The organism is Histidinibacterium lentulum (genome assembly GCF_003789055.1).
Lineage (GTDB): Bacteria > Pseudomonadota > Alphaproteobacteria > Rhodobacterales > Rhodobacteraceae > Oceanicola > Oceanicola lentulus.
This window is the reverse complement of record NZ_ML119086.1, coordinates 170567-285236: the sequence shown is the minus strand read 5'-3', so window position 1 is coordinate 285236 and position 114670 is coordinate 170567. Positions and strand designations below refer to the sequence as shown.

Below are 114670 nucleotides of genomic sequence, written 5' to 3'. Positions count from 1 at the left end.
GACGGCAGCCAGTCCGAGATCATCGCGGGCCTTCTCGCCCGCCGGTCCGTGCTGGGGCCGGGGCCGCTGCGCGACGTGTCCGACGCCGTGCTCGCCGCCAATGCCCGCACCGCAGAGGCCGAACTGCGCGCCGCCACCCTGCGCTCCGAGGCCGCCGAGCGGAACTGGCTCCCCCGGGTCGGCCCGGTCGTCAGCCTGACCTCGCTCGGGGATGTCGCCTCCTCCATGCTCCTCGACGCCGTGCTCTTCGACCATGGCGCCCGCACCGCGGGCCGCGAATACGCCCGCGCCGATGTCGAGGTCGCCGCCGTGGCGCTGGCCGAGGATACCAACACCCGCGTCATGACCGCGCTCGAGCTCTACATCGAGGCCGAGGCCGCGCGCGGCCGCGCCGCCGTCACCGAGGGCGCGCTCGAACAGATGCGCCGCTTCGACTTCGTGATGCAGGAGCGGGTGACCGCCGGCATCTCCGACCGGGCGGACCTGTCCTACGTCGGTCAGAAACTCTCCCGCATGCGCGCAGATCTCGAGGCCGACCGCGAGGTCGCCCGCACCGCGCTGGCAGAGCTTCAGGCCATGGCCGCGCAGCCCGTCTCGGGGCTCTCGGGCCTCTCGACCGTGGGCCCGGCGCCTGCGGGCGGCGAATCCCTCAAGGTCACCAAGGCCCGCGCCGAGGCCGTCCGCGCCACGGCCCAGGCCCGGCTCACCCGCGCCGAACAGCTTCCCGGCGTCACCGCGGGCTCCCGGCTTTCGGGCGGCGGCATGGAAAGCGGTGTCACCGCGGGCGGCGAGGGCGGGCTCGGGCTCGGCACCCGCGCCACGCTGCGCGCCATCGAGGCCGCCGAGGAAGCCGCGCAGCGCGAGGTGGCGCTGGCCCGCGAGGATGCGGCCCGTCGCCAGGGACAGCTCTCGGGCCGGATGGACGCCGCCCTGCGCCGCGCCGAAGAGGCCGCGCAGATCGCCGCCCAGGCGCGGCAGACCTGGGAGCTGACGCGCGAGCAGTTCGACGCGGGCCGCCGCGGCGTGTCCGAAACCGTAAGCGTCTTCGAATCCATGGTCCGGGCCGAGCGCGAGGCGGTGACCCTCGCACATGAGGCGGTCGCCCTGCGCGCCCGGCTCGCCGCCGACGCAGGCGTCCTCGTGGACGGAGAGAAGCTGTGACCGATACCGCCGCCGCAACCGCCCCCTCGGGGCCGCAGATCCTCTCCTTCGACGTGGCCGGACGCGCCGCCCGGCTCACCTCGATGGCGCCGCCCAATGCCACCCGTGACTCCGCAGCGCCCGATCCCGAGGCGCGCTATTCCGAAAAGGCCCGCGCACGCGCCGACATCGCCGCGACCTACGCGGGGCTTCTGGGCTTCGATCTCGTCCGCGCCGATGTGCTCGAGGCGATGCACGACCCCTCCGCGCCCGAAATTTCGGCGGGCGACATCGCCCGCGCGCTCTCCGCCGCGGGTCTCGTCGCCGGGATCCGCGAGCGTGAGCGCCCCCGCGCACAGCTCTGGCCTGCGCTGGCCGAGATGACGAGCGGGCAGATCGTTCTGGTGCTCGGCCAGGACCGCGACGGCGTCACGGTCTACGACACCACCTGCCGGGACAACCGCGCAGAGGTGCCGCTCGGTGATTTCGCCGCCTATTTCACCGGCCGGGTGATCCGCGCCGACGTGGCGCTGCGCGATCTCACGCGCCGCCACGCCGGGGCCGCGCGCGCGCCGCACTGGTTCTGGGGCGAGATGCGCGGCATGAGGCGCTACTTCGCCGAAGTCGCGCTGGGCTCCTTCGTGGCGAACCTGCTTGCGGTGGCGGTGGCGCTCTTCTCGCTGCAGGTCTACGACCGGGTGATCCCGCACCAGTCGATCGCGACGCTCTGGGTCCTCGCCATCGGCGCGGGCCTCGCCATGCTGCTCGAGGCCGGGCTCAGGATCGCCCGCGCGCGGCTCATGGACGGCGCGGGACGGCAGATCGAGGTCCGCATCCAGGAGATGCTGATGGACCGGCTTCTGGGGATGCGCCGCGGCACGCCCGGCGCCACGCCTTCGGCAACCTTCTCGGCGGTGCGAGAGTTCGGCGCGATCCGCGAGTTCTTCACCGCCTCCACCATCGGCACGCTGACGGACCTGCCGTTCATCGTGCTCTTCCTGGCGCTCGTCGCCTCCATCGGCGGCAACGTGGTCTGGGTGCTCGTCGCGGGCGGCATCCTCATGGTGCTGCCCTCGATCTTCCTTCAGCGGCGCATGATGCGCCTGACCGAAGAGACGCAGGGCGCCGCGCAGAAATCCGGCCGCCTCCTGCACGAGGCCGCCTACGAAGCCGACACGATCAAGTCCCACCGCGGCGAGGACCGCTTCCGCCGCGTCTGGGGAGAGCTGACCGCCGTTTCCTCGATCGCCACCTCCGAACAGCGCAAGCTCGCCTCCACGCTCACCTTCTGGGCGCAAGGGGTGCAGCAGGCGACCTATGTGGCCGCCGTGGTCGCGGGCACCTTCCTCGTCTTCTCGGGAGATTACACGGTCGGGACGATCATCGCCGTGGGCATCCTGACCTCCCGCACCCTTGGCCCGCTGACTCAGCTGGCCGGCACGCTTTCGCGCTGGGCCAACGTGAAGGCCGCGCTGACGGCGCTCGACACCGTGGCCCTCGCGCCGCAGGACCACGAGGACGATCGCGCCTACCTGCGCCGGGCGACCATCTCGGGCGGATTCGAACTGCGCGAGGTGACCTTCACCTACGACGAGGACAGCGCCCAGACCCTCGACATTCCCGGGCTCCGGATCCTCGCGGGCCAGCGCGTCGCCGTGCTCGGCCCCAACGGCTCGGGCAAGTCGACCTTCCTGCGGCTGCTGTCGGGCCTTTACCGTCCCGCCCGCGGGCGCGTGATGATCGACGGCGTCGACATGGGCCAGGTCATGCCGCGCGACCTGCGCCGCAACATCGGCTACCTCGGCCAGGAAGTGCGGCTCTTTGCCGGGACCCTGCGGGAGAACCTCGACCTCACGATGCTCGAACGCGACGACGAGAGGCTTCTCGCCGCCCTCGACTTCGCGGGCCTCGGGCCCTTCGTGCGCAGCCATCCCAAGGGCCTCGACCTCGAGATCCGCGACGGCGGCGAGGGCCTCTCCATCGGGCAGCGCCAGTCCATCGGCTGGGCGCGGCTCTGGCTCCAGGACCCGCCCGTCTGCCTTCTGGACGAGCCCACCGCCGCGCTCGACCAGACCCTCGAAAGTACCCTCATCAGCCGTCTCGACGGCTGGCTCGAGGGCCGCACCGCGATCATCGCCACCCACCGGATGCCGATCCTCGCCCTCTGCACCCGCACCCTGATCTTGCAGAATGGCCGGGTCGCCGTGGACGGGCCGCGGGACGAGGTGCTGGCCCATCTCCGGGCGCGAAAGGACCAGGGCTGATGGCCACGATCGACGCCGAATTCGAGACCCGCAACCGGGGCGCCTCGCTCCTGATCTGGCTCGTCGCGGGCACGGTGCTGGTCTTCCTCGTCTGGGCCCGCTTCGCGCCCCTGTCGGAAATCGTCCGCGCGCCGGGCGAGGTGGTCTCCGCCGCCCGGCCGCAGATCGTGCAGAACCTCGAGGGCGGCATCCTCGCCGAGCTCTTCGTCTCCGAAGGGACATCGGTGGCCGAGGGCGACGTGCTCGCGCGCCTGCGCGGCACCCAGTTCGAGACCCGCGTGACCGACCTCTACGACCAGTGGGTCGCCGCCGACATCCGCCGCCTGCGCCTCGAGGCCGAGATCGCCGGACAGTTCGACTTCGAGGTGCCCGACACCCACATGACCCAGGCGCCGCAGATCGTTGCCTCCGAACGCGCGCTCCTCTCGGCGCGCCAGACGGACTACACCACCCGCACCGACAGCGCCCGCGCCCAGGCCGAGGAGACCGCGCGCGAGCTCGCGACGCTCGAGGACCTTCATGCCCGCGAGGTCGTGGGCCTCTTCGAGGTGACCGAGGCGCGCAAGACCAACACCGAGGCCCGCGCCCGGCTCGACGAGATCGTCACCCAGGCCGAGCTCGACCGCGCCAGCGAGTATTCCCAGACCCTCGTCGACCTGAACACCCTGCGCCAGGAGCTGCGCCTCGCCCAGGACCGGCTCGAACGCACGGTGATCCGCGCGCCCATGACCGGCATCGTGAACGCCGTGGGCGTCAGCACCATCGGTGGCGTGGTCCAGCCCGGGGAGGACATCTTCGAGATCATCCCCGCCGGCGACACGCTGATGCTCGAGGCCCGTGTGGCGCCCCAGGACATCGCCAGCGTGGTGGCGGGGCAGGAGGCGACGATCAAGCTCACCGCCTACGATTACACGATCTACGGCACGCTCTCGGGACTCGTGCAGCTGGTCTCCGCCGACACCTTCCGCGACGAGCGCCGCCCCGACGCCGAGGCCCATTACCGCGTGACCGTGGCCATCGACCCCGCCTCGATGACGGGCCGCGCCGAGGGCATCGCCCTGCGACCCGGCATGCAGGCCACGGTGGAGCTGCACACCGGCTCGAAGACCGTGCTCGACTACCTCACAAAGCCGCTCTACCGCTCCCGCGAGGCGCTGCGCGAGCCCTGAGCGCAGTGCCCCGCCCATGGGATCGACGCGCAAGCGCGCCGATCCGCGGGGAGGCCCTGCCTCCCCGAACCCCTCCGGGATATTTCCGGCCCGAAGAGCGAAGGACCCCGCCCCATCTGGCCGCCCGGCGCCGCTTCCCCCTGCCGCCGCCTGCGCCTAAGGTGCCGTCATGCTCCGCCGCCTCTCTCTCGTCCTGACCCTCCTTGCGCCCCTCGCCGCGCCCGCTCCGGCCCAGTCGGTGGGCGACGTGATCGACCTCGCGCGGTTCGTCCTCGACCTGCGCGGCATGTCCTCCGAGGCCGAAGTCGCCACCGCCGCCGCCGACCGGATCGACGCCCAGATGGCCGAGCTGATCGAGACGCAGATCTCGGCGCGGGCCATGTCGGACCTGCTGGACGAGCGCCTCGACGCCTTCGACCTGCGCCAGATCCAGCGTCGGGTGGCGGGCGCCGCCCTGCGCCTCGGGGCCTGCGCCGACGGCGGCCCCGCCTGCACCCGGGACCTCGACGAGCTCGATCGGCTGCTGCGCCAGACCGCGAGCGAACTCGGCGCGAGCCCCCTCGACCCCGCCGTCGTGGCCCTGCTGGAGCGGGCCCGCGGCCTGAACCTCGCCGTCCTGCGCGTCAGCGGCGCCTCCGAGGCGGAACGCGCCGATCTCGCCCGGATCTACGCCAGCTATTTCGCCGCGCTCTCCTCGGCCGAACGGGGCGCCGCCTCCAATGCCGGCCGCGAGGCGCTGCTCGAGGGGATCGCCCGCACCGCGGGTCTCGACCGCGCCGACCTCGCGCTGCCGGCGGTGACCGATGAGGCGGTGCTGATCGACACGGCCCTCTCCATGGCGGGACCCGCGCTGATCCTGACCGAGCTGCGCGCGCGGTTCGGGGAGGGTGTGCGGTTCCTCGACAGCCAGACGGAACCGGGCCTTGCCACGGTCTATTTCAACTGCCGCCTGAACCGCGAGCGGCGGCGCTTTCTCGATGGCCGCGTCGATCCCTTCTCCAACTACATGCAGCTTCCCGATCTCGTGACCCGGGAGAGGGAGCACCGGCTGTCCGGGCGCCCCGACGCGGGAGAGCCCCACGCGCTGCTCTGGCTCGGCGTGACGCTGCTCCGGACGCCCCAGGGCGGGCTCACGGCGGAGGCGCGCGAATACGGCCTCTTCGACGATGCGGCGCAGGCGCTGGTATTGCCCTACGCCGGCGAGTTCTACCGCAACGGCGCGGCGCGCGAGGCCCCGGGCGTGCCGCTCAAGGGGGCGCGCAGCGATGCCGAGGTGCTGGCGTCGCTCGGGGTCTTCCCCTGGGGCGAGGGGCCCTGCACCCGCACCGACAGCCTCTGGCTGACCGACCCCGAGGCCGGGTTCGCCACGCTCGAGGCGGCGGTGGAGGCGCGTGCGGACCGGCTGACCGATCTCGTCCGGGCCCTGGCCGCTCTCGAGGAGACCCGCCGCCTCGCCGCGGCCCTGTCCTCCGGCTGATCGGCGCAAGCGGGCCCGTCCCGGTTTCGGCTTGCGATGGCAATGTTATGTTATAACATAGCAAGAACCGGCCGGTGCCCTGCCGGCCGCCAACCGCCGACCCCAACCGGAGCTGACCATGCCGACCGATCTCCGCCTTCCCGTCACCGTGCTCTCGGGCTTTCTCGGCGCGGGCAAGACGACCCTCCTCAATCGCGTCCTGAACAACCGCGACGGGCGGCGCGTCGCGGTCATCGTCAACGACATGTCCGAGGTGAACATCGACGCCGACCTCGTGCGCGCGGACACCGAACTCAGCCGCACCGACGAGACGCTGGTGGAAATGTCGAACGGCTGCATCTGCTGCACGCTGCGCGACGATCTGCTGGCCGAGGTGCGCCGCCTCGCCGCCGAAGGCCGGTTCGACTACCTGCTGATCGAATCCACGGGCATTTCCGAACCATTGCCCGTTGCCGCCACCTTCGACTTCCGCGACGAGTCGGGGGACAGCCTCTCGGACGTCGCCCGCCTCGACACGATGGTGACGGTGGTCGATGCGGTGAACCTGCTGCGCGACTATTCCAGCCACGATGTCCTGCGCGACCGCGGCGAGACCCTGGGCGCGGAGGATACGCGCACGCTGGTGCATCTGCTGACCGACCAGATCGAATTCGCCGACGTGGTGATCCTGAACAAGGTCGCCGACGCCGCGCCGCACCAGGTGGACGCGGCGCGAAAGATCATCCGCAGCCTGAATGCCGATGCCCGGATCATCGAGACCAGCCATTCCGACGTTCCCGCCGATGCCATTTTCGATACGGGGCTCTTCGATTTCGAACGCGCCCATGAGCACCCGATGTGGGCGAAGGAGCTCTACGGCTTCGCGGAGCATGTTCCCGAAACCGAGGAATACGGCGTCTCGAGCCATGTCTACCGCGCCCGCCGCCCTTTCGACCCGTCGCGCATCCTCGAACTGCTGAACGGAGATCTGCCGGGGGTGATCCGCGCCAAGGGTCATTTCTGGATCGCCACCCGGCCCGACTGGGTGGCGGAGTTCTCCCTCGCGGGGGCGCTCTCGTCGGTGAAGCCCCTGGGCACCTGGTGGGCCGCCGTCCCGCCCGAGCGCCGTCCCGATCACGAGGGGGCGCGCGCCTACATGGCGGAGCACTGGCAGGAGCCCTGGGGCGACCGGCGGCAGGAACTCGTCTTCATAGGTGCGGGCATCGACTGGCCGCGGCTCCGGGCGCGGCTCGACGCCTGCCTCCTGCCCGAGGACCTCGCACGGGGGCCCGAAGGCCTGCCCGACCTGCCCGATCCGTTTCCGGTCTGGCGGCGCGAGGCGGCGGCGTGAGCCCGGTCCGTCTCAGGCGGCAACGCCTGACCTTCGGCGTGCCCCGGACGGCGCGGGACCCGGCCCTGGCGCGGCGGGTCCTGCTGGCCTCTCCCGGTCTTCGGGGGTGGCGTTGATGCGCGCGGTCCGCCGCTCCGGCGGCAATCGCGGCAAGACGACGCTCCCGCTGCGGCGGCGGTCCGGCGATCCGATGCGCGAGTTCGACCGCCTTCCCGAGCCGCTGCGCGCCTGGGCGCGCGAGGCCATCCTGCCCTGGCGCCCCCGTTCCGTCCGCCGCGCCTTCGAGCGCGCCCTGGGGCAGACCGGCGATCCCGCGCTCGCCCTCGCGGAACTCGACCGGATCGAGGCCCGCCTGATCGCCCGCGACGCCCCCCGCATCTGGGGCGCGGGCCATCCCTTCAGCCCCGGCCCGCGCTGAAGCCCCGCCCGCACCGCCCGCTCCGGATCGAGCTGGCCCCTCCAGCGCCCGTAGGGTGGGTTTCCAACCCACCTCGCCCGAAGCCGGCACATCCGCCCCGTGGGCCGGGCTGAAGCCCCGCCTGCGCCGCCCGCTCCGGATCGAGCTGTGCCCCTCCACCCCCCGTAGGGTGGGTTTCCAACCCACGTCGCCCGTAGGGTGGGTTTCCAACCCACCTCCACCCCGCATGGGCCGCGCTGAAGCCCCGCCTGCACCGCCCGCTCCGGATCGAGGTCTGCCCCTCGCCCCCCGTAGGATGGGTTTCCAACCCACCTCGCCCGAAGCCGGCCCAGACCCCATCACGACCCCTGCGTCAAAAGGCCGCAAATTCTGAAAAACCATCTGATATCAAGGCGTTGAAAGCCGTACATCGTGTACGCTCAGACCAGCCGCGAGGTCTCCACCGCGGCCCGCACGAAATCCCGGAACAGCGGATGGGGGGCGAAGGGCTTCGACTTCAGTTCCGGGTGGAACTGCACCCCGATGAACCAGGGATGCCCCGACCATTCCACGATCTCCGGCAGCCGCCCGTCCGGGCTCATCCCCGAAAACCTCAGCCCCGCCTCCTCCAGCTTCTCGCGGTACTTGATGTCGACCTCGTAGCGATGCCGGTGCCGCTCATCGATCGTTGTGGACCCGTAGATCTCCGCCACCTTCGAGCCTTCCGCCAGCACCGCGTCATAAGCCCCGAGCCGCATCGTGCCGCCCTTGTCGTCCCCCACGCGCCGCTCGACCTTGTGGTTGCCCTGCACCCATTCCTTCAGGTGATAGACCACCGGCTCGAACCGCTTCTTGCCGGCCTCGTGATCGAATTCCTCCGACCCCGCCGTCGCGACCCCCGCCACGTTCCGCGCCGCCTCGATCACCGCCATCTGCATCCCGAGACAGATGCCGAGATAGGGAATCCTCCGCTCCCGCGCGAACTGCGCCGCCTTGATCTTCCCCTCCGTCCCCCGCTCGCCAAAGCCGCCGGGCACTAGGATCGCGTGGAATCCCTCGAGATGCGGCGCCGGATCCTCCCGCTCGAAAAGCTCCGCATCGACCCATTCCACATGCACCTTCACCCGGTTCGCCATGCCGCCGTGGGTCAGCGCCTCTGCGATGGACTTGTAGGCGTCCTCGAGTTGCGTGTACTTGCCCACGATGGCGATCTTGACATCCCCTTCAGGGTTGAACGTCCGGTCCGCCACATCCTCCCACCGGCTCAGGTCCGGCTTCGGCGCGGGGCTGATCTGAAACGCATCCAGCACAGCCTGGTCGAGTCCCTCCCGGTGATAGGCGAGAGGCGCCTCGTAGATCGACTTCAGGTCCATCGCCGCGATCACCGCGTCGGGCCTGACGTTGCAGAAGAGCGCGAGCTTCTCCCGCTCCTTCTGCGGGATCGGTCGTTCCGAGCGGCACACGAGAATGTCGGGTGCGATCCCGATGGAGCGCAGTTCCTTGACCGAATGCTGCGTCGGCTTCGTCTTCAGCTCGCCCGAGGCCGCGATCCACGGGAGCAGCGTGAGATGCATGAAGATGCACTGCCCGCGCGGCTTCTCCTGGCCGAACTGGCGGATCGCCTCGAAGAAGGGCAGGCCCTCGATGTCCCCCACCGTGCCGCCGATCTCGCAGAGCATGAAATCGACCTCGTCCTCGCCGATGCGGATGAAGTCCTTGATCTCGTTGGTTACGTGGGGAATGACCTGGATCGTCTTGCCGAGATAGTCGCCCCGGCGCTCCTTCTCCAACACGTTGGAATAGATGCGCCCCGAGGAGACGCTGTCGCTTTTGCGCGCGGCCACGCCGGTGAAGCGTTCGTAGTGGCCGAGGTCGAGATCGGTCTCCGCACCGTCGTCGGTCACGAAGACTTCGCCGTGTTCGAAAGGGCTCATCGTGCCCGGATCGACGTTCAGGTAGGGGTCGAGCTTTCTCAGACGGACGGTGAAGCCTCGCGCCTGCAGAAGCGCGCCCAGGGCCGCCGAGGCCAGACCCTTGCCGAGCGACGAGACCACGCCACCGGTGATGAAGACGAAGCGTGCCATGATCGTGAGGCCCCCGTGAGACTGCTCTTCCTGCCGGGCGGGGCCGATGCCCGCCAATGCGCCGGCCCCCGGGGGGACCATGTCACGGGATTAAAGAATATCCGGATTCGGTCCGGACCCGCAAGAGACGACGCTAGATGATGTGAGGTTTTGCCGGACAAAACCCAGTATGTCGTATGGTGGTTACTCGGCCCGGGGCGCGAGCGAGTCCCCCGCGCCGCTGTCGGGCGCAAGGGAGCCCGGCGCCGCGCCGCCAGGTGGCAGGAGCGACTCGCCCGACGGAACCGGAGGCAGCAGACCGCCGCCGTCGGCCGGGACATCGTCGAGATCGCCCGACGAACGGCCCGTGTCGATGATCCGGTCGAGGACCGACCCGCTTCCGCTTGACTGCGCGGCGATGATCGTCAGGGCCAGCGACGTGCAGATGAACGCCACTGCAAGGATCCATGTCACCTTGCCGAGGGCCGTGGACGCCGCCCGGCCGGTCGTGGCGCCGCCGCCGCCCATCCCGAGCCCGCCGCCTTCTGACCGCTGCATCAGCACGACGCCGATCAGCGTGAGCGCAAGGAGAAGGTGGATGACGAGAACGACGGTTTCCATGGGCGGGGGCTCTCCTGACGACGGGCGGTATCTAGAAGGTCGGGCCGCGCGCCGCAACCCCTGCGCTCGGGCGGCGGCCGCCGCGCGCCAGCGGGGTGTTTCGCCCGCCGGGACGAGGCGCTATAGCGACGACGGATTTTCGCGTGGAAAGGATGGCCATGGCCAATGTCGTCGTCGTCGGCGCCCAATGGGGCGACGAGGGGAAGGGCAAGATCGTCGACTGGCTCAGCGAGCGGGCCGACATCGTCTGCCGGTTCCAGGGCGGTCACAACGCGGGCCATACGCTCGTCGTGGGCGGAGAGGTCTACAAGCTGCATGCGCTTCCGTCAGGCGTGGTGCGGGGCGGCAAGCTGTCGGTGATCGGCAACGGCGTCGTGCTCGATCCCTGGCACCTCGTCGAGGAAATCGCGACCGTGCGGGGGCAGGGCGTGGAGATCACGCCCGAGACGCTGATGATCGCCGAGAACACGCCGCTGATCCTGCCGATACACGGAGAACTCGACCGCGCCCGGGAAGCGCAGAACTCTGTGGCCAAGATCGGCACGACGGGGCGCGGCATCGGGCCGGCCTACGAAGACAAGGTCGGGCGCCGGGCGATCCGGGTCGCCGACCTCGCCGATCGCGCCACTCTGGAAAAGCGCGTGGACCGGGCGCTCGTGCATCACGACGCGCTGCGCTCGGGGCTCGGGATGGCGCCGGTGGACCGGGACGGGCTGATCGCCGGGCTCGAGGCGATCGCGGGCGAGATCCTGCCCTATGCGCAGCCGGTCTGGATGGTGCTGACCGAGGCCCGTCGCGCCGGGCGGCGCATCCTCTTCGAGGGCGCTCAGGGCGCGCTGCTGGACATCGATTTCGGCACCTATCCCTTCGTTACTTCCTCCAACGTGATCGCGGGGCAGGCGGCGACGGGAACGGGCATCGGACCCGGATCGATCGATTTCGTGCTCGGGATCGTCAAGGCCTATACCACGCGGGTGGGGGAGGGACCCTTCCCGACCGAGCTGGACGATGCTGACGGAGAGCGTCTGGGCGAGCGCGGGCACGAATTCGGCACCACCACCGGGCGCAAGCGGCGCTGCGGCTGGTTCGACGCCTGCCTCGTGCGCCAGACCTGCGCCATCTCCGGCGTCTCGGGCATTGCGCTCACGAAACTCGACGTGCTCGACGGGTTCGAGAGGCTGCGCATCTGCACGGGCTACGAGCTTGACGGAGAGAGGCTCGATTACCTTCCGACCGCCGCCGAGGCGCAGGCGCGCGTGCGGCCTGTCTACGAGGAGATGGACGGCTGGTCCGAGAGCACCGCGGGCGCGCGGTCCTGGGCCGATCTCCCCGCGCAGGCGATCAAGTACGTGCGGCGGATCGAGGAGTTGATCCGCTGTCCCGTGGCCCTAGTCTCCACCTCGCCCGAACGGGAGGACACGATCCTCGTGACCGACCCCTTCGCGGATTGAGACGCACCCGCGCAGGAGCTGCCATGGCCCTCACCCGCAAGCAGAAGAAGCGCTGGGCGCTCCTCATCCTGCTCGTCGGGCTGCCGGCCTACGTGGTTGTCGCGGTGACGATCCTCAATGCCCTCGGCCGGCCGCCGCTCTGGGTGGAATTCGGCGTATACCTCGGCCTCGGCGTTCTCTGGGTGCTGCCGTTCAAGGCCGTGTTCCAAGGCGTGGGCCGAGAGGACCCCGGCGACGAGGAATGAGGCGCGGCGGGGGCACGATTTTCTGGAAGATCGTGCCGGGCAATGATCTTCTGGACGATCATTGCGGTCGGACCTCGCCGACACCCGGACCGGAGCCTGAGACCGAAATAGGGAAGGGCGCGGCCCTCTGGCAGGAGGGCCGCGCCCCAAGCTGGCGCAGGAGCAGGCTGCGGGTCAGCTTCCCGACGCCGCGCGCCGGGGGTTGAAGCGGGTCTGGGGCGAGACGCGGAACCGGCCGTTGCTGACCTTCTCGATCCGGCCCTGCCGCAGGAGCGTGCCGAAGGCGCGCAGCCCGTCCTCGCGGCTGAAGTCGCTGGGCACGACCGCCTGGACCATCCGCATCAGCTGTGGCCGCGAGACATCCTCCTCGCCCTCGTTGAAGGTCACATGGGCGGCGGCGGCCTCGATCAGATCGGTCAGCCCAACGGTGCCCATTTCGGCGACGAACCGCGCGAAGCGCTCCTGCCTCGCGGCCTCCGTCGCGTCGGGCACGGCGGCACCGGCCTCCACCCGGCGTGGCAGCACCGGGCGGCTCTCCGCGGACGCAGGCGGCCGGGGCGCATCGACGCGCTGGGATGCCACGAGCTTCAGCGGGGCGGGGCGCGGACGTTCCGAGGGGGTCAGCGGGCGCGCGGTCCGCCGGGGACGGACCACCTGGTCAAGGTCGTCCCGGAACATGTTCTCGCCGTCGTCGTCGCCGTCCCCGCCATTCTCGCCCAGCTGGCGGGCGGCTTCGGTCGCGGCGACGGCGGCCTTGAGATGCGCGATCGCCTCGCGGCGGCGGCTTGCCTCGGGCTCGTTGAGCTGGGCGTCGGTCTCCGACAGGATGCGGGAGATCGCGGCTTCGTCGGCCTCGGGCGGCGCGGCGAGGAGCGCGGCGCGGCTTTCGCGGGGCAGGGCCTCTTCGGGGTCCTCGTCGTCCTCCGTCCCGGGTTGCGGCCCGAGTTCGGACTGTGACACGATGGCGGAGGACGCGGTCGGGGCTGACTCCTCCTCGTTCCGGCTCATGCGCTCGACCTCGGCGAGCTCCTCCATCAGCTCGGCCTCGGCGTCCGGGGACAGGCTGCTGGCCGGGCCGGTCGCCCGGGCGACCTCCGCTTCGTATTCCTCAAGACCGTCCAGCCGCGCAAGATCGGCCACGGCCGCATCGCTGTCAGCGCCCGTGTCGGTATCGGCGTCGCCGCCGGTGTCGAAATCGCGCGTCTCGGCGCTCTCCGCATCCTCAAGTCCGTCGAGCTCCGCGAGATCGGAAAGGTCCTCGCCTGCCGGCTCTCTCTCGGCCCGACTGTCGCTGTCGGACCGCTCCGGTTCGGCGGACCCCTGGGCCTCGCGGGCCATGTCCCCGTAGCGCGCTTCGAACTCGCTGCGGCGCATCTTCACGACACGGGCGCGGATCGGCGCTGCTTCCGCCGCGGGCACCGCCTCGGGCTGAGGCGGTTCCGCGTCCGACTGTGGTTCGGCGTCCGGGCCGGAGGCGGCCTCTGCATCCGCGCCGTCGTCGGTCTGGCGGATCAGGGAGCGCAGGGTATCGAGGTCGGCATCGTCGCCCGTCTCCGCGTCCATCTCCGTCTCGGTGCCGCTTGCGGCCCCGGTTCCCACCAGCGCCCGGATCCGGTCAAGCTTCGAAGTCACGCTTTCATCCTCGGCGTCCGGACCTGCCGTCTCCGCCGGTTCCTCGAAGGCTGTCCCGGACACCGGGACGTCGTCGCCGGTGGACTGATCTCCGGCGTGGCTCTGCTCCTCGGAGACCGGCGCGGCCGGAGCGGTCACCGCGGAGTCGGCCGAGGTCTCTGCCGCTGCGGCCGCTGCGTTCTGCGCGCGGGCCGCCCGTTCGGCGCGACGACGACGGCGGAACTCGCGGCGCTCGGCGTCGGTGAGTTCGTCCCAGGACTTCGTTGCCAGCGGATCGGGCGCCGGCGTCTCCACGGCTCCGGCCTCGGGCGCGTCGACAGCCATGGCATCAGGCGCCGCGGGCTCTTCGGGGAGAGCCTCTTCGGCCGGCACGGACGCATCGGACTCCTGCCAGTCGGCTGGCGCGTGGTCGGCCTGCTCATCTGCGGAGAAGACTTCGCTCCATGCCCCCGTTTCAGACCGCGCGGCCTCGGCACCGAGAGTTTCCGCCTCCTCGGGGGGGCCTGCCTCTGCGACCCCGCCGGCCTGCTGCCCGGCGTCGTCCTGCATCGGTGTGGCCTGGTCGTCGCTGTCGGCCATGGGGTCGCTGTCATCCAGGCTCTGACCGTGATCCGGCGTCCCCTCCGCGGTGAACTCCTCAACGTCGAAGTCCGCGTCCGGCGACGCCACGGTCGGCTCCTGTGCGACCTGCTCCCCGGTCATCAGCGCGGCGACCGAACCCTCGTCGGTCTGCGGTCCGTCCGGAGCCTCGGTGGGCTCCGGCGAGAGGCTGTCCGCGGTCGTATCCGGATCGAAGGCATCCTCGGCCGTCTCGTCGATCACCGGATCGGCAGCGACCTGCTGCGCGTGTGGCTCCTCTGAGAACGCGTCCTCTGCCGTCTCCTGACCGACGTGATCCTCCGCGAGGTCCGCGTCTGTCAGCTCCGCGTCTGCGGCTTCGGCGCTGTCCTCGGCGAGCTCGGCTCTGCCGGAAGCGCCCGGCGTTGTCGCCTCTTCGGCGCGCGGGGCTTCTGCGGGAGAGCGGGGCGCGAAGCCCGTGGCCGCTGCGGCAAGGCCGGTCGCCTGGGTCAGGGGCGCGGGACGCAGGACGTAGGCCCCGCGTTCGAGCCGCGCTTCCACCCGGCGTTCGACCTCGCGCTCGGCGATCCGGGCGAGCATCTCGGGGTCGGGCGTGGGCGGTTCCGCCCCGAAATAGCGGTCGTCGGCGGCAAGGTCACGGAAGTACTCCGCGATTGCCTTCATCGTGTCGAACGCGTCGTCGAATCCCTCGAGGGTGCACGAGAAGGTCCCGTAGGAGACCGTGAGAATCTTGCTCGCTTCGGCCATTCTGGTACTCACTTTCTGTCTCACCCAGCAACGTGAGGTCTAACACGAACTGGTTCCGAATGCGGAACAAGATGGCGAAGAATGCAGGATTATTTCATGTCGAAATCGGGGAATGTCCCAAGCATTCGAGTCAATCCCGCGTGACCCGGCCGATTGTTCACAGCGATGCGCCGCTGACCCTCGTGGGGGGCGGCGTGACCGGCGCGCACGACCTCGGCGAATCCCTCGCCCTCGCACCGCGTCTCGTAGGGGCGGATGGCGGCGGCGACGTGGCTCTGGCGGCAGGCTACCGCCCCGAGGCGGTGATCGGCGACCTCGATTCCCTGTCTCAGGAGGCGCGGGACACGCTGGGACCGGCGGTGCACCGGATCGCCGAGCAGGAAACGACGGATTTCGACAAGGCCCTGCGCTCGATCGCGGCGCCCGTGGTGATCGCCGTGGGCATGACGGGAGGACGGTTCGATCATGATCTGGCGGCCCTCAACGTTCTGGTGCGCCACGCGCAGCGGCGCTGCGTGCTGCTGGGCTCCGAAAGTCTCGTCTTCCTTGCGCCGCCCGAGCTGCCGCTGCCGCTGGACGCGTCCGAGACGGTGTCGCTCTTTCCCATGGGCCCCTGCCGTGCCGAGAGCGAGGGGCTGCTCTGGCCGCTGGGGGGGCTCGAGCTCTCGCCGTGGGGGAGGGTGGCGACGTCCAATTCCGCGACGGGTCCGGTGACGGTGCGGGTCGATGGACCGCGTCTGCTGGTCATTCTCGGGCGCAGTCGGTTGAGGGAGGTCGTGGAGGCGCTTTCGGGGCCGGGGCCGCGCTGGGATTAGGCCCGGCCCGCGATCTCGCCGGCGGCGGCATGGGCGGAGGCCCAGGCCCACTGGAAGTTGTAGCCGCCGAGCCAGCCGGTGACGTCCACCGCCTCGCCGATGAAGAAGAGGCCGGGTACGTCCTTGGCCTCCATGCTGCGCGAGGAGAGACCCTTGGTATCCACCCCGCCGAGCGTGACCTCGGCGGTCCGGTAGCCTTCGGTGCCCGCGGGGAGAAGTTGCCAGCTGTGGAGGCGGGCGGCCACCTCGGCGAGGCTGTCGCGGCCGAGTTCGGCGAGTTTGCGGCGGGCGGGGAGGTCGCCGGCGAGGCTCTCGGCGAGGCGCGCGGGCAGGTGGGCGGCGAGCCAGGTGGAGAGCTGCCGCGCGCCGTGGGCGGCCTTGGCCCGGGCGAGCGCCGCGGCTGCATCGGTGCCGGGCAGAAGGTCGATCTCCAGCGGCGTGCCTTCCTGCCAGTAGGAGGAGCATTGCAGCATGGCGGGCCCGGAAAGGCCGCGGTGGGTGAAAAGGAGCGCCTCCTCGAAGCGGGCGCCACCGGCGCTGGCCGCCACGGGCAGGGAGACGCCGGAAAGGGCGGCGAAGCGGCCCTCGGGAAAGGTGAACGGCACCAGCCCGGCGCGGGTCTCGGTCACCGCGAGGCCGAACTGGCGGGCGATCTCGTAGGCGCGGCCGGTGGCGCCCATCTTCGGGATCGACTTGCCGCCGGTGGCGACGACGAGGTGGCGGGCGAGAACCTCGCGGCGGCGGCCGTCGCGCTCCAGCGTGACTCGGAAGCGGTGGCCGTCGTGGGCGATCTCGCCGATCTCGGTCCGCAGCTCGATCCGGGCGCCGGCGGCGGTGCAGAGGCCGGTCAGCATGTCGATGATGTCGCGGGCTGAGCGGTCGCAGAAGAGCTGGCCCAGGGTCTTCTCGTGCCAGGGGATGCCGTGGGCCTCGACGAGGGCGAGGAAATCGCGGGCGGTGTAGCGGGCGAGGGCGGATTTCGCGAAATGGGGGTTGCGGGACAGGAACCGGTCGGGGGCGGTGCGGAGGTTCGTGAAGTTGCAGCGCCCGCCGCCCGAGATGCGGATCTTCTCGCCGGGCGCGCGGGCGTGATCCACGACCAGCGTTCCCGGGCCGGCATGGGCGGCGCAGAAGAGGCCGGCGGCGCCGGCGCCGAGGATGAGAGTGGGGACCTCCGTCATCGCGCCCGCCTGCACCGGATCGGGGCGGCGCACAAGCGGGGGTGCCGGGCGTCCACATGTGGACGCTGCTTCAAGATATTGTTTTCATGAAAGTTTCCCTGTGGACGCCTCGCGGTGTTAACCTGTGGGGCGTACCCCTCGTCGCGCCCTTGCGGGCGCGTCTCGGGGGATCGCGGGACGGCGGGGCACGACGAATCGCTTTTGTCTGGCCTCGCCGGGGCAAAGGCTGTAGACTTCCGCCCAACAGGTCCGGGGCCAACCCGGGCTGCAGAGGCAGACTGCAGAGCAGGCAGAACAGGCGGCAGGCCCATGACGGAAATGGTGCACGGCACCGTCCCTGTGCAGACAGGCGACCCGGTGCTTCCGCGCTGGTGGCGGACCATCGACAAGTGGACGATGTCCTGCGTGCTGATCCTGTTCGGGATCGGCCTGCTGCTGGGATTCGCGGCCTCGCCGCCCCTGGCGTCGAAGAACGGGCTCGAGCCGTTTCACTACGTGATCCGCCAGTTCGCCTTCGGCGGCATGGCGCTGATGGTGATGCTGGCGCTGTCGATGATGTCGCCCGTCCTCGTGCGCCGCCTCGCGGTGATCGGCTTTGCCGCCTCCTTCGCGGCGCTGGCGCTGCTGCCCGTCTTCGGAACGGACTTCGGCAAGGGCGCGGTGCGCTGGTATTCGCTCGGGTTCGCCAGCATCCAGCCCTCGGAATTCCTGAAACCGGGCTTCGTCGTCGTGGCCGCCTGGTTCATGGCCGCGAGCAAGGAGCTGGGCGGGCCTCCGGGCAAGTCCTGGTCGTTCGGCATGGCGCTGGTGATCGTGGCGCTGCTTGCGATGCAGCCCGATTTCGGCCAGGCGGCGCTGGTGCTCTTTGCCTGGGGTGTCATGTATTTCGTGGCGGGCGCGCCGATGCTGCTGCTTCTCGGCCTCGCCGGGGGTGCGGTCGCGGCGGGCGCCGTGGCCTATGACCAGTCGGAGCATTTCGCGCGCCGGATCGACGGCTTCCTGACACCCGACGTCGATCCGCGCACGCAGCTCGGCTATGCCACGAACGCGATCCGCGAGGGTGGCTTCTTCGGCACAGGCGTGGGCGAAGGCACGGTGAAGTGGTCGCTGCCGGACGCCCATACCGATTTCATCATCGCGGTGGCGGCAGAGGAATACGGGCTCGTCCTCGTCCTCGTGATCATCGCGCTCTACACGACCATCGTCGTGCGTTCGCTGACCCGGCTGATGCGGGAGCGCGATCCCTTCATCCGCCTTGCGGGCACCGGCCTTGCCTGCATCGTCGGCGTGCAGGCGATGATCAACATGGGGGTCGCGGTGCGGCTTCTGCCCGCCAAGGGCATGACGCTGCCCTTCGTCAGCTACGGCGGCTCTTCGGTGATCGCCTCAGGCATCGCCGTGGGCATGCTGCTCGCCTTCACCCGCACCCGGCCGCAAGGCGAGATCGGCGACATCCTCCTCCGGCGCGGGCGGCAGGGATGACGGCGCCGCGGCTCATCATCGCGGCGGGCGGCACGGGCGGGCACATGTTCCCCGCGCAGGCGCTGGCCGAGACGATGCTGGCGCGCGGCTGGCGGGTGACCCTCTCGACGGATGCGCGCGGCGCGCGCTATTCGGGCGGCTTTCCCGAGGCGGTGGACCAGCAGGTGATTTCCTCGGCCACCTTCGCCCGGGGGAACATCCTGCAGAAGGCGGCCGTGCCCTTTCGCGTGCTCGCGGGCGGCATGGCCGCGCGCCGGGCGATGCGGCGGGACCGGCCCGCCGTGGTCGCGGGCTTCGGCGGCTATCCCACGATCCCCGCGCTTTCGGCCGCGATCACGCTGGGCGTGCCGACGATGATCCACGAACAGAACGGCGTGCTGGGCAAGGTCAACCGGCTTTTCGCGCGTCGGGTGAACCGCGTCGCCTGCGGCACGAAACCCGCCACGCTGCCCGAGGGCGTGAGCGCCGAGCACCTGGGCAACCCGGTGCGCGCGGCGATCCTGGAGAGGGCGGGGGCGGCCTATATCCCGCCGGGCGACTATCCGATGTCGGTGCTGGTGATCGGCGGCAGCCAGGGCGCGCGGGCGCTGTCGGATTTCGTGCCGCCCGCTCTGGCGCAGCTTCCGCGCGAGATCCGCGCCCATGTCCGCGTGAGCCACCAGGCCCGCGAGGAGGACATGGAGCGGGTCGCGGCCTACTACTACGAGGAGGGGATCGACGCGGACGTGCGTCCCTTCTTCGACGACGTGCCCGACCGGATGACCGAGGCGCAGCTCGTCATCGCGCGGGCCGGGGCCTCGACCATCGCGGACCTGACGGCGATCGGGCGGCCGGCGATCCTGATCCCCTATCCCCATGCCTCCGAGGACCACCAGACCGCCAACGCCCGCGGCATGGCGGAGGCGGGTGCGGCGATCCTGATCCCGGAAAGCCGGCTCGAGGTCGACAGCCTGCGCGACCAGGTGGCGCTGGTGCTGGGCGATCCCAAGGGCGCGGCGGACATGTCCCGCGCGGCACTGGGTCTGGGCCGGCCGGACGCGGCGGAACGGCTCGGGGACATGGTGGAAGAATTGAGCGGACGGCAAGGACAGCAATGATGGACGGCACGCAGATGATGGCAGCGACGAAGGTTCCGCTCGACGTGGGACCGATCCATTTCGTGGGGATCGGCGGGATCGGCATGTCGGGCATCGCGGAGGTCCTGCTGAACCACGGCTATGTCGTCCAGGGCTCGGACCTCAAGGCCACGCCGATCACGCGGCGGCTGGAACAGCTCGGCGCCCACATCTTCGAAGGTCAGGCCGAGGACAATCTTGCCGGCGCGGAGGTCGTGGTGATCTCCTCGGCGATCAAGCCCGGCAATGTGGAACTCGACGAGGCGAGACGGCGCGGCCTGCCGGTGGTGCGCCGGGCCGAGATGCTGGCCGAGCTGATGCGGCTGAAATCGAACGTCGCGGTGGCGGGCACCCATGGCAAGACCACGACCACCACCATGGTCGCGGCGCTGCTGGATGCGGGCCGGTTCGATCCCACGGTGATCAACGGCGGCATCATCCATGCCTATGGCTCCAACGCCCGGGTCGGCGAGGGCGAGTGGATGGTGGTGGAGGCCGACGAGAGCGACGGCACCTTCAACCGCCTGCCCGCGACCATCGCCGTCGTCACCAACATCGACCCCGAGCACATGGAGCACTGGGGCACCGAGGAGCGGCTGCACCGGGGCTTCGAGGAGTTCGTGTCGAACATCCCGTTCTACGGGCTCGCCGTCTGCTGCACCGACCATCCGCAGGTCCAGCGCCTCGTGAGCCGGATCACCGACCGGCGCGTGGTGACCTTCGGCTTCAACGCGCAGGCGGACGTGCGGGCGGTGAACCTCAGATACGAGAAGGGCGTGGCGCATTTCGACGTGGCGCTGCAGGCCGAGGGCCGGGTGATCGAGGGCTGCACCCTGCCGATGCCGGGGGACCACAACGTGTCGAACGCGCTCTCGGCGGTCGCGGTGGCCCGGCATCTGGGCATGAAGATCGAGGAGATCCGGGCGGCTCTGGCGGCCTTCGGCGGCGTGAACCGGCGCTTCACCCGCGTGGGCGAGGTGAACGGGGTCACGATCATCGACGATTACGGCCATCACCCGGTGGAGATCGCGGCGGTGCTGAAGGCCGCGCGGCAGGCGAGCGAGGGGCGGGTGATCGCGGTGCACCAGCCGCACCGGTATTCGCGTCTGCATTCGCTCTTCGACGATTTCTGCAACTGTTTCAACGAGGCCGATGTCGTGGCCATCGGCGAGGTCTATGCGGCGGGCGAGGAGCCGATTCCGGGCGCGAGCCGCGACGACCTCGTCGCGGGGCTGATCCGGGCGGGGCACCGGCATGCGCGGGCGGTCACCAGCGAGGACGATCTGGAGCGGCTGGTGCGGGAGCAGGCGGCGCCGGGGGATATCGTGGTCTGCCTGGGCGCGGGGACGATCTCGGCCTGGGCGAACAACCTGCCGGGGCGGCTCTCGGCATGACGGGGGGCGCCGTCGTCCTCGGGGTCGCGGTGCTTCTGGCCGTGACGGGGCTGTCGCGGATCCTGCGGCGGCTGGTGTTCGGCTTTGCCGGCGCGGCGGCGGTGCTTCTGGTGATCCACGCGCAGCAGGCGCCGGGTGAGGCGATGGCCGGACTGGGCGCGCTGATGGCCGGGCTTATGGCGATGAAGCCGGTGCGACGGCTCGCCATGGCGGCGGGGATCGGCGGATGACGGGGATTCTGCTGCCTCTCGCGGCGCTCTTCGGCGGGGCGGCCCTGGCGCTCGTTCCCGTCCGCCTGGCGCTGGGTCTCGTCGGCTTTGCCGCGCTGGCGCTGGCGGCGCCGCCGGCCCTGGGGGCGGCGGGCGTGGGAGGCGCGCTCGCCTGGGCGGTCTACGCGCTGGCCGTGCTGCTCTTCGTGCTGGCGCCGGGCTGGGCGCTGGGGGCGGCGCTGCTCCTGCTTTGGCGCGAACGCGCCATGAAATCGCCTCCGGGCCATGGCAGCACCGGTCCTCGAGAGACCGCCGGGGAGGCACGGACATGACGCGGCGCCTGCCCGGAGGCGCCGGGGCCGGATGCGGAGGAAGGAGCCGGAGATGACACCCTCGCTGATCGCTGCGCTGGTGTGGCTGGTCGTGGCCAACGTGCTGGCCCTGATCCCGTCGAGAGACAACCACTGGACCCGCGCGTATATCCTCATAGCACTCGGCATTCCGCTGCTGGGCTGGGTCACCGTGCAGAACGGGCCCTGGATCGGACTTCTCTGCCTCGGGGCGGGCATGTCGGTGCTGCGCTGGCCGGTCTATTTCCTCGGCCGCTGGCTGCGCCGCCGCCTGCCGGGACTGGTGGAGAAGGGCGACAGCCGCGCGAGCTGAGGCGCGGTCCCCGCGCGTCGCGGATCGTCGGCAAGGGAGAGGACCATGGTCTACATCATTCCCGTCATCGGTTTCCTGATCGGCCTTGGCCCGGGCTTCCTGATGGCGCGCAAAGGACAGGCGTGGGCCGCCGCCGTGCTCATCCTCGTCGGGATCGCCGCCGGGGTGTGGATGGTCCTCGAGGGCCGCGCGCAGACCAACGGATGGGACGGCATCGGCTACGGGATCGTCGCGTTCCTGATGATCGCGCCTGCGGTCGCCGGGGTGACCGCCGGGGCGATCTGGGGCCTTGTCGCGCGCAGCCGCAGCGGGCAGAGAGCGCCCCATGACCGCGATACCCCCTGACCTGCTGACCAGTCTGCGCGGACGGCTGACGCCCGACCGGGCGCTCGGGGACCTGACCTGGCTGCGCGTGGGCGGGCCGGCGGACTGGCTTTTTCAGCCGGCGGACCGGGACGACCTTGCCGGGTTCCTCGGCAGGCTGCCGGATGAGGTTCCGGTCTTTCCCATGGGCGTCGGATCGAACCTCATCGTGCGCGACGGCGGCGTCCGGGGCGTGGTAATCCGGCTCGGACGGGGCTTCAACTCGGTCACGGTGGAGGAGGACGGCCGCATCCGCGCGGGCGCGGCGGCGCTCGACGCGCAGGTGGCGAAGAAGGCCGCGGAGGCCGGGCGGGACCTGATCTTCCTGCGCACCATCCCGGGCTCCATCGGTGGCGCCGTGCGGATGAATGCCGGCTGCTACGGCACCTATGTGGCCGACCGGCTGGTGGAGGTCACGGCGGTGACCCGGGACGGGACGGTCACGGTCCTGCCCGCGGAGGCGCTCGGTCTCGCCTACCGGTCCGCAGCCCTGCCCGAGGGCGCCGTGATCGTCGAGGCGCTGTTCGACGCGCCCGAAGGCGATCCCGGAACGCTCGCCGCGGCGATGGAGGAGCAGCTTGCCCGCCGCGATGCCACCCAGCCGACGAAGGACCGCACGGCGGGCTCCACCTTCCGCAACCCGGCGGGGTATTCCTCTACCGGCGCGGCGGACGACAGCCACGAACTCAAGGCCTGGTCGCTGATCGACGCCGCCGGTCTGCGCGGCGCGCGGCTCGGCGGGGCGGTGATGAACGAGAAGCATCCGAACTTCCTCACCAATGCCGGGGGCGCCACTGCCGAGGAGCTTGAATCCTTGGGCGAACTTGTCCGGAAAAGGGTTTACGAGACCTCCGGGCTGACGCTAGAGTGGGAAATCATGAGGGTCGGCGAACCGGCCCCGGACATGGGACGGACCGGCCAGCCGGACATCTGAACCCGAACGGCAGAGCAGCATCCGGTTCAGAGGCAGGGCCGGGCGCACCACGGGAAAATAACTGACGGATCGGCCCCGCCGCGCGGGGACCGGTGCGCGCGAGGCAGTACGAGCATGGGCACAGGCCCTCATGTCGCGGTCCTGAAAGGCGGCCTTTCGGCCGAGCGCGAGGTTTCCCTGTCGTCGGGCCGCGAATGCGCCGCGGCGCTGCGCGAGGCGGGCTTTCGCGTGACCGAGATCGACGCCCGCGCCGACCTGGTGGAGCACCTGCGCGAGACGGCGCCCGATGTGGTCTTCAATGCCCTGCACGGCCGCTGGGGCGAGGATGGCTGCGTGCAGGGCATCCTCGAATGGCTGCGGCTTCCCTATACGCATTCCGGTGTCCTGGCCTCGGCGCTGGCCATGGACAAGGAGCGGACCAAGGCCGTCTACCGCGAGGCGGGACTGCCGGTGGTGCCCTCCGTCCTCGCCACCCGGGCCGAGGTCGAGGCGGATCACGTCATGGCGCCGCCCTATGTCGTCAAGCCCTACAACGAAGGCTCCTCCGTCGGGGTCTACATCGTGGCCGGGGGCGCGAACGCCCCGCCCCACCTGGGCGCGGAGATGCCCGAGGTGGTGATGGTCGAGGCCTTTGCGCCGGGCCGGGAACTGACCACGAGCGTGATCGGGGAGGGCGCCGGAGAGCCTGCGCGGGCGCTGGGCGTCACGGACATCCTGACGGACGGCTGGTACGACTACGAGGCGAAATACGCGGCAGGCGGATCGCGCCATGTGGTCCCCGCCGACATCCCCGAGGACATCGCGGCGGCCTGCGAGGACTACGCGCTTCGCGCCCATGCCGCCCTTGGCTGCCGCGGCGTGTCGCGCACCGATTTCCGCTGGGACGAGGGCCGGGGCCTCGACGGGCTCATCCTTCTGGAGACCAACACCCAGCCCGGCATGACGCCGACCTCGCTGGTGCCCGAACAGGCTGCCCATCGCGGCATCGCCTTTCCCGACCTGTGCCGCTGGATCGTGGAGGACGCCTCGTGCGATCGCTGAGACCCGACCCCGCCCCCTCGCGCTGGCGCTACCGCTACCAGCGCCTGATGCTGACGCCGGGCTTTCGCCGGACGTTGCGGGTGGGCGTTCCGCTTGCGCTGGTGACGCTCCTGGTGGGCGGCTGGCTTGCCCAGGAGAGCAACCGGCTGATGCTCCGGGAGACGGCGCAGCATCTGCGGGAGCAGTTCGAGAACCGGCCCGAGTTCATGGTGGCGGGTCTCGAGATCGACGGCGGGGACGCGGATCTCGAGGCCGAGGTGCGCGACGTGATGCCCGGGGATTTTCCGGTCTCCTCCTTCGATCTCGACCTCGAGGCGATGCGGCTCGCGGTCTCGGCGCTGGACCGTGTCGAGAGCGCGCGGGTGCGGGTGGTTCCGGGCGGCGTGCTCGAGGTCTCGGTGACGCCGAGGGTGCCGGCGGCCGTCTGGCGCGCGCGCGACGGGCTCCGGCTGATCGACGCGGACGGGGTCTTCGTCGCGCCGCTGGCGGCGCGCGCGGACCGGGCGGACCTGCCGCTCGTGGTGGGAGAGGGCGCGCGGGAGGCGCTGGGCGAGGCGCTGGCGCTGACCGAGGCGGCCGCGCCGCTGGCGGCCCGGGTGCGGGGCCTCGTCCGGATGGGCGAGCGGCGCTGGGATCTCGTGCTCGACGAGGGCCAGCGCATCCTTCTGCCGCAGGAGGACCCGGTGCGCGCGCTGGAGCGGGTCCTCGCCATCGACGGCGCCCAGGACCTTCTGGGACGGGACATCGCGGTCGTGGACATGCGCAACGAGGCGCGGCCCACGATCCGGCTCAATCCGGCCGCGGCGGCGGCCTTCAGGAGCTCGGCGGAAGTCCGGGCGAGACAACAGGCAGAATGAGGCAGGGGCGATGAGGGAGCTTTACGAAACCCAGCGGGCGATGCGGAACATGCGCCGGGCGGCCATGCAACGCGGCGTGATCGCGGTGCTCGACGTGGGCACGTCGAAGATCGCCTGCCTGATCCTGCGCTTCGACGGGCCGGAGCGGTTCCGCGAGAGCGACGGGGTGGGGTCCATGGCCGGCCAGTCCGCGTTTCGGGTGATCGGGGCGGCGACGACCCGCTCGCGCGGGGTGAAGTTCGGCGAGATCGCGGCCATGGCCGAGACGGAGCGGGCGATCCGCACGGCGCTGCAGGCGGCGCAGAAGATGGCGCAGGTTCGGGTCGACCACGTCATCGCGAGCTTCGCCGGGGCCCGGCCGCGCAGCTACGGGCTCGACGGGGCGATCGACCTCGCCGGGCAGACCGTGGAGGAGGCCGATATCGGCCGGGTGCTGGCGGCCTGCGACGTGCCGGACTACGGGCCGGGGCGGCATGTGCTCCATGCCCAGCCGGTGAACTTCGCGCTCGACCACAGGACAGGGCTGGCCGATCCGCGCGGGCAGATCGGCAACGAACTGACCTGCGACCTGCATCTGCTGACGGTCGAGGACCTTGCGGTGCAGAACCTCGTCCACGCGGTCGGGCGTTGCGATCTCGACCTCGCGGGGCTGGCCTCGTCGGCCTATGTCTCGGGCATCTCGAGCCTCGTCGAGGACGAGCAGGAGCTGGGCGCGGCCTGCATCGACATGGGCGGCGGGTCCACCGGCATCTCGATCTTCATGAAGAAACACATGATCTACGCCGACAGCGTGCGGCTGGGCGGGGATCACGTCACGTCCGACATTTCGATGGGTCTGCAGATCTCCGCGGCGCAGGCCGAGCGGATGAAGACCTTCTACGGCGGCCTCGTCGCGACGGGTATGGACGACCGCGAGCAGATCGAGATCGGCGGCGAGAGCGGCGACTGGGAGAAGGACCGGCGCCGGGTGAGCCGGGCGGAGCTCATCGGCATCATGCGCCCGCGGGTGGAGGAAATCCTCGAGGAGGTGCGCGCGCGGCTCGATGCGGCGGGGTTCGAGCACCTGCCGAGCCAGCAGATCGTGCTGACGGGCGGCGCGAGCCAGATCCCCGGCCTCGACGGGCTGGCCACGCGCATCCTCGGACAGCAGGTCCGCCTTGGCCGGCCGCTCCGGGTGCAGGGGCTGCCGCAGGCGGCCACCGGCGCGGGCTTCGCCTCGGTGGTGGGGCTGGCCCTTTTCGCGGCGCATCCGCAGGACGAATGGTGGGATTTCGAGATCCCGGCCGAACGCTATCCGGCGCGGTCGTTCAAGCGGGCGGTGAAGTGGTTCAAGGACAATTGGTGAGGGCGCCCCGCGGCCGGGTTCGGACCCGCCACGGGCGGCGGGAACGGGCCTGATCTCCGCGAGTTGCAGGGCCACCGCGCTCTCGCAGCGGACTGCGCCCCGGCGCTCCGCCGGAGCGAGGGCCCATTCCGGTGCCGACGAGATCGAGGAGGAGGTGCGCGCAGGTCCGCCTGAAAAGACGAAACCCGCGTGACCCCGGCGGTCTCCTCTGGTAGGTTTCCCACAGAGTCGTCCACAGGAGAGGCGGCGAGGCAGGCCGGGCAGGGCTAGCCAATATAAGTCAAACACGCCGCCGGGGCGCGATTCCGGCGCCACCTTCGCGTGGCTTCGACATATGGTGTCGGCGGGTCAGGCATCCGCTACAGGTCGGCAGTTAGGCCGGATCTCGCCGAAAAAGCGGTTTTCCACAGCTTATTTTGCGGATTTCGGCTTGATTTGGCGTGACGTTGCACAATTGCGTCGCTAGGATCGGTGATCAGAGGCGCAACATGCCCGACAGGCACGGGCCGACGACAGACAGGCGGACAGACCATGGCACTCAATCTCTCCCTTCCCGAGCACGAAGAGCTCAAGCCTCGGATCACCGTTTTCGGGGTCGGCGGTGCGGGCGGCAACGCTGTCAACAACATGATCGACAAGCAGCTGGAAGGGGTGGAGTTCGTCGTCGCGAACACCGACGCCCAGGCGCTGCAGCAGTCGAACGCCCCGGCCAAGATCCAGATGGGTGTGAAGGTGACCGAGGGGCTGGGCGCGGGCGCCCGCGCCAGCGTCGGCGCCGCGGCGGCCGAGGAGAGCATCGAGCAGATCGTCGACCACCTCGCCGGCGCGCATATGTGCTTCATCACCGCGGGCATGGGCGGGGGCACCGGCACCGGGGCCGCGCCGATCATCGCGCAGGCCGCGCGCGAGCTGGGCGTTCTGACCGTGGGCGTTGTCACCAAGCCCTTCCAGTTCGAGGGCGGCAAGCGTATGAAGCAGGCCGATGCCGGGCTCGAGGCCCTGCAGAAGGTGGTGGACACGCTCATCATCATCCCCAACCAGAACCTGTTCCGGCTCGCCAACGAGCACACGACCTTCACCGAGGCCTTCGCCCTTGCCGACGACGTGCTCTACCAGGGCGTCAAGGGCGTGACCGACCTCATGGTCAAGCCCGGCCTGATCAACCTCGACTTCGCCGACGTCCGGTCGGTCATGGACGAGATGGGCAAGGCGATGATGGGCACCGGCGAGGCCGAGGGCGATCACCGCGCCGTTCAGGCCGCCGAGAAGGCCATCGCCAACCCGCTCCTGGACGAGATCAGCCTCGAGGGCGCCAAGGGCGTGCTCATCAACATCACCGGCGGCTATGACCTGACGCTGTTCGAGCTCGACGAGGCGGCGAACAAGATCCGCGAGAAGGTGGACCCGGACGCCAACATCATCGTGGGGTCCACCCTCGACACCGCCATGGAAGGCCGGATGCGCGTGTCGGTCGTGGCCACCGGCATCGACGCCGTGGCCCGCACCGAGAGCGCGCCGCAGCCGCGCCGCACCGGCGCCCATGCCGTCGCCGCCTCCCGGCCCGCGCCTCAGCCCGAGCCGCGCGACGAGGCCGAGCCCGTCGCCGCTCGCCAGGAGGCGCCAACGCTCTTCGACCGGGACGAGGAAGAGGCGCGCATCGAGGAAGAACTGGCCGAGAACATCTTCGAGGACGAAGCGGAGGACGACGAACTGCCGCCGCCCGCCTATCGCCCGCGCCCGGAGCCCGAAGTCCATGCGGAGCCCGAGACCTTCGTGGCGCCCCGGTCCACCGCCGGCCAGCCGAGCCCCGAAACCATGGCCCGGCTCCAGGCCGCCGCCGCGCGCAGCCCGGCCCAGACCGCCCCGGCGCCCGCCGCGGACGAGGAGCGTCCCCGGTTCGGTGTCGGCTCGCTCATCAACCGGATGAAGGGTCAGCAGGCCGAGGCTCCCGCCGCCCGGCGTCAGCCGCAGGTCACCTCGTTCCGCAAGGAAGCCGAGGAGCCGCAGCACGATCCCGAGCAGGAGCGCATCGAAATCCCCGCCTTCCTGCGTCGTCAGGCCAACTGAGCCCGTTTCGGCGAACGCATCGGAGAAGGGGTCGCCCAGGCGGCCCCTTTTTCTTTGCGGCCAAGGCGTTGCGCTCGGGCCGCTCACGCGGGCGCGATGTTGCAGTCGGTTGCAAAGAGTGAGTTGAGGCGCCCCGCCCCCGACATTACCTCGGTGGCAACAAGAAGGACGACCTCGTGCAGACAACCCTCGCCAGACCTCTGACCCTGCGCGGCGCAGGCCTCCACTTCGGCCAGCCTGCCACGGTGACGCTCTGTCCCGCCCCGGCGGGGCAGGGGATCGTGTTCGAGCGGGTCGACCTGGGCCGCGCCCGTATCCCGGCGCTATGGGACCGGGTCGAGCAGTCGCCCCTGATGACCCGCATCGTCGGAGAGGGCGGGGCGTCGGTCGCCACGATCGAGCATCTGATGGCGGCCCTGGCCGGGTGCGGCGTGCATGACGCGACGGTGCGGATCGACGGGCCGGAGGTGCCGATCCTCGACGGCTCCGCCGCGCCCTTCGTCGCGGCGATCCGGGACGCGGGCGTGATCCGCCGCCCCGGCGCGCTGACCGTGTGGCGCGTGCTGCGGCCGGTCGAGGTGACGAGGGGCGACGCCTCGGCGCGGCTCGAGCCCGCGGATTGCGCCGCCATCGACTTCGAGATCGACTTTCCGGATGCCGCCATCGGACGCCAGTCGAAGCGGCTGGTGATGGGCAGAGATACGTTCGGGCGGGAACTCGCCGATGCGCGGACCTTCTGCCGCGAGGCCGATATCCTCGAGATGCAGGCGGCAGGCCGCGCCCTTGGCGGGACCTATGACAATGCGGTGGTGGTCGACGGCGCGCGGGTGCTGAGCCCGGGCGGCTGGCGGCGCCGGGACGAGGCGGTCCGGCACAAGATGCTCGACGCGCTGGGCGATCTCGCCCTTGCCGGCGCGCCGATCCTCGGGCGCTATACCGGCGTGCGCGCGGGCCATGCGCTGACCAACGCGCTCCTGCGCAAGCTCTTCGCCACGCCCGGCGCGGTCGATCCGGTGGCCTGTCCGGCCAGCCTGCTGTCGCGGTTGCCGCATCTGTCCGCCCCGGCGGTCGCGGTCCGGGCCGTGGCCTGATCTCCACCTCTGGCTGCGCTTCGGTCAAAAGGCGTTTTGCCCGGTAAACAGCTGTGCTAGACCGTCCCCAACCCGAACGGGGACACCATGCGCGATCATGGGCAGGAGCAGGGGATATCCGATGGCGGCAGGAGGGGCGAAGCGCGTTGCAGCGGTACTCGCGGCTTGCGGGCTGCTCGCGGGCTGCGGCGGAGGCGGGTTCAGCCCGCGCGCCCCGGAGGTGATGGAGGCCTATACCGCGCCGGAGATCTTCGAACGGGCGGAATTCGAGATGGCGCGCGACCGGTTCGACGACGCGGCCTTCTATTTCGGCGAGGTCGAGCGTCTTTATCCCTATTCCGAATGGGGCCGCCGCGCGCTGATCATGCAGGCCGCGGCCTATCACCAGGACCGGGACTACGAGAACGCCCGCGCCGCGGCGCAGAGGTTTCTGGACTTCTTCCCCGCCGATCCCGATGCCGCCTATGCGCAGTACCTGCTCGCGCTCAGCTTTTACGACCAGATCGACGAGGTGGGCCGGGACCAGGGGCTGACCTTCCAGGCGCTGCAGGCGCTGCGGGTGGTGATCGAGCGATACCCTGACAGCCAGTATGCCGAACCGGCGATCCTGAAGTTCGACCTGGCCTTCGACCATCTCGCGGCCAAGGAGATGGAGGTCGGGCGGTTCTACCTCGGCCGGCAGCACTACGCCGCCTCGGTGAACCGGTTCCGGGTGGTGGTGGAGGATTTCCAGACCACCTCCCACACTGCCGAGGCGCTGCACCGGCTGGTGGAGGCCTACCTGTCTCTCGGCCTCGTCGAGGAGGCGCAGACGGCGGGCGCGATCCTCGGCTACAATTACCAGGCGACGGAATGGTACGAGGCGAGCTTTGCGCTGCTGACGGGCCAGGGCCTCGAGATGCGCGCCATGGGCGACAACTGGCTGAACGCGATCTACCGCCAGGTGGTGCGCGGCGAATGGATCTGAGGGGCGGTGGGTTGAAGACCCACCCTACGGCGGATCATGCTCCGGTCGCTTGAAATCCGGGACATCCTGATCATCGACCGGCTGGCGCTCGAGTTCCAGCCGGGTCTCAACGTCCTGACCGGCGAGACCGGCGCGGGCAAGTCGATCCTGCTCGACGCGCTGGGGTTCGTGCTGGGCTGGCGCGGGCGGGCGGACCTCGTGCGCGCGGGCGCGGAGCAGGGCGAGGTCACGGCGAGCTTCGACCTGCCCGAGGGCCATCCCTGCCGCGAGGTGCTGGAGGAGGCCGGGATCGGCGCCGAGGAGGAGGAGCTCCTGCTGCGGCGGGTGACCACGCAGGGGGGCCGCAAGACGGCCTGGGTCAACGGCAGCCGGGTGCCCGCCGAGGTGCTGCGGCAGCTGTCGGAGCGGCTGGTGGAACTGCACGGCCAGCATGACGACCGGGGCCTTCTGAACCCCCGCGGGCACCGGGCGCTGCTCGACGCCTTCGGAGGCCTCGACACCGGCCCGCTGCGGGCGGCGTGGCGGGCGCGGCGGGAGGCGGCGGCGCGGCTCGACGCGGCAAGGCAGGCGGCCGAGGCGCTGCGCGAGGAGGAGGAGACGCTGCGCGCCTGGGTGGCCGAGCTCGAGGCGGTGGCGCCCGAGGCGGGCGAGGAGGAGGCGCTGGACCGGCAGCGGCGGCTGATGAAGGACAGCCGCGGCCTGCAGGAGCGGCTCGCAGAGGCGGAGGCGGCGCTGTCGGAGGAGGGGATCGAGCCGTTCCTCAACACCGCGCGCCGGGCGCTGGAGCGGGTGGCGGAGCGGGCGGAGGGGGCGCTGGATGCCGCGCTCGAGGCGCTCGACCGGGCGTTCGACCGGCTGGGGGACGTGCAGGCGGAGGTGGCGCGGTTCCGCGAGGGGCTCGACTTCGACCCCTTCGCGCTGGAGCGGGTGGAGGACCGGCTCCATGCGATCCGCGACCTGTCGAGAAAGCACGGGGTCCTGCCGGACGAGCTGCCGGCGCTGGCGGAGGAGCTGGCGGGGCGGCTTCAGGCGCTGGATGCGTCGGAGGGGGATCTGAAGCGGCTCGGCGAGGAGGCGCGGGCGGCGGAGGGGGCCTACGGGGCGCTGGCCTCGTCGCTCTCTGGCGAGCGCGCCTCGGCGGCGGCGGAGCTCGAGCGGAGGATGGCCGAGGAGCTGGCGCCGCTGAAGATGGAGCGGGCGGCCTTCACGGTGGAGGTCGCGCCGGGCGAGGCGGGGCCGGAGGGGCGGGACTCGGTGACCTTCCTCGTGGCGACCAATCCGGGCGCGCCGGCGGGGGCGCTGGGGAAGATCGCCTCGGGGGGCGAGCTGTCGCGGTTCCTGCTGGCGCTGAAGGTCTGCCTGACCCGGGGCGTGGACGGGCTCACGCTGATCTTCGACGAGATCGACCGGGGCGTCGGCGGGGCGACGGCGGCGGCGGTGGGGCGCCGGCTGGCGCGGCTGGCGGCGGCGGGGCAGGTGCTGGTGGTCACCCATTCGCCGCAGGTGGCGGCGCTGGGGCAGCATCACTGGCGGGTCGAGAAGCGGCAGGGGGCGGCGGAGACGCTGACGAACGTGGCCCCTCTGGATGCGGGGGCGCGGGTGGACGAGATCGCGCGGATGCTCTCGGGGGACACCCTGACCGAGGCGGCCCGGGAGGCCGCGCGGGCGCTGATGACGGGCTGATCCGGGGAGCCGGGGCCGCGTTACACGATGAAACGGCCGGCAGGTCTCTGATATTGCTGGGGAAAAGGGTTAATGCGCTGATTGGGGGCGTTGGGGGGAGGCTTGGGTTGGGTTTTTGGTGGGGCTTCGCGCGGGGCTCCGCCCCGCACCCCGGGATATTTTTGGCCAGAAAAGTGACGATTCGCGGTATTTATGCTGATCTTCTTTTTGACAGTTCGCGCAGATTTGAAAAATTGAGGCTCAGGGAGTTCCGATAGAATACAGAGGAGGCTCCATTGTATTTTCGAGCTGCATCTCTTGGTGTCTTGATGGATTGATCTTCAATTATTGCGCAGCAGAGACGCAAATTGTTGATTGCCGACATGGATTGACGAAGCGCTTCAAATTGACCGGCCCCTTGGTAGTTCTTGTAGTGTCGAATTGAGATTTGAGAAACGCCGACGGTAATTGTGGACACGTCACGGCGAAGTGCAATTAGACCGAGAACATACAGGTATTCGACGAGGCGATGACTCCATGGTCGGAACTTCATTTCAGTTAGAGTGATGGAAGCCGCCAGTATCCGGGTCTGAACACTGAAATCATCAAGCTTCATTGCCAGGTCTAGGACCTGTAGGTTTCGTCTGTTTCTAGTCATTATTGGTATCTGCTACTGGTCTTGCAGTCCCGTAGGTTAGGCGCCAAGGGATCAAGAATCCCAATACGGCCACAAACAGTATTCCAATTCCGATCTCAAAAATTATGAAGTCTAGTATGCCATTGAAGACTTCGGTCATTCCGCCCACCGAGTGCTTGTCGGCTATCCAAGCGAGGGACCGCGAGTAGAAGGTAAGGATGGCGATCCAGTAGCAGGAATAAATAAATGCGATATATGATATTGGCACCACTGATGTGACTGTATATGTCCAGCGCAGATCATAAAGTGACCATATCAGAAGTGCGCCCTTTACAATGGCCAGAGTGTAAAGGAACTGTGTATTCTGCGCATCACTCAAGAAGAGGAAACTAAAGATTGCGGTCAGAAACGGGCTAATTGTCATTGTTAGGATGAGCGAAATCACTGATATCCAAATTATCCGGATCCTTGCATTCTTGACCTCAGAGTCTTTGAATGGGCCTCCAACGATATGATAGTGATCCTCATCAAAGTATCTAGCGCAAAGCTCATCGGAGTACCCATAAGGAAAGAAGGCAAAGTATATTGGAACATAGAGACGGCGCGTGATGCGCCGATATAGTATCGGCAGGTCGAAGACTAGATATGCAATGGCGCAAGGTAGCAATGCGTACTCAAACCTCCACACCTCTTCCAGAAAGGCTAGCATTTCAAATCTCCGACAAGTCCAACGGCCCTAAAGTTCAACTGAAGCTAAACGCAACACGCATGGTAATGGTAGTGGTACGAGTTCCCCCCACCTTGCCCACCCCCCGCCACAGGCGTAACCCCGACCGCACCAGATGACCCAACCCAAAGACCGGGAGCGGAGGTGCCAAAGACCCTGACGGAGCGGCTGGATGGGGCGCGGGGCTCGCTGGGGCGGGGGCTGGGGGATGTCGCGCGGAGGGGGCCTCCGGCAGTGGCGTTCTGGCTGGTGGCGCTCGGCATCGGGATCGCGGCGGGGCTGGCGGCGCTGCTGTTCCGGATGGGGATCGAGCGGCTGCAGGCCTGGATCTACGGCACGGACGACATCCTGACGCTGCACAGCTTTGCCGCGGGGCTCGACTGGTACTGGGTGCTGCTGGCGCCGGTGGCGGGGGGGCTCGCGGTGGGGCTGCTGCTGCACTGGTTCACCGACGACGGGCGGGTGCGCTCGGTCGCGGACGTGATCGAGGGGGCGGCGCTGACGGAAGGGCGGGTGGAGACGAAGCGGGGCCTCGTCTCGGCGCTGGCCTCGCTGATCACGCTGTCCTCGGGGGGCTCGACGGGCCGCGAGGGACCGGTGGTGCATATCGCGGCCGTCATCTCCACCTATGTCGCGCGCGCGCTGAAGGCGGACGGGGTGACGGGGCGGGACCTTCTGGGCTGTGCCGTGGCGGCGGCGGTCTCCGCGAGTTTCAACGCGCCCATCGCCGGGGCGCTCTTCGCCATGGAGGTGGTGCTGCGGCATTTCGCGATGCACACGTTTGCGCCCATCGTGATCGCCTCGGCCGCCGGCACGGTGATCAACCGGCTGGCCTATGGGGGTGTCACGGAGTTCAGCCTGCCGGCGCAGAACATCCTCGAGTTCTACGTGGAGTTGCCGGCCTTCCTGATGCTGGGGCTGGTGTCGGGGGTGGTGGCGGCGGTGCTGATGCGCGCGATCTTCTGGACGGAGGACCTCGGAGACGCGGTGCAGGCGAGGGCGGGGTTGCCGCGCTGGGTGAGGCCCGCGGCGGCGGGGCTGCTCCTCGGCGCGCTGGCGATCCCGTTTCCGCATGTGATCGGGGTGGGCTACGAGACGACCTCGCTGGCACTGACGGGGGGGCTGCTCCTTCACGAGGCGGTGGTGTTCACGGTCGTCAAGGTGGCGGCGGTGGCGATCACCATGGGGGGCCGCATGGGGGGCGGGGTGTTCTCCCCCTCGCTCATGGTGGGGGCGCTGACGGGGCTCGCGTTCGGGCTGATGGCGACGGCGGTGTTTCCGGATGTCTCGGGGGAGGGGACGCTCTATGCGCTGGCGGGCATGGGGGCGGTGGCGGCGGCGGTGCTGGGCGCGCCGATCTCCACGACGCTGATCGTCTTCGAGCTGACGGGGGACTGGCAGACGGGGCTCGCGGTGATGGTGTCGGTGTCGATCTCCACCGCGCTGGCGAGCCGGCTCGTGTCGCGCTCGTTCTTCCTGACGCAGCTGGAGAGAAGGGGGGTAAGGCTGGCGGCGGGGCCGCAGGCGTATCTGCTCGGCACCTTCGAGGTGGAGAGCGTGATGCGGGGGATGGAGGCGCCGAGGGCGGCGCCGGAGGAGGCCTGCTGGGCGATGATCGGGGAGGGGACCTATCTCGACCGGACCGCCACGCTGGAGCAGGCGATGCCGCTTTTCGAGAAGACGAACGCGGTGTTCATCCCGGTGGTGAAGCTGGGCGGCGGGGACCGGCCGCCGCAGCTGAGGGGGGCGCTGTTCCAGGTGGACGCGTTGAGGGCCTACAACCGGGCGCTGGCGGCGACGGCGGCGGAGGAGCATTCGTGAGGGGGGCGTGGGGGTGGGTTGGAAACCCACCCTACGGGTCGGGGTGGACGGTGCGCTTGAACGCCCTCCGACACCTGGGCGCTGGCGACGGCGGCGGAGGAGCATTCGTGAGGGGGCGTGGGGTGGGTTGGAAACCCACCCTACGGGTCGGGGTGGACGGTGCGCTTGAACGCGCGCCTTGCGGGTGGTGCGGGGTCGGCGTGACCGCTCAACCGACCGGTTTCGGGGGTCAGACCTGCTCGACGGCCACGGTGGAGGTGTAGAAGGCGAGGTGGCCCGCGATCTCGGCGACGCCGTCCTTCGGGGACTCGTAGGACCAGGCGGCGTCCTTGAGGGGGCCGGATTTGCCCTGGATCGTGAAGTAGCGCGCCTCGCCCTTGTGGGGGCAGGTGGAGGAGGTCTCGGAGGGCTCGAGGAAGGCCATCGCGATGTCGTCGCGGGGGAAGTAGATGACGGGCGTGTAGTCGCCCTCGGCCAGTTCCAGCGCGCGGTCGCTTTCGCCGATCACCGCACCCCCGGCCCTGATCACCCAGGTGCCGGTCGCGGGGCGTATCTTGATGTGGTCGGCCATGAGCCATCCCCCTTCTCTTCGGTTCGCATGGAGCGGGTCCCGCGGTGCGGGCACCCTGAACGCGTTACGGTGACAGATCCGTGACAGGTCAGCCCCGAGCGGCGGCCGCGCCAAGCGGGGCGCAGGCGGCCGTCAGCCAGTCGCGGGCCCCGCCGTCGAGACGCGGGGCGATGTGCGCGACAGTATCCGCATGGTAGCGGTCTATCCAGCCCCTCTCTTCGTCCGAGAGCAGCGCGGTGTCGATCAGGCGGCGGTCGAAGGGCACCCAGGTGAGGGTCTCGAACTCGAGCATCTCGCGCAGGTCGCCGCCGGGCAGCGGGGCCGCCTCGCGCACGGCGATCAGGTTCTCGATGCGGATGCCGAAGGCGCCCTCGCGGTAGTAGCCGGGCTCGTTCGACAGGATCATTCCGGGCTCGAGCGGCACCACGGAGCGGCGGGAGAGGCCCTGCGGCCCCTCGTGAACCGAGAGATAGGCGCCGACGCCGTGGCCCGTGCCGTGGTCGTAGTCGCGGCCCCGCATCCAGAGCGCCACGCGCGCCAGCGCGTCGAGGTCGCGGCCTGCGACGCCCTTGGGAAAGCGGGCGCGGGAAATGGCGATCATGCCCTTGAGGACGAGGGTGTAGCAGGTCCGCTCCTCCTCGCCGGGCGGGCCGATGGCGATGGTGCGGGTGATGTCTGTGGTGCCGTCCATGTACTGCCCGCCCGAATCCACCAGCAGGAGCTCGCCCGCGCGGACGGCGCGGTTGGTGGCCTCGGTCACGCGGTAATGGACGATGGCGCCGTGTTCGCCGGCGCCCGCGATGGTGTCGAAGCTGATGTCGCGGAGCGCGTTCGTGTCGCGGCGGAAGCCCTCGAGTGCGCGGACCACGTCGATCTCGGTCAGCGCGCCCCCGGGAGCAGTCTCGTCGAGCCAGTGGAGAAAGCGCGCCATGGCGGCGCCGTCGCGGAGCTGGGCGGCGCGGGCGCCGGCGATCTCTGCGGGGGTCTTGCAGGCGCGGGGGAGGGCGCAGGGGTCCTCGTCCTCGGCGATGGCGATGCCCGCCTCGGCGAGCCGGTCGGCGAGGGCCTGGGGCGCCGTGGCGGGGGCGAGGCGGACCGGGCCTTCTTCTGCCGCGAGATCGTCGAGGAAGGCCGATTTCGGCCGGATCGCCACATCGGGGCCGAGGCGGGCGGTGAGGCCCTCGGCCTGGCCTTCGGTGCAATGGAGCGTCGCGGTGCCGTCCGCGCGCAGGATCGCGAAGCAGAGCGGCACCGGGTTGCGGGGAATGTCGCTGCCGCGGATGTTGAGGAGCCAGGCGATCCCGTCGGGCTGGGTCAGGGCGGCGGCGGCATGGCCGGCCTTGGCGAGGGTCTCGCCCAGGCGGTTGCGCTTCGAGGCGGAGGTTTCGCCGGCCATGTCGTCGGGGTAGACGGCGATCGGCTCCGCGGGCGGGGCTGGCCGGTCCTGCCAGAGCCGGTCCACGGGGTTGGCGATGGCGCGCAGGGTGATGCCCCGGGGGCCGAGATCCTTTCGCAGGGCCGCAACCTCGCGCAGGGTGTGGAGCCAGGGGTCGAAGCCCAGGACGGCGCCCGAGGGCAGCCGTTCGGAGAGCCAGTCCGCGAGCTTCGTCTCGGGCCAGGGGACGGGGGTGACGGTGCCCGAGTCGGTCTCGGACCGGGCCTGCACGCGATAGCGGCCGTCGACGAAGAGCCCGGCCTCCGTCCCCGTGACGGCGCAGAAGCCCGCGGACCCGGTGAAGCCGGTGAGCCATTTCAGCCGGGCGTCGCAGGGGGCCACATATTCGCCCTGATGCGCGTCGGCGCGGGGAATGAGCACGGCGTCGAGGCCCTCCTCGGCCATCAGCCCGCGCAGGGCCGCGATCCGGGGCGGGCCCTGGTCGGGGGAGGCGGTGGTCTCGAAGGTCTGGAACACGGGGGGCCTGCCTTTCCTTGCGGACGCGGGATGCGCGGCCACCCTCTGCCTTGCGGGTCCGGAAGTCCAGAAACCGCCTGCGCTCAGGCCACCTTCCTCATCCCCAGAACCCGCGCGCGCTTGCGGGGGTCCTTGTCGAACAGGCCGGCGAGCTGTTCGGTCATGGCGCCGGCGAGCTGTTCGACATCGGTGATGGTCACCGCGCGCTGGTAATAGCGGGTGACGTCATGGCCGATGCCGATGGCGATGAGTTCGACGGCGCGGCGGCGCTCGACCATGGCGATCACGTCGCGCAGGTGCTTTTCGAGATAGTTGGCCGGGTTCACCGAGAGGGTGGAATCGTCCACCGGCGCGCCGTCGGAGATGACCATGAGCACCTTGCGCTGCTCGGGCCGCACGAGGAGGCGGCGGTGCGCCCATTCGAGGGCCTCGCCGTCGATGTTCTCCTTCAGGAGCCCCTCCTTCATCATCAGGCCGAGGTTCTCGCGGCAGCGGCGCCAGGGCGCGTCGGCGGATTTGTAGATGATGTGGCGCAGGTCGTTGAGGCGCCCGGGCGCGGCGGGCCGGTCGGCGGCGAGCCAGGCCTCGCGGGCCTTGCCGCCCTTCCAGGCGCGGGTGGTGAAGCCGAGGATCTCCACCTTCACGTCGCAGCGTTCCAGCGTGCGGGCGAGCACGTCGGCGCAGATCGCGGCGATGGAGATGGGGCGGCCGCGCATGGAGCCCGAGTTGTCCAAGAGCAGCGTCACCACGGTGTCGCGGAATTCCATGTCCTTCTCGACCTTGAAGGAGAGCGGCGTCGTCGGGTTGGCCACGACGCGGGCGAGGCGGCCGGCGTCGAGGATGCCTTCCTCGCGGTCGAATTCCCAGGAGCGGGACTGTTTCGCCTGGAGGCGGCGCTGGAGCTTGTTCGCCAGACGGCCCACGGCGCCCTTCAGCGGCTCGAGCTGCTGGTCGAGGTAGGCGCGCAGGCGCTCGAGTTCCACCGGCTCGGCAAGGTCCTCGGCACCGATCTCCTCGTCATGGGTGTCGGAAAAGACGGTGTAGTTCGGGTCGGCCTCGGAATGGGGCGGGGGCGGCGGCGGCTCGGTCGGCGCCTCGCCCTCGGGCATCTCGGTTTCCTCGGCGAATTCGGCATCGGCCATGTCGTCGAGGTTCACCTGGGCCTGGGACTGGTCCTGTTCCTGGTCCTGCGCGCTTTCGGGCGAGGCGTCCATGTCCTCGCTCTCGTCCTCGCCGTCCTCGCTGGCGTCGTCGGGGCTTTCGTCCTCTTCGGAGCTTTCGGCGGTCTCCTCCTCGTCCTCGTCGGGGGCATCGGGATCGTCGCCGAGCTGGTCGCCGTAGCCCATGTCCTCGATCAGCTTGCGCGCCATGCGGGCGAAGGCCTGCTGGTCGGCGAGGCAGTCGTCGAGCGCGCCCAGCGTTTCGCCGCAGCTTTCCTCGATGAAGCCGCGCCAGAGGTCCATGACGTTGGCCGCGCCCTCGGGGAGGGGGCGGCCGGTGGCGAGGTGGCGGATGAGGTATCCGGCGGCGGCGGCCAGCGGCGCCTCGGCCTTGTCGCGGATCTGGGCATAGCCCTTGCGGCGGGCCTCGGCGCCGATCCGGGCATCGATGTTGCCGGCGGTGCCGGGCATCCGCTCGGCGCCCAGGGCCTCCACCCTGGCCGATTCCATGGCCTCGTAGAGGTCGCGGGCGAGCTGGCCCTCGGGCATGTAGCGCGCGGCGACGCGGGGGTCGTGGTAGCGGTGGCGCAGCGCGTAGCCGTCCGCCGTGCCGCGCGCCAGCAGCACCTCGTCCCGGGTGAGGCGGCGGCTGACCTGCGGCAGGCGTAGACCGTCGGAGGACTGGCCGGGCGGGTCGACCGAATAGGTGACGCCGAGCTCCGGATCGTCGGCGAGCACGCGGGTCGCCTCGGCGAGGGCCTTCTTGAACGGTTCGGCGGGATTGTCGGCGGACTTGGTCATCGCTCAGACATCGGTCAAGGCGGGGCGGTTGGCAAGGGCCGGAACATCGCTGCGCGCGCGCCGGTTCCGGGGGCGAGGGGATGCTCGAGACGACCGGAGGAGATCGTGATGACGCGTCTGAACCCCATTCTGGCGGGCGGGACGGCCCTGATGCTGTCCGTGGCGCCCGTGCTGGCGCAGACCGACGAGGCCACGGACGGCGACGCGCAGGTGGGCGGGCCGCCCACGGCGCAGGCGATCCGGGAGGCCGACGCGCCCGACATCGGCGAGACGGACCCGGTGAACGAGACCGCGCGGACCGAGATCGGCGGGACCATCGCGCAGGAGATCGAGAGCTTCGCGCGGCTGATCTATGACAGCGGGTATCGCGCCGGCTACGAAGAAGGGCTGCGGGACGCGCAGGAGGCCATCGTCACCGAGATGCGCCTGCGCGCCGAGCGGGAGCAGCATGGCGTGAGCGACCTGCCGGAGGCCGGCGAGGACGGCCAGAACGGCGCCGGCGCCTCGGCGGAGGAGACCGGCGTCTCGGGGAGTGCTGCGCGGTCCGGAGACGCGACCGCCGCGGAGGGAGAGATGCGCGTGGAGCGGACCGAGGGCGGCGGCACGGTGATCGTCCTGCCGCCGGGGGTCAGCCCGGACGAGTTCCTGTCCCTGATGATGCGGCGGTCGGGCGGCACCGGGCAGAACTGAGGCCGCTTGCGGGGCGCGGGGGGCAAGGCTAGCCTCCCGCGGCCATGCCGACCTTTCACCATGACCCGGGCGATGCCCTGATCCATTACGGCCGCACCGGGCCTGACGGGCCGCCCGTGTTGTGCCTGCCGGGGCTGGGGACGCGCTCGGCCTATCTGGCGGGGCTTGCCGGGCGGCTCGGGCGGGGACTGGTGCTGCTGGATTTCCCGGGGACCGGACAGAGCGAGCCGCTGAGGGGCCTGCGCCACGATCCGGCCACGCTGGCAGAGGTGGTGATCGCCCTGATCCTCGAGATCGGGGAGGGGGCGGTCGATGTCTTCGGGCACAGTCTCGGCGGGACGGTGGCCTGTCTCGTGGCGGAGCGGCGGCCCGATCTGGTGGGCACGCTGATCGTGGGCGAGGGCAATTTCGCGCCGGGGGGCGGGGCGGCTTCCTCGGCCATCGCGGCGCAGGACGTGGAGGCGTTCGTGGCGCGGGGCTTTGCCGAGCGGCAGGCGAAGCTGCGCGCGAGGGCGCTGGAGGGCGACAGGCTCGCCGCGGCGATCCATGCCGCGTGCCGGGGCGACGATCCGCGCGCGTTGCACGAGATGGCGGCGGGGCTGGTGGACCTCGCGCCAGGGGTGCGGGAGGCCTTTCTTGCCCATCCAGGGAAGCGGGTGTTCGTCTATGGCGAGACGACCTTTCCGGGGGGCGATCCGGCGCGCGTGACGCCCGATGCGCCGGACCCCGCCCCGCTCGAGGCGGCGGGGGCGCTGATCGAGGTGGTGCCGGGCGCCGGGCACCTGATGCCGGTGGAGGCGCCCGAGGCCACGGCGGAGGTCCTCGCGCGGCATCTCTGACGGTCAGCCGAGCAGCAGGTCCGTACAGGGGGCGAGGAGGCGGCGGGCATGAGTTTCGGCCCAGAGCCTGTCGGCGGGATCGGTTCCGAAGGTGGCGCGCGACAGGAGGGCGGCGAAGCTTGCCTTTGCCTGGATGCGGAGGGCGAGGGCCTCGGTGGCGCGGTCGGGCGGGGTGAGGAGGGCGAGGATGTCGAGCGTGGTCTCGCGGTGGCTTTCGGTCTCGCCCGGGGGGTCGGACATCAGCCAGTGATGTTCGAGCCGGGCCGAGAGGCGGCCGGCGCAGGTGGCGAAGGTGCGCAGGCGATCCTCGGGGGTGTCCGGCGCCGCGAGGGCGGGGAGCGGGAGAAGGGCCACGAGGGCGAGAAGGCGGATCAGCGTTCCCATACCGAGGGAGAATAGGGCGGTTCGGTTTTCGTTCCGCCTGAATCTTGTGCGGTCTGGAAAGTCTTGCCGGTGGGTGTGGGATGACGCGCACAGCCCCGGAGGTGGCGCGGGTCAAGGGCGCACCGGGACGGCCCGAAGAGCGGGCCGGGGCGTCAAGCAGGCACGGTGCTGCGGTGTGGCAGGCGGGGAGTGGCGCGCATGTACGCGCCTCCTACGGGAGGGCGGTGCGGCTGCGCATGATCGCGCAGCCGGCGGCGCCGGGCCGGTGCGTCGCGGTCAGCCGAGGCTGGTGGAGGCGGCGCTCTCGGGCAGTTCCTCGTCGAAGCAGCGCTGGTAGAACTCTGCCACGGTCTGACGCTCGAGTTCATCGCACTTGTTCAGGAACGACAGGCGGAAGGCGTAGCCCACGTCCTTGAAGATGCGCGCGTTCTCGGCCCAGGCGATGACCGTCCGGGGCGACATGACCGTCGACAGATCGCCGTTCATGAAAGCGGTGCGGGTCAGATCCGCCACGGTCACCATGCGGCTGACGGTCTTGCGGCCGTCGGCGCTGTTGTAGTGGGGCGCCTTGGCGAGGACGATCGCGGCCTCGGCGTCGTGGCTGAGGTAGTTCAGCGTGGCGACCATGGACCAGCGGTCCATCTGTGCCTGGTTGATCTGCTGCACGCCATGGTAGAGTCCGGTGGTGTCGCCCAGACCCACGGTGTTCGCGGTGGCGAAGAGGCGGAAGGAGGGGTGCGGCGTGATGATCTCGTTCTGGTCCATCAGCGTCAGCTTGCCGTCATGTTCCAGAACGCGCTGGATCACGAACATGACGTCCGCGCGGCCCGCGTCGTATTCGTCGAAGACGATGGCCACGGCGTTGCGCAGCGCCCAGGGCAGGATGCCCTCGTGGAATTCGGTCACCTGCTTGCCGTCCCGCAGCTTGATCGCGTCCTTGCCGATGAGGTCGATCCGGGAGATGTGGCTGTCGAGGTTCACGCGCACGCAGGGCCAGTTCAGACGGGCCGCGACCTGTTCGATATGGGTCGACTTGCCGGTGCCGTGATAGCCCTGGATCATCACCCGACGGTTGTAGCCGAAACCAGCCAGAATCGCCATGGTGGTGTCGCGGTCGAACTTGTAGGTGCTGTCGATCTCGGGCACGCGCTCGCTGCGTTCGGGGAAGCCCTTGACGTGCATGTCTGTGTCGATGCCGAAGACATCGCGAACCGACACGTCCTCCGTGGGTTTCGCGTTTCCGTCCATCATGCCGTCGGCCATCGGTCTGCCTCTCCATCAGGGCGCGCGTCTCGACGCCGGGGATGCAACATATCTCCCCTGCCCGCAAGGGGAAGGCCGCGGCGCGGGGGGACGGGATTGGTGCCGGAAAGGACCCGATGGGCGGCTCCGCGCAGGCCTGTCGCGGGTGCGCGGCCAGTGCTCCGGGATTGCCCTGATCCCGCCATGTTTCCGCCATGTTCGGGCAGCACGCGCTTGCCGATGACAGGCAGGATGGACGGGCCGTGGGCAGGATAGCCGATTGGCTGACAGTGGAGAGCCGGGGTGAGCGGGCGCGCGTGCTGGCGTGGCTCATCGTGGCCACAGGCGGCGCGATCCTGTGCCGCGTTTCCGTAGGACGCATCGACACGGGCCCGGTCCTGCCGGTCGTGGCGCTGGGCTGGTACGATCTCTGGATCCTGGCGGCGGGCGTGACCGGGGGTCTCGGCGGGTTCTACCTCGTGCGGGAGAGCCTGGGGCAGACGGGGCCGGCCGGCTGGACGCGCGCGATCTTCGCGGCGCTGGTGCTCGGCTTTTCCGGATCGGTCATCGCGGGGACGCTGGTGCTGCCGATCTACGGCACGATGTTCGGGCCGCTGGTGCTGGCGGTGACCCTGATCGACCTGCCGGTGCTGGCCGTCGCCTGGACCGGGAGCCTCGTCGGCGTCCATTTGCTGATGCAGCGCTGGCGGGAGGAGCGGGAGTCGATCTTCGTGCCGCTCCCGGTGGCGCGCGTGAAGGGGAGCCGCGGCGGCGGCGCGGGCCGGCTCCGGGGGTGAGGCCCCCGGTCTGCCGGGGGCTCAGTCCTTGAAGGAGCGGGAGGCCTTGATCTGGTCCCAGGCCCAGACGACCTCTGTCAGCTGGTCCTCGTGGCTGCGGTCGCCGCCGTTCATGTCGGGATGCAGCACCTTGATCAGCGCCTTGTAGGCCTTGCGGATCTCGGTCTTGGTCCAGGTGTCCTTGGCGTCGAGGATCTCGATGGCGCGGCGTTCCGTGGGCTGGAGGCGGCGGCTGCCGTTGCGGGCCGTGCCAGGGTTGCGGGTGGCGTTGTCGCCGAGGACCGCGTGCGGGTCCTCGATGCCGAGCCGGGCCCAGGCGCGTTCCTCCACGGATTTCTTGAAGGGCTTGGTTTCCCGTTCCCAGACGCGGTCGCGCTCGACCTGGTCGAGGTAGTCCTGGTCGGAGCCGGTCTCGAAGTAGTTCCACTTCAGATTGTACTCGCGCACATGCTCCTTGCAGAACCAGTAGTAGTCGTCGGTCGTGTCGGGGCTTTTCGGGGCGCGGTACTTGCCCGCTTCCTCGCAGCCCTCGTGGTCGCAGACCCTCTGGGAGGTCTCGAACGCCCCCGACATGCCGCGGCGGCCGCGCGGGTTCTTCTTCTTGGAGGCCGAGACGGAGAGGTCGAATCCGAACGGATCTGGCTTTGGCATGTCGGCTCCTTGTCGTGTAGGGCCGCCGGAGTTTAGACCATGGCGCGGCACTTGTAAGGGGGCAGAGGGCGGAAAAATGGGGATAGAGGCGGAAATCCGTGCGCGGCTGGAGGCGGCTTTCGCGCCGGAGCGGCTGGTGGTGCGGAACGACAGCGCGCGCCATGCGGGGCATGCGGGCGACGACGGATCGGGGGAGAGCCACTGGCATGTGGAGATCGAGGCCGCGGCCTTCAAGGACATGGGCCGGGTGCAGCGGCACCGGGCGGTGCATGGCGCGCTGGGCGACGTGATGGACCGGATTCACGCGCTGGCGCTGGATGTGAGGTGACGAGCGTCCCGGCGGGGTGGCTCTGTCCCGGCGTTGGGCGCGGTGGGTTGGAAGCCCAGCCTGCGGGCGCGTTGGGTTGGAAACCCACCCTACGGGGGAGGTGGGTTGGAAACCCACCCTACGGGCGCTGGCGCTGGACGTGAAGTGAGGGCGTCCACGTGTGGACGCCCCATCAGAGCATTGATGTCGTTATTTTTTACGTGATCAGGCGACCCGGCCCGCGGGCGGTTCAGTAGCCGATGATCTCGACCCGCCGGTTCAGGGCACGGCCGTCGTCCGTGCCGTTGTCCGCGACCGGCTCTGTCTCGCCGCGGCCCTCGGCGCGGATGGTCACGCCGGAGAGGACGGGCAGGCCCGAGAGGTAGTCGCGGACCGCGAGGGCGCGGGCTTGGGAGAGGGCGTTGTTGTACTCGTCGCTCCCGGCGGAATCGGTGTGGCCGACCACGCGGAAGGCGTCGAGCCTCGCGGCGGCGATCTCCTCCGCGAGGTCGTCGAGCGCCGCCAGCGCCTCGGCCCTGAGTTCGGTGCTGTCCACGGCGAAGAGGACCGCGCCGTCGAGCACGAAGCGCAGGCTCGATCCGATCGCGGCGACGGCGTCGATGTCCGCGCCGGCGTAGCGGGTGCCGCTTTCGATGCCGTCATCGGTGAGGCGCACGAAGCGGAAGCTGGTATCGGCCGGGGCCACGCCGGAAAGGTCGATCTCTGCGCGGCCGCCGCTGATCTGTCCGAGGTCGATCCAGTCGGTGCCGTCCTCCGAGACGGCGAGGGCCGTGCCCTCGACATTCGGTCCCACCTCGAAGACGTAGTGGTCGGGCCCGTCGACGTCGATGATCGCGTTGTCCTCGAATTGCAGGACCAGGGTGCCGTCGCATCCGAGAGACACGAAGGTGCCGTCGTTCACATCGCCCGAGAAATCCGGCGGGCCGAGCGCCACGCGAGGGTCGGAGGCGCTCGGAGAGATCGTGCCGGTTCCGGCCGTGTAGGAGACGACGCGGTCGGCGAAGGAGCGGTCTCCCTGTGGCAGCGTCACCGTACCGCGCGCCCCGTCGCTGTAGTCTTTCGGACCGTCCTGAGCGGAGGCCGGGCCGGCGAGGAGGGCCAGCGAGGTGACGAGGGCGGGAACGAGGGCGTTCATATGCATGGGGGTCAATCCTGGGAGAGGCGACGCGTCCGGGCCGGTCCCGACCCGGTCCGGCTGACTTGCACACGGATGACCTTGAGTAAAGCGCCGCACGATGCCCGACCTCGCCGTGGTCCCGGCGGTGCGGCCGAAGGTGGCACCATGGCCGGTCACAGCCCCAGCTTGGCCGCCACCAGATCGTTGACGGCCTTGGGGTTCGCCTTGCCGCCGGTGGCCTTCATCACCTGGCCGACGAACCAGCCGGCGAGTTTCGGGTTCTGTTTGGCCTTCTCGACCTGACCCGGATTGGCGGCGATCACCTCGTCCACGGCGGCCTCGATGGCGCCGGTATCGGTGACCTGTTTCAGCCCCTCGGTCTCGACGATCTCCGCGGGGTCGCGGTCCTCGGTGTAGGCTTTCTCGAAAACGTCCTTGGCGATCTTGCCGGAGATGGCGTCCGAGGCGATGAGGTCGATGATCTGGCCGAGACGTGCGGGCGAGAGGGGGCTTTGGGCGATTCCGAGGTCGTCCTTCTTCAGCCGGCCGAAGAGCTCGTTGATGACCCAGTTCGCGGCCTGCTTGCCGTCGCGGCCCTGGGCCACGGCCTCGAAATAGCGGGCGTTCTCCACCTCGGCGGTCAGCACGTCTGCGTCGTATTCCGTCAGGCCGAAGTCCTTTACGAAGCGCGCCTTCTTCTCGTCGGGCAGCTCCGGCATGGAGGCGGCGATGCCGTCGACCCAGGCCTGCTCGATCTCCAGCGGCAGAAGGTCGGGGCAGGGGAAGTAGCGGTAGTCATGGGCCTCTTCCTTGGAGCGCATGGAGCGCGTCTCGCCCTTGTCGGGATCGTAGAGGCGGGTTTCCTGCACGATGCTGCCGCCGTCCTCGAGAATGGCGATCTGGCGGCGGGCCTCGTACTCGATAGCGGCCTGGATGAAGCGCATGGAGTTCATGTTCTTGATCTCGCAGCGCGTGCCGAGATGGGAGAAATCCTGCGTCTCCTGGTATCGCTCGTAGTCGCCGGGGCGGCAGACCGACACGTTCACGTCGGCGCGCAGGTTGCCGTTCTGCATGTCGCCGTTGCAGGTGCCGAGATAGCGCATGATCTGGCGCAGCTTGGCGACATAGGCGGCGGCCTCCTCGGGGCCGCGGATGTCGGGACGGCTGACGATCTCCATGAGGGCCACGCCCGTGCGGTTGAGATCGACGAAGGACATGGCGGGGTCCATGTCGTGGATCGACTTGCCAGCGTCCTGTTCGAGGTGGATGCGCTCGATCCGCACGCGGCGGGCGAGCCCTGGGCCCATGTCCACGATCACCTCGCCCTCGCCCACGATGGGGTGATAGAGCTGGCTGATCTGATAGCCCTGGGGCAGGTCGGGGTAGAAGTAGTTCTTGCGGTCGAAGGCGGAGGTCAGGTTGATCGCGGCCCGGAGGCCGAGCCCGGTCTTCACCGCGAGCGCCACGCAGCCCTCGTTGATGACCGGCAGCATCCCGGGCATGCCCGCGTCCACGAAGGCCACGTTGGAATTGGGCTCGGCGCCGAATTCCGTGGAGGCGCCGGAGAAGAGCTTGGCGTTCGAGGCGACCTGGGCATGGACCTCGAGGCCGATCACCAGTTCCCAGTCGCCGGTGGCGCCCCGGATCACCTTGGGTTTCGGGCTTTCGAAAGCGAGATGGTCGAGCATGGGGGCCTCCGCCTGTGCGCGCTGGGCAGGGGTTTATGGGCTGGCCGGGGCAGCTTCAAGCGGGGAGAGCCGCAGGGCCGATCGGCAGAGGATCGCCCATCGGCGGGCGGCCGACTCGACCTACGGGAAATGACGGGGCAGAGGACGGGCGCCGGACGACGGGTCCGGTGCCACCTCAGATGGACTCATGCGCCTTTTCGCCGTTATCGCCGCCGCCCTCAGTCTCTCGGCCTGTGCCGTTGTCCCCCCTCCCTCCCCCGAACCCGAGCTGACGCCGACGCTCGCGACGATGCGGTGGGACCACCGGCCGGAGGCCTCGGAATGGACGGCGGCGGGATTCGCGGCCATGGAGACCCACGGTGCGACGCTCCTCGACATGGTGCCCGCCGATATCGCCGCCTGGTGCCCGGGCTACGAGACTGCGACGCGCGAGGAGCGGCAGGCGTTCTGGACCGGCCTCCTGTCGGCGCTCGCCAAGCACGAAAGCACCTGGAACCCCCGGGCCGTGGGCGGCGGGGGCCGCTGGTTCGGCCTCGTGCAGATCGCGCCCGCCACGGCGCGCGGCTATGGCTGCGAGGCGCAATCGGGCAGCGCCCTGCGCGACGGTGTCGCCAACATCAACTGCGCGGTCCGCATCGCCGCCCGGCAGGTGGCGCGCCACGGCACGGTGAGCCGGGGGATGCGCGACTGGGGGCCGTTCCATTCGGCCTCGAAGCGCGAGGACATGCGCGCCTGGGTGTCGCAGCAGTCCTATTGCGCGGCCCCGGCGCAATAGCCTTTCGGCAAGGATCCGCCCGCTCCGGCGCCGCCGTCTTGCGGTGCGGGGGCAGCGGGGGCAGGTAGGCCGGGATGTCTGCCTGCCGCGCCATCCTGGCGGGTCTCGTCATGTACGTATGCGCGGCGGGGGCCGCGGCGGACATGGGCGGGGCACCGATCGCGCCCGTGCTGCGCTCCGACGCCCTGCGCCTTGCCGCGGAGGCGCGGATGGAGCGGCTGTCCGAGGTCCGGCCCCCTGTGCGGCCCGTGCACATGGTGCGCGTGCCGCCGAGGGTGATCGAGGGGCCGCCTCCGCTGCCGGTGCCCAGCCGGCAGATCTACATTCCCGACACGCAATGGGACCATATCGGCGGGGCCGACAGCTGGACCACGGCGGCGCTCGCGGCGATCCGGCGCCATGGCGGCGGGCTCGAGGATATCGTGCCCGCGGATATCGAGACCTGGTGTCCGGCCTATGCCACGAACCCGCCGGCCATGCGCCGGGCCTTCTGGGTCGGGATGATGTCGGCGCTGGCCTATCACGAGAGCCGCTACCGCCCCAGGGCCGTGGGCGGCGGCGGGCAGTGGTACGGGCTTCTGCAGGTCTATCCGCCCACGGCGCGGCACTACCGCTGCGCCGCGCGGACGGGCGAGGAATTGAAGGACCCGCATCTGAACCTCGCCTGCTCGGTCCGGATCATGGCGCGGCAGATCCCGTCGCGGGGCACGGTCAGCCAGGGGATGCTGGACTGGGGGCCGTTCCATTCCTCCACGAAGCGCGCCGAGATGGCGGCCTGGACCCGCGAGCAGGACTATTGCCGCCAGAACCTCGCGGTGATGGCGAGCCTGCGGCCCCAGGCGCGGCCCGCGCCGACGTCGGTGGCCGAGGCGATGGCGCCCGCACAGCCGCGGCTGAGCACCATGGGTCTTCCGGGACGATAACGGATCATCGGCGCGAAGGCGCGGAGGGTCGTCGCTCAGAACCGCAGGAGCGGGCGGCGGGTCGCGCGGACGAGGCTGACCGTGGGCGCATCCTCTCCGCCGAGGGCGAGGGTCGCGCGGCGCAGCATCTCGATTCCGTCCTCGGAGGTCTCCGGCAGGGCGGAGGGGGAGATCGGCTCGCCCACGGTGACGCGGAACGGCTGGCGATGCTTGTTCAGCGTCTCGTAGAACAGCGTGATGTCCCGCAGCGTCGGGTGGATCAGGTCGAAGAGGTAGAAGAGCACGGAGTTGCGGGCGCGGATGTGCACGGGGATCACCGGCAGGTCGAACTTGCGCGCGATCATCGCGGCAGAGGCCATCCAGGGCCGCTCGTAGAGCCTGAGGCCCCGGCGCTTTGCAAGGCGGCCCGCGGGGAAGATCACGCCGAGCCGGTCGTCCGAGACCGCGCGGCGCATGAAGGCCATGGTCTCGCGCGTCTTGCCGTGGCTGCGCTTGTCCTTGCGCCATTCGACGGGGGCGATGTAGTCGGCCATCTGCGGCATGACCCGCAGGATGTCGCTGTTGGCCATCACATAGAGATCGGGCCGGATCGGGGCGATGAAATGGTGCAGGATGATCCCGTCGGCGATGCCGGTGGGATGGTTCGACACGATCAGCGCGGCCCCCGCGCGCGGGATGTTCGTGAGCCCGGTGCAGTCGACGTCCCGGGCGAGCATCTCGCCCATGCGGGCCATGATCTCTGCCGAGGGGCTCGATTTCAGGGTCTCGGCGATGGCGATCGTGCGGTCGTAGCTGAGGGCGCGGTGCAGCGTGCCGCGGACGAGACGGGTCCCGGGCCGGTCAGCGAACAGCCATGGTGCCCTCTCGGCGATCAGCGGATCTATGCGCTCTTTCATGGCCCGCACCCACCATGGCAGTATCACGGTCGTATGACAGCGGACTGGTCCGCCCCGGAGGGCAACGCGCCCCGCCAGTCCCCGGTTCCCCGCTCTATACGACGCCCGGCAGACCCGCGCCAGTGTCCACGTCCCCGGGCGCACACGGCCGGCGGCCCCTGGCGCATGCGGCCGAGTCCGGTTCCGGGAACGGGGCGGACGCGGACGGTCAGCCGAGCATCCGGCCGACCATCTCCCCCAGATCGCGGCTGAGCCCGGGGGTGGCGGCGATCCGGTCGAGCCGGTGCCGGATCGCGGCCTGCCGGTCGGGCGCGTAGCGGCGCCATGTCTCGAAGGCGGTGGACAGGCGGGCGGCGGTCTGCGGGTTGCGGGCGTCGAGGGTGAGCAGCCCCTCGGTATAGAGGTCGTAGGCCGCGCCGGAGGGGTGGTGAAAGCCCGCCGCATTGCCCGCGAGCGATCCCATGACCGACCGCACCCGGTTCGGCGTGGTCCAGGTGAAGAGCGGGTGGCCGATGAGCCGCCGCGCGGTGGCGGCGGCCTCGGCGGGGGCGGCGCGGACGACCTGGAGGGCGAACCACTTGTCCATGACGAGCCGGTCGTGGCGCCAGCGCGCCTCGAAGGCGGCCAGTTCCGCCGCGCCGGCGCCGACCGACAGGAGCGCGGACAGCGCCGCGAGCGAGCGCGTCATGTCCGGGGCCGCGGCGAATTCGGCCCGGGCGAGGGCGCCGCCGTCCCGGCGGGAGAGGAGCGCGAGGCTGGCGCCGGCAAGGGCGCGGCGTCCGGCGCTGGCGGCGTCGGGCCTGTACGGCCCGGGTGTCGCGGAGGCGTCATGGGTGCGGGCGAGCAGGTCCCCGAGCCGGGCCGCGATACGGTCGCGCTGGGTCTCGCCCGCGGCGCGGATCTCGAGCGGTTCGGGCGGCAGGCCACGGTCCGCGAGGGTCTGGGCGATGTCGTCCTCGGACGGAAGCGCGAGGACCTGCGCCTTGAACGCCGGGTCGAGCGCGGGGTCCTCCAGCACCGCGGCCAGACCGTCGAGATAGGCGCCGTCATCGGCCGCGGCGCCGGTGGCGCGGTCGCAGAGGACGGCGCGGGCGAGATCGCGGCCCGCATCCCACCTGAGGAAGGGATCGGTGTCATGGGCGAGGAGGAAGGCGTTCTCCTCGGTGGTGCGGGGGCGGTCGACGATCACGGGCGCGGAGAAATCCCGGTTGAGCGAGGCGACGGGGCGGGCGGTGTCGAGCCCCTTCGCGGCGGCGAGGGCGGCTGCGTCGAAGCGGCGGGTCTCTGTCGTGGCGGTCAGCTCGATCACCGTGGTGGGCAGGAGTTCGGCGCCGGAGGGGTGCAGCAGCCCGATGGCGAAGGGGATCACCAGCGGCGCCTTTTCGGGCTGGCCGGGCGTGGGCGGGGTCGACTGGCGGAAGGTGAGGGTGAGATGTGTGCCGTCCCACTCCTCGGAGACCGAGACGCGGGGGGTGCCGGCCTGGGAATACCAGCGCTTGAACTGCGCGAGGTCGCGGGCGGTCACCTCCTCGAACACGGAGAGCCAGTCCTCGATCGTCACCGCCTGCCCGTCATGGCGGTCGAAATGGAGATCGCAGCCACGGCGCCACGCGTCGTCCCCCACCAGCCGTTTCAGCATGCCGACCACCTCGGCGCCCTTCTCGTAGACGGTGATCGTGTAGAAATTGTTGATCTCGACGAAGCTCTCGGGACGCACCGGATGGGCCAGGGGGCCGCCGTCCTCGCGGAACTGGCGCGCGCGCATCAGGCTTGCGTCCTCGATGCGTTTCACGGGAGCGGAGCGCAGATCCTTGGTGAATTCCTGATCGCGGAAGACGGTCAGCCCCTCCTTGAGACAGAGCTGGAACCAGTCGCGGCAGGTCACGCGGTTGCCCGTCCAGTTGTGGAAATACTCGTGGGCGATGACCGATTCGATCCGCTCGTAATCGCTGTCGGTCGCCGTGTCGGGAGAGGCGAGGACGAGAGCCGAGTTGAAAATGTTCAAGCCCTTGTTCTCCATCGCGCCGGCATTGAAGTCGTCCACGGCCACGATGTTGAAAATGTCCAAGTCGTACTCGCGGCCATAGCGCTCCTCGTCCCAGCGCATGGAGGCCTTGAGGCTTTCGAGGGCCCAGGCGCAGCGGTCCTCGTCGCCGGGGCGGACCCAGATGGCGAGATCGACGGCGCGGCCCGATCGGGTGGTGAAGCGGTCGCGCACCGCCCGGAGGTCGCCGGCCACAAGGGCGAAGAGATAGGCGGGCTTGGGCCAGGGGTCGTGCCACTCGGCCCAGCCGGGGCCGCTCGCGCCGGGGTTGCCGTTCGACAGAAGCACCGGGGCATCGCTCTCGATGCGCACGTCGAAGGGCGCGAGCACGTCCGGGCGGTCGGGATAGTAGGTGATCCGGCGGAAACCCTCGGCCTCGCACTGCGTCGCGTAGACGCCGTTCGACATGTAGAGGCCCTCGAGGGCGGTGTTGGCGGCGGGAGCGATCTCGACCTCCGCCTCGAAGGTGAAGGGGCCGTCGGGGACGGCGCAGGTCAGGCCCTCGGGGGTGACCGAAGGGCTGACGGGGATGCCGTCGATCCGCGCCGACAGCAGCGCAAGCTCTTCACCGTGCAGGAAGAACGGCGCCGGCGCGGCGCCGGGGCGCGGCCGGAGGGAGAGGCGGCTCGTCACCCGGGTGGCGTCGGGATCGAGGCGGAACGTGAGCTCCGTGCGGGTCACCTCCCAGGGCCAGGGCGTGTAGTCCCGGAGGTGGATCTGGGCGGGCGCCGCGTCTTTCATGAGAGGGCCTCTCGAACCTGGGCCGGACCCGGAACCGGGGCCGCGGAGGGACGTTAGAGTCCTGACCAGCGGGCTGCAACAGCCCGCAAGGAAAGGAGGTTCCGATGTCGGCACCTGAAACAGATCTGAAGAAGCAGGAACGTCGCCACTGGCCGCCCCTCGTGGGCATGGCCATCGGTGTGATCTTTGCGCTGGGGCTCCTGACGCTGCTGATCATCTGGATGGCGGCGCAGGGCAACGAGCCGGGCGAGGACGAGCGGACGCCTATCGACCTGCCACCGGGCGCCACGATACAACAGGCGCAGTGACCCGCCGGAGCCCGTGATGCCGAAAATGCGCCGCAAGGCGGACCTGCCGCAGAAGACATGCGCCGTCTGCGGCAGGTCGTTCGTTTGGCGCAAGAAATGGGCGAAGCACTGGGACTCCGTGCGCTACTGCTCTGATCGCTGCCGTGGAGAGCGCGGTGGCGTTGCCGATAGGAAACAAACGGTCTAACCCTGCCCGCCGACACGACAGGTGGGAGAACGGCATGACGGATCGGGTGGATCGGGCGGGGCTGCAGGTGGCGCAGGGTCTGGCGGAGTTCGTGGAAGAGCGGGCGCTGCCGGGCACCGGCGTTTCACCGGAGGCCTTCTGGGGCGGCTTCGCGGGGCTCGTGGCGGAGTTCGGACCGCGGATCGCGGAGTTGCTCGAGACCCGGACGCGGCTTCAGGAGCAGATTGACCGCTGGCACCGGGAGCGGGCGGGGAAGGCCCATGATTCCGAGGCTTATACCGCGTTCCTCAAGGAGATCGGCTATCTCGGAGACGAGGGGCCGGATTTCGAGGTGGAAACCGCCGGGGTCGATCCCGAGATCGCCGAGATCGCGGGGCCGCAGCTTGTGGTGCCCGTGACCAATGCGCGGTTCGCGCTCAACGCGGCGAATGCGCGGTGGGGCTCGCTTTACGATGCGCTCTACGGGACCGACGCGCTGGGCGAGGCGCCCGAGGGCGGCGGCTATGACGCGGTGCGCGGGGCGCGGGTGATCGCCTGGGCGAAAGCGTTCCTCGACCGGGCGGTGCCCCTCGCGGAAGGCTCCCATGCGGAGGCCGAGAGCTATGCCGTGGTGGACGGCGCGCTGCAAGTGACGGTGGGCGGCAAGGCGGTGGGGCTGGCCGATCCGGCGCAGTTCCTGGGCCATGCGGGCGACGTGGCGGAGTTGCAGATCCTTTTGCACAACAACGGGTTGAAGATCGAACTTCTGATAGATCGCAGCACGCGGATCGGGCGGGACGATGTGGCCGGTCTTTCGGATGTCTGGCTGGAATCGGCGGTCTCGACGATCATGGACTGCGAAGATTCGGTGGCCTGCGTGGATGCGGAGGACAAGGTCCTCGCCTATGGCAACTGGCTGGGGCTGATGCGGGGCGATCTTGTCGAGACCTTCGAGAAGGGCGGCGAGACGGTGACGCGGAAGCTGAACCCGGACATGACCTATCGGACGGCCGGCGGGTCGCTGGAGGTCAAGGGCCGCTCGCTGATGCTGGTGCGCAACGTGGGCCATCTGATGACCACGCCGGCGGTGCTGACGGGCGCCGGGGCGGAGATCCCCGAAGGGCTGATGGACGCGCTGCTGACGGTTCTGATCGCCATGCACGACCTGAAGAAGACGGACGGCGCGCGCAATTCGGTGGCGGGGTCGGTCTATGTGGTGAAGCCCAAGATGCACGGCCCCGAGGAGGTGAAGGTCGCCGTCGAAACCTTTGACCGGGTGGAGGATATCCTCGGGCTGCCACGGAACACGGTGAAGATCGGGATCATGGACGAGGAGCGCCGCACGAGCGTCAACCTCAAGGAATGCATCCGCGCGGCGAAGCGCCGGGTGTGCTTCATCAACACCGGGTTCCTCGACCGGACCGGCGACGAGATCCATACCTCGATGGAGGCGGGACCCATGGTGCCGAAGGGCGAGATGAAGAACGCCGCCTGGATCGCGGCCTACGAGGACCGGAACGTGGATATCGGGCTGGCCTGCGGGCTGCGGGGCCGAGCGCAGATCGGCAAGGGCATGTGGGCCATGCCGGACCGGATGGGCGCGATGCTGGAGGCCAAGATCGGCCATCCGCAGGCGGGGGCGACCTGCGCCTGGGTCCCGTCGCCCACCGCCGCGACCCTGCACGCGACCCATTACCACGAGGTGAGCGTGCCCGAGGTGCAGGCGCGGATCGCGGAGGGCGGGCCGAGGGGCACGCTCGGGGACCTGCTGACGATCCCGCTGGCGACGGGGCGCAATTTCTCGGACGAGGAGATCGCGCGGGAGGTGGAGAACAACGCGCAGGGCATCCTGGGCTATGTGGTGCGCTGGATCGACCAGGGGGTCGGCTGTTCGAAAGTGCCGGATATCAATGACATCGGCCTGATGGAGGACCGCGCGACCTGCCGGATTTCGAGCCAGGCCCTGGCGAACTGGCTGCATCACGGTGTGGTGTCGGAAGAGGCCGTGATGGCGGCGATGAAGAAGATGGCCGAGGTCGTGGACCGGCAGAACGCGGGCGACCCGTCCTATGTGCCGATGGCGCCGGGCTTTGACGGGGTGGCGTTCCGCGCGGCCTGCGACCTCGTGTTCGAGGGGCGGGCGCAGCCCTCGGGCTATACCGAGCCGGTGCTTCATGCGCGCCGGCAGGAGCGCAAGGCGGCCTGAGGCGCGAGCGGCCTGTGCGGTGGCGCGGGCTTTCCCTCGGGGCCCGCGCATTCTAGGTTTCCGATGGTTTCGAGGAGAAAAGCATGTCCCGGCCCGTCATCGGCATCATCGGAAACTACCACGTCATCAACGGGCGCTACCCGACCCATGCGGGCGGAACGATGAATTCCGAGGCGATCTCGCAGGTGTCGGACTGCATTCCGGTGATCCTGCCGGCCGATCCGACCTATGTGGGCGTGGGCGAGCTTCTCGATCTCTGTGACGGGGTCCTGCTGACCGGGGGGCGGCCCAACGTGCATCCCGAGGAATACGGCGAGGCGGCGACCGAGGCCCATGGCGAATTCGACCGCAACCGCGACGCGGTGGCGCTCGGCCTCGTGCGGGCCTGCGTGGAGCGGGGACAGCCGATATTCGGGATCTGCCGGGGTTTTCAGGAGATGAACGTGGCCATGGGCGGCACGCTCTGGCCGGAGATCCGCGATCTGCCGGGGCGGATGAACCACCGGATGCCGCCCGACGGCACTCTGGAGGAGCAGTTCGCCATCCGCCACCGGGTGACGGTGAGTGCGGGCGGGCCGTTCGCGCGGCTCTTCGGGGCGACGGAGGTGATGACGAACACGCTGCACGGTCAGGGCATCAAGGAGCCGGGCATGCGAGTCGTGGTGGACGGCGTCGCGGACGACGGGACCGCCGAGGCGGCCTATATCGAGGGCGCGCCGGGCTTCACGCTGGCGGTGCAGTGGCATCCGGAGTGGCGCGCCGCGGAGGACGAGGTGAGCCGGGCGCTGTTCCGGGCCTTCGGCGACGCGGCCCGGGCCTGGGCCGCGGGCGCGCGGCCGGGACGGCTGACGCAGGCTGCGGGCTGAGGCCCGCCTCTCGCCCGGGTCAGGTCTCGGTTCCGATCTCCCCCGTCAGGATCGAATCGGGTCCGTCCGCCGCCGGCACGTCGAGCGGCGGATCGACGCCGCCGAACTGGGACGCGTTGCTGCCGGGCCGGGCCGAGAGGAAGACGTTCACCGCGTCGCGCACGTCGCCCACGGGGGTGCCCTGGCAGAAATCCACGATGTAGCCCGCGATCAGCGCGTCGTCGCCGGGGCCGGGCAGGGAGACCTGGTCGTTGGTGCGGGTGAAGTCCTCCCACTCCGAGAGGCCCCAGCGGGTTGCGGTGTAGATCGGCCCTGTGGATACGGAGTTGACGATGGTGGTGCAGCCGATCGCGCCGGGACTGCCGGGGGGCGTGTAGGCGGGATCGGGCGTGGCATAGCCCTGGGCCGCGGCGTCGAGCACCGGCGGGCCGGGGTCCTCGATGTCGAGCCCGCCTCCGCCCGCGAGGGGCAACGGAACGCCGCCGCAGCCCGAAAGGAAGAGCGCCGCCGAACATAACGTGGCGCCTGAGGTCAGCTTGGTTCTTGCTCTTGTCATCGGGCTCGGGATCATTGTTGGAAATAACTTACGGGAAGGTGCCTATGAAACGCTCGGAGATCAATCGCATCATGGCGGAGGCGGACGAGATGATCCGCGCGCACGGCTTTGCGCTCCCGCCGTTCGCGCGCTGGAGCCCCGAGGACTTCCGGGCCAGGGCGGCGGAGGCGCGACATGTGATCGACACGCGCTGCGGCTGGGACATCACCGATTACGGCGCCGGGCGCTATGACGAGATGGGGCTGTTCCTGTTCACTCTCAGGAACGGGAAGCCCGAGGACCTGAGCCGCGGGAAGGGCATGTGCTATGCCGAGAAGCTGTTGATCTCCAAGGAGGATCAGCTTTCTCCCATGCATACGCACCACATCAAGGCCGAGGACATCATCAACCGCGGCGGCGCCACGCTGGTGATCGAGCTTCACGGCTCGGACGACGAGGGCAACTTCGCGGAAGACCGGGGCGGCGTGGTGATGTGCGACGGGGTCGCGCGGCCCTACGGGCCCGGAGAAAAGCTGCGGTTCGCGCCGGGGGAGAGTGTGACCCTTATGCCCGGCGACTGGCACGCCTTCTGGGGCGAGGGCGGCGACGTGCTGATCGGGGAGGTCTCCACGGTGAACGACGACGAGACCGACAACATCTTCCGCGAGCCGATCGGGCGGTTCTCCACCATCGAGGAGGACGAGGCGCCGACGCATCTTCTGGTCAGCGACTACGCGGACTGGCTGCGATGAGGCTCGATCTCGTCACGCTGGTGGTCGCGGAATACGATCCCGCGATCGCCTTTTTCACCGGGGCGCTGGGGTTCGAGCTGGTGGCGGACGAGCCGTCGGTGAGCTCGCGCGATCCGCAGGTGAAGAAGCGCTGGGTCGTGGTGCGGCCGCCGGGAGGCGGGCCGGGGCTTGTGCTCGCCCGGGCGGCGAGCACGGCGGAACGCGCGCGGATCGGCGACCAGACGGGAGGGCGCGTCGCGCTGTTTCTGGCGACCGACGATTTCGACCGCGATCACGATGCCTTTCGCCAGCGGGGCGTCGTGTTTCTCGAGGCGCCGAGGGAGACGAGCTACGGCCGTGTGGCGGTGTTCCAGGACTGCGAGGGCAATCTCTGGGACCTGATCGAGCGGCGCTGAGCCTCGTCAGGCGGTGAGGGCGAGCGCCTCGAAGCGCTTGAGGCAGCGGCGGGCGGTGTCGCCGTAGGCGGCCGGATCGCCGCGCAGTTCGGGAAAGAGGGCGAAAAGCTCGTGCCGCGCGGCGTCGTCGACGGCATTCAGGCCCACGTCGCCGGGATGGAAGCTCTCGGTGGCGGCCCCTTCGGCGTAGATCACCTCATGGGCGTCGAACATGAGGTGGTAATAGGTGACGAGGCCGCCCTCCTCCTGCGTGACGTCCCGCCCGTCCACGAGATGGGTCGCGGCCACGAAGACCTCGCGCTCGCCGAAGAGCAGCTCCGCCCGGTAACCCTGGAACAGCAGGCGGTGCTGGGGGGAGACGACGAGATCGGTCTCGAGCCCGGTGAGGACGCCGGCGCGGATGCGGATCGGCGCGAAGCGGGTGCGGGCCGGAACCGTCCGGTGGCCGATCCAGCGCACCGGTTGCAGGCCGTGATCGCGCGTCACGACGCGGTCGCCGCGGCGCAGGTCCTCCACCGCCACGAGACCGCGCTCGGTCGCGAGGCGGCTGCCCTTGGCGAAACAGATGATCTGCTCGATCCCCTCGAAGGTCAGGATCGAGCCGTTGTCGAGGGTGATGAAGCCGGAAGAGCTCGCGTTGCCGCTGGCGTTGGTCGTGGTCCCGGTGATCGTGAGCGAGGAGAGATCGGCCAGATCGCCCAGCTGAAGGACGTCGCCGCCGCCGGCGGATTCGTCCGTGTCGCCGCCGTAGATGAAGATGTCGCCGGTCTCGCCCAGGTCCTCGAGGACGAAGAGATCGTCGCCCGCGCCGCCGTCCGCCGTGTCGCCGCTGTCGAAGACGATGGTGTCGTTGCCGCCGCCCCCGAAGAGCGTGTCGTTGCCGGCATCGCCCGACAGGACGTCGTCGCCGTCGCCGCCCTCGAGCGTATCGTCGTCGGCGCCGCCGAAGAGCGTGTCGTCGCCGTCGCCGCCGACGAGAAGGTCGTTGTCGTCCTGCCCGTAGATCGTGTCGTTTCCGTCCCCGCCGTAGAGGCTGTCGGCATTGTTGCCGGGCGCGAGGTCGGTGCCGTCGTTGGGCAGTTCGTAGGGCAGGTAGAGCGCGTAGTCGGGGTTCGTCGGCGCGACGTCGCCGTAGATGACGTCGTCGCCCGCGCCGCCGAAGACGGTGTCGTTGCCTTCGTTGCCCTCGATCGTGTCGTCGCCCGCATCGCCGTGGACCACGTCGTCGTCGAAGCCCGCGTCGATGCTGTCGTTGCCGTCGCCGCCGAAGACGATGTCGTTGTCGTCGCCGGTCAGGATGGTGTCGTTGCCGGCCCCGCCGAACACCGTGTCCATGTCGTTGAACGGGTTCGGGTCGGCGGGATAGTAGAGCGGATCGCCGGGGGTGCCGTAGCCTTCGTCGGGCAGGCCGGTCCCCGGCGTGGTGCGGGTGTTGATGAAATCGTCGCCGTCGCCGCCCTCGACGAAATCGTTGCCGGCGCCGCCGAGGATCGTGTCGTTGCCCGCTCCTCCGAACAGGCTGTCGTCGCCGGGACCGCCGTAGAGGGTGTCGTCGCCCTCGTCGCCGGAGAGCGTGTCGTCGCCGGCGCCGCCGTCGAGCAGGTCGTTGCCGGTGCCGCCGTAGAGGCTGTCGCTGCCGGCCCCGCCGAAGATCGAGTCGTCGCCCGCATCGCCGTAGAGGGTGTCGTCGCCCCCGGCGAGCGCGATGTCGACGGAGGTGTCGTTGGTGGAGACCACCGTGATGTTGTCGATCCCGAGGGATTCGTCGGCGAGGGCCTGGTTCGTGGTCGAGCCGAAGCTGAGGGTGATCTGGCCGTCTGTGTAGTCGTCCGCCTCGAGGCGGACGCGCCAGATCTGGTCGGACCAGCTGCCGGAGAAGCCGAGCGGGCCGCTTTCCTCGAGCACGAAGCTGTAGCTGTACTCGACGCCGTCCAGGGTGACCGTGCCGGTCCGGTCGCCCTCGAAGGCGGGATCGAAGGCGCTGAAGAGCTCGTTGGCGACCTGGGTTCCGTTGACGTAGAGCTGGAAGGCGTCGCCGTCCGGCCCGGCGCTCGAGCCCGGGTTGTTCGCGTCCCAGCTGTCGATGATGTAGAGGTCGAACTCGATGACGACGCCGGAATAGCCCTCGGCCAGGTCGTAGGTCTTCTCGGTCAGCGGCCCGCCGCTCGAATTGCCGTTGGTGCCCGCGAAGCGCCCGAGGAAGGTGGTGAACTCCCCGCCGGTCGAGGTAGTGGCGTCGCTCCAGCCTGAGGCGCCGGACTGGAAATCCTCGAAGGAGACCTGCACCGCGTCGCCCGGGCTCGGGTCGTCGCCGGTGATCACGTCGTCGCCCGCGCCGCCGTATATCTCGTCGGACCAGGCCCCGCCTTCGAGCGTGTCGTTGCCTTCGCCCCCGTAAAGGCTGTCGTTGCCGATGTCGCCGAAGAGGCTGTCGTCGCCCGCGTCGCCGTGGAGCGTGTCGTCGCCCTCGCCGCCATAGACGGTGTCGTCGTCCGCGCCGGCGAAGACGATGTCGTTGCCGAGGCCCGCGAAGACGGTGTCGTCGCCGCCGAAGGCCATGATGATGTCGTCGTCCCCGACGGTGCCCTGCGCGCCGGTGGCGTCGTTCGCATCGACGAGATCGCCGTCCGGGTCGCCGGTATAGGAGGTGTCGATGAGGTCGGCGCCGAGGGTGCCGTCGACGGTGCCGTCGGGCGTCAGGGTCACGACCGTGGTCGCGGTGATGTAGCCGACGTCGGTGTTGCCCATGACGTCGACCACCGAATAGGTGAAGACCGAGGTGGTTGCGGCGGGTCCCGCGGTCACGGTCAGCGTCATGTCGGAATTGAGCGTGACGGTCTCGCCGGTGGTCAGCGTCACGGTGTCGCCGGGACCGATGGCCGAGCCGTTGATCTGGGTGATCGTCAGCCCGCCGCCGAGCGTGTCCACGTCGTTGCCGAGCACGTCGAAGATGCGGGTCGTGCCGGCCTCCAGCGACACGGTGTCGTTGATCGCCATGGCGACCGTCTGGACGCTGTCCGCGGCGATCAGGACGTTGGAATCCCAGAGCGCGTCGCCCGCGTCGGCAAGACCGATGCGGATCGTGTTCTCCTGCCCGGAGTTCACCGGCGCCTTCAGCGTCAGGGTCCGTGTGAACCCGTCCATCTCGGTGTTGAAGGGGTCGGTCGAGGCCGGGTTGTTGATGAAGAGGTTCGCGTTCGTCGTCGGGTTGACGGTGTCGATGGCGACGGTCTGCCCGTCGGGCGTGATCGGCGTCAGGACGCCGTTGATGTAGACGATGAACGGGTCGTTGAAGCCGGCATTGACGTATTCGAGATATTCCTCGGACGAGAACACGAACTGCATCGTGATCCAGTCGCCGTCCGGGATGAAGGTGGCGTCGAAGATCACCCCGTCGTAGGTGCGCACGCCCGCGGCGGCGTTCAGGGCCGGGTCGTTGTTGATGCCGCCCGCCGTGTCGGTCGAGGTGTTGCCCGCGGTGTTGGTGTTGGTGCTGCCGTCGCCGTTGGTGAAGCTTCTCACGTTGCCGGTGGACAGGATCACGCCGCTGTCGGCGGGCACGACGCCGGGGGAGGTGGCCAGACCGTCGGAATAGATGCCGTACTGGACCGGGTCGCCGGCGATCGAGGCGCTGACGATGGTCACGCCCGCGCCGAACATCTCCTCGGCGAGGTCCATCGCCGAGACGGCGCTGTTGATGTTCAACTCGGTCGCGATCGCCATGTTCTTGCACCTGCCGCAGCACTTCGCGGAACAGCGGGGCGCGTGGACTTCCCCTCTGCGCCCCCCGGCTAGAGGGGCGAGGCGTCAGAATTGGGATGCAATTGCGGCGTCTCTCGGGCGATTGTTCCCGGAACGGAACCGCTCAGGTGACGGCGGCGCGGGTCCTGAAGGCGGGATCGTCCCAGAGGCGATCCGTCAGCACCGCGTCGAGCGTCTCGACGGCGGCATCGATCTCGGCCTCGCCCACATAGAGCGGCGTGATGCCGAAGCGCATGATGTCGGGCGCGCGGAAATCGCCCACGACCCCGCGGGCGATCAGGGCCTGCATCGCGGCATAGCCTTCGGGGAAGCGGAAGGAGATCTGGCTGCCGCGCGCCGCGGGATCGGCGGGGGAGGCCAGGACGAGGGGCAGGCCGCGGGCCTCCACGCCCTTGCGGAAGCGCTCGGAGAGGGTGCGGGAGCGGGCCTCGAGCTCGGCCATGTCGATGCCGTCGAAGACATCGAGCGCGGCGTCGAGGGCCGTGAGCGCCAGCACCGGCGGCGTGCCCACGCGCATCCGGTCCACCCCGGCGGCGGGGCGGTAGTCGAGATCGAAGGCGAAGGGCGCCTCGTGGCCGAGCCAGCCCGAGAGGGCGGGGCGCACGGTATCGGCGTGCGCGGGGGCGACGTGGATGAAGGCCGGCGCGCCGGGTCCGCCGTTGAGGAACTTGTAGGTGCAGCCGACGGCGAAATCGGCCCCCGCGGCGGCGACATCGACGGCCAGAGCCCCGGCGGAATGGGCGAGATCCCAGATCGCGAGCGCGCCCGCCTCATGGGCGCGGGCGGTCAGCGCCGCCATGTCGTGGCGCCGGCCGGTGCGGTAGTCGACCTCGGTCAGCATCAGGACGGCGGTGGTTTCGTCGATGGCCTCGGCCACGGCCTCGGGGGCCACGAGGCGCAGCTCGTGGCCCCGGCCGAGACTGCGGATCAGCCCCTCGGCCATGTAGAGATCGGTGGGGAAATTGCCGGTGTCCGACAGGATCACCCGGCGGTCGGGATTGAGGTCGAGCGCGGCGGCCAGGGCCTGGTAGACCTTGACCGACAGCGTGTCGCCCATGGTCACGCTGCCCGGGGGCGCGCCGATCAGCCGGGCGATGCGGTCGCCGATGCGGGCAGGCGCCTCCATCCAGCCGGCGCGGTTCCAGCCGCCGATGGCCAGCCTGCCCCATTCGGCGCGGAGCGTCTGCTCGAGGCGGGCGGGCACGGCCTTCGGCAGGGGCCCGAGGGAATTGCCGTCGAGATAGGCGATGCCCTCGGGCAGGTCGAAGAGGCGGCGGGTGGCGGCGAAATCTGTCATGGGAGCGCCTTAGAGCGGCGCGACGCGCGGGGCAACAGGCGGCTCCTCCGTCCCGAAAGGCGGTCTCGCCTTGCGCCTGGCGCTGTGCTTATCTCCCGCCATGCCGTTGTGGAAATGGATCGACATCCCGCCTGTCTGGCTGGCGCTCGCGCTGGGCCTCGCGTGGTGGATCGGGGAGGTCTCGGCCCTGTCGCTGGGCGGGCCCTGGGCCGATTTCCTCGGCGGGCTGATGGTGGGCGGGGGCGTCATCCTGATGGGTCTCGCCCTGGTCGAGATGCGCAGGCGGCGGACCACGCCGATCCCCCATCTCGAGGCGGATCATCTCGTCACCTCGGGCATCTTCCGGCGCACGCGCAATCCGATCTACCTCGGGGATGTGCTCGTGCTGGCGGGGCTCATCCTTTACTGGGACGCGCCGCTGGCGCTGCCCCTGGTGCCGGTCTTCGTCTGGTGGATCGAGCGGCGCTTCATCCTGCCCGAGGAGGACCGGCTGCGGCGGAAGTTCCGCAAGGACTTCGCCGCCTATTGCGAGCGGACGCGGCGCTGGGTCTGAGCGGGGCGCCGGGGGAAAGGGCGCGAGCGCCGGGCGTCGCCCTTGTCGCGCGGACCGACGGCGCGCCCCGGGCGGTCCCCGGGCTCTCCAGGCCATTTCCGGGGTGGAAAAGGAGAGGCGGGGCGCGAAAGCGAGAGCCGGATGCGCAATCCCTGTGCGGGAGGTCGCAAACGATTGCAGCTTAGGGAATCCCGGGATAAATTGCGGCTCTGACCGGGGTGCGGGCTCTTGTGAAACATTCTTGCGCGCTATACTCAGCCCCGAACGATCGGCGAACGAGGGGGATCTGCCCGTGAAAATCGGCGCACCGAAGGAAATCCTGCCCGGCGAGGCGCGCGTGGCGATGACGCCAGCCTCCGCCGGCATGTTGCAGAAGCTGGGCTATCAGTGCGTGATCGAGGCGGGGGCCGGCCTGGCCTCGGGCTTCACCGATGCCGCCTATGCCGAAGCGGGCGTCGAGGTGGTGGCGGATGCGGAGGCGCTCTGGGCCGCCGCAGAGATCGTGGCCAAGGTGCGCCCGCCCACCGAGGAGGAGGCGGCGCGGCTGCGCGAGGGGCAGCTCCTGATCTCCTTCTTCTACCCGGCCTCGAACGAGGCGCTGATGGAGACCGCGCGGGCCCAGGGCGCCTCGGTCATCGCCATGGACATGGTGCCGCGCATCAGCCGCGCGCAGAAGATGGACGCGCTGTCGTCCATGGCCAACATCGCGGGCTACCGCGCGGTGATCGAGGCGGGCAACGAGTTCGGCCGCTTCTTCACCGGGCAGGTGACCGCGGCGGGCAAGGTGCCGCCCGCGAAGGTGCTGGTCGTGGGCGCGGGCGTGGCGGGTCTCGCCGCCATCGGCACCTCCACCTCGCTCGGCGCCATCACCTACGCCTTCGACGTCAGGCCCGAAGTGGCCGAGCAGATCGAATCGATGGGGGCGGAGTTCGTCTTCCTCGAGTTCGAGGAGAGCGAGCTGCCCGACGGATCGGCGACCGGGGGCTATGCGCCGCCGTCCTCGCCGGAGTTCCAGGCCAAGCAGCTCGAGAAGTTCCGCGAGATCGCGCCCGACATGGACATCGTCATCACCACGGCGCTGATCCCGAACCGGCCGGCGCCGGTGCTGTGGACCAAGGACATGGTCGAGGCGATGAAGCCGGGCTCGGTGATCGTGGACCTCGCCGCCGAGCGCGGCGGCAACTGCGAGCTGACGGTGAAGGACGAGAAGGTCGTCACCGACAATGGCGTCACGATCCTCGGCTATACGGACCTCAACAGCCGGATGGCGACGCAGTCCTCGACGCTCTATGCCACCAACATCCGCCACATGATGACGGACCTGACGCCCGAGAAGGACGGCACGGTCGTGCACAACATGGAGGATGACGTGATCCGCGGCGCCACCATCGTGCATGCCGGCGAGATCACCTATCCGCCGCCGCCGCCGAAAGTGGCGGCCATCGCGGCGCAGCCCAAGAAGGACAAGCCCAAGGAGCTGACCGCCGAGGAGAAGCGCGCGCAGGAGGTCGCGGCCTTCAGGGCGCAGACCCGGAGCCAGGTGGCACTCCTTTCCGTCCTCGCGGTCCTTCTTCTCGCCGTGGGCCTCGTTGCGCCGGCGAGCTTCATGGCGCAGTTCATCATCTTCATCCTCGCGGTCTTCGTGGGCTTCCAGGTGATCTGGGGGGTGGCACATTCGCTGCACACGCCGCTCATGGCGGTCACGAACGCGATCTCCTCGATCATCATCCTGGGCGCGCTGATCCAGGTCGGGGCGGAGTCCGTGCTCATCACGATCCTCGCCGCGGCGGGCATCCTGATGGCGGCGGTGAACATCTTCGGCGGCTTCCTCGTCACCCGGCGGATGCTCGCCATGTTCCAGAAATCCTGAAGGGGCGGGGCACATGGAAACCGGTTTCACTCTCGCGGCCTATGCCGTCGCCGCGGTTCTTTTCGTCCTGTCCCTCGGGGGACTTTCGAGCCAGGAGAGCGCCAAGCGCGCAATCTGGTACGGGATCGCCGGCATGGCGCTCGCCGTCTGCGCGACGCTTGTGGGCCCCGGCGCGGGACTTTGGGTACTGTCGCTCATCCTGATCGCCATCGGCGGCGCGGTGGGCTACCAGCTCGCCACGCGGGTGCAGATGACGCAGATGCCCGAACTCGTGGCGATCATGCACAGCCTCGTGGGCCTCGCGGCGGTGTTCGTGGGCTTCAATGCCGACATCATGATCAACATCGTCAGCGGCCTCTTCGAGCGCGAGAACCTCGTGCTCGGCGCCTTGTCCGAGGACGGCGTGACGCTGGCGCGGCTGTCGCGCGACGTGCTGGAGGGGCTGTCGCCCTTCGGCCAGCTCATCGCCGGCAAGTCTGCGGTCGAGATCACCATTCTCAGGGTCGAGCTGGTGCTGGGCATCTGGATCGGCGCCGTGACCTTCACCGGCTCCGTCGTGGCCTACGGCAAGCTCGCCGGGAATTCCTCGCTTCTGCCGGTGAAGATCGACACGGCGGCGAAGAAGCTTCCGGGCGGGCATGCGCTCAACGCGGCGGCGGTGGCGCTCTCGGTTCTCTTCGCCGGGCTCTATCTCGGCGGGTCGGGGTCCTGGACGCTGGTGCTGCTCACGCTGCTGGCGCTGTTCATCGGCTATCACCTGATCATGGGGATCGGCGGGGCGGACATGCCCGTGGTCGTCTCGATGCTGAACAGCTATTCCGGCTGGGCGGCGGCGGCGATCGGCTTCTCCCTCGGCAACGATCTGCTGATCGTGGTGGGCGCCCTCGTGGGCTCCTCGGGCGCGATCCTCAGCTACATCATGTGCAAGGCCATGAACCGGTCCTTCGTATCGGTGATCCTCGGCGGCTTCGGCGGGTCCACGGGCGAGCAGATGAAGGTGGAGGGCGAGATGGTCGCCACCACGGTCGACGATGTCGCCTCCGCGCTCGAGGATGCCGACAGCGTGGTGATCGTGCCGGGCTACGGCATGGCGGTGGCCCAGGCCCAGACCAACGTGGCCGAGCTGACGCGGCGCCTGCGCGCGAAGGGCAAGGAGGTGCGCTTCGCCATCCATCCCGTTGCGGGGCGTCTGCCGGGGCACATGAACGTGCTCCTCGCCGAGGCCAAGGTGCCCTATGACATCGTGCTCGAGATGGAGGAGATCAACGAGGATTTCCCCGACACCGACGTGGCCATCGTCATCGGTTCGAACGACATCGTGAACCCGGCGGCGCAGGACGATCCGAACTCGCCCATCGCCGGGATGCCGGTGCTGGAGGTCTGGAAGGCCAAGCAGGTGATCGTGTCGAAGCGCGGGCAGGGCACGGGCTATTCGGGGATCGAGAACCCGCTCTTCTTCAAGGAAAACACGCGGATGCTCTACGGCGATGCGAAGAAATCGCTGGACGAGCTGCTGACCAAGGTCAGCTGACCCCGCCGGGACCGGACGGAGAGGGCGCCCCCCGGGCGCCCTTTGTCGTGGGCCGGGGACCGCGCGCCGCACAGCGCGCCCCGCCCCCTCCTCATCTGGCCTGAAATACTCCCTTCGGGAGCGCCCCTTCCCACCGTTCCCCCGGTGGACAGGACGAGACCGAGGGGGGTCCGGGGGGCGAAGCCCCCCGGCGGGTCGCCGCCGAAGGCGGCGAAACCCCTTCCTATCCGCCGTCGGACCACCGCGTGCGGTAGAGGTCGAAGCGCCGGTCGCGCAGGTTGCGGACCGAGCCTTGCGCGCGGGCCCAGCGGACGGAGGCGAGGTTGAGGTCGGCCACGATGATCATCTCGACGTTCTCGCTCGCCTCGGCGGCGATGCCGTCCCGGGCGAAGGGAAAGTCGCAGGGGGTCAGGATCGCGGCCTGGCTGTACTGGATGTCGATGTTCGACACGTTGTCGAGATTGCCGGTCATGCCCGAGGTCACGACGTAGCACTGGTTCTCGATGGCGCGGGCCTGGGCGCAGTAGCGCACGCGCAGGTGGCCGTGGACCGTGTCGGTGTTCTGCGGCACGAAGAGGATGCGCGCGCCCTCGTCGGCGAGGCGGCGGGGCAGTTCGGGGAACTCCGCGTCATAGCAGATTGCCACGCCGATGGGGCCGCAGTCGGTGTCGATCACGTCCACGTCGCGCCCCCCGAGGATGCCGAAGGAGGCGACCTCGTCCGGGGTCGGGTGCACCTTGTCGCGGGTGTGGACCGCGCCGTCGCGCAGGAAGACGTGGGCCACGTTGTAGATGCCGTCCCCGCGCCGCACGGGATGGGTGCCCGCCACGATGTTGATGGCCTTCGACAGGGCCATCTGGCGCAGGCGGGCGACGAACTCGTCGGTGAAGGTCGCGGCGCGCTCGATGGCGGCGCGGGGGGGCAGCTCGACCCCGTCGCAGGACAGGAGCTGCAGGGTGAAATACTCCGGAAAGAGCACGAAATCCGCGCCGTATTCCGAGGCGATCGTCACGAAGTAGTCGACGTTGCGGTAGAACTGCTCGGGATCGCTCAGGGTCGCCGCGCGGAGCTGCACCGAGGCCACGCGCACGGTCTCGGGATCGGGGCGCGTCAGGGGCTGGTCCGCGGCCGCCTCGTCGACGTGGGGATTGCGCCAGAGCATCAGCGCGGCATGGCCGCCCGAGGCGCGGTCGTCGGGGGCGTAGTCGCGCAGGAGGCGGGCGGGCTCGAAGCCGGCCTTCATCTGGAAGGCCAGCACCGGATCGCGCCGGATGCCCGCGCGCACGGCCTCGAGATAGGCCTCGGGCGTGTCGTGGCTTTTCCTGTGGCGCCGCCAGCCGGGCAGGCGCGCGCCGAAGGCGATGCCCTTGAGGCCGCGTTCGAGGCAGAGGCGTTCGCGGGCGCGGTAGAGGCGCTGGCCGATGCGCAGGCGCCGCCGGGCCGGATCGACCATCACCTCGACCCCGTAGAGCCAGTCGCCGCGGGCGTTGAACTGCGAGCCGTAGCCGCCGCCCGTGACCTCGGCCCAGGTATGGGGCGCCAGCACGCGCTGCTCGGCCAGAAGGGTGGATGCGGCGTAGCCCACCACCTCGCCGGCGTAGAGCGCCACGAAGACGCCGCCCGGAAAGCCGTGGATCTGGCCGAGGATCTGGCCCCGGGTATAGGGCGGTTCCTCCGGGTAGACGCGGGCCGAAAGCGCGACGATCCCGTCCACATGGGACGTGTCCGCCGCGACGATCTCGAGCCTCGGTTTCAGGCTTTGGCTGTCGGTAGGGCTGTCCATGGGCGTCTCCGTCGGGGGCAGGGCTGCCGGACGGGTCGCCTGTCGTCACGCGAAGGTCAAGTCGGGCCGCCGCCCCGCGACGCAGGGGCGGCGGAGGAGGCTGTCAGCCGCGGGCCGCGGCGCGCTCGCGGGCCATGCGCCAGTGGGCGCTGTCGCGGGCGAGGGTGGATTTCGGCATCTTGCCCTTCAGCTTCTGCGTGGTGCGGGCGTTCACATAGGCGAGCACGGCGAAGAAGCCGAGCGTGCCGAACATCAGCATTCCGATCAGGTCGATCATCGTCAGTCTCCATCCTGTCTGTGTCGTTCTGCGGTCACTACGGCGGGCCGTCCGGGATGGTTCACGAAAAATGACGCGAAATCAGTGGCATACAATTGTATGCGCGAGATTAAGCAAAGGGGATCAAGGGCCTTGGCGCGACGTTGCGGCAGGCTGCCGCAGGGGGCGCGTCAGTTCACGAGGAAGATGACGATCAGCAGATAGACGAGCATCCCGATCCAGCCGAACGCCCCGAAGAGCAGCGCCCCCGCGAGAAGCCCGCCCAGCACGCCGGCCACGATCGCGTTGCGCCGGCCCGGGGTCTGATCGTCGAGCCAGGCCGCGACCTCGGCCGTCTCGCGCCGCGGCTGCAGGCCCGAGAGCACGCCCACGGCCACGCGCCGCAGGGGGCCCATGCCGGTGCTGTCGGAACTGTCGGACCGGTGACTCATGGGCGGATTGTATGCCATCGTCCACGATCTGCGCAAGCTCCGGTGTCGCCAGCGGGGCGCGCCGGGGGCGCATGCAGGGGCGTCACGGACCGGTGACAGGTTGTGCGCGGAGTTTGAGTTGCGCCCGGTTCATCATATCTTCAGGGTCACCGGATGATCCTGGCGGCGCTGCCTGTCCGGATCGGATACGTTCATGAAGAGGAGATGCACCCTTGATCCCACAGGCCATCGCTCCCGCGTCAGGTGAGGTGCCCCGGGCGCCGCGCCTTCGCACGGCCCTGACCGGCTTCGCGCTCGGTACGGCCGTGGCGCTCTCCCAGGCGCTGCCCGCAGCGGCGCAGGAGTCGCTCTCCGCCGAAGCCGAGCTCGACGACCGGCCGCTGTCCTTCGCCGAACTGGCGCGGCAGGTCAGCCCCTCGGTCGTCAACATCACCACCTCGACCACGGTCGCCAGCCGCACCGGCCCTCAGGGCGTGGTGCCCGAAGGATCGCCCTTCGAGGATTTCTTCGAGAACCTGCCCGACCGCAACGGCCCCCGCCGGTCCTCGGCCCTGGGCTCGGGCTTCGTGATCTCGCCGGACGGCTACATCGTCACGAACAACCACGTCATCGAGGATGCCGACGAGATCCTGATCGAGTTCTTCGACCGCGAGGAGGAGCTGGTGGCCGAGGTGATCGGGACCGATCCCAACACGGACATCGCCCTGCTGAAGGTCGAGCCGCCCGAGGGCGAGGAACTGCCCTTCGTCGAGTTCGGAAACAGCTCCGGCGACACCGCCGAGGTGGGCGACTGGGTCATGGCCATGGGCAACCCGCTGGGGCAGGGCTTCTCGGTCTCCGCGGGCATCATCTCGGCCCGCAACAGGGAGCTTTCGGGCACCTATGACGACTACATCCAGACCGACGCCGCCATCAACCGGGGCAATTCGGGCGGGCCGCTCTTCGACATGGAAGGGCGGGTGATCGGCGTGAACACCGCGATCCTGTCGCCCACGGGCGGGTCCATCGGCATCGGCTTCGCTATGTCCTCGGACGTGGTCACCAACGTGGTCGACCAGCTCCGGGAGTTCGGCGAGACCCGGCGCGGCTGGCTCGGCGTGCGCATCCAAGACGTGACGCCGGACATGGTGGATGCCATCGACGGGCTCGACGTGGCGCGCGGCGCGCTGGTCACGGACGTGCCCGAAGGTCCGGCGCTCGATGCCGGGATGAGGGCGGGCGACGTGATCCTGGTCTTCGACGGCGTGGAGATCGAGGACACGCGCGAACTGGTGCGCATCGTCGGCAACTCGCCGGTGGGCAAGGACGTCCCGCTCGAAGTGCTGCGCAGCGGCGAGATGACGGAGCTCGTGGTCACCCTGGGCCGGCGCGAGACGATGGAGGCGCAGGCCTTCCCCGCCGCGGGCGACATGCCCGAGGAGGAACCCGCCCCGGAGGAGACGAGCGTGCTCGGCCTCACCCTGTCGCCGATCACCGAGGAGCTGACCGAGCAGTACGGTCTCTCGGCGGAAGAGGGGCTTGTCATCACCGGGATCGATCCCGAGAGCGAGGCGGCGTCGAAGGGTCTCCTCGCCGGTGACGTGATCACCGAGGCCGGCCAGCAGGACGTCGCGACCGTCGAGGACCTCGAGTCGCGGGTGACCGAGGCGCGCGACGCGGGCCGCACCTCTCTGCTGCTCCTCGTGCGCCGCGGCGGCGATCCGCGCTTCGTGGCGCTGAGCCTTCTGGAAGAGAGCGATGACGGAGAGGGCTCGGGCGATCAGTGATCCCCCGGGACTCGCCGGAAACGTGGGGGCGTCCTTTCGGGGGCGCCCCCGTCCTTTTCGGGGGGGGCGGGTTTCCGCCGCGCGACGCCGGCGCAGGATGGTGGCCGAAAGACCGGCGACGGCGCGGCGCTCCCGCCGCGATCCCCCGGGTGCGGATCGCGGGAGGCGGGGCGCCACCGGGGCGCCGGTCGCGGCCCGGCGGTCCCGGTCGGGGCGGTTTCGCCGCACCCTGGCGGCGCGCGGGGCGGGGGCGGTTCGCGGCGCCGCGGGCCGACCTGTCGCTGCGCGTGGACCGCGCTAGCCCCGGGAGATTTCGGCGATCTCCTCGGGCCGGAGCGGGACGAGGCCCAGCTCCACCGCGGTGGCGCGGGCGAGGATCGGCGTGTCGAGCCCGGCGGGCGCCTGCAGGTCCCGGATGGCGGCCCGGGTCGGGGCATCCATCGCGAAGGTGACGCTGTTCGCCATGTCGCCCCGGGCGATCAGGGCGCGCTGCAGGGAGGCCGAGAAATCGGGGGTGAGCGCCTCGGGGCAGATCGCCTCGAACTCCCGCACCCGACGTTCGCGCAGGATGCGCTGGCGCGTGACGGTGCGATAGACTGCGGGCGACTGGACGAGGCCCTCCGACGAGATCTCGGCGGGCTGGACCATGATCTGTTCGGTCACGGTCTCCACGACCGCGGGTGTGACGAGGCGGCCCCAGCACCGGCCCTCGGCGTCGCGGCCGATCTCGCGGGCATCGGCATGGGGATCGATGCGCGCGCGCTCGACACCCGAGGCGCTGCGGGTGACCTCCGGGCGCGGATCGGTCGGGCTCAGGCCGCAGGCGGCCGGGGCCAGAAGACTGGCGCAGAGGATCGCCGCGCGGGGAACTGCTCTCATGGTCCGGGGTCTCTTGCCCTCTTGTCGGGGCGACCTTAGCGCAGGTCCGGCCCGCCGCAAAGACGCCCCCGGGGCTTGCGGGGCGGAGGGCGGCGAAGATGCCACTGGCACCATGGACGCGCGGGCACTAGATAGGCGCGGGTCCGAGGCTGACGAAAGGGACAGGGCAGAATGGCGAAGATCACCTACATCGAGCACGACGGCACCGAACACGTTGTCGAGGTCGCCACCGGCATGACCGTCATGGAAGGCGCCCGCGACAACGGCATCCCGGGCATCGAGGCCGATTGCGGCGGCGCCTGCGCCTGTTCCACCTGCCATGTCTACGTCGCACCCGACTGGGTGGCGAAGCTGCCCGAGAAGGACGCGATGGAAGAGGACATGCTCGATTTCGCCTACCAGCCGGACCCCGAGCGGTCGCGCCTGACCTGTCAGCTCAAGGTGACGGATGCGCTCGACGGGCTGGTGGTGCAGATGCCCGAAAAACAGATCTGATGCGCGGGGGCCCGGTTCTGTGGGCCCTGACGGCGGTGGTCTGGGCGGGGGCTGCGGCGGCAGAGGCTGCGCCCGGCGTCGTCGCGGCGGAGTATCTCGAGCCGACGGACCGCTATCCCCATGGCGTGCTGGGGGACGATCTCGAATGGGGCGCCTTGCGCCTGGTGCGCGGGGACGGCAGCGCGGTGGTGCTGCGCCTGCCCGAGGCGCGGGTCTTCGAGGATACCGCGCCGCGCGTGGAGGATGTGACCGGCGACGGGCGGGCGGAGGTCGTGGTCGTGGAAAGCGACGCGGAGCTGGGCGCGCGACTGGCGATCTATGACGGCGCGGGGGACCTCCTTGCGGCGACGCCCCATATCGGGACGCGGTTCCGCTGGCTGGCGCCGGTGGGGATCGCCGACCTGGACGGCGACGGTCATGTGGAGATCGCCTATGTGGACCGGCCGCATCTGGCGAAGGTGCTGCGGGTCTGGCGGGTGCGCGGGGCCGGGCTGGAGGAGGTGGGTTCGGCCGGAGGCCTCACCAACCACAGGATCGGGGAGGCGGATATCGGCGGCGGGCTGAGGCTCTGTGGCGGAAGGGTGGAGATGATCACCGCCTCCGCCGACTGGGCCCGCGTCATCGCCACGCGGCTGACGGCGGACGGTCGGCTCGAGAGCCGCGACATGGGTCCGCATGCGGACCGGGAGAGCCTGGCCGCCGCGATGCGCTGCTGAGGTCCGTCAGAGGAGGGCGGCGAGGGCCAGAAGGCCCGCTGCCTCGGCCGCCTGCTGGGTCGCGCCGAGCACGTCGCCGGTCTGGCCGCCGAGCCTGCGCATGGCGATGCGCGCGGTGACCAGGGCGGCGGTGGCGGTCACGAGCGCCAGCGCGGCGACGGCGCCGGCGCCCAGCGGGAGCGCCGCGAGGAGCGCGAGGGCGGCGGCGATCAGCGCCAGCGCCGGCGCGGGCCGGCCTGTGAGCCGCGCGAGACCGTCCTTGCGGGCGAAGGGCAGCCCGGCGGCCACGCCCGCCATGGCGGCGCGGCTCGCCATGGCGGTGGCGAGGAGCGGCAGCCAGGCGCTTTCCGTGGTGAGCAGCGCCGTCAGCGCGGTCCAGGCGAGGAGCGTCGAGAGGATCAGGGCGAGCACGCCGTAGCTGCCGACGCGGCTGTCGCGCATGATCTCGAGCCGCCGCGCGGGATCGCGCCCGCCGCCGACGCCGTCGGCCATGTCCGAGAGCCCGTCATGGTGCAACCCGCCGGTGACGAGGGCCGCAGCGGTCAGCGCAAGCGCGGCGGCGGCGGCGGGCGGCAGGCCGAGCGTGCGTCCGGCCTCGGCGGCGGCGGCGGCGATCAGGCCCACGGCCGCACCTGCGAGCGGCCAGGCCCAGGCCGCCCGGTGCCCCGCGGCATGGTCGGCAAAGGATGCAGGCAGCCGCGTGAGCAGTGCCAGCGCCGCGCCGGCCTCGGAGACTCTGGCCCTGATCATGGTCGGTCGCGTCCGTCCCTTTTGTCTGTCGGCCCATGGGATAATGAGGGGGCAGGGTCAACGACAAGGTCACGATGATGCGCTTTTCCTCCCTCGACGATATCCGCTCCGCGCTTGCCGCGCTGCCCGGTCCCGATGCCGGCGCCCTTGCCGCCGCGCGGGCGCGGGACGCGGTGCTGACGAAACCGCCGGGCGCGCTGGGCCGGCTGGAGGAGCTGGCGGCCTGGTATGCCTCGTGGCGCGGCACGGGCCGGCCGGTGCTGGAGCATCCGCAGATCGCGGTCTTCGCGGGCAATCACGGGGTGGCGGCGCGGGGCGTCTCTGCCTTTCCGGCGGAGGTGACGGCGCAGATGGTGGCCAATTTCGAGGCCGGGGGCGCTGCGATCAATCAGCTCGCGACGGCCTTTGGCGCGTCGATGTCGGTGGTGGCGCTGGAGCTGGACCGGCCGGTGGCGGATTTCACGCAAGGCCCGGCGATGAACGGGGCCGAGGTGGCGGCGGCGATGGAGGCCGGGCGGGCGGCGCTCGATCCGGCGGCGGACCTGCTGATCGTGGGGGAGATGGGAATCGGCAACACGACCTCGGCGGCGGCGCTGGCGGCGGCGCTCTGGGGAGGCGCCGGCGCGGACTGGGTCGGGCGCGGGACAGGCGTCGACGATGCGGGCCTCGCCCGGAAGGCGGCGGCGGTGGATGCCGGGCTGGCGCGGCATGGCGCGGCGCTGGACGATCCGCTGGAGGCGCTCGCCTGTCTGGGCGGGCGGGAACTGGCCGCCATGGCGGGGGCGATCCTGGCGGCGCGGATGGCGCGGGTTCCGGTGATCCTCGACGGGTTCATCGCCTGCGCCGCGGCCTCGGTGCTGGAGCGCGCGGGCCCTGGCGCGCTCGATCACGCCGTCGCCGGGCATCTGTCGGCCGAGGGCGCGCACGGGCGACTTCTGGAGAAGCTGGGCAAGCGGCCGCTGCTCGACCTGGGGCTGCGGCTGGGCGAAGGTTCGGGCGCGGCGGTGGCACTGGGGGTGCTGCGCGCGGCGCTGGCGTGCCATTCGGGCATGGCGACATTCGCGGAGGCGGGCGTCTCGGGGGGCTGAGGGGCGGGCGGCTCGGCGCCGGCCGGGTCGACCGCGCCCCGCCTCAGCCCGGCACGTCGAGCCGCACGTTCCGGCCGCCCCGGGCATAGGTCAGGTAGCCGTCGCCGATGGCGCTGACCCGCCCGCCGTCGAGCCGGTCGCCCACGGCCACCCGGACATAGCGTCCGCCAGAGAGCCGCACGAGGGCGCGGCGGTCGTCGAGCCGGCCGTAGACGCCGATCAGGTTGATCCGGTTGAGGTTGATCGCATTGTCGATCGTGGCTGCCGCGGCGACGGTGTTGGAGGTCCGCCCGGAGGGCTGAACCCGGGTGGCCGCGGTGCTCTGCGGTGCGGCAGCGGGCGCGGGGGCCGCGGCGGCGGCGGTCCGGGCCTGGTCGCGCTGCTGCTGCTGGCGGGCGCGATCGACGAGCGTCGCCATGTTGCGCGGGCGCGCGTCGGGCCGGATCGAGGAGGCCACGGCCTGAGGCGTGGCGGTGGCGAGGCCCGGCACCGAGGCGCCGAGGGCGTTGGCGGCGGCGGCGGCCGCTGCCAGAAGCTCGGCGTTGCGCCGGGAGGCAGCCTCGGCGGCCGCGGCCTCTGCCTCAGCCTCTGACTCGGCCGCGTCGTCGTCGGCTTCGGCCAGCTCCGTCTCCGGCGCGAGGTCGCCGGGCCGGGCCCGGGGACGCAGGCTGACCTCGGTCGCGGCCTCCGTCGCCGGGCCGGGGGCGGCGGCGCGGGCGGCTGCGAGGATGCTGTCGGGCCGGAGCGGTGGGTCGAGGGAGGCGAGGGAGACACCGCCCGGCGTCGTCTCCACCACCTGGACGGTGGCCGCGCGCGCGGCGATGGCGGCGCGCTCCGCCTCCAGCCGGTCAGCGGCCCGGGCGACCACGCCGGCGCTGCGCACGGGCGGGGTGACGGCCGGTGTCGCGACGCGCTGGACGGGAGTCGCCGCGGCGGCGGACGCCTCGGGCGCGGCCCCGGCGACGGTATCGGGCCGCGCGAGAGGGTCGACAGGGGGCGGCTCCTGCAGCTCCTGCAGCACGGCCGCCACCGCGGCGGCGGCAGCGGGGCGGCTGCCGGGCCGGGAAGGCGGGTCGATCGCCCGGGTCGAGACGTAGACCACGTCCGTCCGCGGCGCGGCCCCTGCCGGCGCGGCGGCATCGGAAGGCTCGGGCGCGGGAACGTCTGCCTCGGCCGGGGCGGCCTCCCCGGGCGCGAGGCCGGCGGGCCGGGAGGGCGGCCGGATCGCGCGGGTCTCGATGAAGGCGACGCCGGAGGCGGGGGCCTCCGCCCCGCTCGGCGCGTCCGCGGCGGGGTCATCGGGCAGAGCCTCCGCCGGGGTTTCGGCGGCGGCGGGCGCGGGCGTCGGGAGGGGCGCGAAGCCGGAGGGACGGCTGCGCGGATCGATCGCGGGCGTGGCGACGAAGCTGACGCCGGGGGCGGGGCCTGCGCCTGCGGCGCTGTCGGAGGGCGGGGCAGGGGCGGCCTCTTCCGCCGCGAGCGCGGCGGTCTCGGCGCCGGATGCCTCGATGGCGCGCGCGGTGACGGAGGCCGGGCGGACCGGCGGCACGATGGCCGGGGACTGCACCAGCGCGACGCCGGGTGATGCCCCGGTCCCGGCGCCCTCCGCGGCCGCCTCGGTCGCGGCCTCCGCCGGGTCGGACCCGTCGGCGGCGGCCAGATCCTCGGACCGGAGGGGCGGCACGAGGTCGGGCACGGCCTCGATCACGAGAGTTCCGGCGGCGGCTTCGGCCACCGCGCCTTCGGGGGCGAGATCCGCGGCGTCGGGCGGCGGCGCGGTGGTTCCCGGGCGCAGGTCCGGCATCAGAGGCGGCGCACCGGCGTAGACGAGGATGCCGTCGGGCGTCAGCGTTCCCGCGGCGGTCGCGAGGATGAAGCCGCGGGCGTCCCGCTCGAACCCGCTGCCGGGCGGCGGCGGGTCCGCGGGCGTGGGTATCCGCACGTCGGTCAGGACCTGGGCGACATCCATCGGCCGGCCGGGAAGCGGGGGCCGTCCGGGCCGCTCGGCCGCGGCGGCGATGGCGAGGCCCGGGTCCTGGTCCGGGCGCGGGGTCACGGGGATCCGCGGCGCGCGCTGCCAGACGCCGGTCGCGGCATAGATGCGCTGCGCCTCCGAGGGGCTCAGCACGCGGCCGATGGGCGCGGGCGCGGCCCGGGGCGCGGCAGGTTCGGGCGCTGCCGCCACGGTCTCGACCGGGGTGCCTTCGGCGGGTCCGGAGGGGAGCGCCAAGGCCTCGGGCGCGCGGTCGGCGACCTCGGGTGCGGCGGCCACGGCTACGGCCTCTGTCTCCGGCTCGGGTGTTCCGGCTTCGGCTTCGGCTTCGGCCGGGCTTTCGGGTGAGGCGATGGGCAGGCCCGGGGCCGCGGGCACCGCGACGGGGGGCGCGCCGAGGGAGAGGCCTCGGGCGTTGGCAGGGGCCGGAGCAGGGGCTGCGGCAACCTCGGTCGCCTCCTCGCGCGGCGTGAAGAGCCGCGACAGCGCCTCGGGCGCGCCGGCCATGGCGGCGACGACGGCCATGGCGACCAGCAGGATCACCGTGAGCATGAGGCCGAGGTAACGGGGCTTGCCGCCGACGGCGCGGCTCTCCTCGGCGCGGCGGGCGCCGAAGACGGTCATCCGTGCGCGCTCGCCGCCCGCGGCAACGGCGGCGCCTGTGCCAGTGCCAGTGCCAGTGCCGGCGGGCGCCGGCGGGGCCTCGCCACGCCGCAGGATGCGGGGACCGGCGGGCTTTCGCTCCGGCGGCGCCTCGGGCGCGGCGGGCGACTCGCTGTTCTTGAGGGAGAGGTCGGGCGGCGGCACGGGCGCGGCAGCGCCGGAGGGGGCCGTCCGTTCGGCGGTCAGCGTGGAAGCGGCACCGGGCGTCAGGGCGTCGGCGGGGTTCGGCGCGGCGACGATCCGCGGGGCGGCGGGGGCCGGCTCGGTGTCGCGTGCCGTGTCGCGCGTGGCCGCGAAGGCGAGCGCGGGGCGCTTCGCCGCGGGTTTCGCCGGCGGTGCCGGGGCGGGTGCGGGCGGTGACGGGGGCAGAGCAGGCTCGGCGGAGGATGCCTCGTCCGGGGCGGCGGCCTTGCCGCGCATCCTCTGCGCCAGGGTCTCGCGCCAGCTGGGCCGCGCCGGGGGCGGGTCGTCCGGCGAGGACAGGCCGTCGAGGAAGGCGGGCCGGCGCGTCGGCGGAGAGGCCCGGTCAACCCGGAGCGGCGGCGCGCCGGCCGGCCCCGGCACGGTGGGCCCGGCCGATGCGGAGACCAGCGGAATGCGCCGCGGGGGCGGAGGCGGCGGATCGTCCGCCCGCGGCGGTTCGGCGTCCGGTGTCGCCGCTTCGGGCGGCGGCGCGGGAGCCATCTCGGCGTCCGGGGCAGGGGAGGAGGGGGTGTCGACCGTCCGGGTCGAGGCGGCCCCGGGGGGCTGGGGCGTGCGGGCGGCGCGGGAGAAGATCGCGGGCCGCGCGGGCGCGGTCGGCGGCGATCCCGGTTCGGTTTCGGCAGGGGGCGCGGAGGGCTCGGACGCGGTCCCCGCTCCCGGGGCGGGTTCGGGCTCCGGCTCGGGCGCCTCGGGAACGGGGGGCATCGACAGGCGCGCACGGAGATCCGTGACAGGGACCTCGGGCGGGGTCGCCATCTCGTCGGTCCGGGCGCGTCGGGAGGAGAAGACCAGCATCGGGGCTGCGTCGTCGTCCTCCCCGGGGTCCTCCGCGACGGGGGGTGCGGCGGTGACGGGCGTGCTGTCATCCTCCGCGGTGCGGTCCGGCGACAGGGTGTCGGACTTTTCCGCCGCAAAGTCGGGGAGAGGCGCCGCGGGCGGGGCGGCATCTTCGGCCGTCGCATCGGTATCGCGGTCGGGTGCCGCCTCGGCCGGGACGGGATCGGCCTCCGGTCCGGGGCCGTCGTCCGGCCGCTCGGGCGACTCCTGCGCTGCCAGGGGCGCGAGCGCCTCGTCGGCATCGGGGCGCGTCGCCTCCGCGGCGCTGTCCTGCGTCGGGGCGGCCGCCCCGGGGGCGATCGCGGCCTCGGGCCCGGCATCGGGCGCTGCGGCCTCGGCCTCCGCAAGGGGGGCGGGGCCGCCGGGCAGATGCGCGCGACCGACCACGCGGACGGGATCAGGGTCGCGGGTCACCGGGCGGTCGGGATCGGAAGAGACCGGGCCGAACACGACCTCGCCCACGAAGGTGAAGGGCTCGGGCACCGCGGCGAAGGAGACGGGCGTCATCCCGTGCTCCCGCGCGAAGGACTCCGCCTCCTCCAGCGTTTCCCGCGCGACGGCGGCTATGAAGGTGCGCCCGCCGCCCTTTGTGTAGTCGTAGACGAGATCGGGCACGGGGTAGGGTGTCGCGCCGTCGAGCGCGGTGCGCACCTGCTCCTCGGTGGCCATGGTGCCGTCGAGGGCGAGGTAGCGGATCTGCTCGTTCGGGATCAGCAGCTTGACCTCGAACGGGCCGCCGGCGAGACGTTCGCCCCGGTGGCGCAGGTCGGCGAGGGCGGCGCGCATGTCGCGCGCGTCGAGGGCGACCTCGCCCACGAGAAGCCATCCGGCGTCGCCCCGCATCAGCAGGCGCAGACCGTCGAACGAGAGCGAAAGGGCGAAATTCGGTGTCATTCGCTCCGGCTTTAGCAGGTGTCGGATCGACCGCAAGCGCGGCGGGACAACGGGACGTTTCTACAGCAGATTCCCGCCCAGTGAAAGCGTTGCGGCCGGGCGACCCTAGGGCAGGTCACGGCGGCGCGAGGGGGGCGAGGCATGGCTGTCTCCGGGGGCGGGATCGGGCGCAGGCTGCCACAAACCGGTAAACGAGCCGTTGAGGAACGCCGGGGGCCGGACGGGCCCCCGGCAAGGGTGTCAGCCGATCTGGGCCAGAGCCTGCTCGAGATCCGCGATGATGTCCTCGGGGTCCTCGATGCCGATCGAGAGCCGCACCACGTCCGGGGCCGCGCCCGCCGCGACCTGCTGCGCCTCGGTCAGCTGTCGGTGGGTGGTGGAGGCCGAGTGGATCACCAGGCTGCGCGCATCGCCAAGGTTCGCAACATGCGAGAAGAGTTTGAGCGCATTGACGAATTTCACGCAGGCGTCGTAGCCTCCCTTGAGCGCGAAGGTAAAGAGGCCGCCCGCGCCCTTTGGGCAGACCGTGGCGACCCGCGCCTTGTAGGGCGAGCTGTCGAGGCCGGCATAGGTCACGCGCGCCACGGCGTCGTGCTTTTCCAGCCAGTTCGCAACGATTTCAGCGTTCTCGACGTGTTTCCTCATGCGGAGGCTGAGGGTTTCGAGACCCATCAGCGTGTAATGCGCCGCCTGGGGGTTCAGGGTCATGCCGAGGTCGCGCAGGCCGATGGCGATGGAGTGGAAGGTGAAGGCCATCGGCCCCAGCGCCGCGCCGAAGGTGAGGCCGTGATAGGCGGGCTCGGGCTGGCTCAGGGAGGGGAACTTGTCCGAGGCCATCCAGTCGAATTTCCCCGAATCGGTGATCGACCCGCCGGTGACGGTGCCGTTGCCGGTCATGTATTTCGTCAGCGAGTTCACGACGAGCGTGGCGCCATGCTCGATCGGGCGGCAGAGATAGGCCGTGGCCGAGGTGTTGTCGACGATGAGCGGCAGTCCGGCCTCGTCGGCCACCTTCGCCACGGCGGGCAGGTCGGTGATGTAGCCGCCGGGGTTGGCGATGGACTCGCAGAAGATCGCGCGGGTGTTCTCGTCGATCGCCGCCTTCACGGCATCGAGATCGTCGAAATCGACGAAGGTGCAGGACCAGCCGAAGCGCTTGATGGTCTGGCTGAACTGGGTGACCGTCCCGCCGTAGAGGCGCGTGGAGGCGACGATGTTCCGCCCCGGTCCCATCAGCGGGAAGAGCGCCATGATCTGCGCGGCATGACCCGAGGAGCAGCAGACGGTGCCGGCCCCGCCTTCGAGGGCGTTGATCCGGTCGGCGAGCGCCGAGACGGTGGGGTTGGTGAGCCGCGAGTAGATGTAGCCCACTTCCTGAAGGTTGAAGAGGGCCGCGGCGTGGTCGTGGTCGCGGAAGACATAGGCGGTGGTCTGGTAGATCGGCGTCTGGCGCGCGCCGGTGGCGCTGTCGGGGTTCGCACCGGCATGGATCTGCGCGGTGTCGAAGGACATCGGTCGGTCGGTGGACATCTGGGCCTCCCTCGTGTTCGTGTGCGCAAGGCTTAGCCGCGGCCCGGCCCCGGCACAACGTCAACCCTGTCTGCCGACCCGACGAGGCGCCCCCATGTCCCCTGTGCCCCCCTTCCATCTCGCCTTCCATGTGGACGATCTGGAGGCCGCCCGGGCCTTCTACGGCGGCGTTCTGGGCGCGCGGGAGGGGCGCTCGACGGAGACCTGGGTCGATTTCGACTTCTTCGGGCACCAGCTCTCGCTGCATCTCGGCACGCCCTTCGCCACCGCGGCCACGGGGCTGGTGGGCGAGCACAGGGTGCCGATGCCGCATTTCGGCGTGGTGCTGGGGGTGGCGGACTGGACCCTGCTCGCCGATCGGCTGCGCGCCGCGGGGACGGAGTTCGTGCTGGAGCCGCAGGTGCGGTTCGAGGGCGAGCCTGGGGAGCAAAGGACGATGTTCTTTCGCGATCCCGCGGGAAACCCGATCGAGGTCAAGGGGATGACGGAAGAGGCGATCTTCGCCCGCTAGCGGAGCATCCCCTCGGTCAGCTCTCCCGTCCCCGGCGTGCCGCTCTCGATCACGCTGAAGGTGCCGTCGCTTTCGAGGATCACCGCCGCCACGTCGCCGGGGTCGGCCACGCCCTCGGTGCGGAGCACGGCGCGCAGGTCCGCCTCGCTCACCCGGGCGCGATGGAGGGCGCCGGGACAGATCTCGCCGCCCCGCAGCAGGAGCTCGGGCTCCGATCGCACCAGCCGCGCCAGCCGCCGCGAGCGGACCGAGGCGAGGGCGACGGCATACTGGCAAGCGACCAGCGTCGCGATGGCCGCGACGCCTTCCGATAGCGCCACGGTCTCGCTCAACAGGATGCTGGCAAGGGTGGAACCCAGCGCCACGGTCACCACGAGGTCGAAGGCATTGAGTTTCGCCAGCGTCCGCTTGCCGGAGGCGCGCAGGATCAGGACCATCGCCGCGTAGCCGAGCACGCCCACCACGATCACCCGCAGGATCTGTTCCCAGCCGTGAAAGATCCACTCCGCCATGGGCAGGCAACCCGGCAGGCCCCCGAAAAGGTCCGGCGGCAGGGCATCCTGCCGTGAAGCTACTCCCCGAACATCAGGCGGTGACGGAAGCTACGACCCGAGGTGCCCCCAAGGGTCCCGCAGTTTGACGGTGCGGTCCTTTCGAAGGAATGGAAGGGACGCACTACGGGACACTGACTGTGCGGCGAAGTCGTATGCCCAAGGCAGAGGCAAGGGTGGGATGCCTCGTCACGATCTTTCGCAGGTCTCCCAGCATATCTGGGGCGAGAACCGGGGGCGCATGACGACGGTGCTGGCAAGGGGACGCGCTTGCAAGCCGACGTTGAACCAGGGGACCCAGTCGATCTCGCTCTCGACCATGATCACGCTGGATGCTTGGGACATTGCGGGGATGCGCGCGCGAAGTCCGTCTTGCGCGGTCTGGTCCTGACGGATTTCCGGAAGCCCTCCGCGGGCCCGCGACCAGACGACCTCCAGTTCACGTCGAGCCTCGTCGTCGCAGTCGGCGACGCACCGCAGCAACGTGACCCGGACCCGCGGATCGGTCGCGCTGCCGCTCAGCTGACCGATCACATGCTGAACGCCCCTCAGGTAGGCCGCGTCGACCGGCCCGGTTTCCCGGGAGATCAGATCGGTCACAGTGAAGGTTGCCCTGGCTGCGTCATTGCGGGACCTGAAGGCGTCAAAATAGACCAGTGTGGCCGTAACTGCCCAGAACAGGAGGGGCAGGATGATGACGGCCTCGACCGACTGGCTGCCCGACTCGGACGAGCGAAAGACCTTCAGCCGATGCCACATGCCAGGGTTGGCGGGATCATTCCGGTTCATGAACAAACCCCGCGACCGTCGTGATGCCGTACAATCCGCGCTCTCCAGCGATGCTGAATCCGAGACTGGCCGCCGGGAAGAGCGGCTCGAACAGGGCGCAGACCCGGACGACCATGAGCTGGTTCTGCAGTCCGGGCCTGAAGGTGGTGACCGGGTCGGGGTCGTGCGTTCGATCGACGCAGCGCACGCTCGGGCGAGGACCGGACCAGTCGGCAAGCGGGCGGGCCTCGAGCTCCAGCATGAGACGATCCATGCAATTGGGAATGATCGCGGCCCGCTCACATATGCGCCGCCGCAATTCCTCCGCATCAGGTGTTTCGCCGGTGGTCAGCCGGAGGTCGCGCACGGTCAGATCCGTGCCGCGGGCCAGCATTGCCTCGCGCGTGGTCAGGACCCCGACCTCGACCGACATCAGAAAAAGGGTAAAGAGGAGGGGAAAGAGCAAGACGAACTCGATCGTCGAATTCCCGTCCTCGGAGACGATGCGCCGCCTGAGAGCGGCCCGGGCGACGGTTGCCGAGGTCGCCCATCTGCCCTTGGTCACTGGATGAGCCTCAACTGGTTGATCTGGTCCGCGATGGCGCTGAAGGCGTTGCGGATATCGCCGCCGGAAACATCGAAGAAGTGTGCCGGCGAACTCGCACAGTTCCGCATCTCGGTGCGCGCGTTGCTCGGGGCCTGATAGGCGATGGTGAAGACGATGACCCCGTTCTCGCGGGCCTGGTCGCAGGCCTTGTAGAAGTCCGACAGGTTCTGGTTGCGGCTTGTAATCTGAGTCCTGTTCCTGCTCGGCTGCCGCTGGAGTTCCTGAGTCCAGTTCAGGGCGGCAAGGGGATAGACCGGACGAAACTGTTCGGTGATCTGCCCGTCCGTCATCAGGACCACATACTTGCGGCTGTCCTCGTTGTCCCAGGCGGCAGGCCGGTCCGCGTATTCCGCGGGGATCTCGCCCTGGTCCGCAAGTTCCTGAAACAGCGGCTGGGAGCCGGGATCCAGAAGGGCCAGCGCGTATTTCATGGCGTAATGCGTCCCGGTTCCGTCATGCATGCGGATGTTCCGGATGAACGAGGTCAGGGCGTCCTCGTCGTTCTGCGCATACTGGATGGCCGTGTCGTCCTCGGGGCACCATCCCCAGTCCATGACGTTGGCCGCGATGTCCCAGTACATGAAGTGCGGGACCTGGGCATGCGTATCGGCGTCCGGCAGCCCGGCGGAGTTGAACTCGCTCCGGGCGATCTCGATGCAGGAGCTCGGCGCGGCCGGTGGCAAGGGCGCTGCCGACCAGTCGATGCTGTTGTACGAGCGCTCGGCCGACGTCGCGTACTGTGACAGCGGTCCCGTATTGTCCGTCGGTCCGGCATCGGCGGCAGGACCGTTCGGATTGTCCTGGATCCGGTAGAACGCTGTCGTGGCTTTGCCGCCCTTGACCGACACACCGACCACGGTGGCCGCCGCCAGCGCAGGATAGTCGCTGCGCAAGGCCGCATCCAGCGATCCCAGGAACTGGTCGGCATCGCGGGGGGCGTTCTGGGGAAAACCCTCGACCTTGAACGCCGCGTCGATCGACCCGTCGCCATTGGTATCGTAATAGAGCACGATGTTTGAAATGGCTTGTGGCCAGGTCGGAACATGGTTTCCGGGCGGGATGCCGGCGGGCAGGCGCACGCCGCCGAGATAGTCGAATGCGATGGGGCCGGGATTGGTCTGACCTGCATAAGGCACGAGATTGATCGACGTGCGGGTCGCAAGATCGCCGCGCAGCGTTGTCCGGACGAACGTCTGGGCTGCGGCCTTCAGGTTGTCCATCTTGCCGGAATCCCGCATGGATCCGGATATATCGAGGACCAGAGATATTTCGACATCGCTGATCAGCTCGCGGGCCGATGACCCGAGAGCGGTCTGGATCGTTTCAATGCCGACGAGCCTCATGAAATACGTGCCGGTCGTCAGTTCGGCGAGAGCGGACACCTCTCTGCCGTTCAGGCTCTCGCTGACGGTGACCTGAACTTCGTCGGCGTCGAAGCCCGCCCGATCGATGTAGTCCAGCACCACGTCTCTCGGATTGCGGATCTGGTCCAGGTCGGCGGCCGCGAGCACGGCGGAATCCATGGCGGCCTGAAGGTCGATACGCCGACCTTCCGCGCGCATCACGTCGACCGCGAGCCCGCCGATCATCAGCATGAGCACGAAGATGAACAGCGAGAAGATCGTCAACGACCCGTCTTCGCGTTGCGGAAGCGCCCTCAGGGCATCTCGCAGTGAATCATGAACTTTTTTCATGACACGACGTAACCCGGGGATCATGGCAAAATTGGCGCAGGATCACGTCCCGGATAAGAATATCTGACCTTGGTTGACAGGGCTCTGTCAGCGGGTCGAGCGCCGGGTTCCCGCCTGCTTCCAGGGGTCTTCGCCATGGTCTTTTCAGCGTTTGTCGAGTTGGGCGTCGCGGCGGTGGTGAAGCCGACCTTCGGTGGTCCCGCTCGATGGGTTCGCGTTCGCAGGCGATCAGGGCGTCGGTTCCCTTTGCGACGGTCTTCCATTTGCGGTTGAAGGTCCGTTTGGCATAAAATAATAAAAACCCGAGCGAGGGAGCGCGATCCATGTCACCGACACCCATCGTCCAATTCGGGACAAGCCGGTTTCTTCAGGCCCATGTCGATCTGTTCGTGGCCGAGGCGATGAGGGAAGGTCGAGCGCTCGGGCCGATTACGGTGGTCCAGAGCAGTGGGGACGCCGCGCGGGCCCGGCGCCTGCAAGCACTGGCACAGGGCTACGAGGTCAAGGTGCGCGGGCTGCGGAACGGGGTCCGGGTCGATGAGAGCGTGACCGTCAGGAGCGTCACCCGGACCATGTCGCTTGCCGCGGAAGTCACGGAGGTTTCGCGCGTTCTGGCGGAGGAGGCCACCGTCATCGTTTCGAACACGGCCGACGCCGGATTTCGCCCCCGGTCCGAAGACAGCGCCGACCGTTTCGACCCGGCGATGTCCTATCCCGCCAAGCTCGTTCACCTGCTTCGACAACGGTACGAAACGGGACGTGAGGCGCCACAGGTCATGCCGACCGAGCTTGTCCAGGCCAACGGCGACGTCCTGCGCGGTCTGGTCCTCGACGCGGCGACGGGCCAGGACCGGAGCTATCGCGATTGGCTCGCCGAGGAAGTGACATGGGTGAATTCGCTGGTCGATCGGATCGTCTCGGAGGCCATCGAGCCGGCAGGCGCGGTCGCAGAACCCTACGCTCTCTGGGCCGTGGAGAACCGCGCGGGACTGGTGCTGCCCTGCGAGCACCGCGATATCGACGTCGTCGCGGACCTTGGCCCGATCGCCCGACGAAAGCTGTTCGTCCTCAATCTCGGACATACCTGGATCGTTTCCCAATGGCTCGCGCGCGATCGCAGCGGGGCGACCCATGTCCGGGATGTCATGGCCGATCCCGCATGGGTCGACCGCCTGCGGGCGCTCTACGCGGAAGAGGTCCTGCCGGCGTTCCAGGCGGCAGGGGAGGCCGACGGGCTGCAGGATTACATGGAGGTCACCCTGGAACGGTTCGCGAACCCGTTTCTGGAACACCGCCTGGACGACATCGCCCAGAACCACGTCGAAAAGCTGCAGCGACGCATCGGGGCGTTCATCGACTGGGCCCGCGGGAATGGGGATCGGACGGAGAAGCGCCTCCTGGAGGCTGCGTTGGCTGGAGAAGCGGCATGAAGACGAACCGGGTTGCAGGCACCGATGTCGAGGTCACGGAGGTCGCTTTCGGCTGTGCCAGCATCGGCAATCTCTACCGGGAGGTCGATGATCGCGCCGCGATGGAGACCCTGCAGGCCGCTTGGCAAGCCGGTATCCGGTATTTCGACACCGCACCGCACTACGGCAGAGGTCTTTCGGAAGTGCGGCTCGGACGTTTCCTGGCATCGCGGGACGGGGCCCGGATCTCGACAAAGGTCGGGAGGGTCCTTCGCCCCGCGGTCGAGCCGATCGCCGAGGTGGACGGTTTCGTCAACCCGGCCCAGAACGATGTGCGTTACGACTATTCCGGCGACGGCATCGAGGAAAGCTTCGAACAGAGCCTCGGCCGCCTCGGGGTTTCATACATCGACATCCTCTATGTTCATGACATCGGCGCCTACACGCACGGCACCGGCAATGCATCGCACATGGAGGCGTTTCTGGGTTCAGGCTACGAACGGTTGCGAAGACTGAAGGAAACCGGCCGCATCGGGGCGTTCGGGCTGGGTGTGAACGAGTGCCAGGTCTGCCTCGACGTCATGGATTTCGGGCCGATCGACGTCATCCTTCTGGCAGGCCGGCTGACGCTGCTGGACCGGAGCGCGACCGAGGCCTTGCTGCCGCGGTGCGGCGCGGAGGGAACGAGCCTCGTTCTCGGCGGAGTGTTCAATTCCGGTATCCTCGCCACCGGGCCCGTGCCGGGCGCGACCTTCGATTACGGACCTGCGCCGCAGGATGTTCTCGACAGGGTCGCCGACCTCGAGAGCCGCGCCAATGCCTTCGGACTGTCTCTGGCCACCGCGGCGCTGCATTTTGCCAGGCGACAGCCGTCCGTTGCGTCCGTGCTCCTCGGAACGGCCAAAGTCGGAACGCTGAAGCGGAACCTTGCGGCGCTGGCGCAGGAACTGCCTGAGGGGGCCGAGGCCGCACTAGCCTAACTCGTGGTAGCGAAGGGACGACAGCAATGTCGTCTTGGACGTCCTGAGATGTTTCTCCGCCGCCTTTGCTGCTCCATCGGGGTCGCGGGCTTCGAGTGCGTCGATGATGGCGAGGTGCTCTTCTATGGCGGCTGCGTTGCGCTCCTGTTCGTCCGCCTTGTCCCAGAGGAAATGGTAATGAAAGATCAGGGAGATGACCTTCTGGAACTCGGCTATGAACCGGTTGCTCACGACCGAGTTGATCGCCTCGTGGAACCTTTCGTCGAGCTTGGAGAACTCGTGAAAATCCGTCTTGATGCGCGACTTGAGGTCCAGATGCGCGTGCCTCAGCTCTGACAGGGTCGTCCAGATTGGATGGCCGACCGGGGCGTCGGTGGCGATGCGCACGGCGTTGAGTTCGAGCACCTTGCGAAAATCGGACAGCTCCACGGCGAACTCCTTGGTGAACCCGCGCAGCATCCATCCGCCCCTGGGTCGCCGCGCGACGAGGCCGAACCGGCTGAGACCCGCCAGAAACTCCTTCAGCTCATGCTGAGGCACCGAGAACATGCGCGAAAGCTCCGCCACGGAGAGCGGCGTGTCGGCGGGCACGTCGAAGCGTAGCACCCATTCGAGAAAGCGCTGTTCCAGATCCTCGGCCGCCGTGCGGTCGCCCAGCAACTCCAGCCGGTCGTCATTGGCCGGCCTTTTCAACAACCTCTTGTGGCGGCCGTTCCAGGAGATGATTCCCGTCTCTTCGAGGCGGGCGAGGCAGCGGCGCACGACGGTCCGACTGACACCGGCGACATCGGCGAGCTCGCTTTCCGAAGGGACAGCCCCACCGACCTGAAGCCGTCCGCAGTAGTCGAGCAGCGTGTTGTAGGCCTCCCTGTAGCGTGCGTCCGTGCGTGCCAAGCCCGTACCCTCCGTCGATTGAACCCCTTTGGTTCAGAACCTCGATGATTGATATTATTAAAAACATTTGACCAAAGACAAGGCCGCCCGTAACAGTCTTTAATTATTGAGTGCAGAGTGCTTGGGAGGAGCGTGATGCCGGAAGCCTGGAGAATCACGCGGATCGGCGGTCGCGCGGGTCTGCCGGACGCGCAGGCGAGTTTTCTCTACATGCAGCGGCTCTCGGCAATCCTGACGCTGTTCCTGCTGATTCTCGGCTTCTCGCTCGCAAGCCCGCACTTCCTTTCCGTCAACAACACCCTGACCGTGCTCTTGCAGACCTCGGTGATCGGGCTGCTCGGGATAGGGTTGACGATGGTCATCATCACCGGTGGCATCGACCTCTCGGTGGGATCCGTTCTGGCTCTCTCGGGCGTGATGAGCGCACTTGCGGTGCGGTCGGGCATCCCGGTTGTCCCGGCCATGTCCGTGGGGGTGTTGACCGGCGCGGCCTGTGGCGGCTTCAACGGGATCGTCATCACCAAGCTGCGGATCCCGCCCTTCGTCGCGACACTCGGCATGATGCTCATTGCCCGCGGGCTCGCGCTTCAGATCACGGGGGCCGCACCGATCTCCGGACTCGGGCGCGCCTTTGGCCAACTCGGCAACGGTGCGCTGTTCCGGATCACGGAGACCCAGCCGAACGGCTTTCCGACGGTGATCTTTCCGGGCATCCCCTATCCCGCAATCCTGCTGCTGATCGTCGCCATCGGGGCGGCCTATCTTCTTAGGCGGCGCCAGATCGGCCGCCATATCTACGCGACCGGCTCGAACGAGGAGGCCGCGCGGCTGTCCGGTGTTCGTACCGATCGGACGAAACTCTACGCCTATACCATGTCGGGAGCGCTGGCCGGGCTGTCCGGCAACGTGTTGATGTCGCGCCTCGTCACTGCACAGCCCAGCGAGGGCGTGATGTACGAACTCGACGCCATCGCGGCGGCGGTGATCGGCGGCGCGTCTTTGTCGGGCGGGGTCGGCACGATTTCCGGCACGATGATCGGCGCCTTCATCATCGGCATCCTGCGCAACGGCCTGAACATGTCCGGCGTCTCCGCCTTCATCCAGCAGATCGTGATCGGCTTCGTCGTCATCGGCGCGGTCTGGATCGACCAGATGCGCAATCGGAACTGATCCGATGCGCCGACCCCAGGCTTTCAAGAAAGGGAGGAACCAACCATGAAACGCCATAGCCTTGCCCTCGCTGCATCCGCACTTGCGTTGGCCGCGGGAGCCGCACAGGCACAGGAGATCGCGGTTATCGTCAAGACGACGAACTCGAACTTCTGGCAAAACGTGAACAGGGGCGCCTCGGCCGCCATGTCGGATGCCGACGGCTATACCATGAGCTTCGACGGCCCTGCAGCCGAGAGCAACATCGCCGATCAGGTGAGCATGGTGGAGAACGCAATCAATCGCGGTGTCGCCGGCCTCGTCCTGGCGCCGTCGGATCCGGAGGCGCTCGGCCCGCCGGTGGAGCGCGCTTTCCAGGCCGGCATTCCGGTGGTCCTTATCGACGGGGCCCTGGCCGACGGCTTCGAAGACGTCTACCAGGCCTTCCTGTCCACCGACAACTGCGCCGCGGGCGAACTGGTCGCCGAACGGATGATCGCCGAGGCGGGCACCGAAGGCTCCATCGCCGTGATGTCCTACGTCGCCGGCGTCGGCTCCGAGATCGGCCGGGTCGGCTGTTTCGTAGACTACATCGAGGCCAACTCGAACCTCGAGATCGTGGGCCCCTACTACTCCCAGAGCCAGATGGCGAACGCGCTCAACCAGACGACGGACGTGCTCTCGGCCAATCCCGACCTGGTGGGCATCTTCGGCGCCAACGAACCGACCGCTGTGGGCATGGGACGTGCCATCGTCCAGGCCGGCCGTGCCGGCGATCTCGTCGCGCTCGGCTTTGACGGCAATGAGGACCTGCAGCAATTCGTGCGGGACGGTGTGCTGGAGGCGATCGCGGTCCAGGGCTCCTTCGCCATGGGCGAAATGGGCGTGGAGACCGTGATCGACATTCTGAACGGGGAAGAGGTCGAAGACTTCATCAACACCGGTGTCGTGATGGTCGATGCGGAGAACATCGACAGCGACGAAGCCCAGAACGTCCTGTACTGAACGAGCGGCCGGGGGGCGTCATGCCCCCCGGCACTCCAAAGTCGTCGAGGTTTCGAACGATGAACCAGTCACCTCTGGTCGAAATGATCGACATCGAGAAGCATTTCGGCGGCGTTCGCGCGGTCGAGAAGGTCTCGATCGACCTCTATCCCGGCGAGGTGGTGGGCGTGCTCGGCCACAACGGTGCCGGGAAATCCTGCCTGATGAAGATCCTCGCCGGTGCGATGCAGCCGAACGGCGGCGAGATCCGGGTCGGGGGGCGGACGATCGAGTTCCAGGAGCCGAACGATGCTCGGGCCGTCGGGATTGAGACGATCTACCAGACGCTGGCGCTGGCCGACCACCTAGATGCTCCGGCGAACCTCTTTCTCGGGCGCGAACTCAAGACCCGGTTCGGCAATCTCGACGAGCCGCGGATGCTGGAGGCGGCGCGCAAGGTCCTCGCCCGGCTCAATCCGAACTTCACCAACCTGCGCGATCCGGTTTCGAGCCTTTCGGGGGGTCAGCGCCAGGTGATCGCGATCGCGCGTGCCATCTATTTCGACACGAAGATCCTGATCATGGACGAGCCGACCGCCGCGCTCGGCCCTTCGGAGACCAAGATGGTCGCCGACCTTACCCTCAAACTGAGGGATGAGGGACTCGGCATCCTGCTCGTGAGCCACGACATGCACGACGTGTTCGACCTTTGCGACAGGGTCGTGGTCATGAACAAGGGGCGGGTCGTGGGCTCGCACGCCATCGACGAGGTGACGAAGGACGATGTTCTGAGCCTCATCATCAAGGGCGAACTTCCGGCCGACTGGTCGGCGCGCAACCTCTTGGAGCGGGCGGAATGAAAGTTGCGATCAACGACACGATGGCCTGCGCAGTCTGCGTTCAGCCCGGGGAGCTCGCGCTGGAGGCGCGGCCCTACCCGACGGAGGCCGCCGAGGGCTGGGTCCTCGTCGATATCGCGGCGATCGGCATCTGCGGGACCGATTACCACATCTTCGAGGGCAAGCACCCGTTCCTCGAGTATCCCCGCGTCATCGGTCACGAACTGTCCGGTATTCTGGCAGAGGGGCCGGAGGCCGGGACGCTGGTGGTTGTCAACCCGTATGTGTCCTGCGGCAAGTGTCGGCCCTGCCGTCGCGGCAAACCCAATTGCTGCGCACGGATCGAGGTGCTCGGCGTGCACCGCGACGGAGGCATGTGCGCCCGGATCGCGGTACCCCGGGACAACGTCTATCCCGCCACCGGCCTGACCCCTCAGCAGGCCGCGATGGTGGAGTTTCTCGCCATCGGAGCCCACGCCGTGGCGCGGTCAGAGGTCGGAACGGGGGACATCGTCCTCGTGACCGGTGCGGGGCCGATCGGACTCGGAACTGCAATTTTCGCCCGCCTCGCCGGGGCAGAGGTCCACATCATGGATGTCAGTGACGACCGCCTCGCCATCGCGCGAGACCGTTTCGGTTTCGCCGCATGCCACAAGCCAGGCGACGCGATCGTCAGTGGCGAACTGGCGGAGGGCTTTGATGCGGTGTTCGACGCGACGGGCAACGCCCGAGCGATCGAGGCCGGTTTTCCCCTGCTGGCCCACGGTGGCAGCGCGGTTCTGGTCAGCGTCGTCAAGGACGACATCACCTTCTCGGATTCGGAATTCCACAAGCGGGAGGCGCGCATCATCGGCAGCCGCAATGCACTGAAGTCCGATTTCGAACGGGTCATCGCAGCGATCAGGGCGGGCCAAGTCCCGACGGATGCGATCGCTTCCGAAGTGGTCTCGCTGGCGGATCTGCCGGGACGCTTTCCCGGACTGGTCACGGACCGCGATCATCTGGTCAAGGTGCTGGTGACGCCATGACGGCTGTCTCCGGTATTCGCGACTGGGTCCGCCTTGGCGCGACTGACAATGTTCTCATTGCCCTTCGCGCGCTGGAGCCCGGCACAGTGCTGACCGATGGCCTGTCTGCGCTGGAACCGATCCCCGCGGGGCACAAGGTGGCTTCGCAGGCGATCCCAAAGGGTGCCTGTGTCTTCAAATACGGGCAAATCATCGGAACTGCCTTCGAGGATATTCCCGCCGGCGGTCACGTCCATGTCCACAATCTTGGTATGGGCGACCACAGCCGCGACTACGCATTCGCCAGTGACGCGCGGGCCCTCGTGCCCGTCGACGCGCCGCGACGTTTCGAGGGATACCACCGTCCTTCGGGCCGGGTCGGGACCCGCAACTATATCGGCATCCTGACTTCGGTGAACTGCTCGGGTTCGGTCGCGCGGTTCATCGCCGAGGAGGTGGCAGGCCGGGCCGTGTTGGACGCATTCCCGAATGTGGACGGTATCGTGCCGATCGCCCACGGCTCCGGCTGCGGCATGGCGGGGAAGGGCGAAGGCTACGAAACGCTGTTTCGCACACTAGCGGGATACGCCCGGAACCCGAACTTCGGTGCGATCCTGATGCTCGGTCTGGGCTGTGAGGTCATGCAGGTCCCGGATCTGGTGGGGCGTGCGGCACTGAAGGACGAGGCCCGCTTTCGATACATGACCATCCAGGGGGAAGGCGGAACGGCAGCGACTATTCGCAGGGGGTTGGACATCATCCGCGAGCTTGCGTCCGAGGCTGACAAGGCCGTGCGCAGGCCCGCCCCCGCAAGGCACCTCGTCCTGGGGATGCAGTGCGGCGGGTCGGATGGCTATTCCGGGATCACCGCGAACCCTGCGCTCGGCCACGCCTCGGACCTGCTGGTTCGAAACGGCGGCACGAGCATCCTCTCGGAGACATCGGAAATCTACGGCGCCGAGCACCTGTTGACCCGTCGTGCCGTGGACGAGCCAACGGGGCGCAAGCTGATCGACCTCATCGACTGGTGGGAAGACTACACGGCCCGCAATTTCGGCGAGATGGACAACAACCCGTCGCCCGGCAACAAGCGTGGAGGATTGACGACGATCCTCGAGAAGAGCCTCGGCGCCGTGGCAAAGGGCGGGACCGCTCCTCTCGCAGGGGTCTACAGATATGCCGAGCCCATCGACCAGCCCGGCTTCGTCTTCATGGATTCTCCGGGCTACGACCCCTGTTCGGTGACCGGCCAGGTCGCCTCGGGCGCCAACCTCATCGCCTTCACGACGGGGCGCGGCAGCGTGTCGGGCTACATGCCCGTGCCGGGGATCAAGATCGCATCCAACTCGGACCTCTGGCGCCGCATGGAGCCCGACATGGACATCAATTGCGGGGACATTCTCGAAGGCGTCGAGATCGAGGCCAAGGGCCGCGAGATCTTCGAGACGATCCTGCGCGTCGCGTCCGGTGAGAAGACCAAGAGCGAGGTGCAGGGCTTCGGCGCAGTCGAATTCGTGCCGTGGCAGATCGGCGCCGTCATGTAATCGACCGCTCTGTCCTGGGCGTCACCAGTTCCGTGGGGCTCCTGGAGCGGATCGTCGATGCCTGAACGGCCTGTCGCGCGCTCCGCGGGATCAGGTCAACGCATCCAGAAGCCTTCCTTCTTCAGGACGTTGCGCAGCTTCTTCTCCGAGCGCGGCAGGGGCTGGCCGTCGAAGAGCGCGCGGGCCTTGCGGCCGCGGCCCTGGTAGACGAAGCGCTTGAGGGGCTCGTGATTCTTCAGAACCTTCTTGAGGCGGTTCGGCGCGACCAGCTCCTCGAAGAGCGCGATCTGCGCCTCCGTGCCCTGGGTGTAGAGGAGCGGCAGGACGCGCCAGTGAAAGGTCGCCTCTCCGTCGAGCGGATCCAGCTCGGGTCCGGGCCGTCCGCCGCCGAAGGAATGGATCACGAGCGGCAGCGTGACCTGGTCGAGCCAGGGGTCGAGGGGCTGGAGCACCAGCGCCTCGGGGCGGTCGTCGCGGATCTCGCGGGCCCAGTCGCGGAAACGGGTGCCGAAGGCCCGGGGGCAGGCGCCAAAGAACCAGCCCGCGTTGAAATAGAGGTAGCGCTGCCAGTATTCGTCGGGCTGGCCGAGGTCGAGCGTGCTCTCGAACTCGAGCCCGAAGCGGTCGTAGAGCGCTTTCCACGTCGCCGTGTAGCCGGGCCAGTAGAGCTCCTCCATCGGCCATGTTCCCTCGCGCCGCATGGAGGCCGAGGGCCGGTCGAAGTCGAAGGGGATCGACGCCAGGTCCGCCGTCACCAGCGTGTCGCTGTCGAAGAAGACGAAGGGCTCGCCCTCGGGCATGGCGAGAAGGCCCTCGATCTTGTTGCCATGGGGGTAGGAGGCGCCGAAGGTCGTGGTCTCGAAGGGCAGGATCTCGGCGCCGAGGTCGGTGAGCGCCGCGCGCAGGTCGCCCGGCATCCGCGGATCGGAGGGCCAGAGCGGTCCGGGCTGGGGTTCGGCCACGAAGAGCCGGCCCGCGAAGCCCGGGGAGCGCGCGCGCAGCGACGCCGCGAAGATCAGCGCCTCGTAGCCGACGCGCCCCTTCTGGCCCACGACCATGATGTTGAAGGCTTTGGTCGTTGTGCCGTCCTCTGCCATGATCCCTCTGCCCGGGGAGCCGCCCCGGCGTCACATTACGGATCGTCGCGTAGGGCGAAAGCCTCGGGGCGCAATTAGGAGGGGATGATGCTTGAATTCTATACTCCGCTGATCGTGGCCATGGCCCTCGGGATCGAGCCGGGCGGGGGCGAAGACCGGCCCACCCTCCCGTCGCCAGCGGAGGCGCTGCCGACCTTTGCGCCGGAGCCGCAGGTGCCCACGGGCAGGTTCACCACCGCCGTGGAGGTGAAGCCGATCCTCGCCGCCACGCGCGGCAGCTGGGTCGCGGTGCGCGAATGGGAGGGGCAGGACTGGGTCTATTTCACCCATCTGCTGAGCTGGCGCTGCGGGCTCCACGAGATCCGCTTCGGCCTCAACGGCGCGCCGCCCGAGGAGATCCTCGAGATGGAGCCGTGCCACGAGGAGACCATGCAGCCCAACGCGCTGATCTCGGACCTGCCGATCTGGCGCACCTATCCGCCCGGCAGCGTGCAGTCGATCACGATGGAGGTGACCTTCGACGACAACACCACCGAACGGCACGAGGTGACGCGGGCGGAGATCCTGCTGCCCTGACGGATCAGCGGGGCATCAGCTCCACCACGGAGGTGTTCTCGTCGCCCGCGGGAGTCAGGCGCTGGGTGGCGATGCGCAGGCCTCCTTCGGGGCGGGGCACGAACTGGACGGTGAGCGTCTCGCCGGGTGCGGTGCCGCGCAGCGTGAGCGCGTTGGCGTCGGGGGTGCCGCGCAGCTCGGTGATGGCGGTCTCGCCGGGCCGCTCCAGCGTGCGCCCGGTGGCGAGGAAGCTGCCGTCGGCCTGGGGCGTGAGCAGCACGTCGAAGGGCACCGCGCCCTCGGGCACGGCGCAGCGGCCCTCCACCTGCGTCGCGGCGCCCGAGGGCGCGATGGTCACGCGGCAGGTCACCTGGTCGATCTCGCCGCCGCGCAGCACCTGGCCCGAACCGGCCCAGGAGCCGGTCTTCGTCGTGATGTCGAACTGCGCGAGAGCGGGTGTCGCGGCACAGAGGCTCAGGGCAAAGGCGAGGGTGCGGACCATGGGCGGGTCTCCTTTGGGCTGGCCCAGACGAGCAGGGCAGGAAAGAGGAAGAGGTTGGCGAGGCAGGCGAGCGCCACGGCCGAGGCGGTGAGCTTGGCGAAGATCACGATGGAAGGCAGGAGCGACAGGGCCGAGACGGAAAAGCCCAGCACGAGGATGAGCGAGGTCATCACCACCGGGGGCGCGACCACGGTCAGCGCCGCCGAGATCGCCTCGCGCGGGGGTCTGGTGCGGCGCTCGACGCGCAGGCGGTTGAGCATGTGGATCGTGTCATCCACCGCGATGCCGAAGGCCACGGTCAACGCGATCGCCCCGGTCATGGTCAGCGAGGTTCCGGTGACGACGAGCCAGCCCTCGACACCAAGGATGGGGATGAGGTTGGGCAGGAGAGACGCCAGCGCGAGCCGGACGGAGCCCGTCAGCACCGCAGCAAGGAGCGCGACGATTCCCACGGCGATGTAGAAGGCGAAGCGCAGGTCGATCACCAGGTGGCGGATCTCTGCAAAGGACATCAGGGAGTAGCCCGTCACCTGCGTCACCCCGCCGAGGCCCGCGGCGTCGAGCCTCTGGACCAAGGCGCGGGCGGCGGCCTCGGTGCCATTGCCGCCGGTGTCGAGGGGCGCCGCCACGGGCAGGGCGAAGGCCGATCCGTCCGCGGCGATGAAGCGGGAGGTGAGGGGGTTCTCCGGGTCCACCCGCTCGGGGATCTGCGGCGGCGCGCCGTAGAGCACGCGGCCAACGGCGTCGAGCCGCTCCCGGTCGGCGGGCTGGAGTCCCGGTGCGGGATCGGCGGCGGTCACCACCACATGGAGCCGGTCCGACCCGGGCAGCCGCGCCTCCACCCGCTCGAGCGCCTGGGCGAAATCCGAGCCGCGGGGGATGTGGTGGGACATGTCGTAGCCGGGCCGCGTCTGCGTCGAGAGCGCGACGAGGCCTGCAAAGAGTGCAAGGCCCGCGATGGTCACCGGCCCGGGCCGAGCGAGAAGCCACCGTGCGGCCCGTCCGATGCCCGGCAGGGCGAGCCGCGCGGGGCTGGGCGGCGCGCGCATCAGGAGCCGGCTCAGGGGCGGCATCACCGTGACAACCGCAACGAGGACGAGGGCAAGGCCCACCGTCCCCACCAGCGCCACGTTCGCCAGCGTGGGAGACCCGACGAAGAGCAGCGACAGGAAGGCGAGCGCCGTGGTCGAGGAGGTCAGCACCAGCGCGGGCCAGATTTCCTTCAGCGCGTGGGCGATGGCCTCGGGCAGGGGCCGGTCGCGCCCGGCGGTGCCGACGGCATGGTGCAGGTGCACTGCGTCGGCGAAGCCCAGCACGAGGATCAGCGTGGGCACGGTGGCGACGAGGGGATCGACCTCGATCCCCGCCGCCGCCTGCAGGCCCAGCGTCCAGATCAGGGCGACGACCGGGGGCGCGGCGCAGATCAGCGCCGACCGGCCCGAGCGGAACAGCAGCAGTGCCAGCGCGGCGCAGAGCGCCATGGAGAGCGGCGTCAGGCGCATCTGGTCCTGCCGGAGCGCCTCCTGCACGCCGAGCTGGAGTTGGGAGAGGCCGACCCGGTCCACCCGAAGGTCGGGGGCGGCGGTGGCGAGCGCCTCGGCAAGCGCTTCCGCGCGGTCGTCCGCTTCGGTGGCGGGATCGCCAATGACGGTGACGAGGGTGAGCGAGCGGTCCCCGGCCAGCATGTCGGCGGCGAGGGGCACCTCTGCAAGAAGCGCGTCTAGCTGGCTCGCGGGGGGCAGGGCGGCGATGTCGTCCCGGCGCAGGAATGGGCGGTCGGGGTCCTCGGGATCGGGCAGGGACCAGACCGACACCAGCCCCGCGACGCCGGGGGTCAGCTGCAGCTCGATCAGGAGATCCTCGAACGCCGCGAAGCTCTCGGCCTGGCCGAGATCCGCCGCCTCGACAGACAGGATCGCATCGCTGCCGATATGCCCGAAGGTGGCCTGGAAGGCCTCGAAGGTGGTGTAGGCCTCGGATGTCCCTTGCAGCGCGCGCGACAGGTCGCCCTGCATCCGGAGCCCGAGGGCCGACCAGGCGGCCAGCGCCGTCAGGGCGAGGAGCGCCAGAAGCTGAAGGATATCCCGGGACATGCGCGTCATCCGCGGCAGATAGCCCGGGGCAGGGGCTGCGTCCATTGCGGGACGGAGTCCTTGCCGCTCCTTCGAAGCGGTCAGGCCCGGAGCGGCAGGACCGGCGGTGTCAGCCCGGGTGGCTGCTGGCGATGTATGCCGGGAGCCTGTGGCTGGAACGGCAGGCGGCGACCGGAGCTGCCGGGCCGGGGTTGTGGTGACCTGGGGCCGGGCGCGCCGACGCGCTCGGGGCCTTGCCGGACATCTTCGCGCGTCCAACGGGAGGTCATGTCGGGGGAGTGGTGGGCGACCCTGGAATCGAACCAGGCATGGGTCTCCCCGGCGGAGTTACAGTCCGCTGCCGCACCTTGCAGCTCGTCGCCCTAGTGGCGCGCGGGATATCCGGGGGTCCCGGAGGCGTCAAGGCGATTTTGGCCGCCGGGCAGGCGGCGCGGTTGCGCCCGCCCGTCCGGCGGCGCAAGAGGGGGGACGGAGGGCGCCATGGCGAAGAAACCGGTCTGGGTGGTGGAGAAGGAACGCGCCAAGCGGGCCGCGGCGCGGGAGACGCTGTGGCTCTTCGGGCTGCATGCGGTGCGCGATGCGCTGACGAACCCGCGGCGCGAGGCGCTGCGGCTCGTGGTGACGAAGAATGCGCTCGACAAGCTGGGGGACGTGCTTGGCGGCAGGGGCCTCGAGCCCGAGATCAGCGATCCGAGGAAATTCGCGGCGCCGCTCGATCCGGGGTCGGTGCACCAGGGCGTGGCGCTCGAGGTGCGGCCGCTCGACTGGGGACCGCTCGAGGAGGTCTGTGCGGCGGGGCCCGAGGCGCGGGTGGTGCTGCTCGACCGGGTGAGCGATCCGCACAACGTGGGCGCGGTGCTGCGGTCCGCCGAGGTCTTCGGCGCGGCGGCGGTGATCGGCGTGCAGCGCCATGCGGCGCCGGAGACCGGTGCGCTGGCCAAGGCCGCCTCGGGCGCGCTGGAGCGGCAGCCCTACCTGCGGGTGTCGAACCTCTCCGCCGCGATGGAGAGCTTGCGGGACATGGGCTACCTGCTGGTGGGTCTCGCGGGCGAGGCGGAGGCGGAGATCGGCGCGGTCATGGCGGGGGCGCGGGGCCGTCCGGTGGCGCTGGTCCTCGGCGCCGAGGGGCCGGGGCTGCGGGAGAAGACGCGGGAGACCTGCGACGACCTGGTGCGGATCGGCGCGGCGGGGGGCTTCGGCTCGCTCAACGTCTCAAATGCCGCGGCCATCGCCCTATATGCCTCCCGGAGCGGATAGGAGGGGCGGATGCCGGGACGCAAGATCGCGACCTGCTGCTATTGCGGCACGAGGGCGGCTCTGGTGCTGAAGGGGGAGCGGCGGCACGAGCTGGCCTGCGCGAGCTGCGGCGCGCCGCTGCACGATCTCAAGCGCCTAAAGGCCGATACCGCCTCCGCCGCGGCCCCGGCGCGGCCCGGAGGCCTGCCGGTTCAGGACCGGCATCATGCGGGCGAGACCGCCCGGCGCGACGCGCGGCGGCGGCGCAAGGGCTCCGGGATCGGCAGGCTGAAGCGGCGCGCCTTCGAGGAGCTGTGGGACGCGATCGAGGATATCTTCGACTGACGTCCGGGCGGGCGCCTGCGTCGCCCCGGAGAGGGCGACGGCACCCGCCCGCCCGCCCGGCCGCGCCGGGTCGCCCTGCAACATGGCTCACCTTTGCGTCGGCAACCTTGCCGCAGGGGCAGGGAGGTCCGACCTTCGGGACAGCGCCCCCGGGTACAAGGAGACAGCTCATGATCCCCCGACGCAGAGTCCTCGCCCTCGCCGCCGCCCTTCCCGCGAGCCTAGCCGCCGGTCCGGCGCTGGCCCGCGAGCCCGACATCTTCACCGCGGGCGGGCGCGCCATCCACGGGGTCGATCCGGTCGCGTATTTCGACCTCGGGGGACCGGTCGAGGGCGGGACGGAGAGCCTCGTGTGGCGCGGCGCCGAATGGGCCTTCGCGGGCGCCGGGAACCGCGCGACCTTCGAGGCCGATCCGGAACGCTGGGCCCCGGCCTTCGGCGGCTATTGCGCCTGGGCCGCCTCGCGCGGCTATCTCGCCCCCACCGTGCCCGATGCGTGGACGGTGCACGAAGGGCGGCTCTATCTCAATGCGAGCCTGCGCATCCGGGATCGCTGGCTGGGCGAGATCGACGCGAACATCGCGCGGGGCGAGGCGAACTGGCCGGGCATCCTCGGCTGATCACGAAGTGCTGAGCCGGGCTTGGAGCGCGCCCCGCCGATCGCCATCTGTCTGAACAGACGCGCGGCCGGGAACACCCGCGTGTCGTTTCACTGTCCCTCGTTCCGACCTTGCGCCCTTGGCTTATCGCCTCGGGCGCTTTTTTATGGGCGGCATGACAGATCCCGATGCGGCAGCCCTGAGGCGCATCCTGCGCGAGACGCGGACCATCGCGCTGGTCGGTGCCTCGGCCAATCCGGCGCGACCCTCCCATGACGTCGGCGTCTATCTCGTGCGCGCGGGCTACCGCGTGATCGGGGTGAATCCGGGGCTCGAGGGCCGGGTGCTCTTCGGCCGGCCGGTGGTCGCCCGGCTGGCGGACGTGCCGGGCGACGTGGAGATGGTCGATGTCTTCCGGCGCTCCGAGGCGGTGGCGCAGATCGCCCGCGAGGCACTGGCCCGCTGGCCCCGGTTGCCTGTCCTGTGGCTGCAGCTCGGCATCGTCAGCGCCGAGGCGCGGGCCCTGGCGGAGGCGGCCGGGACGGTGGTCGTCGAAGACCGCTGCACCAAGATCGAGCATGCGCGCCTCGTGGCGCGGGGCGCCTAGACCAGGCGTTTCGCGCCGGACCGGAAGCCGGTTGCGGCGGGTCCCCGGCACCGCAGAAGGTCTTACGCCACGGTAATTTCTGGTTGACAGCCACGCCGGACGCCGGGGAAGGTACCGTAATTCAGATTCCGATTTTTACGACCAGTGTAGTCCATGTGCCGTTTGAGACCTGTCTTTGGCAGCCCCGTCCGGAGTGGGACGGCGGATACTGAGGCGGCACGCTGTTTCCGGGCGAGAACGTCCAGACGGCTCGGCCAGGGCTTCGGCCTCTGCGAAGTGCACCGGTATATTCACGGACGGGGGTGCGCTGCATGATGGACGACAGAACCCTGATCGAGGGCACGGAAGAGGGCGACACCCTGTCGGGCACGGCGGGCGACGACCTGATCCGCGGTTTCGGCGGCAACGACACGATCACGCCGGGACCCGGCGCGGACAGCATCGAGGCGGGCGCCGGCGACGACAGGATCGTGCTCGAGGACGGGTTCGGGGCGGACGCCATCGACGGCGGCCCGGGGACCGATACGCTCGATCTGGGGGCCGTCTCGTCCGGGGTCCATCTGCGGATGTCGCTTGCTGTCGCCAATGCCGGCGAGGTCGAGGCGGGCGGCTCCGCCGCGAGCTTCACCGGGATCGAGCAGGTCGTCCTGAGCGCGGGGAACGACCTGATCTCGGTCTCCTCGGCGCCGACCGAGCTGGCGCTGATCGGATTCCAGGTGCCGATCGTCAATCCGGACGGGACGATCACGGTCCGCGACAGGTTCGACGTCACGTTCCTCGCCGGGGAGGACAGCGCGCGGCTGGAGCTTCTGGGCGCCGAGATCGGCGACACCGCCGGCGACGGCACCGGCGACGTTCTCATCACCTTCGCGGGCGGAAGCCGTGTCACCCTCGTCGGCGTCAAGCTGCCGGACCTTGGCGATCCTGCCCTGATCGGCCTGCCGCAGCCGAACCTCGTGGTCGAGGGCACGCCCGCGGGCGACCTGATCGACATCTTCTATACCGGCGATCCCCAGGGCGACATGATCGACGCCGGGACGCCCGAGGGCGATCTCGTGCTCGGGTTCGACGGGGACGACACGGTTCTGGCCGGGATCGGCAACGACATCGTGTCCGGCGGGGCAGGCGACGACTGGCTTCAGGGCGAGAGCGGGTCCGACGTCCTGCTCGGGGACGACGGGTCGGACCTGCTGGAGGGCGGGGACGGCGACGACGAGCTTTACGGCGGACCCGGCGAGGACACGCTCTTCGGCGGCGATGGCGACGATCTGCTCTTCGGCGGTGACGGCAACGACATCCTCGACGGCGGGGAGGGCGACGACCTCCTCGACGGCGGCGACGGAGACGACACGCTGGCCGGGCGGGCCGGTGCGGACGTGCTGATCGGCGGCGCGGGCGACGACGTGCTCGACGGAGGGGACGGCAACGACCTGCTCCAGGGCGGCGAGGGGGACGACACGCTCTCCGGAGGGGCGGACGAGGACTCTCTCGAGGGGGGCGACGGGGCCGACGTGCTCTACGGCGGGGCCGGCAACGACACGCTGGACGGCGGCGCGGGCGAGGACCTGCTGGAGGGAGGCGACGGCGACGACACGCTGTCTGGCGGGGAAGACGACGACAGCCTTTACGGCGAGGACGGCGACGACCTGCTCCGGGGCGACGGGGGCGACGACAGCCTCTATGGCGGTGCGGACAACGACACGCTGGAGGGAGGCGAGGGCGCGGACCTGCTCGAAGGGGGCGAGGACGACGACGTCCTGCGCGGCGGAGACGACGACGACAGCCTCTACGGCGGGGCGGGCAACGACACGCTCGAGGGCGACGCCGGCAACGATGTGCTGGAGGGCGGCGAGGGCGACGATGTCCTGCACGGCGGAGACGGCGACGACACCCTGTCGGGCGAAGATGGCGACGACACGCTGGAGGGCGGCGCGGGAGACGACAGCCTGAGCGGGGGCGAGGGCAACGACAGTCTCGATGGCGGTGAGGGCGACGACACGCTGGAAGGCGGCGCGGGCGACGATACTCTCGAAGGCGGCGACGGGGCGGACAGCCTGTCGGGGGACGCGGGCGACGACAGCCTGTCCGGGGGCGACGGCAACGACACGCTCGAAGGCGGCGAGGGTGCGGATACCCTCGCGGGCGGCGCGGGGAACGACCGGCTCTACGGCGGCGACGGCAACGACAGTCTTGCGGGAGACGAGGGCGACGACCTTCTGCTGGGCGGTCTCGGAGACGACATCCTCGAGGGCGGCGCCGACAACGACTCGCTGATGGGCGAGGAGGGCAACGACAGCCTCTTCGGCGGAGCGGGCGACGACCAGCTGGAAGGCGGCGAGGGCGACGACCTGCTGGAGGGCGGCGACGGCAACGACACGCTCCTTGGGGAGGCGGGGGACGACCGGCTCGAGGGCGGCGAGGGCGACGATCTGCTCGTGGGCGACGTCGGGCAGGACCTGCTCTTCGGGGGCGGCGGCAACGACCTGCTCGAGGGCGGCGAGGGGGACGACGATCTCGACGGCGGCGAGGGCGACGACACGCTTTACGGCGGCGACGGCATCGACCTGCTGAGCGGAGGCGGCGGCAACGACACGCTGTTCGGCGGCGCAGAGGCGGACACGCTCGAGGGCGGCGACGGCGACGACGACCTCTATGGCGAGGGCGGTGACGACAGCATGGACGGCGGCGCGGGCCGCGACACGCTGTTCGGCGGCTCGGGCAACGACGTCATGGCCGGAGGCTCCGGCAACGACGAACTCGAGGGCGGCGAGGGCGACGATACGCTGCGCGGCGACGCGGGCGACGACCTCCTTTCAGGCGGGTTCGGGGACGACACGCTGGAAGGCGGCGACGGCAGCGACCGGCTCTATGGCGGCGCGGAGGACGATCTCCTTTACGGCGGCGCGGGCAACGACACGATCTGGGGCGGCAGCGATGACGGCGACGACACGGCCTATGGCGGCACCGGCGACGACCGCATCATAGGCGGCGCCGGGGACGACCTGTTCTTCGGCGACGAAGGCGACGACCGTCTCGAAGGCGGGGACGGCGACGACCGGCTCTTCGGGGGGGACGGCGACGACCTCCTCGAAGGCTGGAACGGCGACGACACCCTGTTTGGCGGCGAGGGCCGGGATCGTCTCTTCGGAGATGACGGCGAGGACGTGCTCGAAGGCGGCACCGGCGACGACGAGCTTTACGGCGGTGCGGACAACGACGTGCTGCTGGGCGGCGAGGACGACGACTTCCTGTCCGGCGACCACGGCGAGGACACGCTACGCGGCCAGGAGGGGGACGACACGCTCCTCGGCGGCACGGGCAACGACATGCTCTACGGCGGCGCGGGCAACGACGTGCTCTTCGGCGACGAGGACGACGATCTCCTCTATGGAGAGGAGGGCGACGACTACATGGAGGGCGGCGCCGGCATCGACCAGATGTTCGGCGAGGCCGGCAACGACACCATCTTCGGTGACGAGGGGGCCGACTCCCTTTACGGCGGCGACGGTGACGACCGGCTCTCGGGCGGCGCCGACGACGATTCGCTCTACGGCGGCGACGGCGACGACACGCTGGAGGGCGGCGCGGGCGCCGACCTCGTCTATGGCGGCGACGGCCGCGACATGACGAGCTACCGCCATTCCGACGCGGCGGTCTTCGTCTTCCTCGAACAGCAGATCTCCTCGGGCGGCCATGCCGAGGGCGACGAACTCGACAGCATCGAGGATGCCGAAGGTTCTGCCTTCGACGACCTGCTGATGGGCAGCGCCGGGGCGAACCTCCTGTCGGGCATCGACGGCAACGACACGCTCATGGGCCTCGCGGGCGACGACACGCTCCTCGGAGGCGCGGGGGACGACATTCTTATCGTCGGCGGCGGTTTGGAGCTGCTGGACGGCGGCGCGGGGACCGACACGATCCTCCTCGGCGCGCTCGACGACCGCGTGCCGCTGATCATCACCTTCGCGCCGGAACTGCCGGCGGGGCTGTTCGAGGACCTCGAGGGGTTCGACCCGGACAGCGTCCAGCTGAGGCTCCGGGGCGCGCTGGCCCCCGGGCCTGCCGGGGAGGGAGAGGAAGAGCCGCCGCCCGGCGCGGCTTTCGACGTCTATGTCACCGGGGCGGAGCTCCTGACATTCTCGGAGGCCTTCGGGGGCGACATCCGGTTCGAGGCGGCGGAGGGGCCGCTCGATATCGACCCGATCCGGATCGACCTCGGAGTCTGGACGGAGTCCGCGACCTTTGCCGGGGGCGAGGACAACGCGTTCGACGACGACGGCGTGTTCTTCTTCAACGGTCAGGTGGACACCGCCGATCCGGAACAGACGGCCGCCTACATCGAGGCGCTGAATGCGCTGTTGCTGGCGCCGCTGCTGATCCGGGAGCGGCTGTTCGCCGAGGACCGGGGCGATCCGGAGCAGACGCCAAGTCTGACCGGGGTCGACGGCGTCACGCTCAGCAATGGCGATGACCGCTTCGTCCTGACCGAAGGCGGCAGCGTCAACGGCGGGGCCGAGATCCGGACCGGCGCCGGGCGGGATGTCATCTATATCTCCGCGGTGCCCGATGGCGGGCTGACCGTCGATGCCGGGGCCGACAACGACATTGTCATCGTGACAGGCGGCACCGGCGTCACCACCTACGGCGGCACCGGGCGCGACCTGATCATCAACTTCAGCTTCGGCGGGGTGCTGATTGGCGACACGGTGGACGGCACCCAGACCGGGCCGGACGGACGTCCGGTGCCCGTGGCGGATGATTCCAGCAATGCGGACCAGTTCTGGTACGCGCCGAACACCACCATCATGGACCCGCAGCAAAACGATATCCTGACCTTCTACGGCCTGCCGCTGGTGGGTGGCGATGCCGGGGCCAGTTCGCTGCTGTGGCAAATGGGAGTGAACGGGTTCGCGGCCGATTTCGTCGGGCCCGCCATCAGTTTCGCGGCTTTCACCAACACTCTGTTGACCGGCACCCAAGTCTTCTTTGACCCGTTCCTGCCCAACATCGTCTATCAGGCGAGCCCGGGCAACAAGCTGGCGGTCATGAACCTGACGGACATCCTGTTCAGGATCGCGTACGGCATCGCGGCGCCCGAGAGCATCGACCTCGGCAACGAAGACTCCGCAACGCTCTTCGGCACTCAGCTCATCGAGAATTACGAATTCGATGTCGGCTTCTTCAGCTTGATTCCGTTTACGCCGCCCGACTTTGCCATGGCCGAGACCGGGGGGTTGAAAAGTCTCGCGGACAGTATTGCGGGCAACACCGGCGGTCTGGGGATGATCTTCCAGTTCCCGAGCCCCTTTTCGCTCATCATGGGCGCGATCAACGTTGCTAATCCGATGCTCAAGGTGACGCCCGGTGGCGTTGGGCAACTCCTGCAGATCTACTCCAAGCTCGAAATCCTGAACGGCGCGGCCTGGCTCGCGGGGTCCGCGGTGCGCCTCGCCAAGGGGCTGAGCTGGGCGGATGAGACCGATCCGCTGATCATCGACCTCGATGGCGACGGGATCGAGACGGTCCCGCGCGACATCAGCCAGGTCTGGTTCGACCTGGACAACGACCTCTTCGGCGAGCGCAGCGGCTGGGTGGCGCCCGACGACGGCTTCCTCGTGCGGGATCTCAACGACAACGGCCGCATCGACAACATCTCCGAGATGTTCGGCAGCGGCACCGGCAGCGGCTACGGCGATCTCGCGCAGTTCGACCTTGCGGAGAACGGCGGCGACGGCGACGGGCGGATCACCGCCGCCGACGCGATCTGGTCCGAGCTGCGGGTCTGGCGCGACCTCGACCAGGATGGGGTGACCGACCCCGGTGAGCTCTTCACGCTGGAGGCGCTTGGCATCGTCGCCTTCGATCTCGATGCAAGCGCAGTGGGCACGACCACGCCGCAGGGGATCGAGCTTCTGGCCGCCGGCTTTGTCGAGATGGCCGACGGCTCGACCCGGAACATGTTCGACTCGATTCTGCCGTCCTCGAACACCGACACGCGTTATGTGGGCGAGGCGGGCGTGGCGCCTTGGCAGCAGGACCTGGCGCTGGACAGCCGCGGCTACGGCTCGATGACCTCGCTGGCCGTCGCCATGGCCAACGATCCCCTGCTGGCCGAGATTGCTGCCGAGGCCGCAGCGACTATGACCGTGCCACGGCTCGAGTTCCTGCTCGAACAGGTCAGCCCGGTTCTGTCCTACTGGGGCCAGACCATGCCCACCACGCGCGAGCTGACGCCGGTGCTGTTGCGCACCGACGGCGAGGGCCGCGTGACACTGGCAGATCGCGGCATCTATGTTGAGGACGGCTCGGGCGGCTGGTGGACGCTGGCGAGCGGCGATCCGGTGCTGGACGGCTCGGGGGCGGTGATCGACCGGCCCACGCTGGCGGACGTGCTGGCCCAGGCCGCCGCCGCGGGCGACACCTGGCAGCTCGAACAGACCTGGTCACCCGCCACGCGGGGCGCGGCCGTGCAGTTCCGCGAGGAAGCGCCCTATCTCATGCGGCTGATCGACGGCCGCGCGGTGATCGACGACTACGGGATCGAGCAACCGGACGGATCGTGGCAACTCGCGAGCGGGCGGCCGATCCTCGACGCGGACGGCCTGACCATCGCGGCGCCCACGGTGGCCGATATCCTCGCCCTGCCGAAGGAGGCGGGGCAGGAATGGCGCACCGAGGAGATCGGCTACAACCCCATTGCCCTCGTCGAGGTGGAGGAGATCGGTGTCCGCTTCACCGACGGCATCCCGATCGACTACACGGTCGAGGTCACCGACGCGGACGGCACCTTCTTCGTCTGGGCACGCAACCTGGACCGGGCGTTGGAGCTGCAGTTCAAGACCGGGGATTCCCGCGAATTCGCCCTGCGCAATTTCGAGGTGGATTTCGACACGCTGGACGAGGTGGGCGCCACGCTCGACAGCGCGACACGGGTGCAGATCCTGACGCCTGGCGAGTTCCAGTTCGCCACGGCGCTGAGTGGCATCGACTTCCGCCCCGAGATGCTGAGCGCGACGCTCGATCCCTTGACGGGGCTCATCGACTACAAGGTCGTGGAGGGCGGCAGCTACAGCCTCTCCGAGACGGAATACGACTCCGTCGTGAAGCCGATGATCGAGCTGATCGGCGCATCCTTGCAGCAGTATGTGCTGACCGGCTCCCGGCTCGCGGTGCGGCTCGCCCTGCAGGACGGCTTGGCGGATTTCGCACGCGACATTGTCTACGACATCGAGAGCGACAAGTACCGGCCGACCACGGACCGCGACCTCGTGCCGATGTTCGAGGCGATCTTCGAGGCGGCGCCCGCCAGCAACGCGGATGACGCGGTCTTCGACTACATCGTCGAGTGGGCTGCGCTGCTGCAGCAGATCTACCCCGATTTCAAGCCCGCCGACCCGAAGGTCTTCTTCGAGTCGCCGCGCGGGCTCGACATGGCCTCGGTCCAGCAGATGGCGCTGGCGGCCTACGAGAACGTGCCCATCGACCTCGACCTTCCGGCACTGATCAATTCGCTTGGTTTCGACGAGCGAGCCTATATCCAGCACGGCCCCGACGCGACCGAGCTGCGCGGCATCCCTGGCTTCAACTATTTCTACCTGACCGAGGGCGATACCGAAGTCATCGGCAGCTATGATGCCGATGCCCAGGCCTTCGATGGAAGGGCGATCGAGAGCGACATCTACTTCGTCGGCCGCAACAGCGGCCATGACGTGATCTACGACCGCGATCTGGGCGACACCGACCAGCTGCGGTTCCTGCATCTGCGCTCGGACGAGGTGACGGCCACGCGGATCGGGCAGGACATGATCCTGACCTGGGACGACGGCGCGAGTTCGCTGAGGCTCGAGGACCAGTTCCTGGGCGAGCTGAACATGATCCTCCTCGACGGCACGCAGCTGCAGACGGGCGTGGACGAGATCATCTTCGCCGACGGCGTGGTCTGGAACCGCTTCCGCATGTCCTTCGCAGTTGTGGATTTCGTCCGCGCCGAACTCGACGAGGCGGACGCCTATTTCGGCTCGGGCGACGCCGACATCATGTTCGGCGGCAAGGGCAACGACTATCTCAGCGGCGGCCTCGGGGGCGATACCTACATCTTCCGGCGCGGCGATGGCCAGGACATCATCGACGATCTGGGGGGCTTCTCCTTCGGGCCGGTCGAGGCGGGCATCGACTTCCTGCTGTTCCAGGGCGACATCACCGAGGACACGATCCGCCTGACCCGGGACGGCGACAGCCCGAACCTGCTGATCACCATTCTCGACCAGGAGGGTCTTCCCACCGGCGACAGCGTGGAGATCGTGGGCCAGTTCGCGGGGGTGCGGCTGAACCTGCAGGCCTTCGGGGAGGCGCTTGGCGCCTCGGCGGGGCTGGACTACGTCTCGCCCCAGCTGATCGAGCGGATCATCTTCGAGCAGGGCGGGTCGCTCGACTTCACGGACATCGTGCAGCGGGTGCTGGCGAACGCCAAGACCGACGGCGACGACGCGATCTACGGCGTGCTGAACGACAATACGCTCGATGGCGGGAAGGGGAACGACTTCCTGAGCGGCGGCTCGGGTTTCGATACCTACATCTTCGGGCGCGGCTACGGCCAGGACGTGGTCCTGGACCAGGATTTCGCCTCGTCGCTCTTCGGGCCGAAGGACGATCTGCTGCGGTTCAAGGACGACCTGCTGTGGACCGACTTCGACTTCCTGCGCGACGGCAGCAGCGACACGCTGAGGCTGCGCATCTCGGGCACCGACGACGAGGTGGTGCTGACAGACTACCTCTTCGAGATCCTCATTGCCGGTTACATCAACCTGATCGAGGAGATCGAGTGGGGCGACGGTTCCACCTGGTCCTACCTGAAGCTGCTTCAGCATTACGTCGACAATGCCCGGACCGACGGCGACGACACGATCTGGGGCTTCGAGACCATCGACGACCGGATCGACGGCGGCGCGGGCAACGACCGGCTCGAAGGGTTCTCGGGCAACGACACCTATGTCTTTGCGCCCGGCTACGGCGTCGACACGGTGTTCGACACCGCCGGCTTCGACAAGATCGAGTTCCTGGGTCTCAATGCCGAGGACATCGAGTTCAGCCGCACCGCGCTGGACCTGATCCTGACGATCCGGGGCACCGGCGACAGCATCATCCTCGAGAACCAGTATGTCCGGGACAACCGCCAGCAGTTCGCCATCGAGGTGTTCCAGTTCGCGGACCGGTCGCTGATCTACACGGACTTCAACCCCGAGGACATCGACCTCGTTGGCACCAATGCCTCCGAGACGATCATCGGCTCGAACTTCTCCGAAGTGCTCGACGGGCGCGGCGGGGACGACACGCTGATCGGAGGAGACGGCGGGGACATCTATCTCTTCGACGTGGGCTACGGGCACGACCTGATCATCGATCAGCGGGTCCGCGCGGCCTGGTTCGACCGGCCCGGCACCGTCGTGCCGGTGGACGACATCGTGCGCTTCGGCGGCGGCATCGCCCGCAGCGACGTGATCTTTGCCCAGGACGGCAACGACCTCGTCATCACCATCGCGGGGCGGCCGGACGACAGCCTGCGTATCCGCGACCAGTTCCTCGACCTCGACAACGGGGTGGAGCGGTTCGAGTTCTTCGACGGCTCGTTCCTGCTGATCTCGGACGTGGAGGAGCTGCTCGACATCGTGGGTGGCAACCGGGGCGACAACGTCATCCAGGGCAATCCGACCGCGCCCAACGTCCTCGACGGCCGCGAGGGCGACGACACGCTGATCGGCGGATCGGCGGGCGACGTCTACGCCTTCGGCGCGGGGTACGACTTCGACACGATCATCGAGCGGCCCGACGCGCCCGGCGTGATCGACGTGGTGCAGTTCGGCGCCACGGTCACGCGCGACGCGCTGCGCATCAGCCGCGACGGGGACGATCTGGTCATCGACCTCGGCAACGGTTCGGACGTGCTGACCATCGCGGGCGGGCTCGGTACCACGCGGGTGGAAGAGTTCCGCTTCGGCGACGGCTCGGTGCTGACGATCGAGGAAATCATCGACCGGATGCTGACGGGCACCGACGCTGACGAGCGCCTCGTGGGCCTCGACAGCCGCGACGACACCCTGTCGGGCGGCGCGGGGGCCGACCTTCTCGAGGGCGGGGCGGGCAACGACACCTATCTCTTCGGCTACGGCGACGACAGCGCCGCGATCCGGGACACTGCCGGCGTCGACCGGCTGGTCTTCGGCGCCGAGATCACCCGCGACCGGGTCAGCTTCGAACGGATCGGCGACGACCTCCTGATCCGCCTGCAGCCCACGGACGAGCGGGTGGCGATCCTCGGCGGCTACAGCCAGACGCCGGTCGAGACCTTCGTCTTTGCTGACGGCGAGACGCTGACCATCGAGGAGGTGCGGGAGCAGCTGCTCGAAGCCGCGCCGAACGGGTCGCAGGACATCCTGCGCTCGGCCGATGTGGCGCCGGGCGTCCGACTGGAGCCGGGACCGGGCAACGACCTCGTGATCCTCGACGATGGCGGTGTCGTGCGGCTCGGGCGGGGCGACGGCATCAACCGTATCGAGATGGCGCCGGGCGCCACCTCGGCCCGGATCGAGCTCGACAACATCGGCCCGCTGCAGGTCGCCGTCCGCAATGCGGACGGCAAGAGCGGCGACCTCCTGCTGGTCACGCTGGACGGCTTCCTCGACGTGGTCATCGCCGGGGCGCTGGGCCAGGGGGCCGTGCCCAGTATCGCCTTCGCCGACGGGACGACCTGGACGGGGGGAGACCTGGTCCAGGCCGCGATCCGGGGACAGTCCACCGATCGCGACGACGTGCTGCGCGGCAGCGACCGCGCCGACACGCTCGAAGGCGGACGCGGGGACGATGTCATGCGCGGAGGGCGGGGCGACGACCTCTACCTCTTCAGGCGCGGTGACGGGCAGGACGTGATCGAGGACACGGCCGGGCGGGACCGGCTGCAACTCACGGGTTACATCCCGGCGGACGTCCGGGTGGAGCGGCTGGCCGCGGGACGCGACGACCTGCTGCTGACCTTCGAGCTGAGCGACGATTCCATCGTGATCCGCGACGCCGCGATCGAGGAGGTGGTCTTCGGCGACGGCACGGTCTGGACCCGCGACATGCTGCTCGATCTCGTCAACGCCGTGGGCACGCCGGGTGCGGACGTGCTGCGCGGCACCCCCGGGGCGGAGGTGTTCCGCCCGGGCCGGGGCGACGACGTGATCATCGACGGCCTCGGCGCCGACGTGATCGAGTTCAACCGTGGCGACGGGCAGGAGCGCATCCGGGCGGAAGGGTCGGTCGACGGGCTCGCGGTGATCCGCTTCGGCCCCGGCATCGCGCCGGGCGACGTGACGGCGAAGCGCGACGCAGAGGGCAACATCATCCTGATGATCGCGGGCGGCGACGACCGGCTGACGCTGGTCGATCCGCCGGGCGATCCCGACGCCCTCGTGGGGCGGCTGGAGTTCCGCGACGGGACGGTGCGCACCCTTGCAGAGATCGCGCTCTCGATCCCGCCCACCGACGGCGACGACGCGATCATCGTGCCGTCCGGTGCCCCGGCCGTGGGTGCGGAACCTGCTGTCGCGCTCTTCGGTCTCGACGGCAACGACACGCTGGAGGCCGGGCGCGGGGCGGATGTGCTCGACGGCGGGCGCGGCAACGACCTTCTGCGGGGTCACAGCGGCGGCGATACCTATGTCTTCGGCCGCGGCGACGGCCAGGACATCATCGAGGACATCGAGCGGGTCGACGCCGGCGCCATCGACCGCATCCGGTTCGAGGCGGGCATCGCCCCCTCCGACATCCGGTTCCTGTCGGTGGGGCCGTCCGACCTCGTGATCGGCATCGCGGGCGGCGAGGACCGCATCACGATCCGCGGCATGTTCGAGGGGCTTGGCCTCAATTCGACCATCGAGCGGTTCGAGTTCGCCAACGGCGAGGTCTGGGACCTTACGGAAATCCTGTCGCGCGCGCTGACCGGCGGTGCGGGCGACGAACGGCTCGACCTCGGCACGCGGTTCGATATCGACGCGGTGCTCGACGGCGGTCCGGGCGACGACATCCTCGCCGGAGGGCAGGGTAACAGCACCTACCGGTTCGGCGTGGGGTCCGGGCGGGACGAGATCGTGGAGGCGGGTCCCTGGTCCTTCTCCGACGATACGGTCCTCTTCGGGCCGGGCCTGAACGCCGCGGACATGGTGGTTGTGCGCGAGGGCGGCAACCTCGTGTTGCGCTTCGTGGCCCACGAGGATGTCCTCACGGTCCGTAACCAGTTCACCCAGAGCCGGACCCCGGTCGAGGTCTTCCGCTTCGACGACGACACGGTCCTGAGCGCGGCGCAGGTCGCGGCGCTGGAGGTGACCGAGGCGGAGGCGCAGCGGCTGCTCTTCCCCAGCGTTCCCGATACCGACCCCTTCGGCGATGCGGTGTTCGCACTGGCCCATGGCGGCGATCCCGGGGACCCGGGCGGCAGTTCCGGTCCGGACGCGTCGGCGCGGCCCGACCTGCCGCGCAACCTGACCGCGACTCCGGGCGTGGTCGACGTCTTCGAGGTCTTCGTTCCCGAGATCGACGACGGCGCGGGGCTGATCACCATCGCGGGCTTCGAGACCGGGGATCTGGGCGACCGGCTCGACATCCGGCTGGCGGCGGGCCTCGCCGGAGAGGTGGTGGCGCGCCAGCAGGGGGCGGATACCTACATCCATTTCGCCGACGCGGGCGTGCGCAGCCTCGACGACGCGCGGCTCCTGGTCCGGCTGACGGGCGTGGACGTCACCGCGCTGACGGGCGGCAATTTCAGCGGCGCGCCCTGGGAGAGCGCCGCACCGCAGACCATCGAGGGCACGAGCGGCGCCGACAGCCTCGAGGGCGGCTGGGGCGACGACACGATCAACGGCGGCAACGGCGACGACACGATCGTCGGCGGGCGCGGCGCCGACCTGCTGCGCGGGGGGACCGACAGCGACACCTATCTCTTCGAGGCCGGCTTCGGACGGCATGTCATCAGCGACAACGGGATCAACTCCGCCTTTTCGCCGAATGACGAGGTCATCTTCGGCGCGGGCTTCGACATCGCGAGCCTGCGGGTCGAGGCCGATGGCGCTGACC

Annotated in this window: 92 protein-coding genes and 1 tRNA gene (2 of these 93 cut by a window edge); 58 read left to right on the top strand and 35 right to left on the bottom strand. The window is 69.8% G+C overall.

The window, feature by feature from the left end:
* From EAT49_RS13720 to EAT49_RS13695, 6 genes are all read left to right on the top strand, one after another.
* Positions 1-1161: the 3' portion of a TolC family protein gene (locus tag EAT49_RS13720; protein ID WP_123642849.1), read on the top strand. 207 nt of this gene lie to the left of the window's left edge; the window shows 1161 of its 1368 coding nt (coding positions 208-1368); its start codon lies off the left edge, out of view; it ends in the stop codon at positions 1159-1161.
* Between the two features lie 83 nt (positions 1162-1244).
* On the top strand, positions 1245-3404 hold the full coding sequence (locus EAT49_RS13715) for an ATP-binding cassette domain-containing protein (RefSeq protein ID WP_123642920.1): 2160 nt from the start codon (positions 1245-1247) through the stop codon (positions 3402-3404).
* Positions 3404-4573 (top strand): beta-barrel domain-containing protein, encoded by a 1170-nt coding sequence (locus tag EAT49_RS13710; RefSeq protein ID WP_123642848.1) that lies wholly within the window; start codon positions 3404-3406, stop codon positions 4571-4573. The genes EAT49_RS13715 and EAT49_RS13710 overlap by 1 nt, the downstream gene beginning before the upstream one ends.
* A 169-nt stretch (positions 4574-4742) precedes the next feature.
* On the top strand, positions 4743-6050 hold the full coding sequence (locus tag EAT49_RS13705) for a hypothetical protein (protein WP_123642847.1): 1308 nt from the start codon (positions 4743-4745) through the stop codon (positions 6048-6050).
* 118 nt (positions 6051-6168) lie between these two features.
* Complete coding sequence (locus tag EAT49_RS13700) at positions 6169-7380, top strand: GTP-binding protein (RefSeq protein ID WP_123642846.1); 1212 nt, start codon at positions 6169-6171, stop codon at positions 7378-7380.
* Positions 7381-7495: 115 nt separating this feature from the next.
* On the top strand, positions 7496-7798 hold the full coding sequence (locus EAT49_RS13695) for a DUF6525 family protein (RefSeq protein ID WP_185020755.1): 303 nt from the start codon (positions 7496-7498) through the stop codon (positions 7796-7798).
* 419 nt (positions 7799-8217) lie between these two features.
* On the opposite strand, the gene EAT49_RS13690 is transcribed toward EAT49_RS13695, so the two are convergent.
* Complete coding sequence (locus EAT49_RS13690) at positions 8218-9861, bottom strand: CTP synthase (RefSeq protein WP_123642845.1); 1644 nt, start codon at positions 9859-9861, stop codon at positions 8218-8220.
* Between the two features lie 183 nt (positions 9862-10044).
* Entirely contained in the window at positions 10045-10461 is a 417-nt protein-coding gene (gene secG / locus EAT49_RS13685) for a preprotein translocase subunit SecG (RefSeq protein ID WP_123642844.1), read from the bottom strand.
* A 158-nt stretch (positions 10462-10619) separates the two neighbouring features.
* Between secG and EAT49_RS13680 the strand changes: the two genes are divergently transcribed.
* On the top strand, positions 10620-11912 hold the full coding sequence (locus EAT49_RS13680) for an adenylosuccinate synthase (RefSeq protein WP_123642843.1): 1293 nt from the start codon (positions 10620-10622) through the stop codon (positions 11910-11912).
* A gap of 23 nt (positions 11913-11935) precedes the next feature.
* A complete protein-coding gene (locus EAT49_RS13675) occupies positions 11936-12157 on the top strand; it encodes a DUF2842 domain-containing protein (RefSeq protein ID WP_123642842.1) in 222 nt (73 codons plus the stop codon).
* A 174-nt stretch (positions 12158-12331) separates the two neighbouring features.
* Here EAT49_RS13675 and EAT49_RS13670 read toward each other — a convergent pair whose 3' ends face one another.
* Positions 12332-15115 (bottom strand): hypothetical protein, encoded by a 2784-nt coding sequence (locus EAT49_RS13670; RefSeq protein ID WP_123642841.1) that lies wholly within the window; start codon positions 15113-15115, stop codon positions 12332-12334.
* Between the two features lie 140 nt (positions 15116-15255).
* Here EAT49_RS13670 and EAT49_RS13665 point away from each other — a divergent pair, with 140 nt between their 5' ends.
* Positions 15256-15930, top strand: coding sequence for a thiamine diphosphokinase (locus tag EAT49_RS13665; protein WP_246003850.1), 675 nt, complete (start codon positions 15256-15258; stop codon positions 15928-15930).
* Here the strand turns inward: EAT49_RS13665 and EAT49_RS13660 are convergent.
* Complete coding sequence (locus EAT49_RS13660; RefSeq protein WP_123642840.1) at positions 15927-17111, bottom strand: BaiN/RdsA family NAD(P)/FAD-dependent oxidoreductase; 1185 nt, start codon at positions 17109-17111, stop codon at positions 15927-15929. The two genes, EAT49_RS13665 and EAT49_RS13660, sit on opposite strands and share 4 nt — an antisense overlap.
* Positions 17112-17420: 309 nt before the next feature.
* On the opposite strand from EAT49_RS13660, the gene ftsW reads away from it, so the two are divergent.
* From ftsW to recN, 15 genes are all read left to right on the top strand, one after another.
* The gene (gene ftsW, locus EAT49_RS13655) at positions 17421-18593 is read left to right on the top strand and encodes a putative lipid II flippase FtsW (RefSeq protein ID WP_123642839.1); all 1173 of its coding nucleotides are present in this window, start codon (positions 17421-17423) and stop codon (positions 18591-18593) included.
* Positions 18590-19690 carry an undecaprenyldiphospho-muramoylpentapeptide beta-N-acetylglucosaminyltransferase gene (murG, locus tag EAT49_RS13650; protein ID WP_123642838.1) on the top strand — a complete coding sequence of 367 codons (1101 nt, stop codon included), beginning with the start codon at positions 18590-18592 and terminating at the stop codon, positions 19688-19690. Before ftsW ends, murG begins: the two co-directional genes overlap by 4 nt.
* Before the next feature lie 14 nt (positions 19691-19704).
* On the top strand, positions 19705-21102 hold the full coding sequence (gene murC / locus EAT49_RS13645) for a UDP-N-acetylmuramate--L-alanine ligase (RefSeq protein ID WP_123642917.1): 1398 nt from the start codon (positions 19705-19707) through the stop codon (positions 21100-21102).
* Complete coding sequence (locus EAT49_RS13640; protein WP_123642837.1) at positions 21099-21332, top strand: hypothetical protein; 234 nt, start codon at positions 21099-21101, stop codon at positions 21330-21332. The genes murC and EAT49_RS13640 overlap by 4 nt, the downstream gene beginning before the upstream one ends.
* Entirely contained in the window at positions 21329-21643 is a 315-nt protein-coding gene (locus EAT49_RS13635; RefSeq protein WP_123642836.1) for a hypothetical protein, read from the top strand. Before EAT49_RS13640 ends, EAT49_RS13635 begins: the two co-directional genes overlap by 4 nt.
* Before the next feature lie 52 nt (positions 21644-21695).
* A complete protein-coding gene (locus EAT49_RS13630) occupies positions 21696-21974 on the top strand; it encodes a DUF2484 family protein (protein WP_123642835.1) in 279 nt (92 codons plus the stop codon).
* A gap of 45 nt (positions 21975-22019) precedes the next feature.
* On the top strand, positions 22020-22319 hold the full coding sequence (locus EAT49_RS13625) for a hypothetical protein (RefSeq protein WP_123642834.1): 300 nt from the start codon (positions 22020-22022) through the stop codon (positions 22317-22319).
* Positions 22300-23271, top strand: coding sequence for a UDP-N-acetylmuramate dehydrogenase (murB, locus tag EAT49_RS13620; protein WP_123642833.1), 972 nt, complete (start codon positions 22300-22302; stop codon positions 23269-23271). The genes EAT49_RS13625 and murB overlap by 20 nt, the downstream gene beginning before the upstream one ends.
* 114 nt (positions 23272-23385) lie before the next feature.
* Complete coding sequence (locus tag EAT49_RS13615) at positions 23386-24312, top strand: D-alanine--D-alanine ligase (RefSeq protein ID WP_123642832.1); 927 nt, start codon at positions 23386-23388, stop codon at positions 24310-24312.
* A complete protein-coding gene (locus EAT49_RS13610) occupies positions 24300-25169 on the top strand; it encodes a cell division protein FtsQ/DivIB (RefSeq protein WP_246003849.1) in 870 nt (289 codons plus the stop codon). Before EAT49_RS13615 ends, EAT49_RS13610 begins: the two co-directional genes overlap by 13 nt.
* Before the next feature lie 10 nt (positions 25170-25179).
* On the top strand, positions 25180-26514 hold the full coding sequence (ftsA, locus tag EAT49_RS13605) for a cell division protein FtsA (protein WP_123642831.1): 1335 nt from the start codon (positions 25180-25182) through the stop codon (positions 26512-26514).
* Positions 26515-27045: 531 nt separating this feature from the next.
* Complete coding sequence (gene ftsZ, locus EAT49_RS13600; protein WP_123642830.1) at positions 27046-28581, top strand: cell division protein FtsZ; 1536 nt, start codon at positions 27046-27048, stop codon at positions 28579-28581.
* A 176-nt stretch (positions 28582-28757) separates the two neighbouring features.
* Positions 28758-29672 carry a UDP-3-O-acyl-N-acetylglucosamine deacetylase gene (gene lpxC / locus EAT49_RS13595; RefSeq protein WP_123642829.1) on the top strand — a complete coding sequence of 305 codons (915 nt, stop codon included), beginning with the start codon at positions 28758-28760 and terminating at the stop codon, positions 29670-29672.
* Between the two features lie 121 nt (positions 29673-29793).
* Entirely contained in the window at positions 29794-30639 is an 846-nt protein-coding gene (locus tag EAT49_RS13590) for an outer membrane protein assembly factor BamD (RefSeq protein ID WP_123642828.1), read from the top strand.
* Between the two features lie 36 nt (positions 30640-30675).
* Positions 30676-32322: a DNA repair protein RecN gene (gene recN, locus EAT49_RS13585; protein WP_123642827.1), complete on the top strand. Its 1647-nt coding sequence runs from the start codon at positions 30676-30678 to the stop codon at positions 32320-32322.
* Between the two features lie 190 nt (positions 32323-32512).
* Here the strand turns inward: recN and EAT49_RS13580 are convergent, their stop codons facing one another.
* The gene (locus EAT49_RS13580; RefSeq protein WP_123642826.1) at positions 32513-32917 is read right to left on the bottom strand and encodes a hypothetical protein; all 405 of its coding nucleotides are present in this window, start codon (positions 32915-32917) and stop codon (positions 32513-32515) included.
* Between the two features lie 34 nt (positions 32918-32951).
* A complete protein-coding gene (locus tag EAT49_RS13575; protein ID WP_123642825.1) occupies positions 32952-33647 on the bottom strand; it encodes a hypothetical protein in 696 nt (231 codons plus the stop codon).
* A 207-nt stretch (positions 33648-33854) separates the two neighbouring features.
* Between EAT49_RS13575 and EAT49_RS13570 the strand changes: the two genes are divergently transcribed.
* Positions 33855-35486, top strand: coding sequence for a chloride channel protein (locus EAT49_RS13570; protein WP_425459529.1), 1632 nt, complete (start codon positions 33855-33857; stop codon positions 35484-35486).
* A 229-nt stretch (positions 35487-35715) separates the two neighbouring features.
* Here EAT49_RS13570 and EAT49_RS13565 read toward each other — a convergent pair whose 3' ends face one another.
* The 3 genes from EAT49_RS13565 to cobT (EAT49_RS13555) form a co-directional block, all read right to left on the bottom strand.
* Positions 35716-36057, bottom strand: coding sequence for a DUF427 domain-containing protein (locus tag EAT49_RS13565; protein ID WP_123642824.1), 342 nt, complete (start codon positions 36055-36057; stop codon positions 35716-35718).
* An 88-nt stretch (positions 36058-36145) separates the two neighbouring features.
* Positions 36146-37969, bottom strand: coding sequence for an aminopeptidase P family protein (locus EAT49_RS13560; protein WP_123642823.1), 1824 nt, complete (start codon positions 37967-37969; stop codon positions 36146-36148).
* An 83-nt stretch (positions 37970-38052) separates the two neighbouring features.
* The gene (gene cobT / locus EAT49_RS13555; RefSeq protein WP_123642822.1) at positions 38053-39930 is read right to left on the bottom strand and encodes a cobaltochelatase subunit CobT; all 1878 of its coding nucleotides are present in this window, start codon (positions 39928-39930) and stop codon (positions 38053-38055) included.
* 108 nt (positions 39931-40038) lie between these two features.
* On the opposite strand from cobT (EAT49_RS13555), the gene EAT49_RS13550 reads away from it, so the two are divergent.
* Together EAT49_RS13550 and EAT49_RS13545 are read left to right on the top strand one after the other, a co-directional pair.
* Positions 40039-40620 carry a hypothetical protein gene (locus EAT49_RS13550; protein WP_123642821.1) on the top strand — a complete coding sequence of 194 codons (582 nt, stop codon included), beginning with the start codon at positions 40039-40041 and terminating at the stop codon, positions 40618-40620.
* Positions 40621-40664: 44 nt separating this feature from the next.
* Complete coding sequence (locus EAT49_RS13545; RefSeq protein ID WP_123642820.1) at positions 40665-41459, top strand: alpha/beta fold hydrolase; 795 nt, start codon at positions 40665-40667, stop codon at positions 41457-41459.
* 3 nt (positions 41460-41462) lie between these two features.
* On the opposite strand, the gene EAT49_RS13540 is transcribed toward EAT49_RS13545, so the two are convergent.
* Both EAT49_RS13540 and cobS (EAT49_RS13535) read right to left on the bottom strand, forming a co-directional pair.
* Entirely contained in the window at positions 41463-41843 is a 381-nt protein-coding gene (locus EAT49_RS13540) for a hypothetical protein (protein ID WP_123642819.1), read from the bottom strand.
* Between the two features lie 276 nt (positions 41844-42119).
* Positions 42120-43106, bottom strand: coding sequence for a cobaltochelatase subunit CobS (cobS, locus tag EAT49_RS13535; RefSeq protein ID WP_123642818.1), 987 nt, complete (start codon positions 43104-43106; stop codon positions 42120-42122).
* Between the two features lie 242 nt (positions 43107-43348).
* Here cobS (EAT49_RS13535) and EAT49_RS13530 point away from each other — a divergent pair, with 242 nt between their 5' ends.
* Positions 43349-43882, top strand: a complete 534-nt coding sequence (locus EAT49_RS13530) for a hypothetical protein (protein WP_185020754.1) — start codon at positions 43349-43351, stop codon at positions 43880-43882.
* A gap of 21 nt (positions 43883-43903) precedes the next feature.
* Here the strand turns inward: EAT49_RS13530 and EAT49_RS13525 are convergent, their stop codons facing one another.
* Complete coding sequence (locus tag EAT49_RS13525) at positions 43904-44533, bottom strand: DnaJ domain-containing protein (RefSeq protein ID WP_123642816.1); 630 nt, start codon at positions 44531-44533, stop codon at positions 43904-43906.
* Between the two features lie 76 nt (positions 44534-44609).
* Between EAT49_RS13525 and EAT49_RS13520 the strand changes: the two genes are divergently transcribed.
* On the top strand, positions 44610-44861 hold the full coding sequence (locus tag EAT49_RS13520) for a BolA family protein (protein WP_123642815.1): 252 nt from the start codon (positions 44610-44612) through the stop codon (positions 44859-44861).
* 229 nt (positions 44862-45090) lie between these two features.
* Here the strand turns inward: EAT49_RS13520 and EAT49_RS13515 are convergent, their stop codons facing one another.
* Together EAT49_RS13515 and gatB are read right to left on the bottom strand one after the other, a co-directional pair.
* A complete protein-coding gene (locus EAT49_RS13515; RefSeq protein WP_123642814.1) occupies positions 45091-46002 on the bottom strand; it encodes an OmpA family protein in 912 nt (303 codons plus the stop codon).
* Between the two features lie 149 nt (positions 46003-46151).
* On the bottom strand, positions 46152-47666 hold the full coding sequence (gatB, locus tag EAT49_RS13510) for an Asp-tRNA(Asn)/Glu-tRNA(Gln) amidotransferase subunit GatB (RefSeq protein WP_123642813.1): 1515 nt from the start codon (positions 47664-47666) through the stop codon (positions 46152-46154).
* Positions 47667-47853: 187 nt separating this feature from the next.
* On the opposite strand from gatB, the gene EAT49_RS13505 reads away from it, so the two are divergent.
* Positions 47854-48441, top strand: a complete 588-nt coding sequence (locus EAT49_RS13505) for a transglycosylase SLT domain-containing protein (protein WP_123642812.1) — start codon at positions 47854-47856, stop codon at positions 48439-48441.
* Positions 48442-48515: 74 nt separating this feature from the next.
* A complete protein-coding gene (locus EAT49_RS13500; protein WP_246003848.1) occupies positions 48516-49364 on the top strand; it encodes a lytic transglycosylase domain-containing protein in 849 nt (282 codons plus the stop codon).
* A gap of 35 nt (positions 49365-49399) precedes the next feature.
* On the opposite strand, the gene EAT49_RS13495 is transcribed toward EAT49_RS13500, so the two are convergent.
* Both EAT49_RS13495 and pepN read right to left on the bottom strand, forming a co-directional pair.
* On the bottom strand, positions 49400-50260 hold the full coding sequence (locus tag EAT49_RS13495) for a lysophospholipid acyltransferase family protein (RefSeq protein ID WP_123642811.1): 861 nt from the start codon (positions 50258-50260) through the stop codon (positions 49400-49402).
* A gap of 208 nt (positions 50261-50468) precedes the next feature.
* On the bottom strand, positions 50469-53045 hold the full coding sequence (gene pepN, locus EAT49_RS13490) for an aminopeptidase N (RefSeq protein ID WP_123642810.1): 2577 nt from the start codon (positions 53043-53045) through the stop codon (positions 50469-50471).
* A 104-nt stretch (positions 53046-53149) separates the two neighbouring features.
* Between pepN and EAT49_RS13485 the strand changes: the two genes are divergently transcribed.
* The 4 genes from EAT49_RS13485 (at position 53150) to EAT49_RS13470 (ending at position 56591) form a co-directional block, all read left to right on the top strand.
* A complete protein-coding gene (locus tag EAT49_RS13485; protein WP_123642809.1) occupies positions 53150-53353 on the top strand; it encodes a hypothetical protein in 204 nt (67 codons plus the stop codon).
* 16 nt (positions 53354-53369) lie between these two features.
* On the top strand, positions 53370-53540 hold the full coding sequence (locus EAT49_RS13480) for a DUF2256 domain-containing protein (RefSeq protein WP_123642808.1): 171 nt from the start codon (positions 53370-53372) through the stop codon (positions 53538-53540).
* Between the two features lie 34 nt (positions 53541-53574).
* Entirely contained in the window at positions 53575-55725 is a 2151-nt protein-coding gene (locus EAT49_RS13475) for a malate synthase G (RefSeq protein WP_123642807.1), read from the top strand.
* Positions 55726-55808: 83 nt separating this feature from the next.
* Positions 55809-56591 carry a gamma-glutamyl-gamma-aminobutyrate hydrolase family protein gene (locus tag EAT49_RS13470; protein WP_123642806.1) on the top strand — a complete coding sequence of 261 codons (783 nt, stop codon included), beginning with the start codon at positions 55809-55811 and terminating at the stop codon, positions 56589-56591.
* A 19-nt stretch (positions 56592-56610) separates the two neighbouring features.
* Here EAT49_RS13470 and EAT49_RS13465 read toward each other — a convergent pair whose 3' ends face one another.
* Positions 56611-57147: a hypothetical protein gene (locus EAT49_RS13465; protein WP_123642805.1), complete on the bottom strand. Its 537-nt coding sequence runs from the start codon at positions 57145-57147 to the stop codon at positions 56611-56613.
* A 44-nt stretch (positions 57148-57191) separates the two neighbouring features.
* Here EAT49_RS13465 and EAT49_RS13460 point away from each other — a divergent pair, with 44 nt between their 5' ends.
* Positions 57192-57878: a D-lyxose/D-mannose family sugar isomerase gene (locus EAT49_RS13460; protein WP_123642804.1), complete on the top strand. Its 687-nt coding sequence runs from the start codon at positions 57192-57194 to the stop codon at positions 57876-57878.
* Positions 57875-58273, top strand: a complete 399-nt coding sequence (locus EAT49_RS13455; RefSeq protein ID WP_123642803.1) for a VOC family protein — start codon at positions 57875-57877, stop codon at positions 58271-58273. Before EAT49_RS13460 ends, EAT49_RS13455 begins: the two co-directional genes overlap by 4 nt.
* A 6-nt stretch (positions 58274-58279) precedes the next feature.
* Here the strand turns inward: EAT49_RS13455 and EAT49_RS13450 are convergent, their stop codons facing one another.
* Both EAT49_RS13450 and kynU read right to left on the bottom strand, forming a co-directional pair.
* Positions 58280-61996 carry a Hint domain-containing protein gene (locus tag EAT49_RS13450; RefSeq protein ID WP_123642802.1) on the bottom strand — a complete coding sequence of 1239 codons (3717 nt, stop codon included), beginning with the start codon at positions 61994-61996 and terminating at the stop codon, positions 58280-58282.
* Between the two features lie 142 nt (positions 61997-62138).
* Entirely contained in the window at positions 62139-63332 is a 1194-nt protein-coding gene (gene kynU / locus EAT49_RS13445) for a kynureninase (RefSeq protein ID WP_123642801.1), read from the bottom strand.
* 100 nt (positions 63333-63432) lie between these two features.
* On the opposite strand from kynU, the gene EAT49_RS13440 reads away from it, so the two are divergent.
* The 3 genes from EAT49_RS13440 to EAT49_RS13430 all read left to right on the top strand — a co-directional run bounded on the left by EAT49_RS13440 (position 63433) and on the right by EAT49_RS13430 (position 67286).
* Entirely contained in the window at positions 63433-63885 is a 453-nt protein-coding gene (locus tag EAT49_RS13440; RefSeq protein WP_123642800.1) for a methyltransferase family protein, read from the top strand.
* Positions 63886-64177: 292 nt separating this feature from the next.
* The gene (locus EAT49_RS13435; RefSeq protein ID WP_123642799.1) at positions 64178-65755 is read left to right on the top strand and encodes a Re/Si-specific NAD(P)(+) transhydrogenase subunit alpha; all 1578 of its coding nucleotides are present in this window, start codon (positions 64178-64180) and stop codon (positions 65753-65755) included.
* Positions 65756-65768: 13 nt separating this feature from the next.
* On the top strand, positions 65769-67286 hold the full coding sequence (locus tag EAT49_RS13430; protein WP_123642798.1) for an NAD(P)(+) transhydrogenase (Re/Si-specific) subunit beta: 1518 nt from the start codon (positions 65769-65771) through the stop codon (positions 67284-67286).
* 223 nt (positions 67287-67509) lie between these two features.
* Here EAT49_RS13430 and EAT49_RS13425 read toward each other — a convergent pair whose 3' ends face one another.
* The 3 genes from EAT49_RS13425 to EAT49_RS13420 all read right to left on the bottom strand — a co-directional run bounded on the left by EAT49_RS13425 (position 67510) and on the right by EAT49_RS13420 (position 69777).
* Positions 67510-69069, bottom strand: a complete 1560-nt coding sequence (locus EAT49_RS13425; RefSeq protein WP_123642797.1) for a bifunctional GNAT family N-acetyltransferase/carbon-nitrogen hydrolase family protein — start codon at positions 69067-69069, stop codon at positions 67510-67512.
* Positions 69070-69172: 103 nt separating this feature from the next.
* Positions 69173-69346 (bottom strand): hypothetical protein, encoded by a 174-nt coding sequence (locus EAT49_RS21240; protein WP_185020753.1) that lies wholly within the window; start codon positions 69344-69346, stop codon positions 69173-69175.
* A 170-nt stretch (positions 69347-69516) separates the two neighbouring features.
* Positions 69517-69777 (bottom strand): hypothetical protein, encoded by a 261-nt coding sequence (locus tag EAT49_RS13420; RefSeq protein ID WP_123642796.1) that lies wholly within the window; start codon positions 69775-69777, stop codon positions 69517-69519.
* Positions 69778-69989: 212 nt separating this feature from the next.
* Here EAT49_RS13420 and EAT49_RS13415 point away from each other — a divergent pair, with 212 nt between their 5' ends.
* Positions 69990-71543, top strand: a complete 1554-nt coding sequence (locus tag EAT49_RS13415) for a Do family serine endopeptidase (RefSeq protein ID WP_425459526.1) — start codon at positions 69990-69992, stop codon at positions 71541-71543.
* A 297-nt stretch (positions 71544-71840) separates the two neighbouring features.
* Here EAT49_RS13415 and EAT49_RS13410 read toward each other — a convergent pair whose 3' ends face one another.
* Positions 71841-72422 (bottom strand): peptidoglycan-binding protein, encoded by a 582-nt coding sequence (locus EAT49_RS13410; RefSeq protein WP_123642795.1) that lies wholly within the window; start codon positions 72420-72422, stop codon positions 71841-71843.
* A 171-nt stretch (positions 72423-72593) separates the two neighbouring features.
* Between EAT49_RS13410 and EAT49_RS13405 the strand changes: the two genes are divergently transcribed.
* A complete protein-coding gene (locus EAT49_RS13405) occupies positions 72594-72917 on the top strand; it encodes a 2Fe-2S iron-sulfur cluster-binding protein (RefSeq protein ID WP_123642794.1) in 324 nt (107 codons plus the stop codon).
* Positions 72917-73633 carry an FG-GAP repeat domain-containing protein gene (locus tag EAT49_RS13400; protein WP_123642793.1) on the top strand — a complete coding sequence of 239 codons (717 nt, stop codon included), beginning with the start codon at positions 72917-72919 and terminating at the stop codon, positions 73631-73633. Before EAT49_RS13405 ends, EAT49_RS13400 begins: the two co-directional genes overlap by 1 nt.
* A gap of 6 nt (positions 73634-73639) precedes the next feature.
* Here the strand turns inward: EAT49_RS13400 and cobS (EAT49_RS13395) are convergent, their stop codons facing one another.
* The gene (cobS, locus tag EAT49_RS13395) at positions 73640-74383 is read right to left on the bottom strand and encodes an adenosylcobinamide-GDP ribazoletransferase (protein ID WP_123642792.1); all 744 of its coding nucleotides are present in this window, start codon (positions 74381-74383) and stop codon (positions 73640-73642) included.
* Positions 74384-74457: 74 nt separating this feature from the next.
* Here cobS (EAT49_RS13395) and cobT (EAT49_RS13390) point away from each other — a divergent pair, with 74 nt between their 5' ends.
* Positions 74458-75471 (top strand): nicotinate-nucleotide--dimethylbenzimidazole phosphoribosyltransferase, encoded by a 1014-nt coding sequence (cobT, locus tag EAT49_RS13390; protein ID WP_123642791.1) that lies wholly within the window; start codon positions 74458-74460, stop codon positions 75469-75471.
* A 43-nt stretch (positions 75472-75514) separates the two neighbouring features.
* On the opposite strand, the gene EAT49_RS13385 is transcribed toward cobT (EAT49_RS13390), so the two are convergent.
* Both EAT49_RS13385 and EAT49_RS13380 read right to left on the bottom strand, forming a co-directional pair.
* Positions 75515-80062, bottom strand: a complete 4548-nt coding sequence (locus EAT49_RS13385; protein WP_123642790.1) for a hypothetical protein — start codon at positions 80060-80062, stop codon at positions 75515-75517.
* Between the two features lie 240 nt (positions 80063-80302).
* Entirely contained in the window at positions 80303-81592 is a 1290-nt protein-coding gene (locus EAT49_RS13380; RefSeq protein WP_123642789.1) for an O-acetylhomoserine aminocarboxypropyltransferase/cysteine synthase family protein, read from the bottom strand.
* A 94-nt stretch (positions 81593-81686) separates the two neighbouring features.
* On the opposite strand from EAT49_RS13380, the gene EAT49_RS13375 reads away from it, so the two are divergent.
* A complete protein-coding gene (locus EAT49_RS13375) occupies positions 81687-82103 on the top strand; it encodes a VOC family protein (RefSeq protein WP_123642788.1) in 417 nt (138 codons plus the stop codon).
* On the opposite strand, the gene EAT49_RS13370 is transcribed toward EAT49_RS13375, so the two are convergent.
* The 4 genes from EAT49_RS13370 to EAT49_RS13355 all read right to left on the bottom strand — a co-directional run bounded on the left by EAT49_RS13370 (position 82100) and on the right by EAT49_RS13355 (position 85657).
* The gene (locus tag EAT49_RS13370; RefSeq protein ID WP_425459528.1) at positions 82100-82621 is read right to left on the bottom strand and encodes a DUF421 domain-containing protein; all 522 of its coding nucleotides are present in this window, start codon (positions 82619-82621) and stop codon (positions 82100-82102) included. The two genes, EAT49_RS13375 and EAT49_RS13370, sit on opposite strands and share 4 nt — an antisense overlap.
* Before the next feature lie 222 nt (positions 82622-82843).
* Positions 82844-83413: a TadE/TadG family type IV pilus assembly protein gene (locus EAT49_RS13365; protein WP_148078738.1), complete on the bottom strand. Its 570-nt coding sequence runs from the start codon at positions 83411-83413 to the stop codon at positions 82844-82846.
* 16 nt (positions 83414-83429) lie between these two features.
* The gene (locus tag EAT49_RS21235; RefSeq protein ID WP_281274733.1) at positions 83430-83987 is read right to left on the bottom strand and encodes a TadE/TadG family type IV pilus assembly protein; all 558 of its coding nucleotides are present in this window, start codon (positions 83985-83987) and stop codon (positions 83430-83432) included.
* A complete protein-coding gene (locus tag EAT49_RS13355; RefSeq protein ID WP_185020751.1) occupies positions 83984-85657 on the bottom strand; it encodes a Tad domain-containing protein in 1674 nt (557 codons plus the stop codon). The genes EAT49_RS21235 and EAT49_RS13355 overlap by 4 nt, the downstream gene beginning before the upstream one ends.
* A 389-nt stretch (positions 85658-86046) precedes the next feature.
* Between EAT49_RS13355 and EAT49_RS13350 the strand changes: the two genes are divergently transcribed.
* Together EAT49_RS13350 and EAT49_RS13345 are read left to right on the top strand one after the other, a co-directional pair.
* Complete coding sequence (locus EAT49_RS13350) at positions 86047-87153, top strand: mannitol dehydrogenase family protein (RefSeq protein ID WP_123642783.1); 1107 nt, start codon at positions 86047-86049, stop codon at positions 87151-87153.
* Positions 87150-88112 (top strand): aldo/keto reductase, encoded by a 963-nt coding sequence (locus tag EAT49_RS13345; protein ID WP_123642782.1) that lies wholly within the window; start codon positions 87150-87152, stop codon positions 88110-88112. The genes EAT49_RS13350 and EAT49_RS13345 overlap by 4 nt, the downstream gene beginning before the upstream one ends.
* Here EAT49_RS13345 and EAT49_RS13340 read toward each other — a convergent pair.
* Entirely contained in the window at positions 88104-89006 is a 903-nt protein-coding gene (locus tag EAT49_RS13340; protein WP_123642781.1) for a GntR family transcriptional regulator, read from the bottom strand. The genes EAT49_RS13345 and EAT49_RS13340 overlap by 9 nt on opposite strands.
* A 135-nt stretch (positions 89007-89141) precedes the next feature.
* On the opposite strand from EAT49_RS13340, the gene EAT49_RS13335 reads away from it, so the two are divergent.
* From EAT49_RS13335 to EAT49_RS13315, 5 genes are read left to right on the top strand one after another with little or no spacing between them, the layout of a single operon-like run.
* Positions 89142-90176 carry an ABC transporter permease gene (locus EAT49_RS13335; RefSeq protein WP_221181465.1) on the top strand — a complete coding sequence of 345 codons (1035 nt, stop codon included), beginning with the start codon at positions 89142-89144 and terminating at the stop codon, positions 90174-90176.
* A 45-nt stretch (positions 90177-90221) separates the two neighbouring features.
* Positions 90222-91160 (top strand): ABC transporter substrate-binding protein, encoded by a 939-nt coding sequence (locus EAT49_RS13330; RefSeq protein WP_123642780.1) that lies wholly within the window; start codon positions 90222-90224, stop codon positions 91158-91160.
* Between the two features lie 59 nt (positions 91161-91219).
* Positions 91220-91999 (top strand): ATP-binding cassette domain-containing protein, encoded by a 780-nt coding sequence (locus tag EAT49_RS13325; RefSeq protein ID WP_221181464.1) that lies wholly within the window; start codon positions 91220-91222, stop codon positions 91997-91999.
* A complete protein-coding gene (locus EAT49_RS13320) occupies positions 91996-93006 on the top strand; it encodes a zinc-binding alcohol dehydrogenase family protein (protein ID WP_221181463.1) in 1011 nt (336 codons plus the stop codon). The genes EAT49_RS13325 and EAT49_RS13320 overlap by 4 nt, the downstream gene beginning before the upstream one ends.
* On the top strand, positions 93003-94529 hold the full coding sequence (locus EAT49_RS13315) for a UxaA family hydrolase (RefSeq protein WP_123642779.1): 1527 nt from the start codon (positions 93003-93005) through the stop codon (positions 94527-94529). The genes EAT49_RS13320 and EAT49_RS13315 overlap by 4 nt, the downstream gene beginning before the upstream one ends.
* 95 nt (positions 94530-94624) lie before the next feature.
* Here the strand turns inward: EAT49_RS13315 and EAT49_RS13310 are convergent, their stop codons facing one another.
* Complete coding sequence (locus tag EAT49_RS13310; RefSeq protein ID WP_123642778.1) at positions 94625-95626, bottom strand: hypothetical protein; 1002 nt, start codon at positions 95624-95626, stop codon at positions 94625-94627.
* A gap of 87 nt (positions 95627-95713) precedes the next feature.
* On the opposite strand from EAT49_RS13310, the gene EAT49_RS13305 reads away from it, so the two are divergent.
* Positions 95714-96202: a hypothetical protein gene (locus EAT49_RS13305; protein ID WP_123642777.1), complete on the top strand. Its 489-nt coding sequence runs from the start codon at positions 95714-95716 to the stop codon at positions 96200-96202.
* Between the two features lie 4 nt (positions 96203-96206).
* Here EAT49_RS13305 and EAT49_RS13300 read toward each other — a convergent pair whose 3' ends face one another.
* The 3 genes from EAT49_RS13300 to EAT49_RS21230 all read right to left on the bottom strand — a co-directional run bounded on the left by EAT49_RS13300 (position 96207) and on the right by EAT49_RS21230 (position 99139).
* On the bottom strand, positions 96207-96683 hold the full coding sequence (locus EAT49_RS13300) for a hypothetical protein (protein ID WP_123642776.1): 477 nt from the start codon (positions 96681-96683) through the stop codon (positions 96207-96209).
* Entirely contained in the window at positions 96656-98776 is a 2121-nt protein-coding gene (locus tag EAT49_RS13295) for an efflux RND transporter permease subunit (RefSeq protein ID WP_185020750.1), read from the bottom strand. The genes EAT49_RS13300 and EAT49_RS13295 overlap by 28 nt, the downstream gene beginning before the upstream one ends.
* Before the next feature lie 279 nt (positions 98777-99055).
* Positions 99056-99139: transfer RNA gene (locus tag EAT49_RS21230), tRNA-Tyr, on the bottom strand.
* A 117-nt stretch (positions 99140-99256) separates the two neighbouring features.
* Here EAT49_RS21230 and EAT49_RS13290 point away from each other — a divergent pair.
* The 5 genes from EAT49_RS13290 to EAT49_RS21725 all read left to right on the top strand — a co-directional run.
* The gene (locus EAT49_RS13290) at positions 99257-100033 is read left to right on the top strand and encodes a TrmH family RNA methyltransferase (protein ID WP_123642774.1); all 777 of its coding nucleotides are present in this window, start codon (positions 99257-99259) and stop codon (positions 100031-100033) included.
* Positions 100034-100042: 9 nt separating this feature from the next.
* Positions 100043-100357 carry a hypothetical protein gene (locus tag EAT49_RS13285; RefSeq protein ID WP_123642773.1) on the top strand — a complete coding sequence of 105 codons (315 nt, stop codon included), beginning with the start codon at positions 100043-100045 and terminating at the stop codon, positions 100355-100357.
* A gap of 170 nt (positions 100358-100527) precedes the next feature.
* Positions 100528-100977, top strand: a complete 450-nt coding sequence (locus EAT49_RS13280; RefSeq protein ID WP_123642772.1) for a YHS domain-containing (seleno)protein — start codon at positions 100528-100530, stop codon at positions 100975-100977.
* A 154-nt stretch (positions 100978-101131) separates the two neighbouring features.
* Entirely contained in the window at positions 101132-101563 is a 432-nt protein-coding gene (locus EAT49_RS13275; protein ID WP_221181462.1) for a CoA-binding protein, read from the top strand.
* Between the two features lie 311 nt (positions 101564-101874).
* Positions 101875-114670, top strand: partial view of a tandem-95 repeat protein gene (locus EAT49_RS21725; RefSeq protein WP_281274732.1) — the 5' portion only. Its footprint extends 18068 nt past the window's final position; the window shows 12796 of its 30864 coding nt (coding positions 1-12796); its start codon is at positions 101875-101877; its stop codon lies beyond the right edge, outside the window.

Excerpts from the sequence above, each read along its gene's own strand:
- EAT49_RS13350 (WP_123642783.1), top strand. The coding sequence starts at position 86,047 with ATGTCACCGACACCCATCGTCCAATTCGGGACAAGCCGGTTTCTTCAG.
- EAT49_RS13630 (WP_123642835.1), top strand. The coding sequence starts at position 21,696 with ATGACACCCTCGCTGATCGCTGCGCTGGTGTGGCTGGTCGTGGCCAAC.
- murB (WP_123642833.1), top strand. The coding sequence starts at position 22,300 with ATGACCGCGATACCCCCTGACCTGCTGACCAGTCTGCGCGGACGGCTG.
- murC (WP_123642917.1), top strand. The coding sequence starts at position 19,705 with ATGATGGCAGCGACGAAGGTTCCGCTCGACGTGGGACCGATCCATTTC.
- EAT49_RS13485 (WP_123642809.1), top strand. The coding sequence starts at position 53,150 with ATGTCGGCACCTGAAACAGATCTGAAGAAGCAGGAACGTCGCCACTGG.
- EAT49_RS13300 (WP_123642776.1), bottom strand. The coding sequence starts at position 96,683 with ATGGTCCGCACCCTCGCCTTTGCCCTGAGCCTCTGTGCCGCGACACCC.
- EAT49_RS13710 (WP_123642848.1), top strand. The coding sequence starts at position 3,404 with ATGGCCACGATCGACGCCGAATTCGAGACCCGCAACCGGGGCGCCTCG.
- EAT49_RS13450 (WP_123642802.1), bottom strand. The coding sequence starts at position 61,996 with ATGGCGATCGCGACCGAGTTGAACATCAACAGCGCCGTCTCGGCGATG.
- EAT49_RS13295 (WP_185020750.1), bottom strand. The coding sequence starts at position 98,776 with ATGTCCCGGGATATCCTTCAGCTTCTGGCGCTCCTCGCCCTGACGGCG.
- EAT49_RS13525 (WP_123642816.1), bottom strand. The coding sequence starts at position 44,533 with ATGCCAAAGCCAGATCCGTTCGGATTCGACCTCTCCGTCTCGGCCTCC.
- EAT49_RS13330 (WP_123642780.1), top strand. The coding sequence starts at position 90,222 with ATGAAACGCCATAGCCTTGCCCTCGCTGCATCCGCACTTGCGTTGGCC.
- EAT49_RS13545 (WP_123642820.1), top strand. The coding sequence starts at position 40,665 with ATGCCGACCTTTCACCATGACCCGGGCGATGCCCTGATCCATTACGGC.
- EAT49_RS13515 (WP_123642814.1), bottom strand. The coding sequence starts at position 46,002 with ATGCATATGAACGCCCTCGTTCCCGCCCTCGTCACCTCGCTGGCCCTC.
- EAT49_RS13420 (WP_123642796.1), bottom strand. The coding sequence starts at position 69,777 with ATGAGTCACCGGTCCGACAGTTCCGACAGCACCGGCATGGGCCCCCTG.
- ftsA (WP_123642831.1), top strand. The coding sequence starts at position 25,180 with ATGAGGGAGCTTTACGAAACCCAGCGGGCGATGCGGAACATGCGCCGG.
- EAT49_RS13500 (WP_246003848.1), top strand. The coding sequence starts at position 48,516 with ATGTCTGCCTGCCGCGCCATCCTGGCGGGTCTCGTCATGTACGTATGC.
- EAT49_RS13405 (WP_123642794.1), top strand. The coding sequence starts at position 72,594 with ATGGCGAAGATCACCTACATCGAGCACGACGGCACCGAACACGTTGTC.
- EAT49_RS13400 (WP_123642793.1), top strand. The coding sequence starts at position 72,917 with ATGCGCGGGGGCCCGGTTCTGTGGGCCCTGACGGCGGTGGTCTGGGCG.
- cobS (WP_123642792.1), bottom strand. The coding sequence starts at position 74,383 with ATGATCAGGGCCAGAGTCTCCGAGGCCGGCGCGGCGCTGGCACTGCTC.
- ftsZ (WP_123642830.1), top strand. The coding sequence starts at position 27,046 with ATGGCACTCAATCTCTCCCTTCCCGAGCACGAAGAGCTCAAGCCTCGG.
- EAT49_RS13280 (WP_123642772.1), top strand. The coding sequence starts at position 100,528 with ATGATCCCCCGACGCAGAGTCCTCGCCCTCGCCGCCGCCCTTCCCGCG.
- EAT49_RS13320 (WP_221181463.1), top strand. The coding sequence starts at position 91,996 with ATGAAAGTTGCGATCAACGACACGATGGCCTGCGCAGTCTGCGTTCAG.
- EAT49_RS13590 (WP_123642828.1), top strand. The coding sequence starts at position 29,794 with ATGGCGGCAGGAGGGGCGAAGCGCGTTGCAGCGGTACTCGCGGCTTGC.
- EAT49_RS13580 (WP_123642826.1), bottom strand. The coding sequence starts at position 32,917 with ATGAAGCTTGATGATTTCAGTGTTCAGACCCGGATACTGGCGGCTTCC.
- recN (WP_123642827.1), top strand. The coding sequence starts at position 30,676 with ATGCTCCGGTCGCTTGAAATCCGGGACATCCTGATCATCGACCGGCTG.
- EAT49_RS13670 (WP_123642841.1), bottom strand. The coding sequence starts at position 15,115 with ATGGCCGAAGCGAGCAAGATTCTCACGGTCTCCTACGGGACCTTCTCG.
- EAT49_RS13705 (WP_123642847.1), top strand. The coding sequence starts at position 4,743 with ATGCTCCGCCGCCTCTCTCTCGTCCTGACCCTCCTTGCGCCCCTCGCC.
- EAT49_RS13565 (WP_123642824.1), bottom strand. The coding sequence starts at position 36,057 with ATGGCCGACCACATCAAGATACGCCCCGCGACCGGCACCTGGGTGATC.
- EAT49_RS13675 (WP_123642842.1), top strand. The coding sequence starts at position 11,936 with ATGGCCCTCACCCGCAAGCAGAAGAAGCGCTGGGCGCTCCTCATCCTG.
- EAT49_RS13310 (WP_123642778.1), bottom strand. The coding sequence starts at position 95,626 with ATGGCAGAGGACGGCACAACGACCAAAGCCTTCAACATCATGGTCGTG.
- EAT49_RS13695 (WP_185020755.1), top strand. The coding sequence starts at position 7,496 with ATGCGCGCGGTCCGCCGCTCCGGCGGCAATCGCGGCAAGACGACGCTC.
- EAT49_RS13430 (WP_123642798.1), top strand. The coding sequence starts at position 65,769 with ATGGAAACCGGTTTCACTCTCGCGGCCTATGCCGTCGCCGCGGTTCTT.
- EAT49_RS13365 (WP_148078738.1), bottom strand. The coding sequence starts at position 83,413 with ATGTGGCATCGGCTGAAGGTCTTTCGCTCGTCCGAGTCGGGCAGCCAG.
- EAT49_RS13680 (WP_123642843.1), top strand. The coding sequence starts at position 10,620 with ATGGCCAATGTCGTCGTCGTCGGCGCCCAATGGGGCGACGAGGGGAAG.
- EAT49_RS13495 (WP_123642811.1), bottom strand. The coding sequence starts at position 50,260 with ATGAAAGAGCGCATAGATCCGCTGATCGCCGAGAGGGCACCATGGCTG.
- EAT49_RS13520 (WP_123642815.1), top strand. The coding sequence starts at position 44,610 with ATGGGGATAGAGGCGGAAATCCGTGCGCGGCTGGAGGCGGCTTTCGCG.
- EAT49_RS13690 (WP_123642845.1), bottom strand. The coding sequence starts at position 9,861 with ATGGCACGCTTCGTCTTCATCACCGGTGGCGTGGTCTCGTCGCTCGGC.
- EAT49_RS13625 (WP_123642834.1), top strand. The coding sequence starts at position 22,020 with ATGGTCTACATCATTCCCGTCATCGGTTTCCTGATCGGCCTTGGCCCG.
- EAT49_RS13345 (WP_123642782.1), top strand. The coding sequence starts at position 87,150 with ATGAAGACGAACCGGGTTGCAGGCACCGATGTCGAGGTCACGGAGGTC.
- EAT49_RS13715 (WP_123642920.1), top strand. The coding sequence starts at position 1,245 with ATGGCGCCGCCCAATGCCACCCGTGACTCCGCAGCGCCCGATCCCGAG.
- EAT49_RS13700 (WP_123642846.1), top strand. The coding sequence starts at position 6,169 with ATGCCGACCGATCTCCGCCTTCCCGTCACCGTGCTCTCGGGCTTTCTC.
- EAT49_RS21240 (WP_185020753.1), bottom strand. The coding sequence starts at position 69,346 with ATGATCGACCTGATCGGAATGCTGATGTTCGGCACGCTCGGCTTCTTC.
- EAT49_RS13455 (WP_123642803.1), top strand. The coding sequence starts at position 57,875 with ATGAGGCTCGATCTCGTCACGCTGGTGGTCGCGGAATACGATCCCGCG.
- EAT49_RS13465 (WP_123642805.1), bottom strand. The coding sequence starts at position 57,147 with ATGACAAGAGCAAGAACCAAGCTGACCTCAGGCGCCACGTTATGTTCG.
- EAT49_RS13540 (WP_123642819.1), bottom strand. The coding sequence starts at position 41,843 with ATGGGAACGCTGATCCGCCTTCTCGCCCTCGTGGCCCTTCTCCCGCTC.
- cobT (WP_123642791.1), top strand. The coding sequence starts at position 74,458 with ATGATGCGCTTTTCCTCCCTCGACGATATCCGCTCCGCGCTTGCCGCG.
- EAT49_RS13660 (WP_123642840.1), bottom strand. The coding sequence starts at position 17,111 with ATGACGGAGGTCCCCACTCTCATCCTCGGCGCCGGCGCCGCCGGCCTC.
- EAT49_RS13305 (WP_123642777.1), top strand. The coding sequence starts at position 95,714 with ATGCTTGAATTCTATACTCCGCTGATCGTGGCCATGGCCCTCGGGATC.
- ftsW (WP_123642839.1), top strand. The coding sequence starts at position 17,421 with ATGACGGAAATGGTGCACGGCACCGTCCCTGTGCAGACAGGCGACCCG.
- EAT49_RS13380 (WP_123642789.1), bottom strand. The coding sequence starts at position 81,592 with ATGTCCACCGACCGACCGATGTCCTTCGACACCGCGCAGATCCATGCC.
- EAT49_RS13615 (WP_123642832.1), top strand. The coding sequence starts at position 23,386 with ATGGGCACAGGCCCTCATGTCGCGGTCCTGAAAGGCGGCCTTTCGGCC.
- EAT49_RS13470 (WP_123642806.1), top strand. The coding sequence starts at position 55,809 with ATGTCCCGGCCCGTCATCGGCATCATCGGAAACTACCACGTCATCAAC.
- EAT49_RS13460 (WP_123642804.1), top strand. The coding sequence starts at position 57,192 with ATGAAACGCTCGGAGATCAATCGCATCATGGCGGAGGCGGACGAGATG.
- kynU (WP_123642801.1), bottom strand. The coding sequence starts at position 63,332 with ATGACAGATTTCGCCGCCACCCGCCGCCTCTTCGACCTGCCCGAGGGC.
- cobS (WP_123642818.1), bottom strand. The coding sequence starts at position 43,106 with ATGGCCGACGGCATGATGGACGGAAACGCGAAACCCACGGAGGACGTG.
- EAT49_RS13425 (WP_123642797.1), bottom strand. The coding sequence starts at position 69,069 with ATGGACAGCCCTACCGACAGCCAAAGCCTGAAACCGAGGCTCGAGATC.
- cobT (WP_123642822.1), bottom strand. The coding sequence starts at position 39,930 with ATGACCAAGTCCGCCGACAATCCCGCCGAACCGTTCAAGAAGGCCCTC.
- EAT49_RS13475 (WP_123642807.1), top strand. The coding sequence starts at position 53,575 with ATGACGGATCGGGTGGATCGGGCGGGGCTGCAGGTGGCGCAGGGTCTG.
- EAT49_RS13285 (WP_123642773.1), top strand. The coding sequence starts at position 100,043 with ATGCCGGGACGCAAGATCGCGACCTGCTGCTATTGCGGCACGAGGGCG.
- EAT49_RS13550 (WP_123642821.1), top strand. The coding sequence starts at position 40,039 with ATGACGCGTCTGAACCCCATTCTGGCGGGCGGGACGGCCCTGATGCTG.
- EAT49_RS13640 (WP_123642837.1), top strand. The coding sequence starts at position 21,099 with ATGACGGGGGGCGCCGTCGTCCTCGGGGTCGCGGTGCTTCTGGCCGTG.
- EAT49_RS13375 (WP_123642788.1), top strand. The coding sequence starts at position 81,687 with ATGTCCCCTGTGCCCCCCTTCCATCTCGCCTTCCATGTGGACGATCTG.
- EAT49_RS13505 (WP_123642812.1), top strand. The coding sequence starts at position 47,854 with ATGCGCCTTTTCGCCGTTATCGCCGCCGCCCTCAGTCTCTCGGCCTGT.
- EAT49_RS13440 (WP_123642800.1), top strand. The coding sequence starts at position 63,433 with ATGCCGTTGTGGAAATGGATCGACATCCCGCCTGTCTGGCTGGCGCTC.
- EAT49_RS13275 (WP_221181462.1), top strand. The coding sequence starts at position 101,132 with ATGACAGATCCCGATGCGGCAGCCCTGAGGCGCATCCTGCGCGAGACG.
- EAT49_RS13290 (WP_123642774.1), top strand. The coding sequence starts at position 99,257 with ATGGCGAAGAAACCGGTCTGGGTGGTGGAGAAGGAACGCGCCAAGCGG.
- EAT49_RS13635 (WP_123642836.1), top strand. The coding sequence starts at position 21,329 with ATGACGGGGATTCTGCTGCCTCTCGCGGCGCTCTTCGGCGGGGCGGCC.
- EAT49_RS13315 (WP_123642779.1), top strand. The coding sequence starts at position 93,003 with ATGACGGCTGTCTCCGGTATTCGCGACTGGGTCCGCCTTGGCGCGACT.
- EAT49_RS13335 (WP_221181465.1), top strand. The coding sequence starts at position 89,142 with ATGCCGGAAGCCTGGAGAATCACGCGGATCGGCGGTCGCGCGGGTCTG.
- EAT49_RS13410 (WP_123642795.1), bottom strand. The coding sequence starts at position 72,422 with ATGAGAGCAGTTCCCCGCGCGGCGATCCTCTGCGCCAGTCTTCTGGCC.
- gatB (WP_123642813.1), bottom strand. The coding sequence starts at position 47,666 with ATGCTCGACCATCTCGCTTTCGAAAGCCCGAAACCCAAGGTGATCCGG.
- EAT49_RS13575 (WP_123642825.1), bottom strand. The coding sequence starts at position 33,647 with ATGCTAGCCTTTCTGGAAGAGGTGTGGAGGTTTGAGTACGCATTGCTA.
- EAT49_RS13480 (WP_123642808.1), top strand. The coding sequence starts at position 53,370 with ATGCCGAAAATGCGCCGCAAGGCGGACCTGCCGCAGAAGACATGCGCC.
- pepN (WP_123642810.1), bottom strand. The coding sequence starts at position 53,045 with ATGAAAGACGCGGCGCCCGCCCAGATCCACCTCCGGGACTACACGCCC.
- murG (WP_123642838.1), top strand. The coding sequence starts at position 18,590 with ATGACGGCGCCGCGGCTCATCATCGCGGCGGGCGGCACGGGCGGGCAC.
- EAT49_RS13385 (WP_123642790.1), bottom strand. The coding sequence starts at position 80,062 with ATGACACCGAATTTCGCCCTTTCGCTCTCGTTCGACGGTCTGCGCCTG.
- secG (WP_123642844.1), bottom strand. The coding sequence starts at position 10,461 with ATGGAAACCGTCGTTCTCGTCATCCACCTTCTCCTTGCGCTCACGCTG.
- EAT49_RS13325 (WP_221181464.1), top strand. The coding sequence starts at position 91,220 with ATGAACCAGTCACCTCTGGTCGAAATGATCGACATCGAGAAGCATTTC.